Consider the following 113553-nt stretch of genomic DNA (forward strand, 5'->3'; position numbering starts at 1 on the left):
TCGCGCAGGCCGCCGCGCTCGCCCCCGCCGGCCTCGGCCGCGGCCAGCCGGCAGATCGCGCCCCCCGCCACCCCCAGCACCGCCGCCGCCCAGGCCAGCCGGGCCAGCCCGGGTGCGAAGGTCCCCTCCGGGCCGTCGATCGCGAACATCGACCGCAAGGGCGCGATCAGCACGCGGAACGGTCGGGTCAGGTTCCCGGCCGGCCGGCGGATCGCCTCGGCGAAGTCGGCCGGCGACCGGAAGGGCGTGCCGTACAGGCTGGCGAACTCCAACGCGCGGAAGGGTCGAGCCCCGGGCGTCGGCGCGACCCGCTCGATCGCCCGCCAGCCCGCTTCCAGGGCCAGCAAGGCGACGGCCGCGATCAGGAGCTTGCGGGGGTCGAACGCGGCGGGCACGGCGCGGGCCAGGCCGGACCAGTCGCGGAGTCGGACCCGGTCCGGGTCGTTGGGATGCTTCGGTTCCTCGGCCATGGTCTCTCCGGCGACGGCCCCCTCGGGTCGGGCTCAGGGCTGCTGGCAGGCCAGGACGACGGCCCGGCCGACCGGGACGATCATCGTCGGACCGACCGCCGCCGGCAAGAGGACCGTCTCCCCCTTGCGGAAGGTCAGGTCGCCGCGCGGCGACGGCGCCCGCACCTCCCCCTCCAGGACCATCAGGATCGTGAACCGGTCGTCGCGCCCCATCTCGGCCGGCGACTCGATCGTCCAGCGCTCCAGCTCGAAGTAGCGGCAGCGGACGAGCGGCTCCCGGACGTCGCCGTCCTCCAGCACGAGGGCCGAGGGGGCGACCGGGCCGACCGGCCCGCGCGCGAAGTCGATGCAGCGGAGGGCCTGCTCGACGTGCAGGTCGCGGGGCTTGCCCTCGGCGTCGACCCGGTTCCAATCGAACACCCGGAAGGTGGCGTCCGACGTCTGCTGGACCTCGGCCAGCAGCACCCCCGCGCCGATGGCGTGGACGGTCCCCGCTTCGACGAGCACGCAGTCGCCGGGCTTCGGCTCGAAGGCGTGGAGCAGCGGCTCGACCTCGCCGGATCGGATCGCCCGCTCCAGTTCCTCGCGGGCCACGCCCGCCTTCAGCCCGGCGTACATGCGGGCCCCGGGATCGGCGGCCAGGACGACCCAGGCCTCGGTCTTGCCCCGGTCGTCGGCCAGTTCGCGGCCCAGCTCGTCGTCGGGGTGGACCTGGACCGAGAGCGGCTCGCGGGCGTCCAGGAGCTTGACCAGCAGCGGGAACTGGGCCGCCTCGCGGCCGCGGCCGAACAGCTCGGCGGGGCGGGAATGGACGAGGTCGCGGAGGGTCGTACCGGCCAGGGGCCCGAGGCGGATCACGCTGACGGCGTCATGGTAGTCGGCGACCTCCCAGCTCTCGGCGTAGTCGTCGCCGTCGCCCAGCGGCTTGCCCAGGACCGTCCCCAGCCGGCGGCCCCCCCAGACCAGCCGGCGGAGGATCGGCGTGAACGCGAGCGGTTCGAGCGGGGGCTGCATCGAAGGGGTCTCCATCCTGAGCCGGGCGGCGAGTCGGGGCGATCGGTCGGGGACCCCGCCATTTGTAACGCCGGGCCGAGCCGCCGTCCATCACCGGCCGGCGGGCTTCCGAGGCGGCCGGGGCCTGGCAATTCGGGGGGGCGGGTGCTAGACTCGTCGTCAGTAGGAACGCCCCCGCGCGACCGGTCGTCCCGGCGAGACCGACGCGCGGCGCCGCCCGCCAAGGGCTCCGGCCTCGGGACAGGCCGTCGCAGCCCGCGTCTCCTCCGCTTCCTCGATCCGACGCCCGAGCCCTTCCGAGGCGGGCGCATCCCCCCGTTGGTCCACGTCCAATGCCCAGCGATCGCGACCTCTTCACCGAAGAGCAGACGATGGTGACGATGAGCTTCGGCGAGCACCTCGAGGAGCTGCGCGTGCGGCTCATCCTGGCGCTCGCCGGCCTGTTCGTCGGCGTCCTGATCGTCTTCATCCCGCCGCTCGACATCGGCAAGCGGGTGATGGAGCAGATGGAGGCCCCCGCCAAGGTGGCCCTCACGAAGTTCTACAAGAGCGAGTACGCCAAGAAGCGGGCCGTCGCCGAGGCCGCCAAGATGGTCTCCGAGCCCATGCAGGCGGAGGTCCCCGCCGAGTCCTTCATCGAGGCCCTCCGCAAGCTCGCCCCGGAGGTGAAGCTCCCCGAGGCCGACGCGGTCAAGGGGCAGAACCTCATCTTCCCGATCCGCTACAAGCTCGCCGAGATGATCGACGCCAGCGAGCAGTCGGTGCTCCAGTTCGACAACTCGCTCATCTCGCTCGGCCCGCTCGAGACGATCACGATCTACTTCATGGTCTGCCTCGTCTCCGGCCTGGTGATGGCCAGCCCCTGGGTCTTCTACCAGATCTGGGCGTTCATCGCCGCCGGCCTCTACCGCCACGAGCGGCACTACGTCATGCGGTTCCTGCCCGTCTCGCTGGGCCTCTTCATGGGGGGCGTGGCGCTCTGCTTCTGGTTCGTGCTGCCGCTGACCCTGGCCTTCCTGCTCGACTTCAACGTCTGGCTGGGCGTCGCCCCGACCTTGCGGCTGAGCGAGTGGATGAGCTTCGCGACGATGCTCCCGCTGGTCTTCGGGATCGCCTTCCAGACCCCCCTGGTCATGCTCTTTCTGCAGCGCATCGGCATCTTCACGGTGGACGACTACCGCAGCAAGCGGAAGTTCGCCATCCTGATCATCACCATCGCCGCCGCCGTGCTGACCCCCGGCCAGGACCCGATCAGCATGTCGCTGCTGGCGGCCCCCATGATCCTGCTCTACGAGCTGGGCATCATCCTGATCGCCCGGGGCTCCAAGACCGCGCTCCCGGCCCGCGCCTGAGCTTCGCCCGGTCGCCTTGCGGACGAGGCGGCCGGGACCTAGACTTGAGCGCCGCCCCCGGGCGGCCCTCGTCTCCTCTACTCCACCGGTTCGCTCTACGGCGGTCGCGATGCAACAGGTCAGCGTGGGATTGGTCGGACTGGGGACCGTGGGCGCGGGCGTGGCCCGGATCCTGACGCAGCACGCCGACCGCATCGCCCGACGCGCGGGTCGCCGGATCGACTGCAAGTGGGCCGTCGTCCGCGACCTGAAGAAGCCCCGCGAGGGCGACTTCGAGGGCCTGCGGATCGTCGACGACCCCCGCCGCGTGATCGACGACCCCGAGGTCGCGATCGTCGTCGAGCTGATCGGCGGGGTCGACGCGGCCCGCCGGATCGTCCTGGACGCGCTGGCGGCCGGCAAGCACGTCGTCACGGCCAACAAGGCGCTGCTGGCCGAGCACGGCCCGGAGATCTTCGCCGCCGCCCGGAAGGCCGACCGCGCCGTGGCGTTCGAGGCCAGCTCGGCCGGCGGCGTCCCGATCGTCGGCGCGATCAACGTGGGCCTGGCGGCGAACCAGATCCAGAGCCTGGCGGCGATCCTCAACGGCACCTGCAACTACATCCTCACCCAGATGACCCAGGGGGGGATCGCCTACGCCGACGCCCTCGCCGGGGCCCAGGCGCTCGGCTACGCCGAGGCCGATCCCACGCTCGACGTCGACGGCACCGACACCGCCCACAAGCTCGCCATCCTGGCGCAACTGGCCTTCGGGGCGAACGTCACGACGGCCGACATCCCCCGCGAGGGGATCGACCGCCTGGAGCTGGCCGACCTAACCTACGCCCGCGAGCTGGGCTACACGATCAAGCTGCTGGCCCACGCCCGGCTGGCCGACGGCGCGTTGGAGCTGCGGGTGGCCCCCACGCTCGTCCGCCGCGACGCGCCGCTCGCCCAGGTCCACGGCCCCTACAACGCCGTCCGCGCCGTCGGCGACGCCGTGGGCGACACCCTCTTCTACGGCCGGGGCGCCGGCATGATGCCGACCGCCTCGGCCGTCGTCGCCGACCTGATCGACGTCGTCGTCGGCCGGGCCCTGCTGACCTCCCGGACGCTCGACTTCTGGTCGACCGAGGCCCCCGCCGTCCCGCTCCTGCCGCCGAGCCGCTCGCGCAGGCGCAACTACCTGCGGTTCCTGATCGCCGACCGGCCCGGGGTGATCGCGGCGATCGCCCAGATCCTCGGCGACAAGGGGATCAGCATCGCCAGCGTGATCCAGCACGAGCCGGGCGACGAAGGCGAGGGCGACGAGGCCACCGTCCCCCTGGTCATCATGACCCACCTGGCCGTCGAGGAGCACCTCCGCGAGGCCATCGCCCAGATCGACCGCCTCGACGTCGTCCGCGCCCCCAGCGTCCGCCTCGGCGTCGAGGAGTGACCCGGGCCGCGTCGAGCCCCCCTCGCCTTTCCCCAGGATCTCAGGAGCCCGCCGTGCCCTCCCCCGCCCAGGCCAAGTACGTCATCGTGATCCCCGACGGGGCCGCCGACGAGCCGTTCGAGGCGCTCGGCGGCAAGACGGCCCTGCAGGCGGCCGACCTGCGGGCGATGGACCGCGTCGCCGCCGAAGGGCTCGTCGGCCGCTCCCGCAACGTCCCCGACCGCTTCCTCCCCGCCAGCGACGTCGCCACCCTCAGCCTCTTCGGCTACGACCCGGAAGCCTATTACACCGGCCGCGCCCCGCTGGAGGCCGCCGCGATGGGCGTGACCCTCGGCCCGGAGGACTGGGCCGTGCGCTGCAACCTCATGACCATCGCCGACGGCAGGCTCGAAGACTTCACCGCCGGGCACATCACCAGCGAGGACGGCGCGCCGATCCTGGCGACCCTCCAGGCCGAGCTGGGCCGCCCCGACGTCGAGTTTCACGCCGGCGTCAGCTACCGCAACCTGATGGTTTACCGCGGCAAGCCGGGAGAGCCCCGCCTCTCCGCCGAGACGAGGACCGTCCCCCCCCACGACCACCCCGGTCAGCCGGCCGCGGACTACCTCCCCCAGGGCCCGGGCGCCGACCTGCTCCTCGACCTGATGAAGCGGGCCGAGCCGATCCTGGCGAGCCACCCGGTCAACCTCGCTCGGGTCGCCCGAGGCGAGAAGCCGGCGAGCGCCATCTGGCTCTGGGGCCAGGGCCCCGCCCCCCACATGCCCCCCTTCCGCGAGCTGCACGGCCTCAAGGGGGCCATCATCTCGGCCGTCGACCTGGTGCGCGGCGTCGGCGTGCTGGCGGGCTGGGACCGGATCGACGTGCCGACCGCCACCGGGTACCTCGACACCGACTACGCCGCCAAGGGCCGCGCCGGGATCGCCGCCCTGGCCGACCACGACGTCGTCTGCGTCCACGTCGAGGCCCCCGACGAGGCCAGCCACGAGGGCCGGGCCGACGCGAAGGTCGAGGCCATCGAGCGGATCGACCGCGACATCGTCGCCCCGATCCTCGACCACCTGAAGTCGACCGGCGCCCCCTGGCGGATCCTGATCTCCCCCGACCACTCCACCCTGCTCCGCACCCGCGCCCACGACCGCGCCCCCGTCGCCTGGACCATCGCCGGCGCGAACATCCCGGCCTCGGGCCTCCGCTACGACGAGGCCCACGCCCGCGACGGCGGCGGCCCGTTCTTCGACCAGGGCTGGCGGCTCATGGCGAAGTTCCTGGACCTGGGCTGGACGGGCCGCTGAATCGGGCGGGGCGACCGGGCCGGGGCCGCCCCCAGCGTCACCGCACGGCCGCCCCGATCAGCGCCTCCAGCTTCCTATCGAGCCCCTTCGCGACCTCGTCGACCGCGCCGTCGCGGAACTGGCCGAACAGCGACGAGGGCCGGTCGTATTCGACGCACGTCCGGCCCGGCTCGACCTCGTGGATCAGCACGCGGAGCGGCGCGTAGAGCCCCGCCCCGACGGCGTGCCGGGTCATCTCGACGGCGAACAACGGATTGCCGATGACGTACTGGACGGCCCGGACTTCTCGGCCGACCAGGCCCAGCAGCTTCCCGTGATCCTGGCTGCCGAACAGCATGAAGCCGCTGGGCCCGGCCATCCGCTCCAGTTCCGCCCGCGTCGCGTCGGCGGCGCCCGCCTCCAGCAACGCCCGGTGCCTCGCCGCGTCGAACGTCCCCAGCCGGGCCAGGAACGCGGCCGAGACCTCGTCGAAGCCCTTCTCCGCGACCAGCCGGACGTGCTCAACCTCGACGCGCGTGACGGTCTCCATCGGGCGATCTCCTGCGGCGACGGCCTCGCCGGATGAAGACGGCCCGCCGAGGCGGGCGACGATCCCCATGACGACGAGCGAGACGGCCGCGTACCCGGTCCGCGATTTCATCAGGCCCGGCCCTCGGCCCCGAAGTCGGCGTCGAGCACGATCCGATAGCGGGCCTTGCCGGCCTTCAGGCGGTCGAAGGCCTCGTTGATCCGGCTCATCGGCAGGTGCTCGGTCTGCGGGGCGACGCCGTGCCGCGCCGCGAACTCCAGCATCGTCGCGATCGCCACCGGGGAGCCGGTCGGCGAGCTGGAGACGCTGGCCTGACGCATCAGGAGCGGGAAGACCGGGATGGGGATCGGCTCCGGCACCACGCCGACGACGTGCATCCGGCCGTTCGGGCGGAGCGTGGCGATCAGGGCGGCCCAGTCGAGCTGGACGTTCGTGGTGACGATCAGCAGGTCCAGCGAGCGTTCGAGCTTGCGGACGGCCTCGGCGTCGCGGGTGGCGACGACGTGGTGGGCCCCGAAGCCGCGGGCCTCCTCGAACTTCGCCGGGCTGGAGGTGAACGCGGTGACCTCGCAGCCGAAGGCGGCGGCGAACTTCACCCCCATGTGCCCCAGCCCGCCGATCCCCACCACGCCGACGCGGCTCATCGGCGTGGCGAACCTCGCCAGGGGGTTGAACACGGTGATCCCGCCGCAGAGGAGCGGACCGGCGTCGGCCGCGGGGAGGCCCTCGGGGATCGGCACGGTCCAGGCCCAATGAGCCCGGACCCGGCTGGCGAAGCCGCCGCGGTGGCCGACGATCGTCGGCTGGGCGGTCGCGCATAGGTGCTGGTCGCCCGAGAGGCACGGGCGGCAGTGCATGCAGCTCCCCGCCGTCCAGCCGACGCCGACCTGCTCGCCGACCCTCCGCCCCTTGGCGGCCGGCCCGACCGCGACCACGCGGCCGACGGCCTCGTGTCCGAGCACCGCCGGGAAGGCGCCGAACCCCCAGTCGTCCTCGCGCACCGACAGGTCGGAATGGCAGAGGCCGCAGTGCTGGACCTCGACCTCCACCTCCTCGTCCCCGAGCGGGCCGAGGTCGACCCTCTCCCGGACGAGTTCCTTACCGGCCGCCGGAACCACCCACGCGTCGATCTCGGACATCCGCCTGCTCGCTTTCTCGGGGCGACCGGCGGCGATCCCGGCCCGTCGGGGCCGCCGCCCGATTTTCTGTACCATGTGATACAATGAATTTAGGGGCACGCCCGGCGCGGGTCAAGGGTCTCATGGGAGGGATTTCGCCATGCCTTCCGGTCGGGTTCGGCAGTTCGACGCGGACGAGGCCCTGGAGCGGGCGATGGAGGTCTTCTGGACGAGGGGCTACGAGGGGGCGACGCTCGACGAGCTGACGGCGGGCATGGGGATCAACCGCCCGAGCCTCTACGCGGCCTTCGGCAACAAGGAGCAGCTCTTTCGCAAGGCGCTGGAGCGCTACCGAGCGGGGCCGATCGGATTCATCCGGGAGGCCCTCCTGCGGCCGACCGCGCGGGCCGCGGCCGAGGCCGTGCTGGACGGGATGCTCCGGCTGGTGTGCGACCCCGCGAACCCGGGCGGGTGCCTGGCCGTCCAGGCGGCCCTGACCTCCGGCGCCGACGCCGAGCCGATCCGTCGCGAACTGGCCGCCGGCCGCGAGCGCGCCGTGGCCGCGATCCGCGAGCGGTTCGAACGGGCCCGGCGGGAGGGGGAACTCCCCGAGCGGACCGATTGCGCCGCGCTCGCGCGCTTCGTGGCGACGGTCATGCACGGCCTGGCCGTCCAGGCGGCGGGGGGCGCCGACCCCGAGGAGCTGCGACGCGCCGCCGACCTGGCGATGCGGGCCTGGCCCACGGCCTGATCGCCCACGCCCGCCGTTCAGGCCGACTCGTCCGCGAAGAAGACGGCCAGCCAGACGGTCGGCTCGTCGGGAGACGTCCACTCGACGCGATGGCGGCGGTGGGCGGGGATCATCAGGTGGTCGCCGGGGCCGAGGGCCACCTCCTCGTCGGGCCCTTCGAACCGCAGCCGCGCCGCGCCCCGGAGGACGGCGACGAACTCGTGCTCGTCCTGGTCGTACCAGAACCCTTCGGGCGACGCCTGGCCGTGTGAGATGATCCGCTCGACGCGGGCCCAGGCCGAGCGAGCCAGGATTTCGACGATCTCGTGGACCGATCCCAGGGGCGTCGCGGCGTACAAATTATCCATCCGCGTTCGCTCCGAAATGGTCAGCCCCGCCTCTCCATCCCTCGATCCCGTCGCATGGTTATCTCCGGGACGCGCGAGCGTGACACCCCCCTTCGGCCCGGTCGGGAATCCGGAGCGTGGGGACGAGCCGCGAAAACCCCCTCGAATCGCGCCGAACGAACCCAATTTTTCACGATCCTTAAAATCATTGTAAGAAACGGCTTATATCTAGAATCGGCTTCGTTCGGCGAGCGCGAACGAAGCCGATTTCGAAGTCGATTTCGCGGCCGGGCCGGGCTCGGGGAGATGGGACGGCGGCGCGAAGATTGCGGAGGCTGGGCAAGGTGGAACTCCGGATTGACCATTCTGCGGGCCGCGCGTATCTTGCGCACGAGTCCGATCGCGCGTCCTCGTCTCGTCCCCCTCGATCGAAGTCGCCGGATCCCGGCGGCCGCGGGCGGGCCGTTTCCCATCACTCCGTCGCTTGCCGTCCGATGGGGGTTTGATGCGAAGAAAGCTCTCGAAGAGGTGGAAGGTCCTCGGGGCGCTGGTCGGCCTGGCCGTGCTGGTGCCGGCGGGGGGCTGGTTCTGCCTGACCTATGAGCCGCGTTATTATCGGGACATGGTCCCTCTAGCGTTGTCTCGCGAGCAGATCGAGGGCCGGGCGAAGCACTTCGTGGCCCAGAGCCTCCAGCTCCGCAACGACATCAGCAACGAGCCGACGTGGGAGGCGGTCTTCTCCGACCAGGAGGTGAACGCCTGGCTGGCCGAGGACCTGGTGACGCACTTCGCCGACCAGCTCCCGCCCCAGGTCCGCGAGCCCCGCGTGCTGTTCGAGTCGGGCCGGGTGATCCTGGCCTTCCGGCTGGAGCGCGGGGGGATCTCGTCGGTCATCACGGTGGTCGCCCGGCCTCGGATCCCGGCCGACAACACCGTCGAGCTGACGCTGGAGAAGATCCGCGCCGGGATCCTGCCGGTGCCGGCCGACCGCGTGCTCGACCGGATCATCGAGATGGGCCACGACTACGGCGTGGACGTGGTCTGGCGGAAGGTGGACGGCTATCCGGTGGTCCAGCTCCACTACATGCCGAACCGCCAGCGCGACGACGTGCGGCTCGACGACGTGGAGATCCGGGCCGGGCGCATCCGCCTGGCCGGCCGCTCCGACCGCACCCGGGGGGCCTTCTACACGCCGCGACTCCCCTCGCGGAAGATCCTCCAGTCGGCGTTCCCCAGGGAGATCTTCCAGGCCGGCTCGTCGTCCGGCTCGCGTCGGGGCCGCCTGGTGAGGAGGACCTCGCCGACGAGCTGACGGCCTTGCAGCCTCACGCGGACGAGGTCGTCCGCCCACTCGATCGGGACGTAGACGCCGCCGTCGACCCGCCTCACCGACCCTCGCCCGCGCGAGACCGGCCCCTCGTAGTCGAGGTACGCCGCGCGATGATCCGCCAGCGCCCGCGCGGGCGCCTCCGCACCGGGCCCGGGCAGGTCGTCGAGGGCCCAGGTCTTGAGGACCCCGCCCCGCTCCAGCATGAAATCCCAGTGGACCCCCTCCCAGCGGTGCTCCAGGAGCACGAACCGGGCCGGGGGGGCGTCCGGCCCCCGCATGTCGCGACTCCTCGACCGGGGCGGTGATTCCGCGTAAGCTGGGGGGAAGCCCGATCGCGGGCCTTCCCATCCCCCCGCCCCCCGGTTTCGATGGTAAGCTCTCTCGACCCCAAACGACAGGGCCGAGAGCCACCCCCCCGGAGCAGCCCGCGTGACTCCCAAAGAAGTACTGGCGCAGATCCGGCAACGCGAGGTCACGACCGTCGACCTGCGGTTCATGGACTTCCCCGGCGTCTGGCAGCATTTCTCCATCCCCGCCGACGCCCTCACCGAGGAGACCTTCGAGGAAGGCCTCGGCTTCGACGGCTCCAGCGTCGTCGGCTGGCGGGCCATCAACGAGGCCGACCTCCTGGTCGTCCCCCAGCCCGAGACCGCGCTCGTGGACCCCTTCATGGCCCAGCCCACGCTGACCATGATCTGCAACATCCACGACCCGATCACCCACCAGGACTACACCCGAGACCCCCGCAACATCGCCCGCAAGGCCGTCGCCTACATGCGCAGCACCGGCGTCGCCGACTACTGCCTGCTCGCCCCCGAGCTGGAGTTCTTCGTCTTCGACGACGTCCGGTTCGACCAGCGCGCCAACGAGGCGTTCTACCACGTCGACTCGGCCGAAGGGGCCTGGAACCGAGGCCGGGTCGAGGGGCCCAACCTCGGCTACAAGACCGGCTCCGGCCTGGGCTACTTCCCCTGCCCGCCGACCGATTCCCTGGTCAACCTCCGCTCCGACATGGCCCGGCTGATGGCCGAGTGCGGCATCGCCACCTCCGCCCACTTCCACGAGGTGGCCACCGGCGGCCAGTGCGAGATCGACCTCGACGCCAGCGACCTGATGGAGAGCGCGGATCGGGTGATGATGGCCCGGTACATCATCCGCAACGTCGCCGCCCGCGGCGGCAAGACCGCCACGTTCATGCCCAAGCCCCTGTACGGCGACAACGGCTCGGGGATGCACACCCACCTTTCGCTCTGGAAGGACGACGAGCCGATCCTCTCGGGCAACGGCTACGCCGGCATGAGCGACCTGGGCCTCTATGCGATCGGCGGCCTGCTCAAGCACGCCGCGGCCCTCTGCGCCTTCGCCAACCCCACGACCAACAGCTACAAGCGGCTCATCGAGGGGTTCGAGGCCCCCACCAAGGTCGCCTACAGCCGCCGCAACCGCGCGGCGATCGTCCGGATCCCGGTCTCCGGGGCCAGCCCGCGCAGCCGACGGGTCGAGTACCGCTGCCCGGACGCCGCGGCCAACCCCTACCTGCTCTTCTCGGCGATGCTCATGGCGGTGCTCGACGGCGTGCAGAACAAGATCCGCCCCGGCGACCCGCTCGACAAGGACATCTACGACCTGCAGCCCGAGGAGCTGGCCAAGGTCCCCACCACGCCCCGCTCGCTGGAAGCCTCGCTCGACGCCCTCCGCGCCGACCACGAGTTCCTGCTCCGGGGAGACGTCTTCACCCCCGACGTCGTCGACACCTGGATCTGGTACAAGCAGACCTACGAGGTGGAGGCGATCCGCGTCCGCCCCCACCCCTACGAGTTCAACCTGTACTACGACGTCTGAGCCGCGGCGTGGCGTGGGCCGGGCTCAGGGGGTCGGCAGCGACTCCGCGTCGCGGGCGTGGGAGGGCGGGGCCGCTCCGTCGGCCTCGGCGGGTCCGGCTGCGGCCTCGGCCTCGACCGAAACCGGGTCGGGCCGGAGGGCGAAGAGGACCAGGGTCAGGGCCCCGGCGACGAGCATGTTGTCGGCGAAGTTGAAGATGGCGCAGTCGAAGTTGATCGAGTCGATGTGGAAGTGGACGAAGTCGCGGACGTGGCCGAACCTCAGGCGGTCGTAGCAGTTGCCCAGGGCCCCCGCCATGATCAGCCCGAGGGCGACGGTCAGCGGCAGGCTCGTCGCCGCACCGCCGACGAACAGCCAGGCGACGATCGCGACGCCCGCCACCACGGAGAGGCCGGCGAAGATCAGGCTGCTGTGCGGCACGTCGCGGCCGAAGCCCCAGAGCGCGCCCGGGTTGTGGCTGGTGTGCAGCTCCAGCACGTCGGGGATCAGGGTCACCGGCGCCGAGGGGGGCGGGCCGACCCGATCGAAGACGATCGCCTTGGTCGTCAGGTCGAAGGCCGCGCCGCCCAGCGCGAGGGCCCAGAACAGGATCCAGCGGCTCGTCGCGACCCGTCGCGTCATTCCCGGGTCTCCAGCTTCCGTGCGCATTCGATGCAGTAGCGGGTGTACGGCAGGGCTTCGAGCCGGGCCTTGGCGATCGGCTGCTCGCACTCGACGCAGCGGCCGTAGGAGCCGTCGCGGATGCGGCCCATGGCCTCGCCGATCTGCTTGAGCGTCTCCTGCTCGTTCTCGATCAGCCCGAGGGTGAACTCCTGGTCGTAGTTCTCGGTCCCCACGTCGGCCATGTGCAGGGGGACGTTCGACAGGTTCGTGGAGTTCTCGCCCCGCAAGGCTTCCTCGGTCATGCGGTCGACGTTGCCGCGGAGCCGATCGTCCAAAGACCCGAGCAGGCGACGAAACGACTCGATCTCTTCCGGCTTGAGGCTGGCGGCCATGACGACCCATCCCTTCCGTCTTCGCGATCCCGAACCGACCGGCGCGAATCCCCATCGGCCGGCGTCGCGACCCAATCCTCGCACGACCTGGATCGACCCGCCGGGGCCCGGTCCGGGGGGCCGAGGCGGCCTCGAGGCGGCCTGATCCACGCCATCCAGACTACACCGAGCGGCGAGCGGAAGGCCACCCCTAACTCCGACGCGCCGCAAGCCCCGCGACGGCGGCCGGTTTGACCGCCGCGTCCCATCGGGTAGGATCGAGGGGGTCACGTCGACCCTCCCGCAGAGCGAGCGGCCCGCGAGCACGACCGCGCCCGGCCCGTCGACGGAATCGCCCCCCCGCGGTCGAGATTCGAGAGCCATGAGCACCAGCCCCAAGACGATCTTCGTGACCGGCGCCACCGGCCTCGTGGGCGGCCACGCGGTCGAGGAGGCCCTGAAGCGGGGCCACCGCGTCCGCGCCCTCGTCCGCGCCACCAGCGACACCAGGAAGCTCGACGAGTGGGGCGTCGAGAAGGTCCTGGGCGACCTGGAAGACGCCGACGCCCTGATGCGCGGCGCCCACGGCGCCGACTGGATCTTCAACTGCGCCGCCAAGGTCGGCGACTGGGGGACGCTCGCCGAATTCCGCCGGCTCAACGTCGACGCCCTCCGCCTGCTCCTCGACGCGGCCGTCGCCGCCAGGGTCGAGCGGTTCGTCCACGTCAGCTCGCTGGGCGTCTACGAGGGCCGCGACCACTTCGGCACCGACGAGACCACCCCCCCGGCCGCCGACTCCCTGGACGCCTACACCCGCTCGAAGACCGAGGCCGAGGCCCTGGCGCTCCAGTACTGCAAGGAGAAGGGGCTCCCCGTCGTCGTCGTCCGCCCCGGCTTCATCTACGGCGAGCGCGACCGCACCGTGCTCCCCAAGCTCCTGACCAACCTCCGCCGGGGGACCTTCGCCTACTTCGGCTCCGGCGAGCAGGCGCTCAACTGCATCTACGCCAAGAACCTCGTCCACGGGATCTTCCTGGCCGCCGAGGCCCCCGACGCCGCGGGCGAGGTCTTCAACCTGACCGACGGCGAGGCCGTCAGCAAGCGCCGGTTCATCGGCCGCGTCGCCGAGCTGGCCGGCCTCCCCGCCCCTTCCCGCAAGATCCCCCTGAAGCTGGCCAAGTTCCTGGCCACGATCGTCGAAGGGGGCGCCAGGCTCCGGGGCCGCAAGGACGCGCCGATCATCAACAAGGCCCGATACAAGTTCCTGGGCCTGAACCTCGACTTCTCCATCGACAAGGCGCGCAAGCTGCTCGACTACCAGCCCCCCTTCGGCTTCGACGAGGCCATCGAGCGCTCGATGGCCGAGCACGCCGGGCCGGGCGCCCGGGGCGACGCCGCGAAGCCCGCCGCCGCGGCCCGAGGCTGACCCGACCCGCATTCACCGATCCGGCGACCACGAGACCCGCACGCACGAACCCAGCGAGGGAGTCCCTTCCAGATGAGCAATCTCAGCGGCAAATCGGCCGCCGTCCTGGTCGAGAAGTTCTACGAGGACCTGGAGCTCTGGTATCCCGTCTACCGGCTCCGCGAGGCCGGCTGCGACGTCAAGATCGTGGGCCCCAAGGCGGGCGAGACGTACGCCTCGAAGCACGGATACCCCGCCAAGGCCGACGTCGCCGCCTCCGACGTCAAGGCCGAGGACTTCGACCTGGTGGTGATCCCCGGCGGCTATTCGCCCGACCACATGCGCCGGACCCCGGCCATGGTCGAGCTGGTCGCCAAGGCCGCGAGCCTCGGCAAGGTGGTCGCGGCGATCTGCCACGGTCCCTGGATGCTCTGCTCGGCCCGCTGCATCAAGGGCCGCAACATCACCGGCTTCTTCGCCATCCGCGACGACGTCGAGAACGCCGGCGGCGTCTGGCAGGACGGCGCGTGCGTCCGCGACGGCAACATCGTCACCAGCCGCACCCCCGAGGACCTGCCCGCCTTCATGCAGGGGATCCTCGCCACCCTGGCCGACCGCCCCTGACCCCCGCCGATGCGACGCGGGCGCCCCGATCCGAGGCCGCCCGCGTCGCTCCACTCTCCACGTCGACTCAGATGAACTCGTTGAAGAGGTTCTCCAGCATCTCCTGGCGGCCGCTGGCGTTTTTCGCGGCGTCCCCCTTGGGGAGGATGTAGGCTTCCAGGTCGGCGAAGCTCGCCGAGCCCGACTCGACGCGGCGGCCCAGCTCGCCTTCCCAGCTGGCGTAGCGATCCTTGACGAACGCGGCGAGCCGGCCGTCCTCGCGGATCGCATGGGCGATCTTGAGCCCTCTCGCGAAGGCGTCCATCCCGCCGATGTGGGCGTGGAACAGGTCCACCGGCTCGAAGCTCTCGCGCCGGACCTTGGCGTCGAAGTTGACGCCCCCGGTCGTGAAGCCCCCCATCTGGAGCACGCCCAACATGCACTGGGCGGTCAGGTAGATGTTGGTCGGGAACTGGTCGGTGTCCCAGCCCAGCAGGTAGTCGCCAGTGTTGGCGTCGATCGAGCCCAGGGCCCCGGAGCCGATGGCGACCTCCATCTCGTGCATCATCTCGTGGCCCGCCAGCGTGGCGTGGTTGGTCTCGAGGTTCAGCTTGAAGTGGGGGAGCAGGTCGTAGGTCCGCAGGAAGTTCAGGCAGGCGGCGGCGTCGGAGTCGTACTGGTGCTTGGTCGGCTCCTTGGGCTTGGGCTCGATGTAGAACGTCCCCTGGAAGCCGATCTGCTTCTTGTAGTCGACCGCCATCTGCAGGAACCGGCCGAGGTGGTCCAGTTCCCGCTTCATGTCGGTGTTGAGGAGGGTCATGTAGCCTTCGCGGCCCCCCCAGAAGGTATAGCCCTCGCCCCCCAGCTCGTGGGTGACCTCCATGGCCTTCTTGACCTGCGCGGCGGCGTGGGCGAAGACGTCGAAGTTCGGGCTGGTGGCCGCCCCGTGCATATAGCGCGGGTTGGAGAACAGATTGGCGGTGCCCCAGAGGAGCTTCACGCCGGTCCGCTGCTGCTCCTCCTTCAGGACCTTGGCCACCTCGTCGAGGTTGGCGTGGCTTTCCTTCAGGTTGCGGCCCTCGGGGGCCACGTCGCGGTCGTGAAAGGCGTAGAACGGGGCCCCGAGCTTCTCGATGAACTCGAACGCCGCCCGCACGCGGGTCTGCGCGTTGGCGACCGAGTGGCCGCCGTCGTCCCACGGGCGGACCGCCGTGCCGGCGCCGAACGGGTCGGAGAGCGGATTGCAGAAGGTGTGCCAGTAGACGACCGAGAAGCGGAGGTGCTCCTTCATCGTTCGGTCGCCGACGACCTCGTCCGGGTTGTAGTGCTTGAACTCCAGCGGGTTCCGCGACTTCGGACCGCCGTATTGAACCTTCGGCACGTCAGGGAAGAAAGCGGTCATGGGTCGTCTCGCCATTCGTCGGACGGACATGGGAAAGGAGGATCGGCCCCCACTCTAAGGAGCCCCGGGGATGCGGGCAACCCCCCACCCGCCGCCGGCCGACCCCGCCGAAATCCTGGATTCCAGGCTCCGAGCCAGGCTTGCGAACCGAAGCCTCGCCCGCTAGAATACCCCTGTCGCCACCTCCCCGGTCGCGACATCGCCGGGCGGCTAACTCAGTGGTTAGAGTGCCATCCTCACACGGTGGAAGTCATTGGTTCAAATCCAATGCCGCCCATTCCTCCCGCCTTCCTTGCGAGACTCGCTCCCGGCGTCATCGGGGCGTGTCTCTTCGATTTGACGCCTCGCGGCGTCACCCGCCGGGCGGCCCCATCGCTCAAATCCCATCGTCTCGCCGCGAGGGCGTGCTGATGCCGATCTACGTCGACGCCGACGCCTGCCCCGTCAAGGACGAGATCTACCGCGTCGCCCGCCGGCACGAGGTGCGCGTCTTCGTGGTCTCAAACGCCTCGCTGTTCACGCCCAGGGACGAACTGATCGAGATGGTGGTCGTCCGGGGCGGATTCGACATGGCCGACGACTGGATCGCCGAGCGCGTCGGCGGAGGGGACGTCGCGGTGACCTCGGACATCCCGCTGGCCGAGCGCTGCCTGAAGGCCGGCGCGCGGGTGCTGAGCCCCAAGGGCCGCGAGTTCACCGAGGACGCGATCGGCGACGCGATGGCCACCCGCGCCCTGATGGAGATGCTCCGACAGTCGGGCGAGTTCGGCGGCGGGCCGTCGGCCTTCTCCAAGGTCGACCGCTCCCGCTTCCTCTCCAAGCTCGACGAGGCCCTGCACGCGATCCGGCGGAAGGGGAGCTGAAGCGGACCGACCGGCCCCCGCCCCGTCGGCCCCCCTCACGCCCGAGGCTCAGGCCGGCTTCTCGAAGATCGGCGCGCTGTCGCGGGCGATGGCGGCGACGATCTCGCGCTCGGCCTCGTTGAGCGGCGTGAGGCCCCCCGCCTGGGCCAGCTCGACGGCCATCTTGAACAGGTCCCAGTGCCCCGGGGGGATCATGGCGTGGGCCGGCAGGCCGCTCGTGAATCGCAGCCCCAGCGCGACCTGGTCGATCTGGTCGAACGGCTCGTACCAGGCCTTCTCCCACTTGCGGCCCTCCGGCCCCACCTGCCACTTCTGACGGGCCATCGCCTTGAGGGCCAGGATCCCCTTGCCCCCCTCCAGGGCCCGTTTGTGGACGGATGGGCCGAACCCCTCCTTGATCCAGGTGGGGAAGCCCAGGGGGAACAGCACCGAGTCGAAGTCGTAGCGGTCCATCGCCGCGTGGGCCGCCTCCTCGCTGTGGGCCGAGAAGCCGAGGTAGCGGACCAGTCCCTGCTCCTTGGCCTTCGTGAAGACCTCCATCGCCCCGCCCGGCCCGAAAGCCTTCTCGACGTCCTCCAGGCTGGTCAAGGCGTGGAGCTGGTAGAGGTCGAGGCGGTCGGTCCGCAGGAGCCGCAGCGACTCCTCCAGCTCGCGGCGGGCGCCCGCCGCCTCGCGCTCGGCGGTCTTGCAGGCGAGGAAGCAGGCGTCGCGATGAGGCTGGAGCGCCGGCCCCAGCCGCTCCTGGGCGTTGCCGTACGAGGGGGCGACGTCGAAGTAGTTGACCCCTCGATCCACGGCCTCGGAGACGTAGCGGGCGGCCTGCTCGGGCGAGACGTCCTTGACCACGATCCCGCCGAAGCCGATGACCGAGATCGGATCCTTCGCCCGACCGTACGGCCGCCTCGGCACCGGCTGCTTCGGTGGGGCACCCCCCTGGACGGCCGCGCGGGCCTCCCGATAGGCGGGATCGAGCAGCGAGAGGAGGCCCGCGGCGGACGTGCCCCTGAGGAAGTCTCGACGTTCCATGGCATGCTTCTCCGGATGAGAGATGACCCGGCCACCCGAGCATCATAGCCGCGATCGGGCGGCGGGGCCCAGCGCCGAGGCGGCCATCCCCAAGGGTTCGAGCCGGCACGCCGCTTGCTTCCCGTCGGATGGTATCAGGTCGAAGGCGGCCCGCTCCGCGTCGCCGCTCGTCGGTTGGAAAGCAAGGTGCCGAAGATGGGTCGCCCCAGACGCGAAATCCGGGTCGGGTGCGCCGGCTGGTCGATCCCGAAGGAGCACGCCGCCGGCTTCCCCGAGGAGGGGAGCCACCTGGCTCGCTACTCGAGACGGTTCCCGGCGGTGGAGATCAACACCTCGTTCTATCGGCCCCATCGGCCTTCGACCTACGCCCGGTGGGCGTCCGAGACGCCGCCGGACTTCTTGTTCGCGGTGAAGGCCCCTAGGACGATCACGCACGAGCGCCGGCTCGTCGACGCGGCCGAGCCGCTCGTCCGCTTCCTCGACGAGACGGCTTCGCTCGGGGTCAAGCGGGGCCCGCTCCTGGTCCAACTGCCGCCGAGCCTGGCGTTCGACCCGAAGCTCGCCGAGGCGTTCTTCGACCTGCTGCGACGGCTCCACGACGGGCCGGTCGCGTGCGAGCCCCGCCACCGGAGCTGGTTCGCCCCCGAGGCGGAACGGCTGCTCGCCGACCGGGCGACGGCCCGCGTCGCGGCCGATCCCGCGGTCGTCCCCGCCGCCTCGGAGTCCGGCGGCTGGCCGGGGCTGGTCTACCGCCGGCTGCACGGCTCGCCGGAGATGTACCGCTCGGCCTACCCCGCCCCGGAGCTGGAGGATCTCGCCGATCGGCTCGCCTCCGAGGCCGACGCCGCGCCGACCTGGTGCGTCTTCGACAACACGGCCGAGGGGGCCGCGACGGTCGATGCGCTGGCCGTGCTGGGTCGGCTCCGACGGCCGAACGGCCGCGAAGGCTGATCGAGGAGGGCCGTCGGCCGTCTCCGGCTCATCGATGATCGCGGGCCCGCCGCCCCTCGACGTCGACGTAGCCGCGGACGATCTCGAGGAGGGCGTCGACGGAGCCGGCCTCGACGATCGTCACCCTCGGCTCGGCCAGCGGCGTCCCGCTCGGCTTGTACGAGATCCGGTAGGCCCCGGCGTGCTCGGCGGCGCCGACGACCAGGGCGAAGAACGGGGAGCGGTCGTCGCCGGACGAGACCTCGCTGCGGACCCGGAGCGTGACCTCCGCCCCCTGCGCCTTGAGCGCCAGACCGATCGTGGGATCATCCCGCAACTCGCCCCTCAGCCGGGCGAACAGGTCGACGAAGATCGCATCGGTTTCATCCATTGATTCCACCCACCTTCCTGGTTCGGCCGGCGACGGGCGAACGCCGCGTCCGCGAGGCTCGTACCTCCCATCGTATCCTCAGCAAGGCCCTGCGAGGGGGATTTTCGCGCGAGAATCGGGCGGTTTGAAAATGTCTGGGCTTTTTCGCTGTTGCTCGCCCGCGGTTTCTGGTAGTCTTCACTCGGTTGGTCTGTCGACCGAGCGGCGCCGTTGGCTCTCCCCGAGGCCGTCCCCGCCTATCTCTCTCGCCTTTCCTGCCCTTCGGGCCCACCTAGGGCCGACCGGGCCCATCTAGGGCCCACCTTCCTTCTCGACCCGGGGAGCACCATGCGGGTCGAAACTTCGCCTCGGAGCTGATCTTGTCCAGAAAGCTTTATGTCGGGAACCTGACCTACAACATCACCTCCACCGACCTGGAGGAGCTGTTCACGCCCTACGGGACCGTGCAGAGCGCCCAGGTCGTCGTCGACCGGGACACCAACCGCTCGAAGGGCTTCGGGTTCGTCGAGATGGGTTCGGACGCGGAAGCGCAGGCCGCGATCCAGGCCCTCAACGGCCACAACTACGACGGTCGCAACCTGACCGTCAACGAGGCCAAGCCTCGTGAGCCCCGCACCGGCGGCGGCGGCGGCTACGGCGGCGGTGGCGGCGGCGGCTACGGCGGTGGCGGCGGCGGCGGCGGCTACGGTGGCGGCGGCGGCGGTCGCCGTTATTGATTCGCCCGATCGAAGGGCGCGGCAGGGGCGCGACGCCAGGCCCCCCGCCCTTCGATGAAATCCCCCTCTCCCGCGTCCTCGTCGGCGACGGTTCCGACAGGCACCGGGATGCGGTCCTCCTCCCGGACTATTCCGGGCGATCCGCGTTCGAGCCCGGCTGGTCCCCCCTCGCGGGGGACCTCCCGCGTCGAGGATCGGGGCCTCGTGCATCGAACCCGGCCGTCGACCAGGAAGGCCTTTCGATGAATAGTTATCCGGCGGACGCCGCGCGGATCCGAGACGTCGAGCGCGGCCTGAGCTGCGCCGCGACCGTTCCTTCGCCGGCCGAGGGGTCCCTCGCAGCAGGCGACAGCGTCGTCTTCGCCCTCGCGGACTCGCGGCCGGGCGAAGAGCCATCCTACACCAAGGGCGGCGATTCGATCCGCGTCCTCCTGACCGGAGTCGCCGATCTCGGAGAGGTCGATCCCCGCACCGGTCGGGCGCTCGTCCGACTCGCCTGGAATCCGCCCGGGGGCGCCTGACCGAAGCCCCCTTTCGCGCCGAGCGCCCGACCGCGTCCCGCGATCGGGCCCGGGCCCCTCTCGGCCCCAGTGCCTGACGCCCATCCGGGCGACCGGAACCCCACGTTCCCCCCCGGAACCGCCCTACCCTTCTGAGGAGGCACCATGTCGACAAGGCACTATCACACCCCGCTGCCGTCCGCTTCCGGGCGGGCCCAATGCCCCGTCTGCCACAAGGCGGTCTACTCCCTGGCGGGAATCCATCCTCAGTGCGCCGTGAGGCAGTCCGACCCTCCGCGACCCAAGGTTAAGCCGAACGCCGCCGTCCCGCTCGTGGAAGCCTGACCTCGGGTCGAGCCCTCGCGCCCTGTCATCGGGCAGGACGCCCCTCCTACCCCCGCCCCCGTCGGGAGTTCCGGCCGGCGTCTGGCCCGTGCGCGCCTTATTCGACCCCGTCCCTCGCCCTCGGGGGCCGATCCTTCAGGGAGAGGCTCGCCGACGGGCCCCTTCGCGCGTAGGATGAGAAGACAGCGGGTGTCTGACAGGCGTCGGAATCGGGCCGGACTCCCGCTGGCCCCTGTCCTCGCCGGGCGATCGCGCCTAGCATGGACATTGGGTCCAGGTCTTCCAAGCAACTAGGGGTCGGACGCGATGCCCCCACGGCTGGTCTCGGTGGCCATTCTGGTCTACTGGTCGATCGCGGCGTTCTTCCTGCTCAAGTGGGAGGTCCTGCCGGAACTGAGCCTCGGTTATCCCCCCGACCTGCGGTCGATCGCCTCGGCGGCGGGGGGGGAGTCCGGCCCGGTCTCCTGGTCGATCGACGTGATCGACGATCCCCAGCATCCCGAGATCCGCCGCAACGTCGGCCAGGCGACGACCGAGTCGAAGCGGCTCCCCACGGGGGGGTACGAGCTGACGAGCAAGGTCGCGTTCGACGCCGGCGAGCTGCTCAAGCGGACCCCGCTGGCCAGCAGCCAGGGCGTGCGCCTGACGATCGACGGCGACTACCGGGTGGACCCTCGCGGGGACCTCAAGTGGTTCACCATGAAGGTGAAAGGGCCCGGCGCGGGGGACGACCTGTTCCGGGTCGAGGGGAAGGTGCAGGACGGCCGGATGGACGTCAAGGCGAAGGGGATCGCCTCGGTGCTCGGCCTCCAGCGGAGCTTCCCCTACCAGTCCCGGAGCGTGGTGTACGACGCCCTCCGGCCGCTCGACCGCCTGCCCGGCCTGCAGGTCGGCCAGCGCTGGGACATGCAGGTGGTCAACCCGCTGTCCGGCGCGGTGGAGACGGCCCGCGTGGAGGTCATGCGGCGGACCTTCATCGACTGGAACGGCGAGGCCGTCAGCGCCTTCGAGGTCGAGCAGCGCGCCGGGCCGATCGTCACGATGACCTGGGTCCGGGTGGATGGCGCGATCCTCCGCCAGCAGGTCCCCCTGCCGTTCGTGAACATGATGCTGGAGCGGCTGCCGCCGGGCGATCCGCCGAGGCCGCCGGCCGAGGTCGAGCGGGGCCGGAGCGGGAACGGGGAGGAGGGCTCATGATCGAGCTGCGCGGCGTCGGCAAGTCATTCGGGACCAAGCGCGCGGTCGACCACCTGGACCTGACCGTCCGCCCCGGGGAGCTGTTCGCGTTCCTCGGCCCCAACGGCGCGGGCAAGACGACGACCATCAAGATGATCTGCGGCCTGCTGGCGCCCAGCGAGGGGACCGTGACGATCGGCGGCCACCCCGCGTCGTCCGAGGGCGCCCGCCGGCAGCTCGGCTACGTCCCGGACCAGCCCTACCTGTACGACAAGCTCACCGGGCGCGAATTCCTCCGGTTCGTGGTCGAGATGTACGGCGTCGACCGGGCGACCGGCTCGGCCCGGATCGAGGAGATGATCGACACGTTCGAGATGGGCGACTTCATCGACGAGCTCTGCGAGAACTATTCGCAGGGGATGAAGCAGCGCGTGGTCTTCGCCTCGGCCCTGGTCCACGAGCCCCGCGTCCTGGTGGTCGACGAGCCGCTGGTGGGGCTCGACCCCCGCAGCGCCCGGATCGTCAAGAACATGTTCGTGTCCCAGGCGCGGGCGGGAGCGGCGGTCTTGATGTCGATCCACCTGCTGGCGATCGCCGAGGAGCTGGCCGACCGGATCGGCATCGTCGACCACGGCCGGATGCTCGCCGTCGGCACGCTCGACGAGCTTCGCGAGCGGGCCCAGCACGGCGGCAGCCTGGAAGACCTGTTCCTGAAGCTGACGGGCGACGACGTCCTGCGGGCGATCAGCCCCGTCGCCCGGGCGCGCCTGGAGACGCCGCGATGAGCCTCGCCCTGCCGGAATCGCTCGTCGCCGCGCCCGTGGGGATCGAGGCTGACCGCACGGCCCGCGCCCTGCGATGGCTGCGCTGGCGGCAGTTCCGCAACGCGACCGGCGTGCTGGTGGCCGACTCGCGGCTGCGGATCTCGATGATCGTGTTCTGCAGCGGCGTGTTCTGGGCGGGGCTGTTCCTGCTCTTCCTGGGGAGCTTCCAGTTCATCGCGTCGTACGTCGACCTGGCGAACACGATCGTCGAATACCTGTTCAGCATGTTCTTCCTGTCGCTCCTGGCGATGCTCCTGTTCTCGACGGGGATCATCGTCTACACGGCGCTCTTCCACTCGCGGGAGGCCGCGTACCTGCTGACCACCCCGGCGGCGACCGACCGGATCTTCGCCCACAAGTTCGCCGAGGCGGTCGGCTTCTCGTCGTGGGGTTTCTTCCTGTTGGGGAGCCCGCTGCTGGTGGCCTACGGGCTGACGATCAAGCCCGTCCCCGGCGGCGAGTCGGGGGCGCCCTGGGCGTACTACCCCCTGTTCCTCGTCTACCTGCTGGTCTTCGTGATGATCCCGGCGAGCCTGGGGGCGATCGTGGCGATCGTCGTGGCGAACGTCTTCCCGAAGCGCGAGCGAACGGTGCTCGCGCTGGCGACGCTGGCGGCGGCGGGGGGCCTCTTCCTCATCGGCTACCGCCTCTGGACGACCCCGGGCGAGGCCCTGACGAGCGACTGGCTGGGTGGGCTCCTGAACCGCCTGGCCTTCTGCCAGAACCCCCTCTGGCCGAGCCGATGGATGTCGGCCGGGCTGCTGGCCTCCGCGAAGGGGGACTGGCGCGGGGCGGGCTACCACCTGATGATCCTCTCGTCGCACGCCGGGCTGGCGTACCTGACCGCCGCCGTCCTGGCGCGCGACCTCTACCGCCGGGGCTACAGCCGGGTCCAGGGGAGCCGATCGAACCGCAAGCGGCTGGAGTTCCGGCTGATGGACGCCGCGTTCCACCGCCTCTTCTTCTTCCTGCCGTTCCCGATCCGGCTCCTGATCCTGAAGGACCTGCGGACCTTCCTGCGCGACCCGACGCAGTGGTCGCAGTTCCTGATCTTCTTCGGCCTGCTGGCGTTCTACTTCCTGAACATCCCCCGGCTGGGATACGGGGCGCAGAGCCCGTACTGGCGGAACCTCGTGAGCTTCCTCAACCTGTCGGTAACGGCCCTGATCCTGTCGACGTTCACCAGCCGGTTCATCTTCCCCCTGCTCTCGCTCGAAGGCCGGAACTTCTGGACCCTGGGGCTGCTGCCCCTGCGTCGCGACCAGATCCTCTGGGGCAAGTTCGCGTTCTCGGCGGGGATCTCGCTGATCTCGACCGAGTTCCTGGTGGTGCTCTCCGACCTGATGCTCCAGATGAACCCCTGGATGATCGTGCTGCACGTCGGGATGATCGCGGTGCTCTGCCTGGGCCTCTCGGGCATCAGCGTGGGCCTGGGCGCGCGGCTGCCGAACCTGCGCGAGAGCGACCCCTCGAAGATCGCCGCCGGCTTCGGCGGGACGTTCAACCTGCTGGTGAGCCTGGTCTTCATCTTCACGATCGTCACGGCCCTCGCCGTGCCGTGCCACCTCTACTTCGTGGGGCAGGACAACCCCGAGTCCGCGAGGATCATCCTCTCGCGCGGGGGGCTGCGGTTCTGGCTGACGACGGCCGTCGTCGCCAGCCTGATCGTGGGGGCGGCCGCGACGATCATCCCGCTCCGGATCGGCATCAAGGCGTTCAACCGGATGGAATTCTGAGGGGCCCGGCGCCTCCCTTGCTTCGTCCCCCCGGGTTACAATCGCGACGGTCGGGGCGTTCCCCGATGTCCACGTCGCCCCGGGAGGACGCATCATGAATCGCTCGTGGATGTTCGCGGCCGCCGCCCTGGTCGCGGTCGGGCCGATCCGGGCCCAGGACGCCCCGCAGCCGAAGCGCGGCGCCGTCGTCGTCGAAGGCGTGGTCCGCGGCGTCTTCCGCGACGTGAAGCCGGAACGACCCGAGCTGGTGGTCCAGATCGACGTCGCCCGCGCGGAACTCGGCCCTCAGGCCGCGGACTCCCGCCGCTCGGCCATCCCCGCGCCCGGCGATCCGGCCTACGTCCACGTCACCGCGAGCCCCCCGGCCGAAGGCTCCTCGATCCGGGCCTACCTCGCCCCCAGGCCCGGCGGCGGCTGGCAGGGCGCCTCGCCCGAGTGGTTCGAGCGACTCGACGACCCGAGGGGCCGCGGGGACGACCTCGACCCCGCCGCCCCGCCGCGCGGCCCCGCCTCGGGCAAGACGGTCCTCGGGCGGTTCGGCGTGAAGGCCGACCCGGTGGAGACCAGCGGCCGGCTGGTCCTGAAGATCACCGAGGTGCTCCCCGGGACGCCGGCCCAGAAGGCCGGCTTCGAGAAGGGGGACGTCGTCATCGGCGTGAACAAGTCCGGCTTCGCCAGCCTCCAGCAGTTCGCCGACCTGCTGTCGCAGGGCCCGCCCATGGCCGAGTTCGCCCTCCTCAACGTCCGCACCAACGAGCAGGCGACCGTCGAGGTCGACGTCGCGGACATCATCAAGGACGGACCCCCTCGCCGACCCATGCCCTCGCCGACCGCCCCCTCTCCCGCCCCGACATCCCCGAAACGATCGCTCGGCGCCGAATTGGAGCCCGTCCGACAGGGCCGCCGCCCCGGCCTCAAGGTGACCGCCGTCCTCCCCAACAGCCCGGCGCGGAAGGCCGGGTTCGAGGTGGGCGACGTGCTCGTGAGCGCCGGCGGCGATCCGCTGCCCGACGAGGCCTCGCTCCAGAAGGCCGTCGACAAGGCCGGCGATTCGCTCACCGTCGTCGTGCTCGACAGCCGCACGGGCAACGACGTGCCCGTCGAGGTGCCCCTCGGCCCCCCCTCGGCCGGGCCCAAACCCGCCCCTTCGCCGACTCCGACGCCGACGCCCAGCCCCGAGCCGACGGCCCCCGGCGGCGGCGTGACCTCGCGGAGCTTCGGCCTGACGGTCAAGCCCGGCACGGCCGACCTGCTCCCGGTCGTGAAGGTGACGGCCGTCGCCCCCGGCAGCCCCGCCGCGAAGGCCGGCCTGGAGGTCGGCGACGCCATCGTCGGCGTGGACGACCGCGTCGTCTTCGCCCCCGACCTGTTCGAAGAAGCCCTGAAGTCCGTCGGCCCCTCGTTCACCCTGACGGTGCTGGACGTCAAGTCCGGCAAGAAGACCCCGGTGAAGGTCGACCTGGGCCGCTGAACCGGAAGGCCCGCGGCTCGCGGGATCGGTCGTCCAAACCGGGGAGAAGCACGGCTTGAGCGAGCAGAGCACCGAGTCGGGGAGCGACCCGGAGGACGGCGGCGACCGCGGGCCGCTCTCCGAGTGGCTGGCCCGCTACGACGAGGCGATGCGGAAGGGCGAGACTCCGCCCGAGCCCAGGCCCGAGGCGGCCGGGGTCGGGGGGGACGAACTCGATCGGTTTCGATCGTTCCTCGACCTGCTCGACCGGACGCTCAGGCCCCGGAAGGGTGCGCCGGCGACCGCCGGGGAATCGACCCTCGGGGATACGCCCGACGGCGGCCCCGCCGCGGCGAGCCCGGTCCCCCGGGCCATCGGCCGATTCCGGATCGAGGAGGAACTGGGCCGGGGCGGGTTCGGGATCGTCTTCCGGGCCTTCGATCCCGACATGGGGCGCTGGGTCGCGCTCAAGGTCCCGAAGGCCGACGCCCTGCTGAGCCCCAAGGCCCGCCGCCGGTTCCTCGGCGAGGCGCACGCGGCGGCCCAGCTCGACCACCCGAACCTCGTGCCGGTCTACGAGGCCGGCGAGGCGGGGTCGGTCTGCTACATCGCCTCGACCTATTGCGAGGGGCCGACGCTGCGGGCCTGGATCAACGACGGCCACGCGCCCGCCGAGCCGCGACGCGCCGCCCGGATGGTCCTGGCGATGGCCGGGGCGATCGAGCACATGCACGCCCGGGGCCTGCTGCACTGCGACCTGAAGCCCGGCAACGTGCTGCTGGAACGCCCCGCCGATCCGGCCGGCGAGGCCGACCCGAAGCCCCGCGTGACCGACTTCGGACTCGCCCGGCTGGCCGACGCCCCCGTCGGCGAGTCCACGGCGGCCCGCCCCTGGGGGACGCCCCCCTACATGGCCCCCGAGCAGATCGAGCAGCGCCGCGACGCCGTCGGCCCGCCGACCGACGTCTACGCCCTCGGGGGGATCCTCTACGAGCTGCTGACCGGCCGGCCTCCTCACCAGGGCAAGACCACCTGGGACCTGATGCGCGCCGTCGTCGCCGAGCCGCCGACGCCCCCCCGTCGACACCTCCGGTCGATCCCGCGCGACCTCGACGCGATCGCGATGAAGTGCCTGGAGAAACGTCCCGACCGCCGCTACCCGACCGCCGCCGCCCTGGCCGACGACCTGAAGCGCTACCTCGGCCGCCGCCCGACCAAGGCCCGCCCCCTCGGCCGCCTTCGCCGCCTGGCACGCTGGGCGGCCCGAAACCCGACCGCGACCGCCGTGATCGCCATGAGCCTGGCGACCCTGGGCGTGAGCGTCGCCTACTCGCTCGCCCTGCGGCGGGCGAACGACGCGGTCGCGAAGGCCCTGGACAACGTCCAGACTGCCCTCGTGAAGGAGAAGGAGGCGACCGAGCAGGCCAGGCACCGGAACTACGTCATGACCCTGGCCCTCGCCAACCAGGAGATGCGCGACGACCGATGGGCCCAGGCCCAGCGACGCCTCCGCGCGGCGGCCCCACGCCCCGGCTCGGGCGAGCCCGACGCCCGGGATTTCACCTGGCACTATCTGTGGCGGCAGTCCCGGCGCGATCGGACGACCCTCGACGAGCTGTTCCCGGGGGGCCCGAGCGAGCTTTCGACGGGACACGGCCTGCTGGTCGGCGTCGATTACGACGACAAGAAGGGGGGGATCTGGAGGATCACCCCCGGCGACGCCCCGGCCCTGGCGACGCCCCGCCCGGAGATGCGGTTCGAGCAGCCTCCGCCGATGCGGGGAGGGCTGTGGTACTGCCAGCTCTCCACGGACGGCCGGCGGGCCGTGATCTGCCGCAAGGTGGGCGACGCCTTCGTCAATTCGATCCTCGACCTGGAATCGGGCCGGCCGCTGACGGAGTTCGAGGGCCACCCGATCCGGAATCGCCCCACGATCCTGTCGACCGAGCGGGGGCTGTTCGTCGCGGGCTCCACGGGCCCGCCGGGTCTTCAGATCGTCCGACGGGAGTTCGACCTGGACGGGCGTCGGATGCAGAGGCTGTCGCTCCCCGGCACCACCCGACACGCCCTCTCCCCCGACGGTCGGCGCATTGCGGCGACTCGATTCATCGAGGAGGTAGGAGACCTCGCCTCTCTGGAGATCTGGGACCTCCAGAGGGGCAGCCTCCTCGCGTCGCATCCGGCGGAGCCGATCTGCTCCTCGATCGCCGCGTCGCCCGCGCCCGAAGGGCTGCTGGCGACGGGGGGCCGGGACGGCACGGTCCAGCTTCGGGAATTCGCCGAGGGCTCCGTCGTGGCCACCCTGCCCGCGCCGCCCGGGAACGACGAGCATCAGGTCTATTCCCTGGCGTACTCCGAAGATGGGACGCTGCTGGCGGCCGGGTACAACCGCCGCGCGGTCCTGTGGGACGTCCGGGCCCGGAAGCCTTTCGCGACGCTCGAGGGGCTCGAAGGCCGGGTGGAAACGATCGCATTCCTGCAGGGGGCCGACGGGGACGTCGCCCTCGGCGCGGGGAGCGGCGAGGTCGTCATCTGGCACATGAGGCCGATCGAGGAATCGATGACGCCCGGCGGCCACGCCGACGAGGTCTGGGGGGTCGCCTACCTGGACGGCGGGCGGGCCCTCGCGACGGTCGGCGGGGACAACCTCCTCAAGCTCTGGGACCCCCGCTCCGGGAGGGAGATCAGAGCCATGAAAGGGCACGAATCGTGGCCGTCGTGCCTCGCCGCCGCCCCGAGTGAGCCCCTGCTGGCTTCGGGGGATTTCGACGGCAAGGTGCTGATCTGGGACGCCGAGGCGGGGGAGCTGCTCCGGGTCCTGGACGCCCATGAAGCACGCGTCTGGGCGGTGGCCTTCTCGCCCGACGGCCGCCGCCTCGCGACCGTCGGACGCGACCGAACCGTGCGGCTGTGGGACGCGGCGACCTGGTCGCCGATCGCCGCGTTGAAGGGCCACGCGCGGGACGTCCGGGGGGTCGCCTTCTGCCCCGACGGCCGGAGGCTCGTCACATGCGGCGAGGACAAGGCCGTCATCGTCTGGGATGCGGAGACCGGGGCGCGGCTGCGAGAATGGGACGTCCCGAGCGACGCCACGAGCCTCGCCTTGTCGCCGGATGGCCGGACGCTCGCTATAGGAGACGTTCGAGGCGTCCTCAGCCTGTGGGACGCCGAGTCCTGGGAGCCTCGCGCCCTCATCCCGCCCCTCCACCGCCGCGAGATCAGCGGCCTGTCCTTCAGCCCCGACGGCCGCGTCCTGGCCGTGGCGGGCCAGGACGGCCTCATCTCGCTGATCGACGTGCGGTCCGGGAACCTGACCCTCAGGCTCGAAGGCCACGAGGGGGGCGTCAACGCCGCGGACTTCAGCCCCGACGGCCGGACGCTGGCCTCGGTCAGCCACGACAAGACCCTCCGGCTCTGGTGGGCGGGGCCGGCCGAGGCGGCACCCCCCGAATGAACCACCGCTCAGGATCGGCTTGCCGGGATCGGGAATCCGTCTACAATTTCAATAAGGATTGAAAGAACGAAGGCGACGTCGATTTCGGTCGCCGTGGAATCAACGGCGGGAGGCCGCGAGGGGGGGCGATGGACGGTCCGATCCGGGTGGGGGCGGTCAGCTACCTGAACGCCAAGCCGCTGTACTACCGGCTCGAAGAGTTCGCACCGGGGGTGGAGCTGAGCATGGAGGTCCCCAGCCGGCTGGCCGAGAAGCTGTCGGCGGGGGAACTGGACGTGGCCCTGATCCCGTCGGTCGAGTACCTGCGCGGGGCCTCGCGGGGGTACGAGATCCTGCCGGGGTTCGCGATCGGGGCGCGGGGCCCGGTGCGGAGCGTCAAGCTCTTCAGCAAGGTGCCCCCGGCCGCGATCGGGCGGCTGGCTCTCGACGCCGGCTCGCGGACGAGCCAGGCGCTGGTGCAGGTCTGGCTGGAGGCGGCGCACGGCGTGCGGCCCCGGACGATCGAGCCCCTGCCCCTGGGGGTCTCGGCCCTGGAGAGCACGGCCGACGCGGTCCTGGTGATCGGCGACCGGGCGATGAAGGTCCCCGACGAGCCCTTCCACCAAGTCGTGGACATGGCCGAGGCCTGGCGCGAGCTGACCGGGCTGCCGTTCGTCTTCGCCCTCTGGGTGGTGCGACGGGGGGCCGACCTGGGGAGCTTGCCGGACGCCCTGGCACGGAGCCGGGCCGAGGGCCTGGCGCACGCCGACGAGCTGTCGCGAATTCACGGCCCGCGGCTGGGCCTGGATTTCCGGACGTGTTACGATTACCTCACGCGAGTCCTGTCCTACGACCTGGGCGAGCCGGAGCTGGCAGGGCTGAGGCGATTCGCCGAGATGGCCGCGCGCCTGGGCCTGGCGCCCGAAGGAGTGAATCTTGTCTTCCACCGCCCCCGCGACCTTGCGACGCGCCGCTGAAGGCGGCCGTTTGACGTTCGAGGAAGGCGTCGCCTTGTTCCGGGAAGCGAGCCTGCTGGACCTCGGCCGCGCCGCCGACGCCGTCTGCCGCCGGCTCCACCCCGGGCCGTACCGGACGTTCAACATCGACCGCAACATCAACTACACGAACGTCTGCACGGCCGTCTGCGACTTCTGCGCCTTCTACCGGAAGGTCGACGACGCCGACGCCTACGTCCTGGACCGCGACGTCCTGTTCGACAAGATCCGCGAGACCGTGGAGCTGGGCGGCGACCAGATCCTCCTGCAAGGGGGCCTGCACCCCAAGCTCAAGCTGGAGTGGTACGAGGAGTTGCTGCGGGACATCCGCGCCACCTTCCCCACGATCAACGTCCACGGCTTCAGCGCCCCGGAGATCCACCACTTCACCAAGGTGGCCAAGCTGCCGCTGGAGACGGTGCTGGAGCGGCTCAAGGCGGCCGGCCTGGGGAGCCTCCCCGGCGGCGGGGCTGAGATCCTCGTCGACCGCGTCCGCAAGGCGATCACCCGGGGCAAGGTCAACACCGACGACTGGATCAACGTCCACCGCGTCTGGCACAAGCTCGGCGGGCGATCGACGGCCACCATGATGTTCGGCCACGTCGAGACGATCGAGGAGCGGGTCGAGCACCTGGACCGCGTCCGCAGCCTCCAGGACGAGACCGGCGGCTTCACGGCCCACATCTGCTGGACCTTCCAGCCCGAGAACACCGAGATGGCCGACGTCCCGACCGTCGGAGCGTTCGAGTACCTGCGCACCCAGGCGATGACCCGGCTCTACCTGGACAACGTCCCGAGCATCCAGTCGTCGTGGGTCACCCAGGGGGCGAAGATCGGCCAGATGGGCCTGTTCTTCGGGGCCAACGACATGGGGAGCCTGATGATCGAGGAGAACGTCGTCTCCTCGGCCGGGACGGTTCACCACCTGAGCCTCGAAGAGATCAAGCGCTGCATCCGCCAGGCGGGCTACATCCCCCGCCAGCGCAACGTGTTCTACAATTACATCGACGAGGCGCCGGCCGATGAGCCGGCCGTCGCGGGCGTCGCCTGAGCTTCGGCGAGCCGGCCGTCGCCGTCGGCGCCGCCCCCTCTTCCCAGACTCCATCCAGACCAGGAACGGGCCGTCGCGTGATCCAAGTCGAACACCTCGGCAAGTCGTTCCACGACTATCAACGCGGCTGGGTGGAGGCGGTCCGGGACGTGTCGTTCGAATGCCGCCCCGGCGAGATCTTCGGGCTCCTCGGCCCCAACGGGGCGGGCAAGACGACGACCCTGCGGATCCTCAGCACGATCCTCCGCCCCACCGCGGGGCGGGCGGTCGTCGCCGGGTATGACGTGGTCGAGCACCCCGAGGAGGTCCGCCGCCGGATCGGCTTCATGTCGGCCGGCACCGGCATCTACGACCGCATGACCGCCTGGGAGCTGGTCGAGTACTTCGGCCGGCTCTACGGCCTGCCGAAGGCCCGCCTCCGGGAGCGGATGGAGACGGTCTTCGGCTGGCTCAAGATGGACGACTTCCGCGACGTGCTGGGCTCGAAGATGTCCACCGGCATGAAGCAGAAGGTCTCCATCGCCCGCACGATCGTCCACGACCCGCCGGTCCTCATCTTCGACGAGCCGACCTCCGGCCTGGACATCCTGGTCCAGCGCGTCGTGCTGGACAAGATCCTGGAGCTGCGCGACCTGGGCAAGACCATCGTCTTCTCCACCCACTCCATGAGCGAGGTCCAGCGGCTCTGCTCGCGGGTCGCGATCATCTACCGGGGCGCCCTCCAGGCCCAGGGACCGATCGACGAGCTGCTGGCGAGCCACGGCCAGCCCGACGTCGAGGAGCTGTTCTTCGCCCTGGTCGAGCGAGCCGACGCCCTCGCCCGGGCCGATTCCGACGCCGACGTCGACGCCAGCCCCGCGCGGGCCGGGGGGCCCACGCCATGAACTGGTCGAACATCCTGCTGATCTTCCGCCGCGAGGGGATGGACCAGCTCCGCGACCGCCGCACCCTGTTCATGGTCGTCTTCTTCCCGATCCTGCTCTACCCCCTGATCGGCGCGGGGGTGCTGCAGTTCGCCGCGGCGATCCAGGAGAGGCCCCGGCTCGTGGTGATCGTCGGCGCCGAGCACCTGCCGAAGGCCCCGCCGCTGCTCGACGCCGAGGGGAAGGGCCTCAACCCCGACCTGTTCGACTCGGCCGCCGAGGCCGCGCGGCTGGAGGTGGCGCTCCAGCCCGACGACGGCCCCTGGGGCGAGCCCGCCCGCCGCGAGCAGGCGGTCCGCAACGGCGACGCGTCGGCCGTCCTGGTCGTCCCGGCCGACCTGCCGGAGCAGTTCCGGGCCAAGGGGGACGTGGCGATCCCGATCCACTACAAGAGCGTCGACGAGACCAGCCAGGTCACCTACCTGCGGCTCCGCGAGGCCCTCGACCGCTGGAAGCGGGGGATCGTCGAGGAGCGCCGCAAGCAGGACAACCTCCCCGCCGGCTACGCCCAGCCGATCGAGGTCAAGGCGCTCGACGCGGCCACGGCGCAGGAGGTCGGCGGCAACGTCTGGGGGCGGATCTTCCCGTTCCTGCTGGTCCTGATGTCGCTGACCGGGGCCTTCTACCCGGCCGTCGACCTGTGCGCCGGCGAGAAGGAGCGGGGGACGATGGAGACCCTGCTCATCAGCCCCGCCGGCCGGGCCGAGATCGTGATGGGCAAGTTCCTGGCCGTGCTGGTCGCCAGCGTGACCACGGCCGTGCTGAACCTGATCAGCATGGGCGTGACCGGCCTGCAGCTCGCCCAGCGGGCCTCGGGCTTCGGCGGGGCCGACCCGGCCCGCCAGGCCGCCGCCGCGCTCGCGCCGCCGACCCTGCAGTCGGCCCTCTGGATGATCGTCCTGCTGATCCCCCTGGCCGCCTTCTTCAGCGCGATCTGCCTGGCCCTCGCCGCGATGGCCCGCAGCATGAAGGAGGGGCAGTACTACATGACCCCCCTCTACCTGATCTGCCTGCCGCTGATCTTCCTGACGATGGCCCCGGGGATCGAGCTGAACCCCTTCTACAGCATCGTGCCGGTGACCGGCGTGGCGCTGTTGCTGCGGGCCCTGATCGTGGGGGACTACGCCACGGCCTTCCGCTACTTCCCGCTCGTCCTGATCCCGACCCTCGTCTACGCCTGGCTCGCCCTGCGATGGGCCGTCGAGCAGTTCCAGGACGAGGAGGCGCTGTTCCGGGAGTCGGAGCGGTTCAGCCTGGGCTCGTGGGTCCGGAGCCTGATCCGCGACCGGGGGCCGAGGCCGACCTCGACGCAGGCGGTGCTCGCCTTCGCGGTCATCATCACGGCCTCGTGGTTGTTCGCCCAGGCGACGCTGGCGACGGGCTCGGTGGGTGGGCTGGGATCGGTCGCGGCCGGCCAGTCCTTGATCCTGCTGGTGCCCCTGGGCATGGCCTTCCTGCTCACGACCGACCCGCTGGGCACTCTCCGCCTGAGGCGGGCCGACGCCCGCTACTTCGCCCTGGCGGCGGCGATGGCCGTCACGCTCAACCCGGTGGTCGCCGAGCTGAGCCGGCTCGTCCAGTGGGTCTTCCCGGTCTCGGGCGCGACCCAGGAGGTGCTGAAATCGCTGATGTTCGGCGACCTCGGGCTCCTGCCGACGATCCTGGTGCTGGCCGTCCTGCCGGCGATCTGCGAGGAGACGGCCTTCCGGGGTTTCATCCTCACGGGCCTGCAATCGGGGCGGCGGACCCGGTCGGCGATCGTCCTGTCGGCCCTGCTGTTCGGGTTCCTGCACGTCTTCCTGAGCCTCTTCCAGCAGCTCTTCAACGCGACCCTGCTGGGGGTCTTCCTCGGCCTGCTGGCGATCCGCAGCCGGAGCCTCTGGCCGGGCGTCCTGTTCCACGCCCTGAACAACGGCTTCGCGGTGGGGATGGCGGCGTGGGTCGCCTGGCTCTCCCGGATCGGGGCGGCGAACCTCGTCTACCTCGACCCGAAAGAGGGGGTCTACCAGAAGCCCTGGGTCGCGGCCGGGGCGGTCGCGTCGGCGATGCTCTTCGCCTACCTCTGGAAGCACGACCGCCCGGGCCCGGACTCCGGGGAGACCTGACCGATGAGGCGAGGCACGCTCAGCCTCCGGGCGCGATACGTCTTCCCCGTCGACGGTCCACCGATCGCCGACGGCGTAGTCGCGATCCAGGACGGCCGGATCGCCCGGGTCGGCCCGGCGAACGAACGCACGGCCGACCTCGACCTGGGAAACGCGGCGATCATCCCCGGCCTGGTCAACGCCCACACCCACCTGGAGTTGGGCAGCCTTACCGACGACGACGGAGCCCTGCCCGCCGCCCCGGAGAACGAGGTCGAGTGGCTGCGACGGGTCATGGCCCAGCGCAGGTCGGGCTCGTCCGAGGAGGCCTACCGCGCCAACGTGGCCCGGAACCTGCGCGCGGCCATCGAGGCCGGGACGACCCTGGTGGCCGACACCACGACCGCCGGCCTGAGCTGGGACGCGATCGCCGAGGCCCCGGTCCGGGCGGTGGTCTTCGCCGAGGTCCTGGGGCTCAAGCGCTATCGCGGGCTCCAGACCAACGACGCCGCCTGGCGGTGGTTGGGCTCCATCACGCCCGAGGCCCAGGTCGCGGCCAATGCCCGCGTCGGCCTCTCGCCCCACGCCCCCTACAGCACGGCCGAATGGCTCTACCACAGCGCCGCGGCCAGCCGCCTGCCGCTCTCCACCCACCTGGCCGAGATGCCCGAGGAGCTGGAGTTGCTGGAGACCCGCGACGGCCCCCTCCGGCGCTACCTGGAGGAGCTCGGGGCCTGGGACGACGACTGGGAGCCGATCGGGCCCCGGCCGTCGGACTACATCCGCAAGGGGGACCTCCGCCACGCCGACTGGCTCGTGGCGCACGGGACCTACATCGAGCCCTCCGAGTTCTGGCAGCTGCGGCCCGAGGCGTCGTCGAACGGCCATCGCGTGGCCGTGGCCTTCTGCCCGCGCACCAACGCCCGGTTCGGCCACGACGCCCACCCCTACCGGACGCTCCTGGAGAAGGGGGCGATCGTCTGCCTGGGGACCGACAGCCTGGCGTCCAGCCCCAGCCTGGGGGTCCTCGACGAGGCCCGCTTCCTCCATGCCCGCGACGACTCCCTCTCGGGCGAGCTGCTCCTGACCATGGCCACCCTCTTCGGCGCCTGGGCCCTCCGCGCCGAGACGACCACCGGCACGATCCGCCCCGGCAAGTCCGCCGACCTCGCCGTCGTCCGCCTCCCCGACCGCGACGAGGCCGATCCCCACCGCCTCCTCCTCGAATCCGACGAGCCCGTCCTCGCCACCCTCTTCGAGGGCGACTTCGTCTCCGGCCCCTGGCAAGAGACCTGACCCGCGCCAGGCCTCCCGGAGATCGGCTTCGTTCGCCCCGCCCCGAAAACGAAGCCATCGGCCGCAAACCATTTTCTGATATCGACTTAAACGCCTATCTCGGGCGCAGAAATTGGGTTCGTTCGGCGCGATTCGTGGTGTTTTTCGCGCGGCTGAGCCTGGTTGCGAGTCATCCAGGGAGGTTCAATGCCTCTCGCTGCTGGTCGACCCAGAGGCGGGCTTCCGCCAGGCCATCGGCCGTCCAGACGTGGGGAAGGTCGGCGACCTGGGCCATCTTCTCGACCAACCCCCAGCGCACCCGGAACGACGCGCCGTGGTCGAGGATGTGGGCCATCAGCTCCAGGCCCAGGGCGGGATCGTGCTCGTGCACGACCTGGGCGGCCCAGCACGCCGAATCGTCGTCGGCCCTGCGGGCCTGATCGACCAGGAATGACCAGCCGACCCGATCTCCGGCCTGGAGGAGGCCGACGGCGAGCATCGTCCGATGGTCATCAGGACCGCCGCAGTTCCAGGCCTCGCGGAGGAAGGCGAGCCGCTCCCCCTCGTCCAGCAGGACTCCGTTGGTCAGGCCGAAGAAAGCCACGTTGCGACGGCCCTGGTCGCCGTGCCGGAACCATTCGTGGAAGCGGGCGACGAGCGCCTCGTCCTTCGTCACGGCGAGGCGGACGGCGGCCGCCGACCAGCGGAACTCGTCCGGGTGGTCGAGCAGCGAACGCAGCTTCTCCCCAATCGCCGCGACTTCGGCCGGCGCGTGGCGGATCGCGATCTCGGCCAGCTCGGGATCGGGGTCGTCGATCAGCGCGAGCAGGAGCGAGGAGTCTTCAAGCACCCGCCGGCCGAGCGCGGCGATCAAAGCCATCCGACGCCCCTCGGCGGGGGCGGACGGGTCGCGGAGGGTCGCCAGCAGCGACGCGTCGTCGGCCCTCCTCGCCGCTTCAAGCGCCCGATTCGCCCGGTCGCAGTCCTCCTGGCAGCGGCGACGGGACTCGGCCGCCTTCGCCAGCGTGATCTGCTCCTGCTCGGACAGGGGCGTGGGCATGGGAGACTCCTGCAACCTTTGGGACGGCCGCTCGGACGCATTGGACGTTCGTAAGATGCCTTCGCGCGATCGTCGGGTCAATCCGCAGCCGGGACGAGCCGCCGGCCGATCGCGGAGCCTCCCAGGTTACGATGCACCCGGATGGCGGATTACGGACGCGCTGCGAGAGAATCAGGGGGCCCCTAGGAATTTCCACTGACCGTCACGGATTCTGAGTGGTCATCATGACGGCCTTCCCCCCTGGCGGGGGAAGGTGGCCCGAAGGGCCGGATGAGGGGGGGACGAGCGAGAAGACTATTGGAGATCCGACCGGTCTTCCCGAGCCCGTCGGCCGTGCGGGCCGAACTTCGAGATCCGCCGCTCCCCGCGAGCGTCCCCCCCTCATCTGACCGCTGCGCGGTCTGTCTTCCCCCGCCAGGGGGGAAGACCGTCTTCGTCCACGCCAACTCAAAATCCGCGAGGGTCGGAGTTGGAACAAGCCGAGCGGGAGGATCTCGATATCAGCGCGGGACGATGCGCCGTTCGAGGCGGAAGACGGCCTGCTGGGCCTCGCGGTCCAGGGGGTTGTTCGCGAGGGCGAGGCGGGACCAGGCGACGGCCTCGGGGACGCGGCCGGCGGCGGCGCAGGCGTCGGCGAGGCGGGCGGGGAGGGTCGGGTCGGTCCGCCCTTCCGGGGTGGCGGCGCGGAGGATCAGGGGGGTGATGGCGTCGTGGCGGTCGGCGGCCTCGAAGGCCCTCGCGGCCCCGTCCGGGTCGCCGGCGAGCCGGAGCGCCGTACCGAGTCCCTGGAGCGAGCCGCGATCGTGCGGGGCGGCCTCGACGGCCCGGCGATAGGCGCGCACGGCCCCCTCGACGTCGCCCCGCTTGAGGGCGAACCGGCCCCGGGCCGGGGCCAGGCTCGGCTCGTCGGGCGGGGCGGATCGCAGCAGGCGCTCGGCCTCGTCGTCGTCCTCGCCCTCCAGGGCGAGCATCACGCGGAGGGCGAGCGCCTCGGAGTCCGAGTCGGGGAGCGAGGCGAGGACCGTCTTCGCCTCCTGCACCTGGTTCATGCGCCTCAGGCCCTCCGCCAGCACCAGCCGCGAGGCGCGGTCGTCGGGGTCGGCCTCGACGCACTTCGCCAGCGTCAGGCAGTCCTCGCGGGGGCTCCAGGTGGCGTGACGGGCCTTGCCCCAGTGGAGGACCTTCTCGAAGGTCAGGCCGCCTCGATCCGAGACCGCCAGCATCGCGCGGTCGAATTCGTCCCAGCGATGCTGGAGGTTGAGGATGTAGGCGAGTTCCTCGTACGGCTGGGGCTCGCGGGGGAGCGCCTCGGCGGCCTTGCGGAAGTGGGCCTCGGCGGCGCGGAGTCGGTGGCGGGCCACCTCGACGCGGCCGGACAGGAGCCGGGCGAGTCCGCCGAGGTTCGGGTCGTCGAAGATCGCGGCGGCTTCGGCGAGCGCGTCGTCGGCCCGGCCCCGGGCCTCGGCGACCTGGGCCCGGGCCATGTGTTCCATCGGCGAGGGGGGGCGGACGGCCGCCAGGCGTTCGAGCGCGGCCGCCGCCTCGTCGAGCCGCCCGGCCTGGAAATCGGCCTGCGCCCGCGCCAGGAGGAGCGCCCGGTCGGGGGGGCGGGACGCCTTCCAGCCCAGGGCGACGGCCGCCGCGACAATCACCGCGACGGCCGCCCAGGCGAGCGACCGGGTCCGGCTCCGCCCCATTTCCACGCCCCCTTCGCCCGTCGCCTCGCGGCCTCAGTCCGCCTTCTTGGGGGTCTTGACCTTGGCCGACTTGTTCATCATCTCTTTCATCGCGTCGAAATCGGCCTGGGTGGGCGCGTTCTCGGACTTGGGGATGTCCGAATCGTCGCCGCAGCCGGGCAGGGCCGCCGCGATCATCGCCGCCAGCAGCGCGGGGATCAACTGCTTCCGCATCGAGAACTCCTTGGTCGGGAGGGTGGTTCGGGCGTCCGCATCCGGGGGGCGCGGCGAGGGCCCCGACGCCTCGTCGGGGCCCTCGGTCGCGTCGGATGGGGGAGTCTGGGATCAGAGGCTGTCGGAGCTGACGATCTCGCCGCCGGCCCGGGTGCCGATGGCCCACCAGGTGGGGACGCTGATCGTGTCCTTGATGAACTTGACCGAGCCGTCGGCGAAGGCGACGTTCACGCCGGCGGGGTGGTTGCTGCTGGGGGGCATGCCGTCGTTCGGGTTGCCCCAGCCCTCGGTATTGCCGTCGGCCTGGTTGTAGCAGCCGGCGGAGTTGGGCGTGAGCCAGTGGTTGTAGGCGTCGTAGATGTACGTCGAGCCGATGTGGCCGGAGATCCAGAAGTTCCCCTGGGCCGGGGCGAGGCCGCCGTACCCCGCCGTCGTGCCGGGGAGGGCGCGGCAGGTGGTGACGAACTGCAGGGCCGCCTGGGCCCCGTTCACCCCCTGGTTGGGCGCGAGGTTCAGCCCGCTGGGGAACAGGTAGGTGGACTTCCGCCGCGTGCTGGAGATCGTCACGTTCCGGCCGACCGGCCCGGTGCCGACGAGGGTCTCGCTGAACATGGCGGTGTTGGACGTGCCGTCCATGAACCCCTCGACGCCGAACGACGAGCAGTTGCTGTTCTGGAGGCCGTCGGCCGTGGTGAAGCCGGGACGGTCGCCGGGGTCGCTGCGCAGCGGCGTCAGGGCGCCGTCGAAGACGGCGACCGTGGCCGGTCCGCCCCCGTTGGCCACGTAGCTCTTCCAGCCCCACTGGTTGGTGGGGACCCGGATGTTCTCCGAGGGGCAGGTCATCGACCCGACCATCGTCCGCAGCACGGTGGTATTCGAGGCCGTGGTGCCGTTCCCCGCGCCGAACTGCCAGTTCAGGGCGTTGTACAGCGGCGCCTGCTCGATCTGCGACAGCAGCGACGCCGTCCAGTCCAGCGGCCAGTGGTCGGCCATCCCCAGGTCGAACGTGGCCCCGATGCGGTTCTGCACCAGCGGCGGGAAGCAGTTCTGCTGCGAGAGGTAGTTGTGGGCGGCCAGGCCGATCTGCTTCAGGTTGTTCACGCACTGGGCGCGGCGGGCGGCTTCGCGAGCCGACTGCACGGCGGGCAGGAGCAAGGCGATCAGCACGGCGATGATGGCGATGACCACCAGCAGTTCGATCAGCGTGAAGCCGCGCGGCCGCGAGGCGATGGGACGCATGAAGTCTGTCCTCCGGGAGAGCAGAGATGAGACCTTCGGGCGATGACGAGGCCTCAGCCTCATTTCGTAATCATGTGAGCCGGGATTCTATCTCATCGGCGGAAAGCCTGTCGAGCTTAAACAGCCCTTCGCCGACGTCGTCATTCCGACAGGATTTAGGCGTCGACGAGCCGCACGGTCGGCCCTGCATTCCCGCGACGACGCGGAAAATAGCGTATCTACTAATTTCTTAATTCATCAGACAACATCCGATTCGATCATCAACCCATGCTCGACGGGCGTCCCGCGCGGCGGCGGTCGCAAGGTCGGCCGTCAGGGGCGATCGGGGCGCACGGGAGTCGAGGCGCCGGAGGAGTCGGGGCGGGGGCTGGCGGGAAGGGAGAGGCCGGGTCGCGGCCCCCGGCCGCACCGGGTACGAGCGCCCGGCGGTGCGGCGGGGGGCTGGCGATCGAAGAGGGGTGACGTGGGGCGGGTCAGCTCGCGTGGGGGCCGAAGGGGGTGTCGACGAGGTGTTCGACGAGGAACCAGACCTGCAGCTCGCCGGTGCGGACGACGTCGGAGACGAGGAGGTCGTTGGTGCCGTCGTCCCCGTGGTCGGCGGCCTTGCGGGCGGCGTCGCGGGCGTCGGTCAGGATCAGCTCGTGGGCCTGGAGCAGGCGGGAGAGCATGGTCGGGACCTCCTCGCAACCGTCGGGCGGGCGGGGGATGCGGGTCAGCTCGGCGACGTGGCGGGGGTCGCCGACGGCGATCCCGCCCAGCGTCTGGATGCGCTCGGCGACCTCGTCGACGAGCTTGAGCTGCTCCTCGGCGTGCTTGTCCAGCAGCAGGTGGAGCTGATAGAAGGTGGGCCCGCGCATCAACCAGTGGTGCTTCTTGTAGAGCGAGAAGAGGATCTGGGTGTCGGCGAGCACCTGATTGAGGCGCCGGCAGGACTCCATGCGGGCGTCGTGGGAGAGGCCCAGCAGGAACTGGCGGACGGTCCCGAACTTCTGGATCTCGCCGCCGCCGACGTGGATCCGGGGCTGGCTGGGCTGCTGAGTCGACTTGTCCTGAGCCTGGACCTCGCCGGGCTTCTTCGTGGCGACTGACATGATGCGACCTCGCGTGAGGGCCGGCCGTCCCGACGGGGACGGTTCGAGGGGGGCCGTCGAAGGGACCGGCCCCGAAATCCCGATGAGGGATCTTTCGCGCGAGCCACGCGCCGATCAAGGCGCGGCCGGTCGAGGTGCCGCGAGGCTTCCCGGCGGGCGGGCAGCTTTGCCCGCGCCGACGGCTCAGGCCGGGGCGTCGGGCTCGTCGGTTTCGGCGTGGCGGGCCGTATGGAGCCCGAGCTGCTTGAGCTTCTGGCGGAGGGTCTGGCGGGCGATCCCGAGCAGCAGCGCGGCCTGGTGCTGGCTGCCTCGGGCGAACTGCATGGCGGCGGGGAGGAGCAGGCGGTCCAGCTCGCGATGGATCTCGGCGTAGACGTCGCGGTCGTCGTCGCGGAAGCCGCCGTGGAGCGCGACGGAGAGGCCGGCGCCGGCCCCCTCGGCGGCGACGGCGACGGCGGCGGGGGCGGGGGCGGGGGTCGGGGCGGGCTCGCCGAACGATTCGGGCAGGAAGCGGGGGAGGAGAATGGGGCCGCTGGCCTGGAGGAGGGCCTGCTTGAGCGTGCTCTGGAGTTCGCGGACGTTCCCCGGCCAGGGGTGGCGGCGGAGGCGGTCGAGGGTCTCGGGGGCGACCTCGCGGACCTCGCGGCCCATCTCGGCGCTTAGCCGGCGGAGGAAGTGGCGGACGAGGATGCGCAGGTCGTCGCCGCGGTCGCGGAGCGGCGGCAGGGCCAGCGAGAAGACGCTCAGGCGGTAGTACAGGTCGGCGCGGAAGCGGCCCTCGCGCGACCAGGCCTTCAGGTCGCGGTGGGTGGCGGCGATCAGGCGGACGTCGGTGTGGATGGTCTCGTCGCCGCCGACGCGCTCGAAGGCCTGCTCCTGGAGCAGCCGGAGGATCTTGCCCTGGAGCGAGAGCGGCATGTCGCCGATCTCGTCGAGGAAGATGGTGCCGCCGTTGCACTGCTCGAACTTGCCGATGCGGCGGCGGTCGGCGCCGGTGAACGACCCCTTCTCGTGGCCGAACAGCTCGCTCTCCAGCAGGTTCTCGGGGATCGCGGCGCAGTTGAGGGCCAGGAACGGCAGGCGGGCGCGGGGTCCGTGCTGGTAGATCGCCTGGGCCACCAGCTCCTTGCCGGTGCCGCTCTCGCCGGTGATGAGGACGGGGACGTCCTGGGCGGCGACCCGGCCGACGGCCTTGTAGACCTCGAGCATGGCCGGGCACGAGCCGACGATGGCGCCCTCGGCGTCGGACTCGTTGTCCTCGGCGACGACGGTGGGGGTGCGCATCCGGCGCGAGACGTCGAGGGCGCCCTCCACGATCTCGCGGAGGCGGTGCAGGTCCAGGGGCTTGAACAGGTAGTCGTAGGCGCCCTGCTTCATCGCCTCGATGGCGGCGTCGGCGGTGCGGGCGACGGTGATGAAGACGACCGGGATGCGGGCGTCGAGGTTGCGGATCGCCCGGAAGACCTCGAACCCCGAGGCGTCGGGGAGGTGCAGGTCCAGGAGGACGACGTCGGGGGGGCTGCGGCGGACGAGGTCGAGCCCCTCGGCGCCCGAGGCGGCGACCTCGACGACGTGCTCGGGGGCGGGGAAGGCCTGCCGGACCTGGCGGGCGATCAGGGCGGGCTCGTCGTCGATCAGCAGCAGGCGGCCCATGCTCCCCCCCTCGGCGGACTCCGTCGCCCCGCGCGGGCGTCTCGAATTGGTATTCTATTCGCAGGAGAGCCTCTCGATCCAGGAGGCCGGGGCCCGAGCCGGGCCCGGCCGACCGCCGCCGGGGCCGCGCCATGACCCAGATCGACCCGGACCGAGCCGCCCGCAAACGCCGGCGCGCCGCGGAGGAGCTTCGCGAGAGCGAGGCGCGATTCCGCGGCACGTTCGAGAACGCGGCCGTCGGCCTCGCCCACACCGACCTCCGGGGCCGCTGGCTGCGCGTCAACCAGACCTTCTGCGCCATCGTCGGCCGCGACCGCGACGAGCTGCTCGGCCGCCCCTTCAGCGACATCACCCACCCCGAGGACCAGGACCTCGGCCCGGCCGACTTCGGCCGCCTCGTCCGGGGCGAGCGGGGGCCGTACTCGGTCGAGAAGCGCTACGTCCGGGCCGACGGCGGCATCGTCTGGGTGAAGCTCTACATATCGCTCCAGCGCGACGAACGGGGGGCCCCGGCGTACGTCATCGCCGTCCTGGAGGACGTCGGCGAGCGCAAGCGGCTGGAGGCCGAGCTGCGGCGGGCCAAGGAGGAGGCCGAGGCGGCCAATCGCGCCAAGGACGAGTTCCTGGCCAACGTCAGCCACGAGATCCGCACCCCGCTCAACGCCATCCTGGGGATGACCGAGCTGGCGCTGGAGACCCCCCTGACCGAGGACCAGCGGCAGTGCCTCAAGACGGTGCGGTCGGCGGCCGACGGCCTGGTCCGGATCGTCGACGACGTGCTCGACTACGCCAAGATCGCCGCCGGCAAGCTGGAGGTGGACGCCTCGGAGTTCTCGCTCCGCGCCGCCGTGGGGGACGTGCTGCGGTTCCTGGGCCCTCGGGCCCACGCCAAGCGGCTGGACCTCGTCTCCCAGGTCCGCGAGGAGGTGCCCGACGCCCTGATCGGCGACGTGGGCCGGTTCCGCCAGGTGCTGCTGAACCTCGTCGCCAACGCCGTGAAGTTCACCGAGGAAGGCGAGGTCTTCGTCCTGGTCGAACGCGACGACGGCCCGGCCTCGGACGCCGACGTGGGGCTGCGGGTGAAGGTGAGCGACACCGGCATCGGCATCCCGGCGAACGAGCAGGAGCGGATCTTCCGCGCGTTCGAGCAGGAGGACGCGTCGACGACCCGGCGGTTCGGCGGCACGGGCCTGGGGCTGACGATCGCGGCGAGGCTGGCCGCGCTCATGGGGGGCGGGATCGCCGTGGAGAGCGAGCCGGGGCGGGGCAGCACGTTCACGCTGGCCGTCCGGTTCGCGGCCAAGCCCGGCCCCCCCCGGCTCGTCGGCGAGCCCCCCGCCCTGCCCCGAGGCCGGTCGGTCCTGGTGGTGGACGACAACGAGACGACCCGCCGCGTGCTGGAAGGCTGGCTGTCCGGCTGGGGCCTGGAGGTGGCGACGGCCGGCGACGGCATGGCGGCGCTCGACGCCCTCTGGCGCGGGGCCGCCCGGGGCCGCCGGCCCGACGTGGTGCTGCTCGACGCCCGCATGCCCGACGTCGACGGCCTCGACCTGGCGGCGAAGGTCCGCGCCAGCGACGAGCTGGCGGGCGTCCCGCTCGTCATGATGACGACCGGCGACGAACCGGGGGACCAGGCCCGGGGCCGCGAGCTGCACGTCGCCGCCCGCCTGCTCAAGCCGATCCGCCAGGACGAGCTGCTGCAGGCCCTCCGCGCGGCGTTCGAATCCGGCCCTCCCGCCGCCCTGGCCCGGGCCGCCGGACCCGCGACGGCCGGCGAGCCCGCCGGGCCCCCTCGGCCCGGCGCGCGGCCGACGATCCTGATCGCCGAGGACGACGAGTTCAACTCCCGGTTCCTCGTCCGCCTGCTGGAGCGCCGGGGCTGCGCCGTCAGGCTGGCCGGCGACGGCCGCGAGGCGATCGCGCTGGCGCTCGACGCCTCGCGGCCGTTCGACCTGATGCTGCTGGACGTCCACATGCCCGAGGTCGACGGCTTCGGCGTGGTCCGGGCCATCCGCGAGGCCGAGGCCGCGCGCGGCGACGGCCGCCGGCTGCCGATCGCCGCCCTGACGGCCCGCTCCCGCCGGGGCGACCGCGAGCTTTGCCTGGCGGCCGGCATGGACGACTACCTGACCAAGCCGGTGCGCACCGACCGGCTGTTCGCCGCCGTCGACCGCCTGGCGAAGACGGCCGACGACCCGATCGACCCGGCCCCCCTGCTGGCCGCCTGCGGCGGCGACGCCGAACTGCTGGCCGGGCTCTGCCGCGACTTCCGAGCCCTGGCCCCCTCGCGGGTCGACGCCGCCCGCGCGGCGCTGCGGCGGGGCGACGCCCCCGGGCTGCGGTCGGCCGCGCACAAGCTCGCCGGGATGATCGCCGTCTTCTCCACCTCCGCCTGCGAGCTGGCCCTGGGCCTCGAAGCCGCCGCCGCCGACCGCCGGCTCGACGACGCCCGACCGGCCTTCGAACGACTCGAAGCCGCCGTCGCCGCCCTGACCGTTCGCGTCGACCGCGTGACCCTGGAGTCGCTGCGCGCCGTCGCGCCGCGTACTTCGACGGACCTCCCGCCCGCCCCAGCCCCCCGGAGCTGACGCCTTGGCACTCCCGGACCGCCCGCCCCCGCGCGAGACCCTCGAAGGGCTCACCCCGCCGGCCGCCGACTTCCCCTATTTCGCCTTCGCCGACCGAGTCCGCTTCGAGCCCCACGCGCGGGCCTCCGTCCGCTCGGACTCCGGCGGGTTCGTCGACGCCAACGCCTGGTGGCTCGCCGACGCAGCGATGCTCGCCTACGGCGACGCTGGGTGTATCGCCGAGCGGTTCGCCGAATCCCCCCTGCCCGGCCTGGGCTGGACGGTCCTCGCCCCCCGCGAGGACGACGACGCGGACTCCCGGGCCCTGGTCCTCGACGGCCCCGAGGCGCTCGTGGTGGTCTTCCGGGGGACGCGCGTGCCCGTGCCGGACCTGGACCCGAAGGAGCCGCTCGGCCTCGTCGACTGGATCCTGGGGAACGAGGACCTCAAGATCGACGGCCGCTTCCTGCCCGCCGCTCGCGACGCCGGGGGCCGGGTCCACGCCGGGTTCCTGGGCGCCTTCGAAGCGATCAGCGACCGTCTCGACGAGTTCGTCGCGGCGAGGCGTCCGGACCAGAGGCTCTGGCTGGCCGGCCACAGCCTGGGCGGGGCGCTCGCCGTGCTGGCGGCCTCGCACTTGCGCGAGCGGGCCGTCGAGGGGATCTACACCTACGGCGCGCCCCGCGTCGGCGACGCCGAGTTCGTCGCCACGGTGCCGACCTGCATCCACCGGCGATTCGTCCACCGCGACGACCTGATCCCCGCCATCCCCCCCGCCTGGCCGCTGGGGTATCGCGACGCCGGCGAGCGCATCCCCGTCCCCGGCGCGTCCCCTCGCCGGCTCCGGCGGGAGTGGAGCGAGAGCTTCCAGGCTCTCGCCGCCGCGGTCCGTCTCTCCATCCAGCAGGGCCGACCGGCCGTCGGCGAGGCCCCCCTGCTCGTCCGGGGCCTCGCCGACCACGCCCCGATCCACTACGCCACCCTGCTCTGGAACGCCGTGGCGGCGGGGCGCGCGGAGTCGTCGGATCACGCCGCCGGGGGTTGATCCAGCTCGCCCAGCAGCCTCATGGCGAGGGTCATCACGTCGGCCCATTCGGAGTTGCTCATCACGGCGATCCCGCGGCGGCCGGCGGGGTCGAGGATGAGGGCGGTGCGGGCCTTCTGCTGGCTGCCGTCGTGGCCGACCCACTTCGTCCCGTCCGGCCGATCGATCACGAAGAAACCGGAGGCGTAGGGCTTCGCGCCGGCCGGGTCGGCGGGCTTCACGACGGTCCACATCGCCCGCTCGCTCGCCTCGGAGACCAGCTTGCGATCGATCAGGCCGACGCCGAACCGCGCGAGGTCGACGGCCGTCGACGTGAACCCGCCGCCGCCGAGCTTCCAGCTCACGTCCTGGACCTGGTCGTCTGGCCTCCGCTCGTGGGCGTCGGCCTTCCCCATGTAGCCGGCCGCGCGGTTCGGGATCTCCTCCCACTGATAGTCGGGGCGGAAGCTCGCCATGCCGAGCGGTTCGGCGATCCGCTCGCGGACCTGATCCGCGTACCGCTGCTTCCCCGCCCGCTCGACCACGGCGCTCAGCAGGACGAACCCGTGGGTCGAGTACGCGTACCTCTCCCCCGGCCGGTTGACGAGGGGCGAGTCCTTGAAGTGGTCGAGAGCGACGATCACGTCGGCGAACGGGTGGGGGTCGGCATAGGACCGCTCGGTCTTCACGACGGGGCCGTTCGCGTAGTGGACGATCCCCCCCTGGTGCCGCAGCAGTTGGCGAGGGGTGATGACGACCCCCTTGTCGGGGAACTCGGGGACGTAGCTGCGGACTTCGGCGTCCAGGTCGAGCAGCCCCTTCTCGACGAGCTGGAAGGCGGCCACGGCCGTGACCGGCTTGGAGATGGACGCCCAGCGGAACTGGGTGACGGCCGGGTCGACGGCCACGCCCGCCTCGCGGTCGGCGAAGCCGTAGCCCTTCGACCACGCGACCTGCCCCCCGTCGATCGCCACGACCGCCGCGCCGACGAGCCGCTGCTTCGCGATCTCCGCCGTCGCGACGGAATCGACTTTCGCGAGCCGGGCGTCGATTGCGGCCTGGGCGGACGCGACTGCGGGGACGAGCAGGAACAGCAGGGCGAAGGAACGGCGCATGGCGACTCCGCGAGAAGATCCGGACGGCTGGAACGGGACTCTCTGGAGTCAAGTTCGCCCGGTCGTCGCGAATCTTTAGCGGGGTGGCGGCCGCCGGCAAGTCGGCGGCCGTCTGCATGCCCGGCGAGGTAGGAGCATGGGGGGAAGGGCGAACCTCAGCCTTTCCTCCAAAGCAGCTCTCCGTCGAGCGTGTAGAAGGCCCGCAACTCTTCAAGGCGGACGCCCCGGCCGAACTGCCTGTTGCGCGGGTGCTTCTTCGGCAAGTCGGCCACGAAGTAGCTGGCCCCTGCCGGATCATCCGCCGGCGAATCGATCCCGACGCCGACCCCGTCGCCGGGCAGGAGACGCTCGCGCGAGCCATCGTGATATTCGATGATGAACTCGCTCGGCCAGCGGATCGCCCGAGGTTCTTCGTCGATACCCATGCGACCGGCCTCGGGGCCGCATTCGGACCCGACGCCCCCCCTTCCTCGGCGGTTCGAGAAGGGGGAAGCGGCGGTTCGCTATCTCGTCTCCGCTCAGGCGACGGCGACCTGTTCGAGCAGCTCGGAGACGAGTTTCTCCAGGCTGACGATGTCGGCGGCGAAGTTGCGGATGCCGCCGGAGAGCTTCTCGGTGGCCATCGGGTCCTCGTTGAGCATCCAGCGGAAGGACTTCTCGTCGAGGGGCGCGTCGGGCTTGGGGTCGGCGTCGGCGACGGCGTCGGGCGAGAGCTTGCGGACGAGCGGGCCGTCGGCCTCCTGGAGCGCCTTGAGGAGGTCGGGCGAGATGGTGAGCAGGTCGCAGCCGGCGAGTTCGACGATCTCGCCGATGTTGCGGAAGCTGGCGCCCATGACCTCGGTCTTGTAGCCGTGGGCCTTGAAGTAGCGGTAGATCCGCTGGACCGACTCCACGCCCGGGTCCTCGGCGGCGGGGATCGACTTCACGCCGCGATCCTTCAGGTGCCAGTCCAGGATCCGGCCGACGAACGGCGAGATCAACGTGACGCCGGCCTCGGCGCAGGCGACGGCCTGGGGGTAGCTGAACAGGAGGGTCAGGTTGCAGTGGATCCCCTCCTTCTCCAGCCGCTCGGCGGCGCGGATGCCTTCCCAGGTGGAGGCGATCTTGATGAGGATCCGGTCGGGGCCGATGCCTTCCTCGGCGTACAGGGCGATCAGGCCGCGGGCCTTGGCGACGGTGGCCTCCTCGTCGAACGAGAGGCGGGCGTCGACCTCGGTGGAGACGCGGCCGGGGACGATCTGGAGGATCTCCTTGCCGAAGCCGACGGCCAGCTTGTCCATGCAGGCTTCGAGCTTGGCCTTGCGGTCGCCGTCCACCGAGCGGGCGAACTCCACGGCGGATTCGACGATCCGCTTGTACTGCGGCATCTGGGCCGCCTTGTACAGCAGCGAGGGGTTCGTGGTCGTGTCCCGCGGCTTGTACCGGGCGATGGACTCGATGTCTCCCGTGTCGGCGACCACCACCGTCATCGCGCGCAACTGGTCAAGCAGGTTCATTCCGCGGTCCTCGCTCGCTGGCTTCCGGGTTTCTTCATTTGGGGATTCGTCTCGTGTGCGGCTCCCGTATGCCTCCATTATAGCGGCCGCCCTGCCGGTGGAACATCCGAGGCGTCGGGCGGTTGGGGGCGGCGGCCCGGTCGTGGTAGACTGGCCGACTCGGGGAAAGTCGGGATCCGACCGAAATCACGGAGGGGCCGAGCCTTGACGAGCCTGCGCACGATCCGGGGATACGCGTTCGACCTCGACGGCACGATATGGGCCGGGCCGCACCTGCTCCCCGGGGCGGCGGAGCTGGTCGAGGACCTCCGCCGCGCGGGGCTCGCGGTCGTCTTCGCGTCGAACTCCTCGCGGCACGGCTCCGAGCGGCTCGCCCGCGAGCTGACCCGGCTGGGCATCGCCGCCGGGCCCCGCGAGGTGGTGGCCGCGTTCGACCTGACGGCGGCCGAGGTGCTGGAGCGGGTCGGCCCGGTGCCGCTGCTGGCGATCGGCACCGACGAGCTGGCCGGCTCGCTGGCCTTCGTCGGGCACGAGCCCCTGCCGCTCGACCGCTGGGGCGAGGCCCGCGCGGTCGTCGTCGGCAACGACCCGATGTTCGACTTCGACCGGCTCCGCGCCGCGTCGCGAGCCGTGGCCGCCGGGGCCGCGTTCTTCGCGGTGAACCTGGACGCCCGCTACCCGGTGGCCGACGGCTTCGACCCCGGCTGCGGCGCGCTGGCCGAGGCGGTGGCGACGGCCTCGCGGACCCGGCCGATCGTCGTCGGCAAGCCCCACCCCCGGCTGTTCGAAACGGCCGTCTCGCGGCTGGGATGCCCCCCGGCCCAGGCGGCGATGATCGGCGACAGCCAGGCGTCCGACATCGTGGGGGGCAAGGCCGCGGGCATGTTCACCATCTGGGTCGCCCCCCACGCCGACGTCCCGGCCGTCGTCGAGCCCGACCTGGCCGTCGCCGGCCTCCCCGAGCTTCACGACCTCTGGCGCGACGCCAACGGCCGGGCCGGATCCGCGGGCCTCTCGGCCTGATCGGCCCCCGGGACTCGCGGGGGGCTTCCGGCGCCCGGTAGAATCGTCGCGAGCAGGCGGCGTCGCGTCGACGCCCGCCGACCCCCCATCGCCACCGGAGTCGATCCATGCGCGCCTTCGCCACGAACGCGAACCTGCTGGCCCCCGCCCTCGCCCTGACCCTCGCCGGGGCCGCCCTCTCCGCCCGGGCGGCCGACACCTACGCCGTGGACCCCGTGCACACCGCGGTCGTCTTCCGGATCGAGCACGGCGGGTTCAGCTGGACCTACGGACGGTTCAACGACGTCTCCGGCTCGTTCACCGTCGACGCGAACCACCCGGAGACCTCCCGGTTCGCGTTCACCGTCAAGGCCGACAGCCTGGACACCGGCAACGCCCAGCGCGAGGGGCACCTCAAGAGCCCGGACTTCTTCAACGTGAAGCAGTTCCCCGCCATCACCCTCAAGAGCACGTCCGTCTCCAAGGAGGCCGACGGCCTGAAGGTCACCGCCGACCTGACCCTCCACGGCGTCACGAAGCCCGTCACGTTCGTCCTCAAGGGGGGCAAGACCGGCGAATTCCCCAAGGGCGTCGCCCGCACCGGCTACTCCACCGAGCTGTCCATCAAGCGCTCCGAGTTCGGCATGGACAAGATGATCCCCGCCGCCGGCGACGAGGTGGACCTCATGATCAGCTTCGAGGGCACCAAGTCCTGAGGCGAGGGGCGGAGCGCTAACTCCCTTCCCCCCCTGGCGGGGGAAGGTGGCCCGTCAGGGCCGGATGAGGGGGGGACGAGCGAGAGGGCCGACGGAGTTCCAGCAGGGCTCGCCGAGGCCGTCGGCCGCGCGGGCGTGGCTTCGAAATCCGAAGCCCTCGCGAGCGTCCCCCCCTCATCTGACCGCTCCGCGATCTGTCTTCCCCCGCCAGGGGGGAAGACCTGGAATCGCCCTCGCTTCCTCGCGCCGTCCGCCTTGATGGTCCCCCTCATCCGGCCCTTCGGGCCACCTTCCCCCACCAGGGGGGAAGGCATGTTCACAATTGCTCGTGAGCCTACCCATGCCCGACCCGATCCTGATGCTGGGAGCGACGGCGGCGGCCCTGATCGCGGCGGCCCTGGCGGCGGCGCTCGGGCGATGGGTTGCGAGGGGGAGGGCGTCGGGCTTGGTGGGGACGCTCGCGTTCGCGATCGGAGCGTACCTGGGCCTGGCGGTGCTGGGGGTGCGCCCGCGATGGCCCCTGAGCGAGGATCAGGACCGCTTCCTGGGCCTGGTCCTGCCGGGGGTCCTGCTTGTCGAGGCGATCGGCCCGGTCGCGAAGGTCCCGCGATGGGCGGGCGTCGGGCTGCGGTTCGCCGGGTCGATGGCGGTCGCGCCGACGCTCCTGTACGGGTCGAGCTACCTGGCGGACCTGGCCGGCCCCGGCTCGGCCCTCTGGCCGCCGGCCGTGCGATACCCGATCCTCGTCGGGCTGGGGTTGGCGCTGTTCGGCGTCTGGGCGGCGCTGGAGTGGACGACGCGGCGGTCGGGCTCGGCGGTCCGGGTCCCGCTCGCGACGGCGGGGGCGGTCGCCGGGGCGGGCCTGTGCGTGATGCTGTCGGGATACGCCTCCGGCGGGATGAACGGGCTGCCGCTCGCCGGGGCGATCGCGGGAGCCGCGGTCGCCCGCCACGCCCTCCCCGGGGCGGGGGCGGTTCTCCTGTTCGGCCTGCTGCTGGCGGGCTACGCCTTCGGGGAGTTGAAGCCGGACGTCGCCGCGGCGCTGTTCCTGACGCCCCTGCTGGCGGCCGTCCCGGAGATCGGCCCCCTGTCCCGATTCCGGCCGTGGGCCCGGACCGCGCTCGCCCTAGCCCTCGTCGCCGCGGCGACGGGCCTGGCCGTCGGCCTGACGGCCGTCCGGTTCCAGGCCGTCGCGGCCGGGACGGGGCGCGAGGCGGGCGGGATCTCGGCCGACGATTACCAGCAATTCCCCTAGGAGTCGCGCCATGGCCCGGAGCCGCGCCGCCACCGTGGAAGCCTATCTCGCCGAGCTGCCCGAGTCGCGAAGGGCGGTCGTCGCGGCGATCCGCGACCTGATCCTCGAGAATCTGCCGGACGGTTATCGCGAGGCGATGAACTGGGGGATGATCTCCTACGAGGTCCCCCTGGAGCGCTATCCGGACACCTACAACAAGCAGCCCCTGAGCTTCGCCGCCCTCGCCGCGCAGAAGTCGCACTATGCGATTTATCTGAACGCGATCGACGTCGGGGGCGAATCGGAGGCGTCCCTGCGAGCCGCGTTCGCGGAGGCCGGGAAGAAGCTCGACATGGGCAAGTCGTGCGTGCGATTCCAGGGCGTCGACGACCTCGCGCTCGACGCGATCGCTCGGGTGATCGCCGGGACCCCGGTCGAGACCTTCATCGCCCGCTACGAGGCGTCGCGCCGGGGCCGCTGACGGCCCCCCTCACTCCGGCAGGCTGAACGCGACGAAGGCGTCGCCGGCCCTGGTCCTCAGCTTGCCGGCGCCTCCGGCGGCGATGACGACGAACTGGCGGCCCTTCGCGCGATAGGTGGAGGGCGTGGCGTAGCCGCCGGCGGGGAGCGGGTGCTCCCAGAGCAGCCGGCCGTCGTCCTTGTCGAAGGCGTGCATCCGCTCGTCCTTGGTGCCGGCGATGAAGACGAGCCCGCCGGCGGTGACGATCGAGCCGCCGAAGGTCTCGGTGCCGGTCCTCGGGACGCCCCGGGCGGTCAGCTCCGGGTGCTCGCCCAGCGGGACTTGCCAGGCGATATCGCCTCGGTTCAGGTCGATGGCGTTGAGCACGCCCCACGGCGGCTTGACGGCCGGATAGCCCTCGTGGTCGAGGAACTGGTGGTAGCCCGTGAAGCCGTAAGGGCCGTTCTTGAGCACGTCCTCGGCCTTGGATTCGGTCATCGTCAGGATGTTCGGCACGTTGTTCGAGTTCACGTAGAGCCGGCCGGTCGTCGGGTCGAACGACGCCCCCGACCAGTTCGCCCCGCCGTGGTAGCCGGGCATGACGACCGTCCCCTGCGGGCTCGGCGGCAGGAACGGCGCGCCGGTCTTGAGCGTCGCCAGCTTCTCCAGCACGAACGCCCGGTTGGCCTCGCCAATGTCGGTCGCATTCGACTCGTCGAGCGCCTGGACGGCGAACGGCGGCGGCTTGACGGGCACCGGCTGCGTCGCGGCGGCCCGCTCGCCGTGAATCTCCGATGCGGGCGCGGGCTGGTCACGCACCTCGAACAGGGGCTTGCCCGTCTCGCGGTCGAACAGGAAGACGTAGCCGGTCTTGGTCACCTGGGCGACGGCGTCGAGCTTCTTGCCGTCGTGCTCGACCGTGATGAGGTTGGGATACGTCGGCAGGTCGTGGTCCCAGAGGTCGTGGCGGAGCGTCTGGAAGTGCCAGGCGCGACGGCCGGTGGCGGCGTCGAGGGCGAGCGTGCAGTTGGCGAACAGGTTGTCGCCGGGGCGGTCGCCGCCGTAGAAGTCGAACGCGGCCGAGCCCGTACCGGCGAAGATGAGCCCGCGCCTCGCGTCGACGCTCAGGCCCCCCCAGGCGTTGGCGGCGCCTCGGCCCTTCCACGACTCGCCTTCCCATGTGTCGTTACCGAACTCGCCCGGGACCGGCACGGTGCGGAAGCTCCAGAGCTGAGCCCCGGTGCGGACGTCGAACGCCCTCACGTCGCCCGGCGCGGCGATCCCCGGCCCTTCGCCGCACGAGAAGCCCAGGACGACCGTATCCTTCCAGACCACCGGCGCGGAGGTCGGCCCGTAGGCGAGGCTCGCCACTTTCGGGGCCAGCTCCTTGCGGAGGTCGCGGATCCCCCCCTCGCCGAAGCTCGGGTCGAGCTTCCCCGTCGCCGCGTCGAGCGAGAAGAGCCGACCGTCCGACGCGCCGTGCAGGATCCGCCGCGCCCCGCCGGGCTGGCCGTCGGACCAGTACGCGCAGCCGCGATTGACGCCGCCCGACGCGAGCGAGTGCGCGGGCGGGTGGTCCTTGAGCGGGTCGAACTTCCAGATCTCCGCGCCCGTCGCCGCGTCCAGCGCCACGACCTTCAGCAGGGCCGTCGTGACGTACATCACGCCGTCGATCACGATCGGCGTGCACTCGATCGTCTTGCCGCCCCCTTCTTCGTCCAGCTCGCCGGTGTGATACGTCCACGCCGGCTTGAGCCGCGCGACGTTCGCCCGATCGATCTGGTCGAGCGTCGAATACCGCATGCAGCCGGGATCGTTCCCCACTCCCGGCCAGTCGTCGGCCGGTGCGGGCTGGGCCTTCAAGGGACCGACGAGGACGAGCGAACAAGCAAGGCCGATGAAGCAGCGACGCATCCGGGGGCCCTCCCACGCGATTTCGGCGGGCGCACCGGACGCCCTCGCACGGCCGATGATAGGCAGGCGCGGGGGCCAAGTCGACGCCCCTGTGGGCCGAGCGGGGATCCCCGAGAGAGATCCGACGCGGAACCAAATCGGCGGGAGGGCATCCAATCACACGGGAGACGAATCGATGCCCGAAAGGAGGGTGGACTTTGCCGCGTCCCCGAGGGACCCTCCCCCCGCGCCCCGGGCGCCATCGGCGGTCCTCGGACGCCGGGGCCAAGGCGAGAAGCTTCCCATCCGGCGCGGCGCGGGAACGCCTCCAGAGGCTGATCTGGCCGTCGCCGATCGAGCTTGCCATCCTCCGTTGGGTGATCGTCGAGGTCGTCGCCCCCCCCGACCCGGAGGCGACGCGATGAGCCCAGGCGGGCCGATGGAGTACCTCCGGCCGATCAGCCGTCGCCCTCTTCGCGGGCCTGTCCGGCTGTGGCCTCGTTGTCGGACTCGATGCCGGCCAGCAGCGCCACGTCGAACACCCTGACCCCGCCGTCGCCGCGCGGGTAGAGCGTCACGGAACGCTTGCCGGGCGGCAGCGCGGCGAACTCCGGGTGGTGCAGGTGCATCCGCTCGCCGCTCGGCAGGATCACGCGGAACGGCCGGAACGGCGTCGCATGGATCGCGTCGTACAGGTCCTCGGGCTTCACGCCTCGGCTCCTTTCTCGGCCTCGTCGAGCGATCCCGGCCGCCCTCCCAGGATTCTAGATCGCTCCCTGCATAAGGGAAAGTGAACGCGGTCGCCGAAAGCAGCCTGGGCGAGGATGGCACCAGCAGCAAGTCACGCCTCGCCCTTGACGTCCTCGAAGAACCACACCGAGCTGGGCAGGTCGATCTCCGCTGCTGCGATAATCCTCGTCTCGAGCCCCTCGACGCTGCCGTCCGGCGGTCTCCAGAGTTCCTCCATCCGTTCGACGCACTCCCAGGGAGGCCGCCCGCTCCAGAACAGGTCATCGACCTCGTCCGAGTCGGCGTGCAGGGCTATGAAGCCGCCCCCCGACGCTCGAGCGATCGTCCGGAAGGCGAGGAGGCGGGCTCTTCGCAGCGGTTCGATGGCCAGGAAGCCCACCATCCTACGCCGGGCCGAGGCGGGTTTGCATGTCCCGCGAAAGAATCAGTTGAACCCTCGGAAAGACCGCGCGAAATTCGGCGAGATCGGAACGCGTCAAGGTTTCCGAATCGAGGCCTAGCCATCTCAGGGCCTTGCTGAGCCCGAGTGCGAACAGATCGGTCCGAGTCAGATGCCGCGAATGCAGACCGAGCGTCGCGAGACGCGGGCCTGCCACGATCGCGGCCAGGTCCCTGTTGGTCGGTCTCAGGGGACCGAGGAGGGCGAGGAACCGGAGGGCCGGGAAGCGGGGAAGGCCCTGGATGACATCGTCGACCATCCTGGTTCGGCGCTCGAACTCCAGGCTCAGGAACTGGAGCTCGGGAGCCAGTTCGGGCAACTCGGCGGCCACGGCCGGCGGGAACGACCCCAGGGTCAGGTAGAGTCCGATGAGGGAAGGCCACGAGAAGAGTCGTCTCGACAGCTCCCGCGTGAATCCGCCTCCGCCCGCGCGTGCCGCGTTGAGCAAGAACGGGAGCTTGCGGATCGCCTCGGGCAGCTCGAGCGCCCACTCCGCCGTCTCCGGCCTCCCCAGGTTGAACTCGATGACCTCGAGAAGTCCGTCGTCCCGCAAGTCTTCGAGCCAGGTCATCGTTGCGAGTTCGTCGACCTGCTCCCGATTGCTCGGCGAATTCACGGCCCAGCAGGAGACGGCGATTCGACCGTAATAGTCGTGGAAGCAGCAGTGTTCCGGGGTCTTCCAGTAACCTGGACAGACGCGTGCAAACTGCTCGAGCCGTTGCAGGAGAGTGGGCTCGCAAGGGCAGGCGTACGACGAGTACCGCACGCTGCCCCACACTGAGCCGGTGGGAAACGTGGAGCCGATGGGGTTGATCGCGCTATGGACCGCCAAGCCCTCGCGCATCCATCGAGCGAGCTGGGGCTTCCGATGCTGCTGGAGGAGGTCGGCCAGGTCGAGCCTGAGAGACAGTTCCCCGGGGTGCTGCGCGATCCGCCGGACGCATTCCGCAATGGATTTCATCGGTCGGTCTGCTCGAAACTGCGAAGGTCGATGATGGTGGCCTGAGCGTCTTCGGTGGGGACGACTTGACTATATCGTCGGCTTCACCAGCACGCCACGGAGGGATCCAAAGGTGATATTACTTTCGGTGTTGACGAGGCTCGCCAGATTTTGGCATCGAACTCGAGTCGGCCCCACCGAAGACACCTCTCCGCGGTTCTGTGCACGCTAACCCCCCTTCATCCTCCGCCGCGCCTGGCGAGGGCGGGTCGTGGTTCGGCAGACAGGAAGTGGGTGGGAAAGGGCCAACCCTCGGCCGAACCCTAGGGTGCCGATTAGCTCTGAAGAGAATGTGCCGGCCAGCTCTGAAGTTAACAGCATGGCCCGAGCGAACTTCGCGCGGCCCGGATTGCCCGGAACCTCGAGCGGACCCTATGATGTGGGTTCGGCCCTGGCCCCGACGGGCGTCCGGGCGGTCGTGCAGGGGGAGTCGAGATGCGGATCATCGCGGGGCAGAAGCGTGGGCACAAGATTGAGGGCCCCCGCGCGACGGCGGCCACGCGGCCGACGAGCGACCTGGTGCGCGAGTCGCTGTTCAACATCGTCGGCCCGCTGATGCCGGGCAAGGCGGTGGTGGACCTGTTCGCGGGCACGGGCGCGATCGGCCTGGAGGCGCTCAGCCGGGGGGCCGAGTCGGCCGTCTTCGTCGAGAAGGACCGCGAGGCCGTCGCCCTGATCCACGGAAACGTCGCCAAGCTCCGCTATCAGGACCGCGCGCAGATCCGCCTGGCCGACGCCTACCGCTGGGTCCGGTCGCACGCCGCCGAGCTGGAAGGGCCGACGGCCGTCTTCCTCGACCCCCCCTATCGCGAGTACGAGACCGGCGTCAAGCGCATCCGCGCGACACTCGACCTGCTCGTCGAGGGCCTGCCCGCCGGGTCGCTGATCGTGCTCGAAGCCGGCCGAGTCCTCGACGACCAGATCCTCCCACTCTTCGACGCCTGGGACGTCCGCCGCTACGGCGACACCCAGGTCGCCTTCTGGCTGCGCGACGAGCCGGAGGCGGAAACGGAGACGGTGACCGAGCAGGCCGAGATCGAGGCGGAGCCGGGCGAGGAGCACGGCGATGCCTGAGGCCCGGGCCCGTCGGGCCTTCGCCGAGGAGGTCGTCGTCCGGCTGCGCCAGGCCGGGTTCCAGGCCTACTGGGCCGGCGGCTGCGTGCGCGACATCCTCCTGGGCCTGAGCCCGGCCGACTACGACGTGGCGACCGACGCGACGCCCGACCAGGTGATGCTCACCCTGCCCTACCGCTCGCTGACGATGGGGGCGTCGTTCGGCGTGGTCCGGGTGCGTCACCCCCGGCAGAAGGGGAACGAGGTCGAGATCGCCACGTTCCGCAGCGACCTGGCGTACGTCGACGGCCGCCGGCCCACGGGCGTCGTCTACAGCACGCCCCGCGAGGACGCCGAGCGCCGGGATTTCACGATCAACGGCATGTTCATGGACCCCCTGAACGGCGAGATCGTCGACTTCGTCGGCGGCCGGGCCGACCTCGACGCGCGCGTCCTGCGCGCCATCGGCGACCCCGCCGCGCGGTTCGAGGAGGACAAGCTGCGGCTCCTCCGCGCCCTGCGGTTCGCCTGCCGGTTCGACCTGAAAGTCGAGCCCCGGACGCTGGCGGCGGTCAAGGCGATGGCGGCCGAGGTCACGGTGGTCTCCCCCGAGCGGATCGCCCAGGAGATGCGGCGGATGCTCGCCCACGGGTCGCGGGCCAGAGCGATGGACGCGCTGATGGCCTGCGGCTTGATCGCGGCGGTGCTCCCCCCGCTGGTCGAGACCGTGGGGCTGTTCCAGGGCAAGCCGGTGCAGCCCGAGGGGGACCTCTGGGGGCACCTGCTGCTGACCTTGCAGCTCCTGCCGGCCTCGGCGAGCTTCCCGCTGGCGTTCGCCGCCCTGCTGCACGACGCGGGCAAGCCCGCCACGCGCCAGGCCCACGGCGGCCTCGGCCGGGCGAGCTATCACAACCACGAGGTCGTCGGCGCGCGGATCGCCGACGACCTGTGCCGCCGGCTGAAGCTCTCGAACACGGAGCGCGAGCGGGTGGTCTGGCTGGTGGCCAACCACCAGTATCTGGGCGAGGCCAAGAAGCTGCGCGAGGCCAAGCTCAAGCGGATGCTCGCCCGGCCGGGCATCGACGAGCTGCTGGCCCTCCACCGGGCCGACGCCCTGGCGACGACCGGGAACGCCGAGCACGTCGACTATTGCGAGTACTACCTCGAACACCAGCCGACCGGCCCGATCGACCCGCCGCCGCTCCTGACCGGCCACGACCTCGTCCGCCACGGCCTGAAGCCGGGCGCGAGCTTCGCCGCGATCCTGGAGCAGGTCCGCGAGGCCCAGCTCGAACGACGGATCCAGAACAAGCGCGAGGCCCTCGAACTCGTCGACCGCGAGTTGGCGGGCGGCGAGGCGAGGCCCGCCGAGGCGAGCCCGTCGGCCGCCGAGTGACCCCGCGGACCCGCCCTCCTCCCCCCGCCAACGCCGGGTGCCGCCTTGATGAAATCGATGACGACGGTGGTGAGCCAGCTCGCGACCCGCAAGGGGCGGCGGAACATCCTGGTCCTCTTCCGCCTGACCGGGGCCTTCGTGCTGCTGACCCTGGTCTTCACCATCCTCTTCCACTACATCATGGCCCTGGAGGGGCGGCACTACAGCTGGGTCACCGGCCTGTACTGGACGATGGTGGTGATGTCCACGCTGGGCTTCGGCGACATCACCTTCTTCGGCGACCTGGGGCGGTTCTTCTCGTTCGTGGTGCTCCTCTCGGGCACGATCTTCATGCTGATCCTGCTGCCGTTCACGTTTATCCAGTTCTTCTTCCTCCCCTGGATGGAGGCCCAGGCGGCCGCGCGGGCGCCCCGGTCGCTCCCGCCGACGACCAAGGGCCACGTCGTGCTCACGGGCCTGGGGCCGATCGAGACGTCCTTGATCCGCAAGCTGAAGCAGTCGCAGGTGCCGTACGTCCTGGTCGTCCCCGAGCTGCCCGACGCCCTGCAGCTCCACGATCAGGGCTATCAGGTGATGCTCGGCCAACTCGACGATCCAGAGACCTACCGCCAGGCCCGCGCCGACCAGGCCGCGCTGGTGGCGACGACGCTCGCCGACACCACGAACACGAACGTCGCGTTCACCGTGCGCGAGATCTCCGAGACCGTGCCGATCGTCGCCACAGCCTCGCGGTCGGCCTCGGTCGACATCCTCGAGCTGGCCGGCTGCAACCGCGTGATCCAGTTGGCGCAGATGCTCGGTGAGCTGCTGGCCCGCCGGGTCCTGGGGCGCGACGCCAAGAGCCACGTCGTCGGCGAGTTCGGCGACCTGTTGATCGCTTAGGCCGTCGCCGCCGGCACACCGCTGGTCGGTCGCACCCTGCGCGAGATCCGCCTCCGCGAGCACGCCAACGCCAGCGTCATCGGCGTCTGGAACCGCGGCCGGTTCGAAAGCGCCGGGCCGGAGACGAAGATCCAGGCCGCCACGATACTGCTCCTGGCCGGCTCGCGCGCCCAGCTCGACGACTACGACGCCCTGTTCTGCATCCATCGGAGCAGCGACAAGCCGGTGGTGATCATCGGCGGCGGCCGGGTCGGCCGGTCCGTCGCCCGGGCCTTGAAGGAACAGGGCATGGACTCCCGGATCGTCGAGCGGAACTCGAACGAGGTCCGGGAGTCGGCGACGTACGTCGTGGGGGGGATGCGGCCGAATACGCCGTGCTGGAGGGGGCGGGCATCGAGGAGGCGTCCTCCGTCGTCGTCACCACCAGCGACGACGACATGAACGTGTATCTCACCATCTACTGCCGCAAGCTCCGGCCCGACGTCCAGATCCTCGCCCGGTCCACCCAGGAGCGGAACATCTCGACCCTCCACCGCGCGGGGGCCGACTTCGTCCTCTCTTACGCCTCGACGGGCGCCAACGTGGTGTTCAACCTGCTCAAGCGGATCGACACCCTGCTGCTGGCCGAGGGCCTAAACGTCTTCCGCCTCCCCATGCCCCCCGCGATGGCCGGCCGCTCGCTCCTGAACCTGGCGATCCGCCAGGCGACCGGCTGCAACGTCATCGCCGTGTCGCGAGACGGCGAGCTGGAGGTCAACCCCGACGCCTCCCGCCCCCTGCCGCCCGCCGGCGAGATCTACGTCGTCGGCGACGCCGAGTCCGAGGCGCGCTTCCTCGACCGCTTCCCGCCGAGCTGACGGGCGGGTAGGCCGTGATCGATTGAGGAGGCTCGGGGTAGTCGCATCAAGGGACAGGAGGCGGATCGGGAGCGACCGGTTCCCGAGGATTCTCGGCGGCGTACCGATACTTCCTCTTCAATCCCTCGAGATACGGGATCATCCTCCGGTTCCACTCCGGCTCGATGAGGAAGGGGTTGTCCATCTCCGCCTCTGACTCCTTGGCCCTGGTCGCCGGGTCCATGGCGTCGATCTCCCGACTTCGTCGTTCCATCCTCTCGGCCCATTCCGCCTTGCGGCGATATCTCGCGGCCTTATTGCTGAGCTTCACCGCGTCGACGATCCAGATGGATAGCGACACGATCGCGATCACGAACACCACACGACGAACGCTCAGCCTTGTATGGGCCAGTCGCATGGTTCGCCCCCGCAAGATTCCCCGAAAGTCGCCTGGCGGCGACCGGAGAACGTCGTCGACCTTCACGTCAAGTGACCCAGCGTCCCGCGGGTCCAGCCCTGCTCCCGCAGGCCATTCCGACGGTCGAACCATCCCCAAGCCAAACAACGGCTCGTCAAGGCAAGGATCGCGACAGCCTACCTCATGCGTCGATCAAACCCGAAGCGGAAGATGAGGTAAGGTCAGAGGAACAGCGCCCCCTCCGCCGCCAGGCCGGGGCCGAAGCCCAGGGCGACGCAGGGCCGGGGGGCGTCGCGGCGCATCAGCTCGTCGAGGATGAACAGGATCGTCGCCGACGACATGTTGCCGCGGCTGGCGAGGATCGTCCGCGAGACCTCCACCGCTTCGGGCGCCAGGCCGAGCGCCTCCTGGACGCTGGAGAGGACGCGAGGCCCGCCGGGGTGCACGGCCCACGACGCGACGTCCGAAGGCGCGAGCCCCTTCGTCGCCAGCCAGCTCTCCAGCCAGGGGCCGATGTTCTGCTGGATCAGGCCCGGCACCTTGGTGGAGAGGACCATCTCGAAGCCGTGGTCGCGGACGTGCCAGGACATCGCCTGCTCGGAGTTCGGGAACAGCCGCGCCCCGTTGGCCGCCAGCCGCCAGCGACTGCGATCACGCGGCTCATCATAAGGCGCCGCCCCCAGCACGGCGGCCGCGGAGCCGTCGGCGAAGAGGGCGTTCCCCACCATCTTCTTGGGGTTCCAGCCGTACCAGAGGTGCAGGCTGCACAGCTCGACCGAGCAGAGCAGGACGCGCGAGGCGGGCTCGGCGGCGATCAGCCCGCGGGCCACCCGCAGGCCGTTGAGCGAGCCGTGGCAGCCCATGAAGCCGACGTGCGTCCGCTCCACGTCCGGCGAGAGCCCCAGCCGCTTGATCAGCCCCAGGTCGAACCCCGGCGCGGCCAGGCCGGTGCACGAGACCGTCACCAGGTGGGTGATCGTCGCCGGGTCGACCCCCGACTTCGCCAGCGCGTCCCCGCTCGACTCGACGGCCATCGGCAGGGCCTCGGCCTCAAACCGCTCCATCCGGACGGCCGTCGACGGGCCCCGGTCGCCGACGGTCCGGGGGGCGAACGGCGTCTCCATCGCCCCCTCGGCGTAGACGATGCGGCGGAACTCCGGCTCGCCGAAGAGGATCCCCCGAGCCTCGATCCCCGACTGGCGATAGAGCGTCGCCAGCAGGTCGGCGTGGTCGTCGTCCTCCTCGGCGCAGAGGGCCCTGGCGGCGTCGATGGACTGATCCCGGGTGATGCTGAGCGGGGGCGCCGCCGTTCCGATTCCGAGCAGTTCGACTTGCATGGGGCGGCCTCGGTCTCGTCGATCGTCCGACGCGGGATGGTTGGACCAGGGAGCAGGTTCAGGTGGCCTTGTGCATGATCGCAAGGAAAGGCCGTGCCAGCGAAGGGCGGACCTCCAGGACGCGGACCAGGGAACGGGTCATCCAGGGGGTCCGCAGGACCTTCGCGACGGCCCGGCAGGTGAGCTGCCGACGCGCGATCCGGCTGCGGTACGCGAGGGCCCAGCGGCGCTCAGGCCTCGGCTCGGCGCCCGCCAGCGCGTCCGCCAGGATCGCGCCCAGGGCCTCGCCGCCGGCGAGCGCCCAGGCCATCCCCTCGCCCGTGAACGGCTCGACGTAGCCGGCCGAGTCCCCCACCCGAAACGCCCCGCGGCCGTCGAGCCGCGCCGGCCTCCGCGTCAGCAGCGGGGTCCCCTTCCAGGGCAGCGCCTCCACGCCGTGCACGGCGGGCAGGGCCGAGGCTTCGAGGATGGACCGGGCGAGCCGGCCGATCCCGCCGGCCTGGCGCACGGCCTCGGGATCGAGGGCCGCCGCCAGGTCGAGCCGGCCGTCCTCCAGCACGACCAGGCCGACGTAGCCCCCCTCGCCGCACGCCATGAAGATCCGCCCCGGCTCGTAGCCCGCCGGGGCGAAGGCCGCGATCGCACCGGCACCCAGCTTCGCCCCCGGGGCGGGCGTCGCCCGGTCCGCGACCGGGAAGAGGCCGTCGCTCAGGCCCGTCGCCGAGACGACGAAGCGGCCGCTCACGTCCCACGCGCGATCCCCGCGCTGGAGCCGCAGGCCGGGCCGGTCGGGGGGGCCTTCGCGGAGCGCGGCCGTCGTCCCCGGCAGGAACTCGGCCCCCGCCTCCCGCGCGGCGTCGATCAGGGCGGAGTCGAGGGCGTCGCGCGACAGCGCCACTCCCAGGGGCCGGGCGATCGAGGCCCGTCGGCCTTCCGTCGCCAGCTCCATCGCGGTCAGCTCCACCGCGCCCAGGCGAGTCGCCAGGCGTCCCAGGCCGGCCCGATCCAGGGTCGCCAGGGCGCGAGGGTTGAGGCAGCAGCCGCAGACCTTGGGGCGCGGGAACTCGGCCCGGTCGACGAGCAGCACGCGGGCCCCCCGCCGCGCCAGCTCGCGGGCGGACATCGAACCGGCCGGCCCCGCGCCGACGACGAGCACGTCGTACGACCCCGCCTCGCCCTCGGTCATGCCCCTCCTCCCGACAGCAGGAAGCGGCAGGGGAAGCGCGGGACGACCTCGGGGCGGGGCCAGCCGGCCTTCCGGGCCAGCTCGCGCGCCTCGTCGCGGGTGAAGGCGCCCTCGACGGAGAGCGGGCCGTCGACGTGCGCCACCGACGACCGCGAGAGGATCCGGATGCCTGCATAGGCGAGCGCGTAACCGAGCCGCCCGCGCTCCAGGTCGTCGATCAGGACGAGGCGGGCCGCGTCGCGCATCGCGGCGAGCAGGGCGACGGCCTCGGGCTCGTCGAGGTGGTGGAGGAACAGCGAGCAGGTCACGACGTCGTAGCCCTCGGGGAACGGATCCGCGAGCACGTCGGCCCGGAAGAACCGCACGTCGACCCCCGAGCGCCGGGCGTGCTCCGACGCGTGCCCCACGGCGAACTCGCTCACGTCGCAGCCGGCGATCTCCAGGTCGAGCCCCTCGCGGCGGGCCAGGCGGGCGAGCCGGACGGGAAAGTCGCCGCCGCCGCTGGCGACGTCTAGGAGCCGCGTCGGCCGCGACGGATCCTCGCGGAGCCGGCCCTGGTGGAACGCACGGATGCGGGGCCAGACGGCCCGCGCACCGACGCTGAACAGGTTGACGCGGCGCAGGGCGTCGAGCGCGCGGCGGTGCTCGGCCGGGTCGAGCCCCGGTTGGTCCATCAGCTCGGGGCGACGGCGTCGCTCCCGCAGGTCGGGCAATAGTCTCATGAGGGCGTTTGCGATCCCGAGGCGCGGCCCGAAGGTCGCCGAAGCCGCGACCGCGACCCGGCCGCCCACTCGGCCCATTCTACACGAGAGCCCCCGCGAAAGGGCGAATCGGGGCCCGGCCGCCGGCCGATTCCCGCCCCAGGCCGGCCGTCGCGCGGCGCGATCCTGGCCTTGCAGGGCGCAGGTCCCTAAGATGGTCGTGCGGGCGCAGCAACCCCTCCCTCGGACCATCAGGCGCGGCATGCGAGAGGACGAAACGCGGACGGCCGCCGTGCTGATGAGCGGCGGGATCGAGAGCGCCGTCCTCTGCGCGACGATGCTCGCCGAGCACCGGCGGGTGCAGCCGATCTACATCCGCTGCGGCCTGCGCTGGGAGGAGGTCGAGCTGGCCTCGGTCCGGTCGTTCCTCGCGGCGATCGCGGCGGACGGCCTGGCCCCGCTGGTGGTCCTCGACGAGCCGATCCGCGAGGTCTATGGGGCGCACTGGAGCACCGACGGCCCGGAGGTCCCCGGTGCCGAGACGCCCGACGAGGCGGTCTACCTGCCGGGCCGGAACTTGCTCCTGACGGTCAAGTCCGCCGTCTGGTGCCGGCTCCGCGAGGTGCCGACCCTGGCCCTGGGCTCCCTGGGGTCGAACCCCTTCCCGGACAGCACCGACGACTTCTTCCGGGACCTGGAATCGGTCGTCGGCCGGGCGCTCTCGAGGGGGCCTCGGCTCGTCCGGCCGTTCGCCCGGCTGCACAAGGCCGACGTGATCCGTCGCGGCGAGGGGCTGCCCCTGCACCTGACGTTCTCGTGCATCCGGCCGGTCGCCGGGATGCACTGCGGCCGCTGCAACAAGTGCGCGGAACGCCGCAAGGGGTTCCGGGACGCGCACGCCCTCGACCGGACCCGCTACGCCGAGCCCGAATGAACGAACACGCCCCCTCTCCCCGGGAGCCCGACGCCATGTTCCGAGTCACGCGCCAGATCGAGTTCTGCTACGGCCACCGGCTCTTGAACTACGCCGGCAAGTGCCGCCACCTGCACGGCCACAACGGCCTGGCCGTGGTCACGCTGGAGGGGCCGGAGCTGGACGACCGCGGCATGCTCGTGGACTTCGGCGAGATCAAGAAGACGCTCCAGCGATGGATCGACGACGAGCTGGACCACAACATGATCCTGCATCGCGACGACCCGCTGCTGCCGATCCTCCAGGAACGCGGCGAGCGCGTCTTCGTCACGGAGACGAACCCCACCGCCGAGAACATCGCCCGGCTCATCTTCGAACAGGGGAAGTCGGCCGGCCTGCCGATCGTCGAGGTCGTCCTGTGGGAGACGCCGAACTGCTTCGCGACCTACACCGGCGGGCTCTGAGGGCGGCCCGCCGGGTCGTCGGCGAAGGGGCTCAGTGGGCGTGGCCGTGGCCGTCGTCGGTCCCCTTCTTGGGGGCCTCGGGCAGGGCGGCGGTCTTGGGGACGTACGGGTAGGTGACGTCGTCGACCCACCATTCGTAGGCGCTCTTGCCCTCGGGGACCATGCCCTTGATGACGGCCATGGCGTGCGAATCCTGGGGCCCCTGGGGCTCCTCGGCGTGGTCGTGCTCCTCGCCCTCCTTGTGCTCGTGGGGGGCGGGGGCGGACTTGACGTCGTAGAGGGCGAGGGCGACGAGGACGAGGTCCTCGTGGCCGACGTCCTCGATGCCGCTGAACGTGATGGAGCCGCCGCCCCCGCCCTGCACGGCCTGGACGAGGTTGCGGAGGCCGCCGAACTTCATCTCGGTCATCGGCGCCTCGTTCGTCTGGGCCTGCATCTGCTTGAGGTTCTCCTCGGGCGTGATGCTGGCTCGGGAGGGGGGCGCGAGGTTGATCCAGTAGAGGTCGGCGAGCGTGCCGGTCTTCACCATCTTGGCGTACTCGGTGGCGAACGCTCCGGCCTCGCGGCGGGCGAGGAACGCCTGGACGCTCGTGATCGTGAAGATCGAGAGGCCGAAGACCAGGCCCATGGCGACCCCCGCCCGGGCCAGCCCCTGGCCGGTGAGGACGTCCGGATAGCGCTGGATCGACCTATCGGCCCAGAAGCCCAGGACCACCGCCGCCAGGGCGAACAGGTAGAAGGCCGGGTGGGCGAAGCTGAGCGCGGCCATCAGGCCGCAGAGCACGGCGAACACGGCGGGGGTGCTGACCGCCCGATACGTCGGGATCTCGTTCTCGATGGCGGACCTGCGGAGCAGCTTCAGGTCGGCCTCGCCGGGGGAGGACTCTTGATCGATGGCCACGAAGGAACTCCTCAAGGCGCCCGACCCGGACGGGGATGAGCCGATGCGACGAGTCAAGTCAGGTCTACGGGGGGGGCGATGAGCCGGGGCTCGGGCGCGCGTCGTGCCTCTGAGGCTAATCGCTCGCGCGGCGAGCGTCAAGGATCAGCGCAGGGCCAGCCCCGAGCCCAGCCCCGGGCCGGGGGCGAAGATCCAGGTGGCGAGGGCCAGGCCGACCCAGAACAGCCCCAGCGCCCAGCCCGTGACGTTCGTCCAGGACCAGTCGCGGCCGGCCAGCCCCGAGCGGAGCCCGGCCAGGAGCACCGCCAGGATGATCAGGCCCATCGCGCGCGGGCCCAGGGGGGTGGCCCAGTCGATCGACCTCAGCTCGCCGTTGGCCACGCCGACCAGGTTGAAGATCCAGATCAGCAGGCCCCCCGTCATCCAGACGAGCTCGCCCAGGCTCCCGCCCCCTTTGCCGGAGCGGGCCAGGATGATCGGGCCGACGAGGGCGAGGCAGCCGGCGATCGTCGCCAGGCTCGCGAGCAGCCGGACCGGGGGCCATGCCAGCATCCCCTTATGGACGAGCAGGCCGATCGCCCAGCCGAGCGCGCCGAGGAGCAACAGGGTCGTGACGACGGGGTGCGGCGACGCGCCCGAGGCGGAGGGGGCGCCGTTGGATCGTTTGGGGGGCATGGGTTCGTCGCGGCGGGCTCTCGGGTGAGGATCGATCGAGGGTCGGGCTCGCGACGGCGGCCGAGCCGGGTGCGACGGGCCTCGATTCGATCCTTCCTTCGGCCGGCGGCGAGCCCCGGCGTGAGCCGTCCCGACGCGCCGGCGGGCCGTTTCGGGCCCGACCCCGGCGCGTCCGTCGCGATCAGCGCAACGCGGCGATCGGGCCGGTCGGGGGCTCGACCGCGACCGGGGCCGGGTCGGACTCGGGGCGGACGTCCACGTCGTCCCCCATCTCGTCGGCCCGGGGGTTGAGGACCACCCGCTCCCCCTCCGCCAGCCCCTCGGCGACTTCCAGCATGTCGTGGGTGGCCTCGCCCAGGGCGATCCGCCGCCTCTCCAGCCCCTCGCCGTCCTCGCGGGCGACGTAGCAGTAGTCCTCCCCCTCCTCGCTCGTCACCGCCTCGACGGGGACGGCCAGGACGTTGCTCTTGGGGGGCGTGCTGAGGTCGACCCGCGCCGTCATGCCGGGCATCAGGTCGCGGCGGTCCGCTTCCGCGTCGATCGTCACGATCGCCTCGAAGTTGCGGACGTCCGAGCGATCGTCGAAGATCGGGATCGGAGCGACCGAGCGGACCCGGCCGGTCAGCTCCACCCCCGGCGCCCCTTCGAGCACGACGCGGGCCTTCATGCCGCGGGTGACCCGGTCCACGATCGACTCGTGGAGCATGGCCACGACCTCCATCTTCTTCAGGTCGGGCAGGTAGAATAGGTCCTGCTTCTGGCGGACCTCCGTGCCCGGCTCGATCACGACGTTGCGTCGGTTGTCGTTGGCGTAGATGACGTAGCCGTCGTGCGGGGCTCGGATGGTGCACAGCTCGACCTGCTTCTCCAGCTTGGCGAGCCGTTCGAGGTTCCGCTTGAGCCGGATGTCCTGGTAGGTCAGGTTCGCCCGCTTCGCCAGGACGGCCCCCTCCAGCAGCCGGATCCGCTTGGGGGAGGTGTAGCGCTCGAACAGGTCGCGGGCGCCCCGGGCCTTCGCCAGGGCGACCTCGGCCTTGTCGTGGGTCTGCTGCTCGGTCTTCAGGACGCTGGTCGAGACGTAGCCCTTGGCGTTCATGCGGCCCGCCCAGTCGAGCCGGTCCTGGCTCCGGGACATCTCGGCCTCGGCCAGGGCGATGAGCCGCCGGTGGTCCTGGATCGTCTCGGCCATCACCCCTTCCTGATACTCGGTGATGGCCATCTCGGCCACTTCCAGCTCGAGCTGCCCCTGGTGGTGGTCGGCCCGCGACCGCTCGACGGTCATCCGCTGCTGCCGCAGGAGCTCCTCATAGGCCGAGGAATCGAGGGTCGCCAGCACGTCGCCGGCCTTCACCCGGCTGCCGTCGGGGATGATCGACAGGAGCGTCGAGGCCCCCCCCGCCGACATCGACCGCCCCTGGATGCCGATCGAGATGCTCTCCAGCTCGCACTCGATCACCGTCCGCTTGGAGCTCTCCAGCCGCCCGTGGGTGGTCAGCGAGCCCTCCAGGACGGTCCGGCTCACCGGGGCGAACTGATACTTCTCGGCGACCTTCCTGCGACCGCCCCGGCCGGGTAGGAGGCCCTGAGGCCCCGCGAGATAGGCCCAGCTGGAGGCCACGGCCGCGACGGCGATCGCGATCATCATCGTCGACGATCGGATTCTCTTGGGAGCGGGCATGGAAGGACTCCTCGTCTTCTCTCGTGTTCGATCCGCGGGCCGTCGGCGTGGGGCGCCGGGGCTGGCGATGGGGAGGCGGGTCGGTCGGATCAGCGTCGGGTCGGCCCCACGCCTCGGGTTCCTCGCTCCGCGAGGCCGAGCACGCCGGGGGGATCGCCGCCGTCCGGGAGGGAGGCGGGTGCTTGCAATCTATTCGATAGATACTATCGGATCGGGAGGTGGAAGCCAAGAGTCCGGCCCGCCGGCCGCCCCTCCACCCATCCCCGACCGGTCGAATTGTAGAACAAAAATTCGACAGGATCAACCCCATCCGCCCCGCCGCCTCGACCTCGACCCCCGCGACGTCCCTTGTGGGAACCGCGGCCGACGCGATAATGGTTAGTTGAGGACGAAGCGCCGGGCGACGAGCCTGGATCGGCACGGTCGACGACATCGGGAATCTGGGACGTGAGCGGAGCGGCGATCGACATCAAGACGAGCATGACGACGGATCCGGCCTTGGAGGGCGCGCGGCCGGCGGGCACCAAGCCCGAGCTGCTGGCCCCGGCCGGCGACCGGGACTGCGTCCGCGCGGCGGTCGCCAACGGGGCGGACGCGGTCTACTTCGGCCTAAAGCGGCACAATGCGCGGATCCGCGCGGCCAACTTCGACGGCCTGGACCTGTCCGAGACGATGGCCTTCCTGCATCGCCACGGCGTCAAGGGGTACGTCACGCTCAACACCCTGATCTTCCCCGCCGAGCTGCCGGACGTCGAGGCGACGATCCGCGAGCTGAACGACGCCGGGGTCGACGCGGTCATCGTCCAGGACCTGGGCCTGACCCGCCTGATCCGCGAAGTCGCGCCCGGCCTGGAAATCCACGGCTCGACCCAGATGTCGATCACCAGCGAGGAGGGGGTCCGCCTGGCGGCCGAGCTGGGCTGCACGCGGGTGATCCTGGCCCGCGAGCTGTCGCTGGACGAGGTCCGCCGGGTCCGCGCGGAGTCCTCGATCCCGGTCGAGGTCTTCGTCCACGGCGCGCTCTGCGTGGCGTACTCCGGCCAGTGCCTGACCAGCGAGGCCCTCGGCGGCCGGTCGGCGAACCGGGGCGAGTGCGCTCAGGCCTGCCGGATGCCCTATCAGATCGTCTGCGACGGCGAGGACGTGGACCTGGGCAAGACCCAGTTCCTCCTCAGCCCGCAAGACCTGGCCGCCTTCGACTTGATCCCCGACTTGATCCGCGCCGGGATCGCCAGCCTGAAGATCGAGGGGCGGCTGAAGACGCCCGAGTACGTCGCCAACATCACCCGGCACTACCGGCGGGCGATCGACGAGGCCTGGGCCGGCCGGCCGGTCGCGTTCACGCCGGTCGAGGTCGAGGAGATGGAGATGTCCTTCTCCCGGGGCTTCAGCCACGGCTTCCTCGACGGCACCGACCACAAGATCCTGGTGCGCGGCGACTACGCCAAGAAGCGCGGCGTGCCGCTCGGCGCGATCGAGTCCGTGGGCCGCGCGGGGGTCCGCATGACGCTCGCCACCGGCCTCAAGCCGGGCGACGGCCTGGTCTTCGACGGCGACGACGAGGCCGGCGTCCCCGAGCAAGGAGGGCGGGTCTACGAGGTCCGCGCGGTCGACGACCGCGAGCCGGCCCGCGTCGAGCTGCGGTTCGGCCGCGACGACCTCGACCTCGCCCGGCTCCGCCCCGGCCAGAAGGCCTGGAAGACCGACGACCCCGGCCTGACGGCGAAACTCCGGCGCTCGTTCGAGGGGCCGATCGACCGCGTCGTCGGCGTCGACGTCCGCGTCCGCGCGGCGGTCGGCGAGCCGCTCCGGGCCGAGGCCCGCACGACGACGGGCCACGTCGCCGTCGCGACCGGCGACGCCCCGCTGGCCCCCGCGCAGTCGCGGCCCGCCGACGAGGCCCTGCTCCGCGAGCAGCTCGGCCGGCTCGGCGGGACGACGTATCGGCTCGACGCGCTCGTCGCCGAGATCGAAGGCGCGCCGATGGTCCCCAAGAGCGTCCTCAACCAGCTCCGCCGCGAGCTGGCCGCCGCGCTCGACGCCTCCGCCGACGCCCCCCCCGCCCGGCCCACGGCCCCCGCCCCGGTCTTGCCGACCCTGCTGGCGCCGATCAAGGCCGAGGCCGACCGCCAGGCCCGCGAGCGTGGCGACGAGCCAGCTCGGCTCGCCGTCCTCTGCCGACGCACCGACCAGATCGCCGCCGCCGCGAGCGCCGGCGCAACCAGCATCTACGCCGACTACCAGGACGTGAAGGGCTACAAGGAGGCCGTCGCCGAGGCCCGCCGCCTGGGCCTGCTGATCCACGTCGCCACGCCCCGGATCGAGAAGCCGGCCGAGCGGAACCTGTTCAAGTTCCTGGCCAGGTCCGGGGCCGACGGCCTCCTCGTCCGCAACGCCGGGGGCCTGGCCTTCTGCGCCGAGGAGGGCGTGCCGTTCGTCGCCGACTTCTCGCTCAACGCCGCCAACCCGCTGACCGTCGCCCTCTTCCGCGGGCGCGGGGCCGAGCGGGTCGCGGCCTCTTACGACCTGGACGCCACCCAGCTCTTCCAGCTGATCGACGCCACGCCGGCCGACTGGCTGGAGGTGGTCATCCATCAGCAGATCCCGATGTTCCACATGGAGCATTGCGTCTACTGCGCGTTCCTCTCGCCGGGGACCGACCACACCAACTGCGGCCGGCCGTGCGACCACCACGACGTGAAGCTGCGGGACCGCGTGGGCAAGGAGCACCCGCTGAAGGCCGACGTCGGCTGCCGGAACACGCTGTTCAACGCCGTGCCCCAGACGGCGGCCGAGTTCCTCCCCCGGCTGATCGCGCGCGGCGTCCGCAACCTCCGCATCGAGTTCCTCGACGACGCCCCGGCGACCGTCGGCCGCACCGTGACCCTCTACCGCGAGACCGCCGCCGGCCTCCGCGACGGCAAGACCCTCTGGCGCGAGCTGAAGGCCTCGAACCAGTACGGCGTCACCCGCGGCCCGCTGGCGGTGCTCTGAGCGACGGACCGGAAATCTCCCCTTCCCTTCCCACCTGGTGGGGGAAGGACGATCCGCGATGGCTGTCGTGACAGGTACTCCGAACCGTTTCCGTGCTGGTCTTCCCCCTCATCCGGCCCTTCGGGCCACCTTCCCCCGCCAGGGGGGAAGGACGTTATCGGAAACGACATTCGACCGCGAGCCCCCGCCTTGGCCACCACGCCGCACCCTCGCCCCGACACATCGACCGGCTTCGTCCACCTCGTCGGCGCAGGCCCCGGCGACCCGGGCCTGCTCACGCTCCGGGGCGCGGAGGCCCTGGCCCGCGCCGAGGTCGTCGTCTTCGACCATCTGGCCAACGAGCGACTGCTGGACCTGGCCCCGGCCGAGGCCCTGCGAGTGCGCGCGGGGAAGTCCGTCGGCCACTGCACACTGAACCAGGACCAGATCAACGCCACGCTGGCCGAGCACGCCGAGGCCGGCCGGCGGGTGGTCCGGCTCAAGGGGGGCGACCCGTTGGTGTTCGGCCGGGGCTCCGAGGAGGCCGCCTATCTCCGCGAGCGGGGGATCCCCTTCGAGTTCGTGCCCGGGGTGACGGCCGGCGTGGGGGCGACGGCCTACGCCGGGATCCCGGCGACGAGCCGGGGGATCGCCTCGGCCGTCGCGTTCATCACCGGTCATCAGGCGCCCGAGGTCTCGCAGGCCTCGGCCCCGTCGCGGCTCGACTGGAACGCGCTCGCGAAGTTCCCCGGGACCCTGGTCTTCTACATGGGCGTGACCCACCTGGCGAACATCGCCCGGGCGCTCGTCCGCGAGGGCAAGCCCGCCGACACGCCGGCCGCGACCATCGAGTCGGGGACGACCCCGTCCCAGCGCGTGACGACGGCGACCCTCGGCACGATCGCCGACGTGGCGAAGGAGCGAAACGTCCGCCCCCCCGCCCTGCTCGTCGTCGGCGAGGTCGTCGCCCACCGCGAGCAGCTCGCCTGGTTCGAGGACCGCCCGCTGTTCGGACTGAGCCTCGTGGTCGCGCGGCCTCGCGAGGATGCCGAGGCGTCGGCCGTCGCGCTGGAGGCGATGGGGGCGGAGGTCCTCGTCGCGCCGACGGTGGAGATCCTGCCCCCCGACGACTTCGGCCCGCTCGACGCCGCGATCGACCGGATCGGCGAGTACGACTGGCTGGTCTTCACGTCGAGCAACGGCGTGCGCGGGTTCCTTGATCGGCTCCTGGCGCGAGGCCGGGACCTGCGGGCGCTCGGGGGCGTGCGGCTGGCGGCCATCGGGCCGAGCACGGCCGAGGCCCTGGGCCGCTATCACCTGCGGGCCGACCTGATCCCGCCGTCGTTCCGCTCGGAATCGCTGGCGGAGGCGCTCAAGGAGGCCGCCGCCGGCAAGCGGATCCTGCTGGCTCGGGCCGACCGGGGCCGGACGGTGCTCCAGGACGAGCTGGGCGCGACGGCCGAGGTCCATCAGGTGGCCGTCTACCGCAACGCCGACGTCGCGGCCCTGCCGCCGGTCGTGCTGGATCGCCTCGAACGGGGCGAGGTCGACTGGATCGCCCTGACCAGCCCCGCCATCGTGGCGAGGCTGCACGCCCTGCTCTCCCCCGAGGGGCGAGGCCGACTGGGGGCCGCCGTCAAGATCGCGACGATCAGCCCCATCACCACGGCCGCCGCGACCGCGCTCGGGTGGGCCGTCGCCGTCGAGGCCCCCGTCCACACCTGGGATGGGCTGGTGGAGGCCCTCGTCGCCCACGTCGCGTCATCGCGGCCCGGTCCGGCGTCGGATTGAGGCGGGAAGGATCGTCCGCGGGGCCCAGGCCTCGCGGCCTAGCGCAGCTCCAGGATCGTCTCCACCCCTTGCCAGAGCAGGAACGCGCCGCCGAGGATGAAGAGGACGTCCATGGCGATGTACTGCCCGAAGATCCCGGCCACCAGATCGAGCGAGAAGATCAGGACGATGATCGCGGCGACTCCGATCGCCGAATAGGTGATGACCTTTTCGGTCTCCATGACGCAAGGCTCCGCTCGAATCGAAGGTGGTGACAGTCCTCAACGAGTCCAACTTACCACAATTCTCGCGCCGAGCGAGGGCGATGGGGTCGCCGCGGGGATTCCGACGCCGGATCGCAACGACGAGACGCCCGCGGCCCGCGCCGGCCGATCGCGAGGAGGCGCATCCATGTCCCACCGACGCCATTCGGACGAGAACCGCGCGGGCCGAGGCTCTACGCCTCCTGAGACGTGGCGGGATCTCGAATGGTTCCGTCGCCGGGCCACCCGCCGCAAGCTCGTCCTCCTGGAATGCGCGATCGTCCGCCACGCCCCCTTCGCCGACTGCGGACGGCCCCTCTGGGAACTGATGGAGGACCTGCCCTGGTTCCGGCAGCTCATGCTCCCGGCGGAGTGGTATCGGCTCCGCGACCTAATGATGCCGGCCGAATGGTCGCGACACCTTCGCGGCCTCCCTCCGTCGACGCACGTCGGGGGTGCCGGTCGCTCGTGGCCGAACTCCTGGGTGACCGGCCACGAGGCGATCGAATGGCTGGAGGATCACGCGGACGGCGGGGACGCCGACGGCCTGATCGTCGCGCGGGAATACTTCCGGGACGTCGAGTACGCCGCCGAGGCCGACTTTCTCGGACCATCCACTGAGCTTCGCGACGATTTCGAGGTCTCCTACGCGGCGGCCGACTGGCTCAAAGAACTCTGCGAGTTCGACGAGACCTGGCGAAACGTCCTGGACTATTACCTGGCGAGCTTCCCCGGGACCTTCTGCCGCTGGGCTTCCTTGCGGCCCATCCATCCCGAGCATCACCCGGTCGCGCTCGAGCTGATCGACGACCTCTTCGGACATCCGTCGCATAACATCCAGTTCGGCGCGGCCTGGCGGACGCCGGAAGCTGTCGCGCTCGCCTCCAGGATGGACGCCACGCGCGACTTCACCGACGCCCCGCTCCTAGCCGATCTCCTGGAAGCCGCCAGCTGCGACAACCGCGACGTCCTGTCCCACTGCCGGGCCGACCGCCGCCACATCCGAGGCTGCTGGGTGGTCGACCGCCTCCTGCGACGCGATTGATGGACGGAGCGTCGCGGCGCCTTGGGGCTCCGCATTCTCCGAGCCCCCGGCATCCCCGATCCGAGGCTCCTGGACGGAGGCCGATCCGTGTTGCTTCTTCGCCCCACGCCGTCGCGATCGCGGATCGCGGGACATCGTCGACGTAAGGACCGGTACGCCCAGGGCGAGCGGCCGATGGCCCGGATTCGGACTTCACGACGACGAAAACGAGGAGAACATGGCCGAACGAACCCAATCCCTGAGGCCGAAAACGGCATCCAAACCGTTTCGGCCTATCGACTTGCGTCGATTGGGTTCGTTTCCGGCCGGCGCGAACGAACCCAATCGCGCGGATCAGCCGGTGCGGATGGGGATGGTCCGGGGCTGGCGGGCGGGGGGCCTGGGGAGTCGGATGGTGAGGACGCCGTCGCGGCCCTCGGCGCGGGCGGCGTCGAGGTCGACCTCGCGGGTCAGCGGCACCTGGCGGACGAACGGGCCGGTCGGGCGTTCGCGGTGCCGCCGCGAAGGGTCGGCGGGGCCGTCGGCGGGCCTCGTCCCCTTGATGGTCAGGACGCCCCCCTCGGCGGTGATCTCGACGCGGGAGGCGTCGACGCCGGGGAGGTCGACGAGGATGAGGGTCCCCTCGGGGGTCTCGAAGACGTCGACCGGCGGGGCGAACGGCTCGTCGGCGGGGGTCAGGGCGGGCTCGGCCGGGGCCTGGAAGACGTCCTTGATAAGGCGGAAGAACTCGCGTTCCAGCGCCTGGAACGGGATCGCGCCTTCGTGCGGGCGGTTCATCGGCGGGCTCCTGGGCTCGCGCCCCGGGGGTCGTTCAGGACTTGATCTCGATTCGGCGGGCGCGGGCGCGGTCGGCCTTGGGGAGGAAGACCTTCAGGACGCCGTTCTTCAGCTCGGCCGTGATCCGCTCGCGGTCGACGTCGTCGCTGAGGATGAACGAGCGGTGGTAGTCGCCCAGGGGAAACTCCTGGTGGATCGGCCGGGCGCCCTCGGGCGCGGGGGCGACGAGCCGGGCGTCCAGGCTCAGGACGTTGTGCTCGAGCTGGATGATCAGGTTCTCCTCGGTGGCACCGGGGAGGTCGGCCTCCAGGGTGAGGCCTTCGGGGCCGTCGTGGATGTCGATGGGCGGCGTGATGGTGGGCCGCGCGAGCGGGGGGACCTCCCCCGCCGCGGCGTCTCCGGAGGGCGCGGGGGGCGTCGAGGACGGCCCCAGCGGGACCCGGATCGAAGGATGGGCTTCGCTCATGTTCGGTCGATCCCCTTCGTCTTCGTCGGCTTGCTCGACGGGCCGCCCCGTCCGGTCGGTTCAGGACGGGGACGAGACGGCGATGTGCCGGGGCCTGGCCCCCTCGGCCCGGGGGAGCCGGACCGTGAGCACGCCGTCCACGAACTGCGCCGAGACCTTCGACTCGTCCACCCGGTCCGGGAGCGTGATCGTCCGCGACCAGCGCCCCATGAACCGCTCCTGGCGGCGGTACGAGTCGTCCTTGATCCCCTCGGGCCGCTTTCGCTCGCCACGGAGCGTGACCGTCTCGGAGGTCACCGTCAATTCGACCTCGTCCGGGGCCAGGCCAGGGATCTGCGCCGCGAGCAGGAACTCGTCGCCGGCGACGTAAATGTTGATCGGCGGGAAGGTCCGGATGTGCCGCAGCGACTGGAAGGGATCGAACGACTGGAACAGCCGCCCCATCTCGCGCTGGAATTCGTGGAACGGGTCCCACCCGCCTCGCCAGTCCGGCCCGGTCATGTTTCACCCCCGAGTCCCCTAGGATGCGTCTACCAGGGGACCAAAGCAGAGGCCGTGCCAGAATGGCCGAAAATCGGCGGGCGACCCTTTCGATCGCCTGAAAATATTAACAGGATACACTTTACGAACACAGGCAATGCATCGACCTGAACGCGATCGAGAACGGTCCTGCCCCGCTCCTCATGCCATTCTGGCAGCCAGGGCTCCACGGCGGTGCGATCCAGACGCCACACGCCGAAATGGCAGCCGAGCGAGCGGGTCACCAGTTGACGAGGAGCTTGCGGATGGTCGCGGTGTCGTCGGCGGCGGGGGTGATGGTGAGCCAGTGGGAGTCGGCCAGGATCTTGGGGTCGAGGTCGAATTCCCGGCCGTCGAGCCCGGCCTTGAGGTTGCGATACTCGCGGCGGAGGGTGTAGACGTGGCGGGAAGGCTCGACGGCTTTCGAGGCGGGGTCGGCCAGGATCGCGAGGGCCTCGGCCTCGGGGAGGAGCGGGCAGCCGGCGATCCGGATCTGGGCGAGGGCCCGCGGCGAGGCCTCGATCTCGGCCTGGAGGCTGAACGCCGCCGGCAGCGGCAGGAGGAGGGAGTAGGAGGAGTCGGGGCCCCCCTCGCCCGGCCGGGCCGGCTCGACGACGAACTCGGGGACCTGGAAGGTGCGAACGAGCGGGTCGCGCGGTTGGGCCTCGTGGATCAGGACCGAGGGGTCGACCGGGGCGAGGATCCGGAAGGTGGAGAGCGCGACGGCGGCGAGCATGAAGGCCGTCGGCACGCCCGTCGCGAACCATCGCGGGGGGCGGGGCTCGACGACGAACGGGCAGTAGAGCAGCATGGCGATCCGCTGGAGCATCGGGGTGTCGAAGCTGCGGCCGGACCAGGGCCGCGCCGTCGCCGCCGCGCCGGGGTCGAGCCTGCGGGTCGCGAGGGCCCGGCTGGCGCGGCCGCTGGAGAGGCCCACGAGCCATCGGGCGTAGTGCGTCGTCTCGCCCAGGGGCCCGGCCGCCTTGCGGTCCGCCAGGAACTCCTGGTCGATCCGGAGCTGGGCGCGGAGCCACCAGAGGTGGGGGAGGAAGAACCAGAAAATCTGCGCGAGCGCCGCCAGGGCGTTGAACCAGGCGTCGCCGCGGTCGGCGTGGGCCAGCTCGTGCAGGAGGATCAGGCGGAGGGCGTCGCGGTCGACGTCCGGCTCCTCGACCTCGGCCGGGATGACGATGGTGGGCCGCGTCACGCCGCCGAGCACCGGGCTCCGCAGCCAGGCCGAGACCCGCAGGTCGGGCTGGGGGGGCGAACGCTCCAGGTCGGCGATCAACTCGTCGAAGACCCGACGGGTCTCCGGGCTGGCCTCGGACGAGCGGCCCAGCAGCCGGCGGAAGCCCCAGAGCCCCAGCCCGAACCAGGCGAGGCCGGTCGCCGCCCCGGCCAGGTAGAGCAGGGTCGCCACCCGGACCAGACGCTCGCCCGAGGGCCACTCGGCCTGCGACGCGGGGGGGCGGCCCCGGGGGGCGGGCCGGCCCGTCGAGCCGGGCAAGAGCGGGCCGACCAGGTCGAACTCGTCCGGTTCGGGCGTCAGCGGGGGCGGGACCAGGCCGGTGCGGAGGAACCAGTCCACCGGGTAGACCCGCAGCGACGTGTTGAACGTCACCAGCGGGAACATCACGAGCGCGGCGTAGACGCCCGTCTGGGCCAGGACCACGCGACGGGCCGGCTGTCGGGTGAAGACGACGGCGACCACCACGACGCTCAGCAGGATCGCATTCGCGAACCCGGCGTCGATCAGGGTGCGGCTGAAGTGGTCCAGGACGAGCCACATCGCGGTGTCGTCGACCTCCGGGGCCGCCCCCGCGGGCGCGGCCGTTCCTCTCGCTTCGGGGCGATTCGACGAATCGCATCAGGTCGAAGAGCGACGTCGCCGCGCGCCTCGGCCCGGAAAAGGAAACGAGCCAGGAAGACTCCGCCGGTTGCGACGGGGCTCCTGGCCCGATGGGACTGCATCGACCTGTCGGCGTCGGCGACGCCCTCGGGACGGCGGCTCAGGCCTCCTCGGGCGTCTCTTCGGCGTGGCCGGCGGCGACCAGCGAAGACTGCCGCTGGGCGTCGTCGATCATGGTCCGGAGCCGGTCCAGGTCCTCCGGCGTGGGGGGCTTGGAGTCGAACAGAGCCACCATCACCCGGTCGAGTGCGCCGTCGAAGACGCGGTCCACGAACTTGCGGGTCAGCTCGCGGATCGTCCGCTCGGACGACTTCTTGGGGTGGTAGATGAACGTCCGCCCTTCGACGACGTGGCGCACCAGCCCCTTCTTGTCCTCCATGATGTTCAGCAGGGTCTGCACGGTGCTGTACGCGACGGGCCCGGAGTCCTTGTTCAGGTCTTCCTGAACGTCGCGGACGCTCGCCTGGCCCCGAGCCCACAGGATCTTCATGATTTCGAGCTCGCGATCGGTCACCATCTGAGTCTTACGCACGAGATTCCCCTTCGAATGACGGGTAAAACGAAAATGATCATTCTCGTAACGTACCCCGCGTCATCGGCCTACGCAAGCCTAAGCAACTCGGAATCGGCATGCCTGCAAACACCTTGTTGAAAAAACGACGTCGGCGTCGTTTCAGGTTCCGCCGATCCGAGTCCTCAGCCCCCCGGACCGGCCTCGGCCAGCCGCCGATCCAGCATCTCCGGAAACCTCGCGTACCACCGCCGATTGAGCGGCGACGGGTGCGGCAGCGGCCGGATCAGGACGAGCTTTTCCGCCCCTCCCGAGACCGGCAGCCGGCACTCGTAGGCCTCGTCGAACCGCGCGTCGGTCGCCGCCGACGCCGGGAAAGCCCCCCCTTCCGCGTAGGGTTCGAACCAACGGAAGGCCTCGGTCCCCAGCGTCAGGACCTGCGAGCCCGACCAGAACCGCGCCAGCAGCTCGGCGACGAACGGACGGAACCGGGCGCGCACGGACTCGGCGTAGGCCTTGTTTCCCGGCGGCTTGAAAGGGACCGTGTTGGTCAGGAGGGCGAACCGCAGGGCCTGCTCCAGCTCGCTGGCGTCGTGAGCCCGGACGATCCCGGCCCGGACGAGCTTCCCCCCCGCCCCGATCAGGGGCTGGCCGGCGGCCACCTCGTCGCGGCCCAGGTCGCGCGCCAGCACCGCGACCGGGGCGTCGAGGGCCCCGGCGTACAGGATCGGCCGCAGCGGATCCTTGCCCGCCTTCTGGTAGACCGGCTCGTCGACCGGGAAGGCTTCGCGACGGGCCTCGGCCCCGGCCGCCTCGATCAGGCCTTCGATAGTCCCGGCTTTCGCCACGGCCCCGCTCCTTCCCGAACCACGGACGGACCCTCAGGTCCCGAAGACAAGGGCCGCCATCAGGAGCATGGCGACCGCCTCGTCATAGTTTATCGCGCGGACCGGGAAAAGCGACGCGACGAGTCTCCCCCAGAACTCCCGGAGGAAGGCCGCCGAGATCAGGACGACCGCCAGGAACCGCGCCGCGTCCAGCAGGGCGGACAGCGCGATTCCCGCGAACGCCGCCTCCCGGGCGACCGACGCCGTCAGAAGGAATCGGCCGAGGCCCATCAAGGCCAGGAAGGCGAACAGGGCGACGTTGAACCGGGCCGTGAGCCCGCGATGGTAGACGACCGGGGGCTTGGAGGCGGGCTCGAAATCGAGGTCAATGGCGCGGCTCATGGCGAAGCTCCTCCGGGATCGCGGCACGGGGCCGCCGGCCGGCGATGCGCCGCGCCGGGGCGACCCGGGGTATTCGTCCTGCAGGCGATGGTATTGAAGGACAGGAGGTCGCCGCCTCAAAGCCCCAGCCCCTCGCGGGCCTTCGCCACGACCTCGTCGGGCGTGGGCGAGACGTCCACGCGGAGGGCGTCCTCAGGAGGTTCGAGGGCCGCGTACTGGCTGTGGAGGAGGCTGGGGTTCATGAAGTGGCCGCGACGCTTCGCCAGGCGGGCGGCGATCAGCGGCTCCGGGCCGGTCAGGAAGACGTACTGCAGGGCCTCGGGGTCGATCGCCTCCAGGTATTGCTGATACGCGTGCTTCAGGGCCGAGCAGGCCAGGACGACGTCCTCGCCTGCGTCGCGCGCATTTTCCAAACGGCGGCGGATGGCCTCCAGCCAGGGGCGGCGGTCGGCGTCGTCCAGGGGGATCCCGGCGTGCATCTTGGCGACGTTCGCCTCCGGGTGCAGGTCGTCGGCGTCGACGAACGTCCAGCCGAGCGACCGGGCCAGCAGCCGGCCGATCGTCGTCTTCCCCGAGCCCGAGACCCCCATCACGACCACGATCATGCGACATCCTCGATGTTGTTGCGATCAGCCCAGGTCGACGCCCGTCGGCATCAGGCGGCCGGCGAAGTGGGCCTCCAGGTTGCGGACGACCAGGTCGGCCATCGCCTCGCGGGCGTCGACCGTCGCACTCCCCTGATGAGGCTGGAGCACGACGTTCGGCAGATTCCGAAGGGCCTCCGGGACGCGCGGCTCGTCCTCGAAGACGTCCAGGCCGGCCGCCGCCAATCGGCCTTCGCGGAGGGCCTCGACCAAGGCGGCCTGGTCGACGACCGAGCCCCGCGCGACGTTCACGAGGATGCCGTCGGGCCCCAGGGCGTCGATCACGTCGCGGTCGACGAGCTTCCGGCTCCCCGCGCCGCCGGCGGCGGTGACGATCAGGAAGTCGACGGCCCGGGCGAGCGAGACCGGGTCCGCGTGGTAGTCATAGGCGGACTCGATCGGCCGGCGGTTGTGGTAGGCGACCTGGACCTTGAGGGCCTCCAGCCGACGCGCCACGGCGCGGCCGATCCGGCCCAGGCCGAGGATCCCCGCCCGCTTGCCGTGGACCCGTCGCGAAAGCGGCCGGTTCCCTTCGCGCTCCCACGCCCCCGACCGGACGTGGGCGTCGCCGAGGACCGCCTCGCGGGCTGCGGCCAGGAGCAGCAAAAGCGCCATGTCGGCCACGTCCTCGGTCAGCACGTCCGGGGTGTTGGCGACGACGATCCCGCGCCTCCGGGCGTGGTCCAGGTCCACGGCGTCGACGCCGACCCCGTTGACGGCCACGATCTCCAGGTTCGGCATGGCGTCCATCAGACCGGCCGACGCGCCGGCGCCGCCGTCGGTGGCGACCCCTCGGATCCTCGGGCCGATCTCCCGCAAGAACGTCGCGGGGTCCTCCGCCTCCCAGAGTTTGTGAACCGTGAACGACCGCGTCAGGGCCCCGGCCAGGTCGGTCGCGGCGGGCCTCGTCATCAGGACATCCGGCTTCATGCTCGGCCCCCCCCTTCGCGCCCCCCGCGCCCGGCGGGCGGCGTCTTGAGCGAAGGGCCATCCTGGGGGATCTTAGGATCGTCGTAAAGGCCGTGCGGGCGAACCCGCACCGGAATACACCGGGAGTGGTGACGCATGGGCGAGCGGCTGTTCGACCTGTCGGGGCGGCGGATCCTGATCACGGGCTCCAACGGCGGCCTGGGCCTGGGGATGGCTCGCGGGCTGGCCGGGCTGGGGGCGACGGTGATCCTCAACGGCCGCGACGAGGCCAAGCTGCGCGCGGCGGCCGACCTCCTGCGGGGGGACGGGCTGGCCGTGGAGGAGGCCCGGTTCGACGTGACCGACGAGGCCGGCGTGGTCGCCGCGATCGACCGGCTGGAGGCCGAAGGTCCGATCGACGTCCTCATCAACAACGCCGGCGTCCAGCGCCGGTATCGGCTGGACGAGATCCCCACCGAGGCCTGGGACGAGGTCCTGCGGACGAACCTGACCAGCGCGATGCTGGCGTCGCGGCAGGCCTCGAGGGGGATGATCGCCCGGGGGAGGGGGAAGATCATCCACATCGGCTCAGTGATGAGCGACCTGGCCCGGACCTCCACGGGCGCCTACGCGGCGGCCAAGGGGGGCCTCAAGATGCTGACCAAGGCCATGTGCGCGGACTGGGCGCCGCTGGGGCTCCAGGTCAACGCCATCGGCCCCGGCTACTTCGCCTCCGACATGACCCGGGCCCTGATGGAGGATCCGGAGTTCAACGCCTGGGTCGTCGCCCGAACCCCCGCTCGCCGCTGGGGGCGTCCCGAGGATCTCGTCGGCGCGGCGGCGTTCCTCAGCTCGTCCGCATCGGACTTCGTCAACGGCCAGATGCTCTTCGTGGACGGCGGCCTGACGGCCGTGATCTGACGGGGGCGTCCGGGACGACGGACATGGCCCCAAAAGATCGGCCTCGGCCCCGGAGATGCATGTCTTCCGCCCCGGGCCGAGTCGGTTCATGATGGAGGGAGTGATCCCGCCAAGGGCCGCCGTCGCGAGCGTCGTTCGGGCCGATCACGAAGGGAACTCGGAGGAATCGAGGCGTGCCCGAAGGACAGAACGAGGTCGACCTCACGAATTGCGACCGGGAGCCCATCCGCATCCCGGGGGCGGTCCAGCCGCACGGCGCGCTGATCGCGGTCTGCTCTTCCCGGCTGTGCGTGACGCACGCCAGCGCCAACCTGGCGCGGTTCTACGGGATCGGGGCGGAGGAGGCGCTGGGGAGGCCGCTCTCGGACCTCTTCGAGCCGTCGGACTTCGCCAAGCTGGAGGAGACGATCTCGCGGCTGGCCGACGAGGACGTGCCGGGATACCTCTTCACGCTCCGCCCGAGGCTGGCCGGCGAGGCCTTCGACGCCATCGTCCACCGCGCCGGCGGCTGCCTGATCCTGGAGGTCGAGCCGGCCGTCCGTGCGGACGGCCGGGGGGTGATGGACCTCTACCGGGCGACCCAGAACTCCTTCATGGCCCTCGCCAGGGCCGGGTCGCTGGCGGAGATGTACCAGGTCTGCGCCCGGCGGGTCCGCGAGCTGTCCGGCTTCGACCGCGTGATGGTCTATCGATTCGACGACGAGTGGAACGGCGTCGTCGTGGCCGAGGAGAGGCGGGGGGACCTGGAGTCGTTCGTCGGCCACCACTACCCGGCCTCGGACATCCCGAGCCAGGCCCGCGAGCTGTACGCCCGGAACTGGCTCCGGTTCATCGCCGACCGGGACTACGCCCCCGTGCCGATCCTCCCCCCCTCCGGGCCCGGCTCGCCGGAGCCGCTGGACCTGGGCCACGCGGTGCTGAGGAGCGTCTCGCCGATCCACGTCGAATACCTGAGGAACATGGGAGTCGGCGCCTCGATGTCGATCTCGCTCCTGAAGGAGGGGCGGCTCTGGGGTCTGGTCGCCTGCCATCACTATTCGCCCCGCTACGTCCCGTACGACGTGCGCACGGCCTGCGAGATCCTGGGCCAGGTCATGTCGATGCAGTTCGTCTCGCGGGAGGCGGAGGAGGAGAAGGGCTACGGCGAGCGGATGCGGGCCGTCCGGCGGTCGCTGGCCGATCGGGCCTCGCGCGCCCAGGACGTGGGGCTGGCCCTGACGGAGATGGACCCGACGCTGCTCGACTTCATCGAGGCGGGGGGGGCGGCCGTGGTCCTCGGGGGGAGCGTGAGCCGGGTGGGGCTGACGCCCGCCTCGGAGGACGTCCTGCACATCCGAGACCGGCTGGGGGCGACGGTGGCGGACGACGTCTTCGCCACCGACCGCCTCGGGCCGACGATGGGACTCGACGCCCAGGGGGCGGTGGCCGCCGGGCTCCTGGCCGTGCGGCTGGCGAAGGACGACTGGGTCATGTGGTTCCGCCCCGAGCAGGTCCGGGAGGTGGACTGGGCCGGCGACCCGAGGAAGAGCGTGACCAAGGGGGAGGGGGAGGCCCGCCTCAGCCCCCGCGGCTCGTTCGCCCTCTGGAAGGAGGTGGTCCGGGGCCGCGGCCGGCCCTGGGCCGCGAACGAGGCCGCCGCCGCGGCCGACCTGAGGCGGGATTTGGTCGACGTCCTGCTCTCGCGGGCGAGCCTCCACTCGCGGGAGAACCAGGAGCTGCGCCGGGGCGACGTGGAGAAGGAGGCGACGATCGCGAGCGAGCGGGCGGCGCGCTCGGCCGCCGAGCGGATGAGCCGCCTGAAGGACGAGTTCGTGGCCACCCTCTCCCACGAGCTGCGGACGCCGCTGAACGCCATCGTCGGCTGGACCCAGATCCTCCGTCGCACCAAGGACGCCGAAACCGTCGGCAAGGCCGGCGAGGTCATCGAGCGGAACGCCCGGGCCCAGGTCAACATGATCGAGGACCTGCTGGACGTCTCCCGGATCGCCTCCGGCAAGCTGCGCCTCGACGTCCAGCCCCTGGACCTGGGGGGGGTCCTGGCCGCCGCCGTGGACACGATCGCCCCGGCGGCCGAGGCGAAGGGGGTCCGGATCGACCGCCTGTTCGACTCGCTCGCCGACGTCGCCGTCTCCGGAGACGCGGTCCGCCTCCAGCAGGTCTTCTGGAACCTCCTCTCCAACGCCGTGAAGTTCACCCCGCGCGACGGCCGGATCCAGGTCCTGCTGGAGCGGGTGAATTCGCACGTCGAGGTGAGCGTCTCGGACTCGGGCCAGGGGATCGAGCCCGAGTTCCTCCCCCACCTCTTCGACCGCTTCCGCCAGGAGGACGCCTCGTCCAACCGCCGCCACGGCGGCCTCGGCCTGGGGCTCTCGATCGTCCGCCACGTCGTCGAGCTGCACGGCGGGACCGTCTACGCGCGGAGCGAGGGGGCCGGCAAGGGCTCGGTGTTCGTCGTCTCGCTCCCCGTCCGGGCGGTGTCCCGGGCCTCGCGGCCCGGCGCCGTGCACCCCACCCGGTCGGACGGCTCCGGCCCCGACCCCGAGCCCGGGGACATGCTCGACCTCTCGGGGGTCCGGCTGCTCATCCTCGACGACGAGGAGGACGCCCGCGGCATGATGCGCCGCGTCTTCGAAGACTGCCGGGCGGAGGTCGAGACCGCCGGCTCGGCCGAGGAGGCCATCGAGGCCTACCGGCTCGGCGAGTTCGACGTGGTCGTGAGCGACATCGGCATGCCCGGCGTCGACGGCTTCGAGTTCATGAAGCGCCTCCGCAAGCTGGAGGTCGACTCCGGCCGCCCCCGCACCCCGGCCGTCGCCCTGACCGCCTACGCCCGCCCCGAGGATCGCCGCCGCGTCCTCCTCTCCGGCTACCAGATCCACGTCGCCAAGCCCGTCGAGCCCGCCGAGATCGTCGCCGTCGCGGCCAACCTGGCGGGGAGGATCTAGAGGAGGCCGCCGCGTCCCGAATGGGCGCGGGGCCCGGCCCCTCGAACCCGCATCGCGGCCCGGCCGTCCGTATGTCCGGCCCGGCGGGGGTTGTGCTAGAATGCCTTGCTTGGGTTTTGGGCATCCCGCAGGCGGCGTCTCCACTCCCCGCCACACCTCTGGGAACGAAGCGAACGGACGGCGATGACGCGAATTGCGATCTACGACACGACCTTGCGCGACGGCAGCCAGGGCGAGGGGGTGAACTTCTCGCTCCAGGACAAGCTGCTGATCACGGCCAAGCTGGACGAACTGGGGGTCGACTACGTCGAGGGGGGGTATCCCCTCTCCAACCCCAAGGACGCCGCGTACTTCCGCGCCGTGCGCGACCTGCCGCTGGAGCACGCCCGGGTGGCGGCCTTCGGGATGACCCGCCGGCGCGACATCGCGGCCGAGGACGACACGGGGATGAAGGCCCTGGTCGCCGCCGGGACGCCGGTCGTCACGGTCGTCGGCAAGACGTGGGACCTGCACGCCCGCGAGGTCCTGGGCGTGTCGCTGGAGGAGAACCTCCGGATGATCGGCGACTCGGTCGCGTTCCTCGTCGCCAACGTCTCCGAGGTCGTCTACGACGCCGAGCACTTCTTCGACGGCTACCGCCGCAACCCCGACTACGCGCTGGAGACGATCCGCAAGGCGGCCGACGCCGGCGCGGCCTGGATCGCCCTGTGCGACACCAACGGCGGCTCGCTGCCCGAGGAGGTCGCCGAGGCCGTGGCGGCCGTCGCGAGAGAAGTCAGCGTCCCGCTGGGGATCCACACCCATAACGACGGCGAGCTGGCCGTCGCCAACGCGCTGGCCGCCGTCCGCCTGGGGGCGAGGCAGGTGCAGGGGACGATCAACGGCCTGGGCGAGCGCTGCGGCAACGCCGACCTGTGCAGCGTGATCGCCAACCTGTCGCTGAAGTACCCGGAGTTCTCGGCCCTCGCCCCGGGGAAGCTCGCCCGGCTGACGGAGGTCTCGCGGTACGTCTACGAGACGGCCAACATGAACTTCCGGCCCGGCCAGGCGTTCGTGGGCTCCAGCGCGTTCGCCCACAAGGGGGGGATGCACGTCCACGGCGTCCGCAAGATCGCTTCGAGCTACGAGCACGTCGACCCGACGACCGTGGGCAACGAGCGCCGGATCCTCGTGAGCGAGCTGTCCGGCAAGTCGAACATCGCCGAGAAGCTCGCCGAGCACGACCTGGACCAGGACCAGGAGCTGCTCTCCCGGGTGCTCGACCGGGTGCAGGACCTGGAAAACGAGGGCTACCAGTTCGAGGCGGCCGAGGCGTCGTTCGTCCTGCTGGTGGAGAAGCTGGCCGGGCGGCACCGCGAGGCCTTCCAGAGCCGGGGCTTCCGCGTCAGCGTGGCGGGCGTCGGCGACGGCGCGTCGCTCACCGAGGCGACCGCCAAGCTGCAGGTCGGCGAGGCCCTGGAGCACACCGTCGGCGAGGGGGACGGCCCGGTCGACGCGCTGGACAACGCCCTGCGGAAGGCCCTGGAGCACCACTTCCCGGGCCTGCGGTCGATGCACTTGGTCGACTACAAGGTCCGGGTCATCAACGCCCGCGCCGGCACCGCCGCGCGGGTCCGCGTGGTCATCGAAAGCTCGGACGAGGACGCCGTCTGGGGCACCATCGGCGTCTCCGAGAACGTCATCGAGGCGAGTTGGCTGGCCCTCCTGGATGCCTTCGAGTACAAGCTCTCCAAGGACGCCCGCCAGCCCCGCCCCGCCCGGCCCGAGCCGGCCGCGGCCCGCTGACCGAGGGAGACCTCCATGGCGACCGACATCCAGGCCGAAGCCAAGACCCTCGACGCGGACCGCCGCCCGTATCGGTTCACGGCCGACCAACTGTGGCGGATGCTCAAGGCTGGGATCATCCCCGACGAGGTGGACGTCGAGCTGCTGCGAGGGCGGATCTATCGCATGACCAAACGCGAGCCGCATTGCTTCGCCGTGGGCGAACTCGCCGACCGGCTCCGCGGCATGCTCCCCGACGGCTTCCACGTCCGCGAGGAGAAGCCATTGAGTCATGATCAGCGGTCGATCCCCGAGCCCGACGTGGCCGTCGTCCGGGGCGCCCGCGCCGATTATCGGCTCGAGCCGCCGTCCACCGCCCGGGCGGCCTTGCTCGTCGAGGTCTGCGCCAGCACCCGCACGGGCGACTACCGCGACAAGGTCCGCCTGTACGCCTCGGCCGGCGTGCCGACTTACTGGGTCGTCGACGTCGACGGCCGCAAGCTCGACGTCTACTCCGAGCCGCAGGGCTCGGGACGCGACGCCTCCTACGCCAGGCACGCCGCCTTCCCCGAAGGCGAGGCCGCCCCGGTGATCCTGGACGGCCGCGAGGTCGGCCGGGTCGCCGCCAGGGACCTGCTCCCCCCGCTTGAACAACCCTCCAAATCTTGACAGCGACGGCATGAACATCAACGACATCCCCAAGCAGTACGATCCCAAGGACGCCCAGGACCGCTGGTACCAGATCTGGCTGGAGCGAGGGTACTTCCACGCCGACCCGGCGGGCGAGAAGCCGCCCTACTGCATCGTCATCCCGCCGCCGAACGTGACCGGGGCGCTCCACCTCGGCCACGCGCTCAACAACACGCTGCAAGACGTGCTCATCCGCTGGCGGCGGATGCAGGGCTACGACTGCCTCTGGATGCCCGGCACCGACCACGCCGGCATCGCCACCCAGGCGGTCGTCGAGCGCCGGCTGCTGGAGGAGCAGAAGCTCACCCGCCACGACGTCGGCCGCGAGGCGCTCGTCGAGAAGATCTGGGCCTGGAAGGACGAGTACGAGAAGCGGATTTTGGGCCAGCTCCGCCTGATGGGCTGCTCGTGCGACTGGGAGCGCACCCGGTTCACGCTCGACGAGGTCTGCTCGCGGGCCGTCCGCCGGACGTTCTTCAACCTGTTCCGGGCCGGCAAGATCTTCCGGGGCAAGCGGCTGGTCAACTGGGACGTCCAGCTCCGCACGGCCGTCGCCGACGACGAGATCTACTACGAGGACAAGCCCGGCAAGCTCTGGACGATCAAGTACCCCGTCGCCGGGTCCGAGACGGGCGAGGCGCTCCACGTCGCCACGACCCGCCCGGAGACCATGCTGGGCGACACGGCCGTCGCCGTCCACCCCGAGGACCCGCGCTACAAGCACCTCATCGGCCGCGAGCTGGAGCTGCCGCTGACGGGGCGTCGGATCCCGATCGTCGGCGACGCGATCCTCGTCGACCCCAAGTTCGGCACGGGCTGCGTGAAGGTCACCCCCGCGCACGACCCGAACGACTACCAGACGGGCCAGCGCCACGGCCTGCCGATGATCAACCTGCTGAACCCGGACGGCACCTACAACGAGAACGCCGGGCCGAAGTACGCCGGTCTCGACCGCGTGGTGGTCCGCAAGCGGGTCGTCGCCGACCTGGAAGCCGCCGGCCTGCTGGTCAAGGACGAGCCCTACAACGTCCGGCTCAACTACTCCGACCGCAGCAAGACCCCCATCGAGCCCTACCTCTCGGACCAGTGGTTCGTCCGCATGGCCGACGACCCCGACGGCGCGCCCGGCTTCGCCCAGAAGGCGATCGACGCGGTGGCTTCCGGCGAGGTGAGGATCACCCCCGAGCGCTACGCCAAGAGCTACGCCGACTGGCTGGGCGAGAAGCGCGATTGGTGCATCAGCCGGCAGCTCTGGTGGGGCCACCGCATCCCCATCTGGTACTGCTCCACCTGCACGGCCGAGGACCTGGAGCTGGCTTTCGGCGGCCGATCCGACGTGGCCTGGACCGAGGCCGAGTCCGGCGGCTGGCTCGTGTGCGCCGAGCGCGACCTGCAAGCCGACGCCCTGCCCGGCCACGCGCTGACGCAGGACGCGGACGTGCTCGACACCTGGTTCAGCTCAGCCCTCTGGCCGCACTCGACCCTGGGCTGGCCCGAGGCGACGCCCGAGCTGGCGAAGTTCTACCCGACGAGCGTCCTCTCCACGGCGCGCGACATCATCACGCTCTGGGTCGCCCGGATGGTGATCTTCGGCCAGTTCAACATGCGTCAGGTCCCCTTCCGCGACGTCTACATCCACCCCGTGATCCAGGACGGCCAGGGCAAGCGGATGTCCAAGTCGGCCGGCAACGGCGTGGACCCGGTCGACATCATCGAGATCTACGGGGCCGACGCCCTCCGCTACACCCTGGCCGCCGGCGCGACCGAGACGCAGGACCTGCGGATGCCCGTCGAGAAGCTCAAGCTCCCCGACGGCCGCGAGATCAACACGTCCGACCGCTTCGAGCAGGGCCGGAACTTCGGCAACAAGATCTGGAACGTCGCCCGCCTGGTCATGATGAACCTGGAAGGCTACGAGCCCGCCCCGGTGGACGTCGCCGCGCTGCCAGTGGAGGACCGCTGGATCCTCGCCGAGCTGGACGCGACGGTCGCCGCGACGACCGCCGACCTCGACGCCTTCCGGTTCGCCGAGGCCGCCAAGCGGCTCCGCGAATTCTCCTGGGGCGAGTTCTGCGACTGGTACGTCGAGTTCGTCAAGGGCCGGCTCCGCGACCCCGAGTCCCGGCCGGTCGCCCAGCGCACGGCGGCGGCGGTGCTCGACGCCCTCTGCCGGCTCCTGCACCCCTTCATGCCGTTCCTGACCGAGCAGATCTGGGCCCCGCTCGGCGAGCTGGCCCCCGTCCGCGGCGTCCCCCTCCCCTCCCCCGCCGAGCCGCACGCCTGCGTCGCCGCCTGGCCGGCGCCGAAGGGCCTGGAGGACGCCGAGGCCCGCGCCACGGTCGACCAGTGGAAGGAGAAGATCCAGGCGATCCGCAACCTGAGGGCCGAGCGGAACGTCCCCAAGGACGCCAAGATCGCCCCCCGGATCGTCGCCGAGGGAGCCGTCGCCGACCGGCTCCGCCTGGGCGAGGAGTTCATCAAGTCGCTGACGGGGGCCGGGTCCGTGGCCGTCGGCCCCGACCAGGCCCGGCCGGCCGACTCCGCCGTGGCCGTCCTAGCCGACGCCGAGGTCGTCCTGCCTCTGGAAGGGCTGATCGACAAGGAGGCCGAGCGGGCCAAGCTCGCCAAGAGCCTGGCCGACCTCGACAAGCAGATCAACCCGCTCCGGGGCAAGCTCTCCAACGAGGGCTTCACCTCCCGCGCCCCGGCCGAGGTCGTGGCCTCCTCGCGGGCCAAGCTCGCCGAGCTGGAGGCCCAGCGGGCCTCGGTCGCGAGCCTGCTGGAAACCACCTGACGCGCGGGCCCCGCCGCGCGTTGACGACGCGCGGCGGGGCCGATACGATCAGATCAGCCCGCCGCGGACGTCGCCGCGGGGGGCGGGGGCCGGGACGCGACGGGACGTCGCGTCGGGCGAGGCGAGAGGAAAGGGTGGGTGCCGTGCCGGTCCAGATGGATCTCATGCGGATCATCATCAACGAGAACAGCGATCAGCATATCATCTTCCTCAAGGAAGTGGACGGCGAGCGCATGTTCCCGATCGTGATCGGCATCTTCGAGGCCACGAGCATCGACCGCCGGGTCAAGAACCAGCCGACCGTGCGCCCCCTGACGCACGACCTGCTGGCCAGCACGATCGAGTCCCTGGGGGGCGAGCTCCAGGACATCTACATCAGCGAGCTTCGCAACCACACCTACTTCGCCAAGCTTCGGATCCGCCACGAAGGCGAGACGATCGAGGTCGACTCCCGCCCGAGCGACGCCATCGCCCTGGCCGTCGCGGTCGACGTCCCTATCTACGTCGCCGAGGACATCATCGACGAGGCCAGCCAGTAAGGCCCCCCCGCCGGCGGCCCCCGAACGCGAGCCGTCGCAGCCGTCGAGCCGCCAGCCAGCCCAGCGACGCCAGGCAGCCGACGACCAGCCCGGACCTCAGCCAGGCCGCGACCGGGGCCGAGAGCGCGACCCCCGTCCCGACGGCGACGTAGGCGGCCAGGCAGGCCGGGCACTTCGGCAGGAGAGTCAGGACGGCCCCGGGGACGAGCCACCCAAGGACCTCCGCGAAGGTCCGTCGCGCCGGCCGTTCCCCGCAGCAGCGGCCCGCGCTCAACTTTCAGCCCCGTCCGCGCCCCGTGTTGGCCGGTACAGGCTCATGCCGTCGACGAACCCGTCGAAGCCGTAGCGGTCATGGTGCCGCACCCAGTCCATCAGGTTGCGGTGCGGCCCGTTCTCGTCCCGGCCCTTGGGCGTCAGATCCAGGTAGAAGTAGGCCCCGATCGAACCCTCCCCGCCCCTCGCGTAGCAGGAGTAGGTGTGGAAGACGTCGCCGGCCGCGTCTTTCGCGAACACGCTGATCCCGGACAGGTCCTCGATCGGAACCGGGGTGGTGCGGTAGTTGTACAACGGCTCGCCGCTCGCCAGGTCCTCCTTGGTGAACGACGCGCCGTAGTCGTAGTTGAAGGTGCTCCCGGCCGACGAGACCCACTTCGCCGTCCAGCCCATGCGGCGGTTGAAGGCCTGGATCTTGGCCAGCGGCGCCCGCGAGACCCGGACGAAGCTCACGTCGTGGTTCGCCAGGTGGACGAGCGAGCCCTCGACGTGATCGGCCTGGAACGAGCAGCCGACGCACCCCTCCTCCCACTCCGGGCTGAACATGAAATGCTGGACGACGAGCTGGCTCCTCCCGGCGAACAGGTCCCCGAGCGATCCCCGGCCGTCCGGCCCGTCGAACACATACGGCGTCTCCACCCTGACCCAGGGGAGTTCGCGACGCCTTCGGCCCAGCTCGTCGGAGAGCCGCGTCAGCTCCTTCTCCCTCCTCAGCAGCTCCATGCGAGCGGCGAGCCATTCCTCGCGCGAAGCGACGGCGTGATCGGCCATGATCTTCTCCCAGAGGATCGCGGATCGGACGGGAAAGTAGGGACGAAGACGGCCCGCGTCCCTCAAAGGGCGGTTCAGACGAACGGTTCCTTGCCCGCGGTGCGGCGGGCGTCGGCGACTTGGCCGAGGTGGAACATCTGGTGCAGGGCGATCAGGTGGAAGGTCCTCCCGATCGTCTTCATCTCATTCTCGAAGCCGGCGGGGATCGACCGGGGCTCGCGGCCCAGGCCCTCCTCGCCGATCTCTTCGAGCCGCGCGAGGTTCTTCGCCCGCAGGTCGCGATAGGTCGCCAGCACCTCGTCGAACGGCGGATACGAGGCGGCGTCGTCGGACGGCCGCGAGCCGGTGCCGAACAGCGGCCACCAGTGCTGGACGGGGTTCGGCTCGCCGAAGACGACGTGCGGCACCATCCCCTCGACCACGGCCAGGTGGCCGACGACCCACAGGGGGTGGTTGCCGCCGTTCGGGGTCGGCCGGGTCAGGGGCGCGTCGCGAAGGTCCCCGACGAGCCGTGTCGTCGACTCGTCGACCAGGCCGAGCGCCCAGCGGATCTGCTCGATTGCGGACATCACCGCGCCCCCTTTCGCTCGCCCATCAGGCGTGCGGCGATGACGGCGATCCGAGGGAGGCAGTAGTCCCAGCCGGTCCCCATGTCCTCGCGCATCCCCTCGGGGAACGGCCCCATCGACCGATGGCTGAACAGCAGGCGCGTTCGATCGCCCTCGGCGACCAGGCGATACTGGACGTGGTTGATCGCCGGGAACGACATGAACATCGGCCCGGTCAGTTCCAGGAGCGCCGGCGGCTTGATGACCTGCACGTGCCCCCAGAGATGCCCGGAGTCCTCGCCCAGGTCGCGAAACCAGCGACCCCCCGGGCGCGGCTCGACCACCATGGGGAACGGCTTGCCCCCCGGCATCTCCCCCCCCGGGCCGATCTCTTCGAGGATCGCCTCGAACGCGATCTCGATCGGCGCGGCGATCTCGACCTCCCGAGTGATGGTGACGGTCTGGACGTCCATCGCGACATCAGTCATCGACATGCTCATTCCCCCTTATCGGTCCCTTCGGGCTCAGCGGCCCGCTCCCGGGCCAGGCGCTCGGCGCGATCCTTGATCCGGTCGATCTGGTGATCCCAGAACGGTTCGAAAGTCTTCACCCAGTCGTGGATCGCCTTCAGGCGTTCGGCGTTCAGCGTATAAAGCCGCCGCCGGCCCTCGTCGCGGACGCGGACGAGCCCCACCTCCCGCAAGACCCGAAGGTGCTTGGAGACCTGCGGCTGCCCCAGCCCGAGCGCGTCGACCAGGTCGTTCACCGGCCTCTCGCCCCGAGCCAGGAGATCGAGGATCTGTCGCCGTCGCGGCTCCGCGACCGCGTTGAATGCGTCCGACGTCGTGGGTGATCGTGCCATGCCGAGATCGTATACCCTAATGGGAATATTTCAAGCGGAGTTCCGGGGAATATCCCGAAGCCCCTCCCAAGCCTGGAGAAGCGTCTTGCCCTCGGCGCCGCCCCGAGCGTCTCGCCGGAAGATCACGCCGGCCGCCCCCCTGGTTCTTCCACGGGGCGACGGCCGACGGGCGAGGAGAGGCCTGGTCCGGGCGGTTTTTCCGCCCCGTCCAGGTGACGCAACGCCCACGATTTGCTAGTCTCGACGAAGTCGGGAGGGGTGCCAGAGTGGTCGATTGGGACGGTCTTGAAAACCGTAGAAGGGTCACACCTTCCGTGGGTTCGAATCCCACCCCCTCCGCTTCCGACAGGCCTTCGACCCCCGCCCGCCGGCGTGGCGGAACGGCAGACGCTGGGGACTTAAAATCCTCTGGGCGGGAACGCCCGTGTGGGTTCGAATCCCACCGCCGGCATTAGAGTTACGCCAAATCCCAGCAACGGATTATGCCTGGCTTGCTGCAATTTCGCTGCACTCGCTTGGGTGACGGGGACGTGGCGTTGGAGGGCCGATGGCTTCGCTGCAAGAACGCGACGGACGCTGGCAGTGCCAGTTCCTCTATCGGGGCAAGCGTCGCACCTTCGCCCTCGGCCGCGTCACCGAGGCCGAGGCGAAGGCCAAGGCCGACCAGGTCGACTACCTGCTGATGCGGGTGGGCCAGGGGCTGATCGCCCTGCCGCCCGGCGTCGACGTCGTGGCCTTCGTCAAGCACGACGGCTCCGTCCCGAAGGCGGATCACGCCCCGCCGGAACGTGACGAGCCGACGCTGGCCGACCTGCGCGACCGGTACCTGGAGACCCACGGCAATGGCACGCTCGAGGCTAACACGCTGCGGGGCGTCCGGCGGCACTTCAAGCACCTGACCTCGGCCCTCGGAGAACGGTTCCCCATCCGCAAACTGACCCTGCTCGAGCTGCAAGGCTACGTCGACCGGCGATCGAAGGCGAAAGGGAGGCGGGGCCAACCGCTCAACCCCGCCACGATCAAGAAGGAGATCGTGACGCTCCGCACCGCCTGGAACTGGGGCGTCCGTATGAAAATCGTTTCGGGCCGCTACCCCTACGAAGGCCTGCGGTATCCCAAGACGGACGAGAAGCCGCCGTTCCAGAACCGCGATGAGATCCTTCGCCAGCTACCCGGCCTGTCTGCCGCAAAGGCCGACGAGCTGTGGGAATCGCTCTACCTCACGCTGCCCGAGATCGAACGCCTGCTGGCTTACGTCGAATCGCACGCCGCCCATCTCTGGATCCACCCGCTGGTCGCCGCCGCCGCCCACACCGGGGCGAGGAAGGGCGAGTTGCTCAAGATGCGGGTCGGCGACGTGGATCTCGTCGCCGGCACGATCAGCATCCAGGAGCGGAAACGCGCCCACGGACGTCGGACGACCCGGCGTGTGCCGCTGTCGACCGCGCTGGCCGCGATCCTGAGGGGCTGGCTGGCCGTCCATCCCGGCGGCACGCAGCTCTTCGCCCATGCCGAGGAGGTTCGGGGGAGCAAGAAACGCAGCCCAACCACCGGGCACTTGTGGAAGGACCGGCCGGGCCCGATGGGTGAGCGGCTGGCGGGCGTCCGGGGAAGGGAGAGGCCCGGCATCCTGCCGCTGACCGAGTTCGAGGTGCACCACCACGTCAAGCGGACGCTGAAGGGCTCGGAATGGGAGGTGGTCCGGGGGCTGCACTGCCTGCGGCACAGCTTCATCTCGGCTATGGCGTCGAAGGGTGTAGACCAGCGGATCATCGACGAGGTGGTCGGCCATCAATCGGAGGAGCAGCGGCGGAGGTATAGACACCTGTATCCAGCGACGATCAGGGAGGCGGTCAGGGGGGTGTTCGGTTGACCGGTCCGAAGGGATTCACGGCTTCACGAACAGTCGAGCCGCTGCCGAGGGGGGCAACGGAGGGGCCCACCCCCCGCCCGGCAGGTGCCCGGTCGACACCTCGCAGCCCTGACGGCTCGACTAATCGGGACCGATCTCCTGGTGACGGCGCGTTCGGCACTCAGGCCACCTCGTCGGCCGCCCCGCAGCCGAGGGACGCCGGGCCGCGGCTAGGCCCCGTCGGGCGAGGCACCGACCAGGTCGCGCCGATGCGTCCTCGTGGGCTGCACTTTCCTATACATCGCCGGCACTACGAACACGCCGACCCAAGCGGTGGAGTCGTTGGGAACCTACTTCAACGTCCGGCAGGCGTTGCGCCGGACGACACGCCGGATGTCGAGCGTGCGTGCTGGCCGGCTGCAAACTGGAACATCAGGCGTCATCTCGCCGAGTTTGTTGCCCAGCCAGTCAGGATCGCCGTTGCGGCCCGTGCTCCGGTCGTCCCCATGGCGGCTCGTCGCCAGGTCTCGGCCGGTAACGTGGAGTCCCCATGGGAACGCCACGCGGGCCTCTTCAGCTGCGCGACGACCTCTCGGCGAGCGGACGCGAGGACGTGACGCTTGGCTTGATGCGCAGTCTCTCGAGCACGAGCACCTCGCCGGCTCCCAACACGGCCGCCATGAGCAGTCCCGACAAGATCAAGCGGCCTTCAGGTCAGGCCCACCTCACCCTATCTTCCCATCGGCCGCATGACGTGGAACATGCTTCGAAAAAGTGGCGAGCCTGCCGTAGGAAACAGGCCCCACCCAGCGTCGCCTGTCGACGCCGCGCGAGTCGACGCCTCCAAGCGTACGACGGCGCCGCCCCACTGAGCGGCCTCGCGGTCGAATTCGTCGGCTACGCTCCCGGAGCCGCCTGAGGCCGACTTCATGAAGCGGTCAGGCCGACCTCGGGGAAGGGAGGAGCCCTTCCCTGCGATAGCGCAACAACTCCTGGTGGCTCAGGACCCAAGCCGGATGCGCCCCCCTGCCCGACCGCCGCTTCTGGGCCTCGAGGCGGCCCAGGCGGCAATGCTCCCTCACGGTGAACTCGGCCTTGCCGATCAGCCTGCCGAACTCGCCGGTGGAGTACCAATCCTTGATCGTCTCCCGCTGGAGGATCATGTCCAACTTCTGTTCGATCCGCTCCAGCCGCTCGTCCCCGGTCATGGCTCGCTCCGTTCATGTCGCATATCTCGGGACGCCCCCCGCCCCTTCGCCCGGCGGCCCGTCGGCGCCCCCGATCTCGATCACCTTTATCCCCGGAGGCCGCACGCCGCACCAAGGGCGATTTCGGGCTGAACGAGGCCAGATCGGTCGTAGGCTCGGTCGCACGATGGATCAACGGCCGTCGCGGCCGCCCGTGGCCGCGTTGCCTATCGGGATGACGCACGTGCCGGGCTGCCCCTCACGCCCCCCGACGCCCCGCCGCTCGGCCCAGGAGCGTACGTCCGTCGGCGACGCCGAAGTTTCGCTCGAGCGCCGCCGCGGGTTCCGCCGAACGGCTCGCCATGTCGAAGCCTCTCGACCCGCCTCGAGTCGCCCGCTCGCCCGAGCCTCCGCCGCCGAGATACGTGGAGCCGGAGCGGTCTCGCCGGCCGTCTCCGCACGCGGACCTCCCGTCCGGCGGAGCCCGGGGGCGAGCGGATCGTCCAACGCTGGACCAAGGTCCCGATTGATGAGCCCTGACGGAGAGGTCGGCCGGTCCTGCCGTCCACCTCGACCTCTCCGCCCCTCGGCCTCAAACCTCCGTCGTCGGGCACGCCCGACTCTCTCCCCGATGAATCACGTAATTCACGAGTTGAGAGTCGTGCAACGAGGCTGGGAAGAGGTAGGGCTGGTAGGTGGACCAATCGCGATACGTCTTGGTCATGCCACCCTCGGACCGGGCTGGTACCTATCGGGGGACGGGCCTCGGCATTCTTCGAAAGTCATCGGCCAAAGGCGATACTCGGACCGTCTCCTAGGCGACGGCCGACCCGTCCCGGTTCCGCCACACGAATTCCGAGCGTCCCGACTATGGGCAGGCGTGGGACTGGAGGTCCAACCGTCCGTCATCGTGTCGCCCCGTTAAGTCGCAGCGGGATGTCGCGTTTCCGCGTCCGCATGGCCCGCTCCCCTGGGAGCGAGGGTGCGCCTCCGTTCGGCTGCTCACGTCCGGGGACGGGGCCGCCGCGGCGATGGGGCCGTCTCGGCGAAGGGTGGCGTCCCGGAGGAGGATGCGTCCGCAGCCGTGCCCGGCGACGACGTCATTCGCTCCCATCGGAAGGCAGGCGAGCTGGCCGAGGCCCAGAATGCCAGGGGCGGACGACGCTCCCCTTCCGGTCGAGGGAGGACCGGTTCGGCGAGGAGCAGCATCGATTCCAGCGTAGCCGACCCGGTCCGGCCGATCGCTCTTCGGCTTCACACGCCAGCCGTGCGACTCCGCAGGACGCGAGAGGAGGTGTCGCATGAGCTGGACCTGAGCGGGGCCGTGGTCGGTTCGGCCCGCGACGCCTGCACTCGACCTCGCAAACGTGCCCGAACTTCGGATCCGGACGATCCGAGAGGGGGGCCCGCCCCGAAGATCGGGGAGGTCGGTGGAGAGTCGGAGGAATTTATCCCGCCCGAGCGGCCCCTCGGGCCGCCCCCCCTCCTCGTCTCCGCTTAATCCGCGGTGGAATCGCGTCATCGGGAAACGGGGCCGTTAGACCCTCCACTTGCTTCGCGACGGCATCCGCGGCCCGAACGCCGCGTGGTGGGGGCAAATCGCCGACCATGGACTCGGCAGGAAAGGGAGCTCCGGGCCGAGGTCCCTCCTTCCCCCGTCGGAATGGCCGAGGGGCCGGGCGTCCCCGGCCGGGGCTCGCGGCTCGGGCGGGCCGGCCCCTCTTCGCGGCGTTCCCCGCCGCCTGGGGCCGCGTGCGTCCGGGGGCCGCTCGGCGTGGCGGTCGGCCCCTCCCCGCCTTCGCGAAGGCCGCCCGGCGTTGCCCCGCGACGCGACGTCCGCACGCCCGAGCCGCTCTGGCGAGGGCTCGCCGGCCGGCATCTCGGCCCCGGCGAGTGCTCGCCTGTCACCGACAGACCCGCACGAGCCCGGACGCTCGCCGGGCCGCCGGCCCGGGACCGGACCGGGCCGACTTCCAGGAGCCGCCCCATGTCGAATCGCCTCGAAATCCTGGCGTCCGCCCCCGGCCCCGCCGCCGCCCGCCCCCCGCTGCTCTGCCGGGGGAATGCGAAACTGGGGCGGGAGCTGATCTGGAGCTTCTCGATCCCCGCGGTCGCCTCCTGCCCCGGGTCCACCCCGGCCTGCCGGGCGGCCTGCTACGCCCGCTCGGGCCGCTTCGCGTTCCCGTCCGTGAAGGGCCGCCACGCCCGGAACCTGGCCCGGGCCGAGCGCCCCGGCTTCGTCGCCGACCTGGTCGATCAGGTCCGCCGCGACTTCGTCCGCGTGGTCCGCGTGCACGGCTCGGGCGACTTCCACTCGGCGGGCTACGTCGGCCGCTGGGCCGAGGCCGCGCGGATCTGCCGCTCGACCGTCTTCTACGCCTACACGCGGTCCTGGAGGGTCCCGGAGATCCGCGGGGCGTTGGCGGACTTCGCCGGCCTGCCCAACGTGCGGCTGTGGTACTCCGGCGACCGCGACTCCGGCCCCCCGCCCCGCGACCCGGGCGTCCGGACGGCCTGGATGATCGGGCCGGGCGAGCCGACCGGCTCGGTCCCGGCGACGGCCGACCTGGCCTTCCGCGTCCGCCGGTCGGGGCCGCTCAAGCGGGCCAACGGAGTGCTCGTCTGCCCGTACGAGCAGGCGGTCCCGAGGTCCTGCCCGCCGATCACCTGCGAACGCTGCCGCATCTGCTTCGACAGGCCGCCGCGCCCGCCGGCCCGGCCCTGACCCGCCGAGATCTTCCATAGTCGTCCGGCGGGGTTTCGGCCCGCGGCGGCCGGATCCTTCCCAGCCCCACCGCCCCCCTGGAGTTCGACGGCCTGACGTCGACGACGCCGACCGTCGGGCGGCGGCCGGGGGGGACGGCGGGCTCGGGAGCACTGCACGGCGGTCGTTTTTTTAGCTCCCGCGAGATGAAGGGGCGGATCCCTCTCGACGCGGACGCCGCTTGGGACTTCGCCGGCGAGCTCCGACGCGAGCGGCCCGGGCCGCTCGGAATCGAGCGGCGGCGGGCCGTCCCGGAGAGGGCGCGACATGGACGGTCGCGGCGTCCTACGCCGGCTCGGGCGCCGGACGAGCGGCCCGAGTTTCGTGAATCTCGGGATTCACTCCAGGGCATGTCAGTCATCATTTTCAGATCATCACATCGAGGCTGGACTCGCTCGAAGAGGGCAGGTCAGCGACGGTCGGCCCCCGTCGCCGGCCAGCACGGGCGCGTTCAGGGGTTGGTCAGGTTCGGCGACCACACCCCGGGGCGAATCTCGGGCGTCTGGCCGGACGGGGGGAACGTCGTCTTCACGGCGGCGTGCAACTGCTGCGACAGTTCCTCGACTTGGGCCGCGTGCTCCGTCTTCTCGGCGAGATTCGTCAGCTCGCGCGGATCCGCGTCATGGTCGTACAGCTCGCAGCCCTTGCGGCCTTCGTCCCATTCGGTGTATCGCCAGCGAGGTGTCCGAATGCTGTAGCCGAAGAAGCGACCGGCGGGGCCCTGCCCTCCGGCCGCATTCTGACCTCCGCCCGCACCCGGGTCGCCCAGCGGACGCCGAACTCCTCCAACGCCCTCGCCGGCGCCCGCGTCCCGTCGTCCGTCCGCGACGGCTCCCGGCGCTCCGCCCGGTCGCGGGCCGGCCCCGCCGCGGGAGACCTGGGTGAGAGCCCAGCCTCGTCCCACGGCGTCGGGGTCCTTGAGGATCGGCACGAGGCTCTGGCCCTGGAGGTCGGCGGGACGTTCGACGCCGCTCAGCTCGGTGAGGGTCGGATAGAGATCGATCAGGGAGACGGGGGTCTTCGCAACCCGGCCCTTGGTCGCCAAGCCCGGCGCGACGATCAGGAGCGGCACGCGGGCGCTCTCCTCGAAGAGGCTCATCTTCTGCCATAGCCCGTGCTCGCCGACGAGATAGCCGTGGTCGCTGGTGAACACGATGATCGTGTTTTCGGCGAGCCCCAGACGGTCCAGCGCGTCGATCACGCGACCGACCTGGGCGTCCATGAAGCTGATGCTGGCGTTGTAGGCCTGCCGCGCCTGGCGGCGTTTCGCATCGTCGAAGTCGTCCCGATCCCGCCTGCCGCCGGGGCGCGCGGGGGCGGGTATGTCGGCCAAGTCCTCCTCCACGCCCTGGACGACTGGCATCTCCGACTCGGGATGGAGGTCGAAGTACGGCCTCGGCGCGACGTAAGGCGTATGCGGCCGGAAGAATCCTACGGCGAGGAAGAACGGACGATCGTTCCGCCTGGCGCACCGCTCGAGGACCCATTCGGCGTCGTCCGCCATGAGGCCGTCGGTGTGCTCGCGGTCCCCCTTCGGCGAGGCGTACCAGCTGAGCGTCCCCCCGAACTGGCCGGGCGTCAGGGAATAGATCTGAGGCTCCTCCTCCAGCCGGTCGACGCCCGCCGGGTTCAGCTCCAGCTCCCAACTCCCGGGATCGTCGTGGCCGTTCGTGCCGACCGACATGGGCACGTTGTAGTGGTAGAGCTTGCCGATCCGCGCGGCGAAGTAGCCGGAGTTTCGGAAAGCCTGGGGCAGGCTCCGGTGCGAGGGGATCGTCTGCCGGAAGATCTGCCCGTTGGTCAGGATGCCCGTGCTATTGGGATAGAGCCCCGTGAGGAAGGAATTCCGGCTCGGGCCGCAGAGCGGGAACGCGCAGTACGCGGCGTCGAACCGGACGCCCCGGGCCGCGAGCTTGTCGAGGTTCGGCGTCTTCGCGAGCGGATCGCCGTATGCGCCGATCAGGTTGTTGAGGTCGTCAGAGACGATGAACAGGACGTTCGGCCGCCGCTCCTCGGCGGACACGGGACCGGCCGTCAGGCACAACAGGGCGAGCGAAAGCCAGCTTCTTCGCATAGGGGAGGACTCCGGTAGGCGGCTGCATCCAGGACCGGCGGCGTCATGTAGGACGCCACAACCTATCGCGTTCCGAGCCGAGGCCGGAACCCATGTGATTTTGGGCGGGAGGCCCGGACGACCCGGCGACGAACAACCGGGACGGGCGACGGATCTCTCGCGCCCGGGACCCATCGGGGAGATCACCGGGACTCATCCGTCGCGGGTCGTCCAGCTTCCGTGTGGGATCGATCCTCAATAGGCGTCGGAGCTGATCACTTCGCCGCCGGCCCTGGTCCCGAGCGCCCAGTAGGTCCGAAGGTCGATGGTGCTCTTGATGAAGCGGACGCTGCCGTCGGCGAAGGTGTAGTTGGATCCCCCCGAATGGTTGCTGGTCGAGTTGACGAACCCCGAGAGCCCCCACGTAAACAGGGGGTCCGCCTGGCACGAGTTGAAGGCGTATTGCGGATTGTTGGGCGGCGCGATCGTGTTGAAGAGCGTCGTGCCCAGGTAGCCGGCTTGCCACGTGGCCCCGCTGAAACTGGACCCCACGGACCTATCGGTCGTGCCCACATTAGCCCGGGCGTACGCGCCGCAGGCCGCGAGGGCCTGGACGACTTGCGGGTAAAGCGGGCTGGCGTCGAGAGAGACCACGCCGGCGACCTCGGACACTCTCCCGAAGCTGGCGCGACGCGGGTCGGCGACCGCCGGCCCAATTCCACCCACCAGGCGCTCGGAGTAAGCGATGGTGTTGGACAGGCCATCGGTCACGCTCGCCACGTTGTAGGCGGGGACGCCATGCACGATCGGGTTGTCAAAGCCGAAGATGCCCGTCGTCCGTTGGCTCACCACGGTCTGTTGCACGGCCCCGATCGCCTCGACGGTCGTCCCCGTGCTGCCTACGTAGTTGCAGTTGAAATTCATCCTCTGTGCCTCCAGGACCGTGGGGGAGAGGCCGTCGGAGGGGCAGAGGAACAATTTCAAGGGCGTGAAGAGGATCGTGGAATTGGTGTAGTAGGCCTGGTTCAGCGCCTGGGCCGGGGCGAAACTGAAGTTGATCGCGTTGTAGACCGGCGCCTGCTCCAGGTGGTGGAGTACTTGTGCGTGGATGCTCCACGGGTTGCCCCCGTAGTTGGGGCCGGGCGTGGTCTTGGCCCAAGACTGGCCGATGGGGAACGAGCCGATCGAGGAGTGGTAGTTGTGCAGTGCGAGCCCGAACTGCTTGAGGTTGTTGACGCAGTGGATCCGTCGGGCGGCCTCGCGGGCCGACTGGACGGCGGGCAGCAGCAGGGCGATGAGCACGGCGATGATGGCGATGACCACCAGCAGCTCGATCAGGGTGAAGGCGTGGAGGCGCGACCGAGCGTCGACCTTTCGCAACTGGTCGTCGCGATGCAATATCGGCATGTAAGTCTCCATAGAGACCGGACGCCTCCGGCTGGCGCGGTCGGCGATATCCGGGGGTTCGACTCAACACACCTCTCGTCGACGAGTCGGCATCAACCGGGCGGGGAGGAGGCGGGAGGATCCTCGTCCATGGGGTTGCGATTCTGCTCAGACTCGGAGGAACCTGTCAAGGGGAATGCCTATTATTCCTATAGGGTTTCCACAGCCCGCTTGCGTCAGCCCAAGAGACGGCTTGAGCTGCCCACAGAGACCGGACAATCGCACGCGAGGATTCGGATGCGATTGCCCCTGCCCCTATGTTGTCGCCGGGGTCGATTCACCCTTCTTGGGCCTAGAAGCTCTCTCGGCCGGTCCGACTCCCCAGGGTGCCCCTGATTAGTTCAGGCCACGGTGACCGGGTGGCCGGCGATGGCCGAGAAGAGATAGCCCTGGCTGTTGTAGGGCACGGTCAGCGGTTGGGCGTTGCCCTGGTCGTCCACGGCGCGGGCCTTGAGGACGTACTTCCCGGGTCGCGCCGCCCATGGGATCTGCCATTCCGCCCAGGCTTGGTGGCCGTTGCCGCCCGGCTTCAACGCGGCTCGGATGTACGTGTCCCCGCCATTGAAGCTGACTTCCACGAGGGCGATCGAACCCTCGGCCGACCACGAGCGGCCGGTGATGAGGTTGAGGCCCGGCCTGAGGGAGGCCGGGAACGGCAGTTCGAACGCGCTCTTGATGGTCTGCGTCGTGAGGATCGGCTGTCCGGGGTAGTCGTCCTCGTTGCCGAAGAATCGGTACTGCGTGGTGTTCCACGCCGTGAACACAGGCTCCTCGGAGACCGTGACGCGGCCGAGCCACTTGACGTTCGCGATCCCGATCCAGCCCGGCACCAGCAGCCGCGCCGGGAAGCCGTGGTCGGGCGGGAGCAGCTCGCCGTTCAGGCCGTAGGCGACGAGCAAGTCGTCGGCGAGCGCGCGGCCGATGGGGATCGGTCGTCGAACGTGTCCGCTGGCGCCGACCTCGTCGTCGAGCCCCTCCGGCAAGACGTCCACCGCCGTCGGCTTGACCCCGGCCAGCTCCAGCAGCGTCGACAGCCTCACGCCGGTCCATTCGCCGACCCCGATGGCTCCGAGGAGCCATGCGGTCCCGGCCACCGCCTGGCCCTGCTGGCCGGCGAAGAAGCTGCGGCCGTTCCCGGCGCATTCGATCGCGCGAGTCAGCCTTTCCGTCGGGAGCGAGATCAGATCGTCCAGCGTGAACGTCCTGGGCCTGGCGACGCCTCCTCCCTCGACGCTCAGCGACCAGGTCTCGGCGTCGATCAGCGGCGTGCTGGTGTGGTTGCGGACGAAGAACAGGGACGCGGGCGTGAGATACCCGCGGCCCTTGAACGCGTGGAAGAGGGTCTCGCGATTCGTCCCCAGGATCCTGAACTTGTCCGGCGGCGTCGGCTTGACGATCGTGGCCGGCGCCTGCGCGAAACCGCGCGAGGGCAAGCTCCCGAACGCGGACGCGCCCGCCGCCAGGCCGGCGAGCGTCCTGACGACCTGGCGCCGTGTCTGGCCGGTGGCGTGTCGACGCTTCCAGACTTCCATCTCGAAACGCTCGCGATCGTAGTCCTGCTCGTTCTTGAACGCGTTGTTCATATGAGTCGCCGGGGTTGAGACTTGAGCGAACGGGCGATCGGCCGTGTCGAAGGATTCATGACGAGCGATTTGGGGCGAGACGCCGTCGAAGCGCCGTCGCGCCGATCAAACCCGTGGCCAGCAGTGCGGCGGCCCCGGGCTCCGGGACGACCGTGTACGCCTGGATGGTGATCGTCGACGCCGCGGCGTCGTCCGGCCCGATATATTCGAGGACCTTGACCACCAGCAGATTCGTCCCGGCCGAGATCGGGTCGAAGGTAAAGCCCGCAAGCTTGGAGCCCAGGTTGACCCGAAGGCCGCCCACCGGTTCTGAGGCGGCGTCGTCGTAGATCAGGCCGTCGCTCCACCGCCAGCCGGGGGTGAGGATCTCCTGATACCAATTCGAGAGCGTGAAGTCCCCGACCCCGATTGTGAGGAACTCCAGGACGAAGAAGGCGTCGCCCGTCCGCAGATTGCGCGACCCGTCCTCGAAGGCCAGTTCCTGGGTCCAGCGGCCGGCATCCAGGCTGGGCGAGATTTCCAGATGTGTCGGCGTGACGGGGTCGCTCAGGTCGGCGATCAGCCACGCGGCGTAATCGTCCTGATAGGTGAATCGGCCGACGGCCCCGCCAGCGAGGTTCGAACCGACCGAGATCGGGCCCGCGGAAGCGGGTTGCAAGCCGAGCGCGGCGAAGAGGCAGGCGAGAAGCAGGTGTCCGACGTATCGCCTCGTCTGACGCGGCGGATCGGCCCGACCTTCCGCCCTAGAGCTAAATAAACGCGTGGTCATAATTTGAATTCTCTCGAATGATTGGACCTGTCTCGATGGCGGGACGGGTCGCGTGGAGATCGACGTGGAGCCTCTCGAGGCCCCGCATGCCGGCAGTACGAGGCACGCGTGCCCGTCCGCTCGCGCGGAGCCCACGACGCCGAGGGTCGCCGTCGGCCCGGGACTAGGTTTGCGGGCTTCGTCATGGGGCGCCCGCATCCCGCCCGAAGAGCACGATCGGCGAGCCGTCGTTGCGCCGGGGAGTGCCGGGTGTGCTCCGGCCGTCGGCGACGAGCTGCTTGATCTGATTCGTCAGTCGCGAGACCACTTCGGGATGGTCGGCCTGGACGTTGTGCCGCTCGGCGGAATCCTTCGAGAGGTCGTAGAGCTGGATCGGGGGCAGTGCCTTCGCCTCGGCGCTCCCCGGCTTGGGGGCGCTCCAACCCCCCGAGTCGGGGCCGAGGATCAGCTTCCAGCTTCCGTCCCGGATCGCGAAGGAGCCGTTGATGGAATGGTGGACGATCGACGTGCGATGCGGGCCGTCCCCGATCGCCAGCAACGCCGGCAGGAAGCTGACGCTGTCTTCGGCCGCCGTGTCGGCGGGCTTCGACCCGACCATCTCGGCGCAGGTCGCAAAGAGGTCGGTGAGGCAGACCGGTTGGTCGTGGACCGAACCCGGCTTGACCTTCGTCGGCCATCGCACGATGAAGGGGACGCGATGCCCACCCTCGAAGATGTCGGCCTTCGCGCCGCGATACCCCGCGCTCGGATCGTGACCCTTCGCCAGCAGCTCGGGGTAGTTCGCAACGGGGGAGCAGCCGTTGTCGCTCGTGAAGATCAGCAGCGTGTCGTCGGCCAGCCCGCTCGCCTCCAACGAGGCCGCAATCCGCCCGACCGCGTCGTCGACCTGCATCACGAAGTCGCCATAGTCGTTGAGCCCTGACTTGCCCCGCCACTCCGCGGTCGGCAGGACAGGCGCGTGCGGCGCGGCTAGCGGGACGTAGAGGAAGAACGGCTTGCCGCCGCGGGCCGCCTCGGCGTTCGACTCGATGAAGGACGTCGCCGCCCTCGTCAGGGCCGGCAGGACGTCGATGGCCTCGAAATCGGCCGCGGCCGGCCCCTTTCGCACGTAAGTCTTCTCGACCGTGGGGATGCCCTCCGTGCGATCGTCGCGGATGAACACGTAAGGGGGCATATCGAGCGACGCGCTGATGCCGAAATACTCGTCGAACCCGACCGTCAGCGGCCCGTTTGCGATCGGCTTGCGGTAGTCGACCTCCCATCCCGTCACGATCTTCCCGGTCCGATGGCCCTCGTCGAGCGCCCAATCCATGCCGAGATGCCATTTGCCGACGCAGGCCGTACGATATCCTTGCTGATGCAAGAACTCCGGCACGGTCTGCCTGCCGGGCTCGATCAGGTGGCTGGAATAGCCGTAGAGCACGCCCGACTTGAGCGACGACCGCCAACTGTAGCGCCCGGTCAGGATCCCGTAGCGGGTCGGCGTGCAGACCGCTGAGCCCGAATGAGCGTCGGTGAATCGCAACCCCTCCGCGGCGAGCCGATCCAGGCGGGGGGTGGCGATCTTGCCCTGGGCGTTGAAGCAACGGACGTCGCCGTAGCCCAGGTCGTCCGCCAGGATGTAGACGATGTTGGGCTTCCGCGCGACGGGACCTTCCGCCGCCGATGCCAGGGACGCGGACGCGACGGCCAGGACGCATCCCATCGTCAGCGATCGATAACGCATCTTCATCGAATCCCTCGCCATCACGCTCGGAGGAGGGGCTGTCGGCCCGCGTGACTCCCCCTAATCGACCAACGTCAGCACGACCGTACGCAGGTCGATCACGCGACGGCCGGGGACGTGCGTCGCCCGGATCGTCAGCGAACCTCGGCCCTTGTTCAGGTCGAGGACGCCCAGTTTCAGGGGCTTGAAGTCCTTGACGTACGACTCGCCGCCCCGCTTAACCCGATCATGCTCCGCCCCGCGTTGCGGCGGGTCGAAGGGTTCGACGACCGTGGCAAGGACGCGACGTTCACCCAGGCTCAATTCGAGCGTGGCGCCCACGTCCTCGGCCGAGGCCGTGTAGTAGACCTCGGCCTGGTAGCGGCCTTCCGTCGCGATCTCGACGTCCCAGGTGATCGAGTCGTCCTTGCTCGTCCAGTTCGTGAAGTACGAGCAGTTGGGAGCCCCGGCGCTCCGCTTGATGGCACCATGGGGCACCCCGTCGCGCGCCGGCAGCCATGTGATGGGGAAGGCGCGATACCCAACCGGAAACGGGCGGGCGTCGTCCCTCGATCCGGCCAGCAACTCCCGCGACCAGCTAGCCACGGCCTCCTCGAGCTGCTTGGCGACCTCCGGCCGGTCTCCGGAGACGTCCTTCGTTTGGCCGGGATCCGCCGTCATGTCATGGAGCCGTCCGGAGGCGTCGAGTCGGTACTGCTGGGTCCGCACGCTCACCTTGCCGTTCCAGTGGCTGAAGATTCGGCGGTCCGGCCAGTCCGCGTCCGGGCCCCCCAGCAGGAGGGGCGCGACGCTGGTCCCGTCGAGCATCTTGGTCGAGACGACGCGGATGCCAGCCAGGTCGGCCAGGGTGGGTAGGAGATCGATGGCCCCGGCGATCGCGCCGATCCTCGTGCCCGGCTTGACGTGTCCGGGCCATCGCAGCAGGAGGGGCGAGCGGACGCCCCCCTCGTCGGTCGAGCCCTTCCGCCCCCGCATCCCCCCGTTCCACCGCCAACCATTAGGGCCGTTGTCGCAGAAGTAGAGGACGATCGTGTCGTCCGACAGCTTCAGCTCTTCGAGACGCGCGAGCACGCGGCCCACGTTCCAGTCGAGGTTCTCGCACATCGCCAGGGCGGCCCGGGTATGCTCGACGTCCTCGCGCCCCTCGCCCGCATAACGCATCTTCAGGTCCGCATGCTTGAATTTTTCATAGAATCGGTCGGGGACCTGCATCGGCGAGTGGGGCGTGTTGAAGGGGAGGTAGCAGAAGAAGTTGCGGTCGCGATTGGCCTCGATGAACGCCAGGGCGTGGTCGGTCAGGTCGTCGGCGATGAAGCCACGCCCCCGGACGAGCCGCCCGTTCCGCTCGAGCGGGGGATCGAAATACTCCCCCCAATGTCCCGAGCAGAACCCGTAGAACTCGTCGAACCCGCGGGCGTTGGGATGATATGGATATTGCGTCCCGTTGTGCCACTTGCCGAACGCCCCCACAACGTAGCCCGCGGCCTTGAACGCGTCGCCGATGGTCTTCTCGTCGAGGTTGAGCCGCTCGCCGCCGCTCGTGACATTCCACACGCCGCCTCGCGGATGATACCGCCCCGTGAGGAACTCGGCGCGCGTCGGCGAGCAGACCGGGCAGACGAAGAAACGCTCGAACAGGGCCCCGTCGCGGGCGAGGGAATCGATGTTCGGAGTGCTGAGGTTGGAGTTGCCGTTGACGCCGAGGTCCCCCCAGCCCTGGTCGTCGCTCAGGATGACCACCACGTTGGGCCTGGCCGCCACGACGGGCCGGGGCGTGAGCGAGTTCGTCGCCACGGCGAGCAACACCGTCGAGAAGAGGCGTCGTGAGAACATCTGTGGGTCCAGCTTATTCGGGGATGGGGGCGGCCTCGACGCGGGATTTAATATGAGTCGGAAGAGATGACCTCGCCGCCGGCCCTGCTGCCGAGCGCCCAGTAGGTCCGCAGGTCGATGGTGCTCTTGATGAAGCGGACGCTGCCGTCGGCGAAGGTGAAGTTGGAACCCCCTGGATGATTGCTGGTCGAGTTGACGAACCCGGCGAGCCCCCACATGTTCACGGATTCCGCCTGGCACGAGTTGAAGGCGTATTGCGTATGGTTGGGCGGCGTGACCGTGTTGAAGAGCGTCGTGCCCAGGTAGCCGGCCATCCAGGTGGCTCCGCTGAAACTGACTCCCACCGCCCGATCGGTCGTGGCTGCATTGGTCCGGGCGTACGCGCCGCAAGCTGCAAGGGCCTGGACGACTTGCGGATAGAGGGGGCCGGGATCGAGGGACACCGCGGCGGCCACCTCAGGCACCAATCCGAAGCTCGCGCGGCGCGTGTCGGCGACCCTGGGCCCGACCCCTCCGACCAGGCGCTCCGAGTAGGCGATGGTGTTGGACGTGCCGTCGGTCACGCTCGCCACGCTGTAGGTGGGCACGTTGTGCAGGACCCGGTCGTCGAAGCCGAAGATGCCCGACGGATTTTGGATCGTCACGCTCTGCCCCGGGATCAGGACCGCCTGGACGGTCGGCCCAGTGCTGCCTACGTAGTTGCAGTTGAAATAAATTCTTATGTCGGCCAAGGTCGTGGGAGAGACGCCGTCCGAGGGGCAGATGAAGACGTTCAGGGGCGTGAAAAGGACTGTGGAATTGGTGTAGTACGCCATGTTCAGCGCCTGGGCCGGGGCGAAGCTGAAGTTGATCGCGTTGTAGACGTTCGACTGCTCCAGGTGGCCGAGTATCTGCGCATGCGCGCTCCACGGATTGCCCCCGTAGTTGGGGCCGGGCGTGGTCTTCGCCCAGGATTGGGCGATGGGGAACGAGCCGATCGTGGAGAGGTAATTGTGCAGCCCGAGCCCGAGTTGCTTCAGGTTGTTGACGCAGTGGATCCGTCGGGCGGCCTCGCGGGCCGACTGGACGGCGGGCAGCAGCAGGGCGATGAGCACGGCGATGATGGCGATGACCACCAACAGTTCGATCAGCGTGAACCCTGTCCTAAGCACCTGTGCGCAGGCGCGCCTCGACCGCATGTTGCGATAAGCAATCGGCATGGAAGTCTCCATAGAGACCGGACGCCTCCGGCTGGCGCGGTCGGCGATGCCCGGCTAATGACTCAACATGCCTCTCGGCGACGAGTCGGCTCCATGTGGGAGAGGGGGTAGGCCCTTCGTTGTGCGGCCGCCATTCTGCTCAAGCGAGATCTTGCGTGTCAAGGCAGATTTACTACTTAGTTTATAGAATTAATAGGAATCACCTCTGGTCTGCAGGCTTGGCAGCATTTGCGGTTTCGACGGTGATAGGTCGCGTGCCGAGGTATGCCCGGGACGACGCCGACCGCCTCACTGCGAGGCCCAGGGATCCCTTCGACGCCCGGGCGAAATCTCGGGCCTTGCGCCACGAATCCGCCGCCGATTCGGCGAACCTCTTCGCCCGCGTCAACGCCTCGGCCGGCGGTTCCTGTCCGTAACGACGGTAGGAATAGATGGCTGCATCGGCGTTGAACGAGTGCACCATCGCTTCGGTTTCATGTCGACGAGCCATCTCGGCATAGCGGGCCGACCGACCCGCCATGACGAACGACCAGACGATGGCGGCGGCGGCCAGGGTCGCCGCCGCCATCGTCCTACAACGAAAGCGGAATTTCATGGACATGCCTTGCTACGGGTGATGGCGCCGATCACGCTCGAGAGCCGCTCGAAGGCTCCTCGTTGTCCGATTGGAGTGAGGCGGCCGGCCGGAAGATCGGCACCGGCCGACGCGCCGGGGGCGTCCGGTCAGTACGAATCGGCGTTGAGGATCTCGTCCCCTGCACGCGTCGATAACGCCTGATAGGTCCGGGGGGCGGCCGTGCCGTACAGATACTCGCCGCATGAGTGGTACGCCACCCCGACCGGGTCGCCCAGGTTGTTCAGGTCGATGTCCCAGGTGCTCACCGTCTCCTTCACGAACCGGACCGACCCGTCGACGAACGCGAAGTTCGCGCCGCCCGGTTGGAAGCTCGAGGTCGCCTGGAAGTAGATCCAGCTCCAACCTCGGTCCTGGATCAGGGATATGTACTTCCGGTGCGCGTTGAGGGGAAATTGGTGCCGAAGAATGTGTCGTATTGATGGCCGTTCTGCCACCAGCCCGAATCCAGCTGATCCTCGGCCGCGAGGAACGACCTCGCACGCTCGCCGAACAGGAACGTGTTGCTCGTCCCGTCGGTGACGCCTGAGATCCGTATGGTCGAATAAGACGTGAACGTGCCCGTCATGGAGTTCCCCCAGTGTCGTCCGCAAGGAGGTTGATCCGGCTCCCGACGGAGGAGTGCACGGTCGGGAGTCGGGCCGGGCCCCGGCGTCGGGGGTGGCCGGCTCGATCGACGATCGGACGTCGGACTTGGAGTGCACGATGGGTGACGGGTCCGCGCCCATGGTCCTTTGTCGGGGAAGGACCTACGGGCGGCGGCCGTCCCCGCCCGAGACGGTCACGACCAAGGCCTCCTCGGGAGTCGGGGATACGGGCGGGACGTCCTCGCCGCGGGTAAGCCATGCGGCCGCTCGGAACGTCGGCCGGATTCCCCCGCCCCGCCGTCCGCGACCGGCTCGGTCGGCTGCGACGGTTCCGGCCGAGGCGGCCGCTCGACCTCCCGGGGCCTCGACCGCGCGGTCGACGGTGGGAAGGACGTCCGATGATTCGGCGAGGTCGTCCCGGCGGTCCGCGGTATCATCGAACTTAGATTCGGCGTCCCCCCGCGGCCCCGCCGGGCCATCGGCCCGGTGGGGCTTTCCCATCCGCCCTGCGACAGTCGCGAGGAAGTCGGCACCGCACCTCATCCAGCGGAGCCTCCACCCCACTCGCAGGGCGTCGTCCCATCAGCCTCGAGGGCGACGTTTCGGGCCGACCCGTAGCGATCCCCGGCCCATCGGAGCCCTCCCTCCCGCATCAGGAGGACGGCGATCGGTCCATTCCGTCCAGGGCGTACGCCGGTCGGACGCCTCGAGGTGCGGCCTGCGTGGGGGCTGGGCGGCGAGAGGATCGGCCGGCCGCGGCGGGTCGGGCGGATCCAGTGGACGGGGGCGAGTCCAGATCTGCGGGCCGGGGGGCGTCGGTGAGGCCCTCTCGGAGCCCCGCCTCGCCGCGCGGCGGGACGACCGGGGCCGAGTCGCCCCGCCCGGGCGGCACCGGCGGGCGAGGCTCTCGAGTCCTCGACGGGGCGAGGCGACCCGTCTCGGGAGTTCGCCTCGGCCCTCGAGGATCCTCGGGCAGGGCCTGACGGTTCGCTGGACCGCAGCGTGACAGGGCGGAGACCGCCCCGCCGGTGGTCCATGGCGACCGCCTCGCGCGAGAGCGAGCGAGGGGGGATCCCGCGAAAGGTCCCCGAGGACCCGCGAGGCGCCCGATGACGAAGGGCTCGCAGGGACGTGGTCGGAGCGTGCCCCGCCCGAGCCCGGCCGGATCACGCGAGGGCTCGATTCACCGCCCCTCCCATCGAGCCGCATTCGGTGAATCAAGCCGGCATACACTGGGCGCGAAAGAACTTGCGCCGTTTCACGTTCCCGGGTCGATTCGGTGAATCGGCGCGCTTCGGTGAATCGGCCGGCAGCGGAGGCCGGCTCATCGCCGGGGGGCCTAGCCCAAGCTCCGAGGACCGGCCCACGTCCTGAGGGGTGAATTCACCGAATGGCCCGGATTCACAAAACTCGGAATCTCTCCGTGAATGACACTTAACCATCGTTTATGGAAGGAGATCCGAACCACATTCACGAAATGGAGGGGTGTCCGAGGTTGCGGTGAATCGGCCCTCCGAGGGTGGGTCGGCCACGCCCTGATCCCCGTGTCGGCAGGCCCCTTCCCCCCCGGGCCGCACGCCCGTCGGAGCGGATCCGCAGCTCCCTGCCCGGGTCGGTACGCCCGGGGTCGGACGCCGGGCGCCGGACCAGAAGTCGGAGCGGGACGGCGTCGTCCTTCCGCGAGCGCGTCTCGACCCGGGAGTCGCCGCCCCGCGCAGGCAGAGGCGAGGGCCCTTCCCCGCCACACCGATCCCGCGAGATGGGACGGGAGCGGTCTTGGCCCGGCTTCCCGATCGCCCCGCATCGAGTTCTCCCCCCGCCCGCCGACACGTCATGACTCTCGACGCCCGACGGACGAAGCGGCCGGTCCCCCCGGGGCGGGCTGTTTCATCGTCCTGCGAGCGCGGGATCACGACGAGGGTCGCCCGACAGGCCGGATGGACGGGGGTCGCGGGCGTCGGCGGCCGATCTGCCGGGCAGGCTCGACGAGGAGGAGCCGTCGTCCCGGGGCGGTCACCCGCAGCAGGGCCGCCTCTCGGGGCGTTCGAGGAAGGGGCCGGGCGAAGTCTTCAAGGCCTCCCGAGTCCCGGCATCGTCACCCGCCCTTCGTCCTCGACGCCCGCCCCGGGGGTCGCCCGGAGGCGGCGTGGCCCGCCGATCGAGGCC

Annotated in this window: 102 protein-coding genes, 3 tRNA genes and 1 pseudogene (1 of these 106 running past the window's edge); 49 read left to right on the forward strand and 57 right to left on the reverse strand. The window is 70.8% G+C overall.

The genetic code is table 11. The annotated features are described in order from the left end of the window. Together G6O68_RS04730 and G6O68_RS04735 are read right to left on the reverse strand one after the other, a co-directional pair. On the reverse strand, positions 1-470 hold the beginning of the coding sequence (locus G6O68_RS04730) for a hypothetical protein (protein ID WP_165245340.1). Its footprint begins 619 nt before the window's first position; the window shows 470 of its 1089 coding nt (coding positions 1-470); the start codon lies at positions 468-470; its stop codon lies off the left edge, out of view. Positions 471-503: 33 nt separating this feature from the next. Next, complete coding sequence (locus G6O68_RS04735) at positions 504-1484, reverse strand: type I phosphomannose isomerase catalytic subunit (protein ID WP_165245342.1); 981 nt, start codon at positions 1482-1484, stop codon at positions 504-506. Between the two features lie 332 nt (positions 1485-1816). On the opposite strand from G6O68_RS04735, the gene tatC reads away from it, so the two are divergent. The 3 genes from tatC to G6O68_RS04750 all read left to right on the forward strand — a co-directional run bounded on the left by tatC (position 1817) and on the right by G6O68_RS04750 (position 5545). Continuing rightward, a complete protein-coding gene (gene tatC / locus G6O68_RS04740) occupies positions 1817-2836 on the forward strand; it encodes a twin-arginine translocase subunit TatC (RefSeq protein ID WP_165245344.1) in 1020 nt (339 codons plus the stop codon). Positions 2837-2945: 109 nt separating this feature from the next. After that, positions 2946-4253 (forward strand): homoserine dehydrogenase, encoded by a 1308-nt coding sequence (locus tag G6O68_RS04745; protein ID WP_165245346.1) that lies wholly within the window; start codon positions 2946-2948, stop codon positions 4251-4253. A 53-nt stretch (positions 4254-4306) separates the two neighbouring features. Beyond that, positions 4307-5545, forward strand: a complete 1239-nt coding sequence (locus tag G6O68_RS04750; protein ID WP_165245348.1) for a cofactor-independent phosphoglycerate mutase — start codon at positions 4307-4309, stop codon at positions 5543-5545. Positions 5546-5582: 37 nt separating this feature from the next. On the opposite strand, the gene G6O68_RS04755 is transcribed toward G6O68_RS04750, so the two are convergent. Both G6O68_RS04755 and ahr read right to left on the reverse strand, forming a co-directional pair. Beyond that, complete coding sequence (locus G6O68_RS04755) at positions 5583-6185, reverse strand: DUF302 domain-containing protein (RefSeq protein WP_206108014.1); 603 nt, start codon at positions 6183-6185, stop codon at positions 5583-5585. Continuing rightward, positions 6185-7213, reverse strand: coding sequence for an NADPH-dependent aldehyde reductase Ahr (gene ahr / locus G6O68_RS04760; RefSeq protein WP_165245350.1), 1029 nt, complete (start codon positions 7211-7213; stop codon positions 6185-6187). Before ahr ends, G6O68_RS04755 begins: the two co-directional genes overlap by 1 nt. Before the next feature lie 139 nt (positions 7214-7352). Between ahr and G6O68_RS04765 the strand changes: the two genes are divergently transcribed. Beyond that, the gene (locus G6O68_RS04765; protein WP_165245352.1) at positions 7353-7943 is read left to right on the forward strand and encodes a TetR/AcrR family transcriptional regulator; all 591 of its coding nucleotides are present in this window, start codon (positions 7353-7355) and stop codon (positions 7941-7943) included. Between the two features lie 17 nt (positions 7944-7960). On the opposite strand, the gene G6O68_RS04770 is transcribed toward G6O68_RS04765, so the two are convergent. Next, positions 7961-8290 (reverse strand): cupin domain-containing protein, encoded by a 330-nt coding sequence (locus tag G6O68_RS04770; protein WP_165245354.1) that lies wholly within the window; start codon positions 8288-8290, stop codon positions 7961-7963. Positions 8291-8774: 484 nt separating this feature from the next. On the opposite strand from G6O68_RS04770, the gene G6O68_RS33485 reads away from it, so the two are divergent. Further along, complete coding sequence (locus G6O68_RS33485) at positions 8775-9581, forward strand: hypothetical protein (protein WP_390625349.1); 807 nt, start codon at positions 8775-8777, stop codon at positions 9579-9581. A 29-nt stretch (positions 9582-9610) separates the two neighbouring features. Here the strand turns inward: G6O68_RS33485 and G6O68_RS33490 are convergent. Then, positions 9611-10129, reverse strand: a pseudogene (locus tag G6O68_RS33490) (DNA polymerase ligase N-terminal domain-containing protein); the annotation flags it as partial. Between G6O68_RS33490 and glnA the strand changes: the two are divergent. Next, a complete protein-coding gene (glnA, locus tag G6O68_RS04780) occupies positions 10029-11441 on the forward strand; it encodes a type I glutamate--ammonia ligase (protein ID WP_165245358.1) in 1413 nt (470 codons plus the stop codon). The pseudogene G6O68_RS33490 and the gene glnA sit on opposite strands and share 101 nt — an antisense overlap. 24 nt (positions 11442-11465) lie before the next feature. Here glnA and lspA read toward each other — a convergent pair whose 3' ends face one another. Together lspA and G6O68_RS04790 are read right to left on the reverse strand one after the other, a co-directional pair. Continuing rightward, complete coding sequence (gene lspA, locus G6O68_RS04785; RefSeq protein ID WP_165245360.1) at positions 11466-12062, reverse strand: signal peptidase II; 597 nt, start codon at positions 12060-12062, stop codon at positions 11466-11468. Beyond that, positions 12059-12436 (reverse strand): TraR/DksA family transcriptional regulator, encoded by a 378-nt coding sequence (locus tag G6O68_RS04790; RefSeq protein WP_165245362.1) that lies wholly within the window; start codon positions 12434-12436, stop codon positions 12059-12061. Before G6O68_RS04790 ends, lspA begins: the two co-directional genes overlap by 4 nt. Positions 12437-12797: 361 nt before the next feature. On the opposite strand from G6O68_RS04790, the gene G6O68_RS04795 reads away from it, so the two are divergent. Both G6O68_RS04795 and G6O68_RS04800 read left to right on the forward strand, forming a co-directional pair. After that, complete coding sequence (locus G6O68_RS04795) at positions 12798-13841, forward strand: NAD-dependent epimerase/dehydratase family protein (protein ID WP_165245364.1); 1044 nt, start codon at positions 12798-12800, stop codon at positions 13839-13841. A gap of 72 nt (positions 13842-13913) precedes the next feature. Beyond that, positions 13914-14444, forward strand: a complete 531-nt coding sequence (locus G6O68_RS04800; protein WP_165245366.1) for a type 1 glutamine amidotransferase domain-containing protein — start codon at positions 13914-13916, stop codon at positions 14442-14444. Between the two features lie 67 nt (positions 14445-14511). Here the strand turns inward: G6O68_RS04800 and xylA are convergent, their stop codons facing one another. Further along, positions 14512-15825 carry a xylose isomerase gene (gene xylA, locus G6O68_RS04805; protein ID WP_165245368.1) on the reverse strand — a complete coding sequence of 438 codons (1314 nt, stop codon included), beginning with the start codon at positions 15823-15825 and terminating at the stop codon, positions 14512-14514. Positions 15826-16029: 204 nt separating this feature from the next. Between xylA and G6O68_RS04810 the strand changes: the two genes are divergently transcribed. Both G6O68_RS04810 and G6O68_RS04815 read left to right on the forward strand, forming a co-directional pair. Then, positions 16030-16102, forward strand: a tRNA-Val gene (locus tag G6O68_RS04810). Between the two features lie 133 nt (positions 16103-16235). Further along, positions 16236-16688, forward strand: coding sequence for a YaiI/YqxD family protein (locus G6O68_RS04815; RefSeq protein WP_240911037.1), 453 nt, complete (start codon positions 16236-16238; stop codon positions 16686-16688). A 48-nt stretch (positions 16689-16736) separates the two neighbouring features. On the opposite strand, the gene G6O68_RS04820 is transcribed toward G6O68_RS04815, so the two are convergent. Then, positions 16737-17714, reverse strand: a complete 978-nt coding sequence (locus tag G6O68_RS04820) for an aldo/keto reductase (protein WP_165245370.1) — start codon at positions 17712-17714, stop codon at positions 16737-16739. Positions 17715-17909: 195 nt separating this feature from the next. Between G6O68_RS04820 and G6O68_RS04825 the strand changes: the two genes are divergently transcribed. Beyond that, positions 17910-18665, forward strand: coding sequence for a DUF72 domain-containing protein (locus tag G6O68_RS04825; protein ID WP_165245372.1), 756 nt, complete (start codon positions 17910-17912; stop codon positions 18663-18665). Between the two features lie 28 nt (positions 18666-18693). On the opposite strand, the gene G6O68_RS04830 is transcribed toward G6O68_RS04825, so the two are convergent. Beyond that, entirely contained in the window at positions 18694-19035 is a 342-nt protein-coding gene (locus G6O68_RS04830) for a hypothetical protein (RefSeq protein WP_165245374.1), read from the reverse strand. 359 nt (positions 19036-19394) lie between these two features. Here G6O68_RS04830 and G6O68_RS04835 point away from each other — a divergent pair, with 359 nt between their 5' ends. The 12 genes from G6O68_RS04835 (at position 19395) to G6O68_RS04890 (ending at position 35564) form a co-directional block, all read left to right on the forward strand. Next, positions 19395-19751 (forward strand): RNA recognition motif domain-containing protein, encoded by a 357-nt coding sequence (locus tag G6O68_RS04835; RefSeq protein ID WP_165245376.1) that lies wholly within the window; start codon positions 19395-19397, stop codon positions 19749-19751. A gap of 242 nt (positions 19752-19993) precedes the next feature. After that, complete coding sequence (locus G6O68_RS04840; RefSeq protein WP_165245378.1) at positions 19994-20272, forward strand: hypothetical protein; 279 nt, start codon at positions 19994-19996, stop codon at positions 20270-20272. A 630-nt stretch (positions 20273-20902) separates the two neighbouring features. Continuing rightward, positions 20903-21793, forward strand: coding sequence for a hypothetical protein (locus G6O68_RS04845; protein ID WP_165245380.1), 891 nt, complete (start codon positions 20903-20905; stop codon positions 21791-21793). Beyond that, entirely contained in the window at positions 21790-22557 is a 768-nt protein-coding gene (locus G6O68_RS04850; RefSeq protein ID WP_165245382.1) for an ABC transporter ATP-binding protein, read from the forward strand. Before G6O68_RS04845 ends, G6O68_RS04850 begins: the two co-directional genes overlap by 4 nt. Next, the gene (locus G6O68_RS04855; protein WP_165245384.1) at positions 22554-24332 is read left to right on the forward strand and encodes a putative ABC transporter permease subunit; all 1779 of its coding nucleotides are present in this window, start codon (positions 22554-22556) and stop codon (positions 24330-24332) included. Before G6O68_RS04850 ends, G6O68_RS04855 begins: the two co-directional genes overlap by 4 nt. A gap of 94 nt (positions 24333-24426) precedes the next feature. After that, positions 24427-25803: a PDZ domain-containing protein gene (locus G6O68_RS04860; RefSeq protein WP_165245386.1), complete on the forward strand. Its 1377-nt coding sequence runs from the start codon at positions 24427-24429 to the stop codon at positions 25801-25803. Positions 25804-25858: 55 nt separating this feature from the next. Then, on the forward strand, positions 25859-29236 hold the full coding sequence (locus tag G6O68_RS04865) for a WD40 repeat domain-containing serine/threonine protein kinase (protein ID WP_165245388.1): 3378 nt from the start codon (positions 25859-25861) through the stop codon (positions 29234-29236). Positions 29237-29364: 128 nt separating this feature from the next. Then, entirely contained in the window at positions 29365-30192 is an 828-nt protein-coding gene (locus G6O68_RS04870) for a menaquinone biosynthetic enzyme MqnA/MqnD family protein (RefSeq protein WP_165245390.1), read from the forward strand. Continuing rightward, positions 30152-31261, forward strand: a complete 1110-nt coding sequence (gene mqnC / locus G6O68_RS04875; RefSeq protein ID WP_165245392.1) for a cyclic dehypoxanthinyl futalosine synthase — start codon at positions 30152-30154, stop codon at positions 31259-31261. Before G6O68_RS04870 ends, mqnC begins: the two co-directional genes overlap by 41 nt. 77 nt (positions 31262-31338) lie before the next feature. Further along, positions 31339-32145, forward strand: a complete 807-nt coding sequence (locus G6O68_RS04880; protein WP_165245394.1) for an ABC transporter ATP-binding protein — start codon at positions 31339-31341, stop codon at positions 32143-32145. Continuing rightward, positions 32142-34289: an ABC transporter permease subunit/CPBP intramembrane protease gene (locus tag G6O68_RS04885; protein ID WP_165245396.1), complete on the forward strand. Its 2148-nt coding sequence runs from the start codon at positions 32142-32144 to the stop codon at positions 34287-34289. Before G6O68_RS04880 ends, G6O68_RS04885 begins: the two co-directional genes overlap by 4 nt. A 3-nt stretch (positions 34290-34292) precedes the next feature. After that, entirely contained in the window at positions 34293-35564 is a 1272-nt protein-coding gene (locus G6O68_RS04890) for an amidohydrolase family protein (protein WP_165245398.1), read from the forward strand. 169 nt (positions 35565-35733) lie between these two features. On the opposite strand, the gene G6O68_RS04895 is transcribed toward G6O68_RS04890, so the two are convergent. The 6 genes from G6O68_RS04895 to G6O68_RS04920 all read right to left on the reverse strand — a co-directional run bounded on the left by G6O68_RS04895 (position 35734) and on the right by G6O68_RS04920 (position 42496). Then, positions 35734-36603: a hypothetical protein gene (locus tag G6O68_RS04895; RefSeq protein ID WP_165245400.1), complete on the reverse strand. Its 870-nt coding sequence runs from the start codon at positions 36601-36603 to the stop codon at positions 35734-35736. Between the two features lie 500 nt (positions 36604-37103). After that, complete coding sequence (locus G6O68_RS04900; protein ID WP_165245402.1) at positions 37104-38300, reverse strand: tetratricopeptide repeat protein; 1197 nt, start codon at positions 38298-38300, stop codon at positions 37104-37106. Positions 38301-38333: 33 nt separating this feature from the next. After that, positions 38334-38513, reverse strand: coding sequence for a hypothetical protein (locus G6O68_RS04905; RefSeq protein WP_165245404.1), 180 nt, complete (start codon positions 38511-38513; stop codon positions 38334-38336). Positions 38514-38624: 111 nt separating this feature from the next. Then, positions 38625-39752 (reverse strand): DUF1559 domain-containing protein, encoded by a 1128-nt coding sequence (locus tag G6O68_RS04910; RefSeq protein ID WP_165245406.1) that lies wholly within the window; start codon positions 39750-39752, stop codon positions 38625-38627. 473 nt (positions 39753-40225) lie between these two features. Beyond that, positions 40226-40843, reverse strand: coding sequence for a Dps family protein (locus tag G6O68_RS04915; RefSeq protein WP_165245408.1), 618 nt, complete (start codon positions 40841-40843; stop codon positions 40226-40228). Positions 40844-41026: 183 nt separating this feature from the next. Beyond that, positions 41027-42496, reverse strand: coding sequence for a sigma-54-dependent transcriptional regulator (locus G6O68_RS04920; RefSeq protein WP_165245410.1), 1470 nt, complete (start codon positions 42494-42496; stop codon positions 41027-41029). A 131-nt stretch (positions 42497-42627) separates the two neighbouring features. Here G6O68_RS04920 and G6O68_RS04925 point away from each other — a divergent pair, with 131 nt between their 5' ends. After that, positions 42628-45084, forward strand: a complete 2457-nt coding sequence (locus G6O68_RS04925) for a response regulator (protein ID WP_165245412.1) — start codon at positions 42628-42630, stop codon at positions 45082-45084. A gap of 4 nt (positions 45085-45088) precedes the next feature. Continuing rightward, entirely contained in the window at positions 45089-46108 is a 1020-nt protein-coding gene (locus tag G6O68_RS04930) for a lipase family protein (RefSeq protein ID WP_165245414.1), read from the forward strand. Here the strand turns inward: G6O68_RS04930 and G6O68_RS04935 are convergent. From G6O68_RS04935 to tal, 3 genes are all read right to left on the reverse strand, one after another. After that, positions 46090-47202 (reverse strand): serine hydrolase domain-containing protein, encoded by a 1113-nt coding sequence (locus tag G6O68_RS04935; protein ID WP_165245416.1) that lies wholly within the window; start codon positions 47200-47202, stop codon positions 46090-46092. The genes G6O68_RS04930 and G6O68_RS04935 overlap by 19 nt on opposite strands. Positions 47203-47357: 155 nt before the next feature. After that, the gene (locus G6O68_RS04940) at positions 47358-47627 is read right to left on the reverse strand and encodes a hypothetical protein (RefSeq protein ID WP_165245419.1); all 270 of its coding nucleotides are present in this window, start codon (positions 47625-47627) and stop codon (positions 47358-47360) included. 93 nt (positions 47628-47720) lie between these two features. Next, positions 47721-48698, reverse strand: a complete 978-nt coding sequence (tal, locus tag G6O68_RS04945) for a transaldolase (RefSeq protein WP_165245421.1) — start codon at positions 48696-48698, stop codon at positions 47721-47723. A gap of 204 nt (positions 48699-48902) precedes the next feature. Between tal and G6O68_RS04950 the strand changes: the two genes are divergently transcribed. From G6O68_RS04950 to G6O68_RS04965, 4 genes are all read left to right on the forward strand, one after another. Then, a complete protein-coding gene (locus tag G6O68_RS04950) occupies positions 48903-49721 on the forward strand; it encodes an HAD-IIA family hydrolase (protein WP_165245423.1) in 819 nt (272 codons plus the stop codon). Positions 49722-49828: 107 nt separating this feature from the next. Beyond that, entirely contained in the window at positions 49829-50416 is a 588-nt protein-coding gene (locus G6O68_RS04955; RefSeq protein ID WP_165245425.1) for a YceI family protein, read from the forward strand. A 340-nt stretch (positions 50417-50756) separates the two neighbouring features. Beyond that, the gene (locus G6O68_RS04960) at positions 50757-51671 is read left to right on the forward strand and encodes a hypothetical protein (RefSeq protein WP_165245427.1); all 915 of its coding nucleotides are present in this window, start codon (positions 50757-50759) and stop codon (positions 51669-51671) included. 10 nt (positions 51672-51681) lie between these two features. After that, complete coding sequence (locus G6O68_RS04965; protein ID WP_165245429.1) at positions 51682-52131, forward strand: DUF1801 domain-containing protein; 450 nt, start codon at positions 51682-51684, stop codon at positions 52129-52131. Between the two features lie 9 nt (positions 52132-52140). Here the strand turns inward: G6O68_RS04965 and G6O68_RS04970 are convergent, their stop codons facing one another. From G6O68_RS04970 to G6O68_RS04985, 4 genes are all read right to left on the reverse strand, one after another. Then, the gene (locus G6O68_RS04970; protein ID WP_240911038.1) at positions 52141-54024 is read right to left on the reverse strand and encodes a pyrroloquinoline quinone-dependent dehydrogenase; all 1884 of its coding nucleotides are present in this window, start codon (positions 54022-54024) and stop codon (positions 52141-52143) included. Positions 54025-54461: 437 nt separating this feature from the next. Further along, on the reverse strand, positions 54462-54713 hold the full coding sequence (locus G6O68_RS04975; RefSeq protein WP_165245431.1) for a hypothetical protein: 252 nt from the start codon (positions 54711-54713) through the stop codon (positions 54462-54464). A gap of 131 nt (positions 54714-54844) precedes the next feature. Then, positions 54845-55135 (reverse strand): hypothetical protein, encoded by a 291-nt coding sequence (locus tag G6O68_RS04980; RefSeq protein WP_206108015.1) that lies wholly within the window; start codon positions 55133-55135, stop codon positions 54845-54847. A 1-nt stretch (position 55136) separates the two neighbouring features. Continuing rightward, a complete protein-coding gene (locus G6O68_RS04985; protein ID WP_165245435.1) occupies positions 55137-56153 on the reverse strand; it encodes a hypothetical protein in 1017 nt (338 codons plus the stop codon). A 474-nt stretch (positions 56154-56627) separates the two neighbouring features. On the opposite strand from G6O68_RS04985, the gene rsmD reads away from it, so the two are divergent. The 5 genes from rsmD to G6O68_RS33180 are packed head-to-tail and all read left to right on the forward strand — an operon-like array spanning position 56628 to position 60380. Further along, a complete protein-coding gene (gene rsmD, locus G6O68_RS04990; protein WP_165245437.1) occupies positions 56628-57266 on the forward strand; it encodes a 16S rRNA (guanine(966)-N(2))-methyltransferase RsmD in 639 nt (212 codons plus the stop codon). After that, entirely contained in the window at positions 57259-58641 is a 1383-nt protein-coding gene (locus tag G6O68_RS04995; protein ID WP_165245439.1) for a CCA tRNA nucleotidyltransferase, read from the forward strand. Before rsmD ends, G6O68_RS04995 begins: the two co-directional genes overlap by 8 nt. 48 nt (positions 58642-58689) lie before the next feature. Continuing rightward, a complete protein-coding gene (locus G6O68_RS32295; RefSeq protein WP_206108016.1) occupies positions 58690-59523 on the forward strand; it encodes a potassium channel family protein in 834 nt (277 codons plus the stop codon). A gap of 45 nt (positions 59524-59568) precedes the next feature. Next, positions 59569-59964 (forward strand): NAD-binding protein, encoded by a 396-nt coding sequence (locus tag G6O68_RS33495; protein WP_390625354.1) that lies wholly within the window; start codon positions 59569-59571, stop codon positions 59962-59964. Further along, a complete protein-coding gene (locus tag G6O68_RS33180) occupies positions 59898-60380 on the forward strand; it encodes a potassium channel family protein (RefSeq protein WP_206108018.1) in 483 nt (160 codons plus the stop codon). Before G6O68_RS33495 ends, G6O68_RS33180 begins: the two co-directional genes overlap by 67 nt. 46 nt (positions 60381-60426) lie before the next feature. On the opposite strand, the gene G6O68_RS05005 is transcribed toward G6O68_RS33180, so the two are convergent. From G6O68_RS05005 to G6O68_RS05020, 4 genes are all read right to left on the reverse strand, one after another. Continuing rightward, a complete protein-coding gene (locus G6O68_RS05005) occupies positions 60427-60777 on the reverse strand; it encodes a hypothetical protein (RefSeq protein WP_165245441.1) in 351 nt (116 codons plus the stop codon). A gap of 221 nt (positions 60778-60998) precedes the next feature. Next, positions 60999-62114 carry a type III polyketide synthase gene (locus tag G6O68_RS05010; RefSeq protein ID WP_165245443.1) on the reverse strand — a complete coding sequence of 372 codons (1116 nt, stop codon included), beginning with the start codon at positions 62112-62114 and terminating at the stop codon, positions 60999-61001. Positions 62115-62172: 58 nt separating this feature from the next. Next, positions 62173-63300, reverse strand: a complete 1128-nt coding sequence (locus tag G6O68_RS05015) for an NAD(P)/FAD-dependent oxidoreductase (protein WP_165245445.1) — start codon at positions 63298-63300, stop codon at positions 62173-62175. Continuing rightward, positions 63297-64022: a methyltransferase domain-containing protein gene (locus G6O68_RS05020; protein ID WP_165245447.1), complete on the reverse strand. Its 726-nt coding sequence runs from the start codon at positions 64020-64022 to the stop codon at positions 63297-63299. Before G6O68_RS05020 ends, G6O68_RS05015 begins: the two co-directional genes overlap by 4 nt. Before the next feature lie 241 nt (positions 64023-64263). Here G6O68_RS05020 and G6O68_RS05025 point away from each other — a divergent pair, with 241 nt between their 5' ends. Then, positions 64264-64935 (forward strand): 7-cyano-7-deazaguanine synthase, encoded by a 672-nt coding sequence (locus tag G6O68_RS05025; protein ID WP_165245449.1) that lies wholly within the window; start codon positions 64264-64266, stop codon positions 64933-64935. A gap of 35 nt (positions 64936-64970) precedes the next feature. Beyond that, the gene (locus G6O68_RS05030) at positions 64971-65378 is read left to right on the forward strand and encodes a 6-pyruvoyl trahydropterin synthase family protein (RefSeq protein ID WP_165245451.1); all 408 of its coding nucleotides are present in this window, start codon (positions 64971-64973) and stop codon (positions 65376-65378) included. Between the two features lie 31 nt (positions 65379-65409). Here G6O68_RS05030 and G6O68_RS05035 read toward each other — a convergent pair whose 3' ends face one another. From G6O68_RS05035 to G6O68_RS05045, 3 genes are all read right to left on the reverse strand, one after another. Further along, entirely contained in the window at positions 65410-66279 is an 870-nt protein-coding gene (locus G6O68_RS05035) for a DUF4190 domain-containing protein (RefSeq protein WP_165245453.1), read from the reverse strand. A gap of 144 nt (positions 66280-66423) precedes the next feature. Continuing rightward, complete coding sequence (locus G6O68_RS05040; protein ID WP_165245455.1) at positions 66424-66954, reverse strand: hypothetical protein; 531 nt, start codon at positions 66952-66954, stop codon at positions 66424-66426. Between the two features lie 181 nt (positions 66955-67135). Continuing rightward, on the reverse strand, positions 67136-68632 hold the full coding sequence (locus G6O68_RS05045; protein ID WP_165245457.1) for an efflux RND transporter periplasmic adaptor subunit: 1497 nt from the start codon (positions 68630-68632) through the stop codon (positions 67136-67138). Between the two features lie 447 nt (positions 68633-69079). Here G6O68_RS05045 and G6O68_RS05050 point away from each other — a divergent pair, with 447 nt between their 5' ends. Together G6O68_RS05050 and cobA are read left to right on the forward strand one after the other, a co-directional pair. Next, positions 69080-71626, forward strand: coding sequence for a U32 family peptidase (locus G6O68_RS05050; RefSeq protein ID WP_240911040.1), 2547 nt, complete (start codon positions 69080-69082; stop codon positions 71624-71626). Between the two features lie 189 nt (positions 71627-71815). Continuing rightward, a complete protein-coding gene (cobA, locus tag G6O68_RS05055) occupies positions 71816-73396 on the forward strand; it encodes a uroporphyrinogen-III C-methyltransferase (RefSeq protein WP_165245459.1) in 1581 nt (526 codons plus the stop codon). A gap of 38 nt (positions 73397-73434) precedes the next feature. Here cobA and G6O68_RS05060 read toward each other — a convergent pair whose 3' ends face one another. Then, positions 73435-73617: a hypothetical protein gene (locus G6O68_RS05060; protein ID WP_165245461.1), complete on the reverse strand. Its 183-nt coding sequence runs from the start codon at positions 73615-73617 to the stop codon at positions 73435-73437. A 169-nt stretch (positions 73618-73786) separates the two neighbouring features. Between G6O68_RS05060 and G6O68_RS32315 the strand changes: the two genes are divergently transcribed. Beyond that, positions 73787-74683: a hypothetical protein gene (locus G6O68_RS32315; RefSeq protein ID WP_206108019.1), complete on the forward strand. Its 897-nt coding sequence runs from the start codon at positions 73787-73789 to the stop codon at positions 74681-74683. Positions 74684-75016: 333 nt separating this feature from the next. Here the strand turns inward: G6O68_RS32315 and G6O68_RS05070 are convergent, their stop codons facing one another. The 9 genes from G6O68_RS05070 to G6O68_RS05110 form a co-directional block, all read right to left on the reverse strand. After that, the gene (locus G6O68_RS05070) at positions 75017-75460 is read right to left on the reverse strand and encodes an Hsp20/alpha crystallin family protein (protein WP_165245463.1); all 444 of its coding nucleotides are present in this window, start codon (positions 75458-75460) and stop codon (positions 75017-75019) included. A gap of 34 nt (positions 75461-75494) precedes the next feature. Beyond that, positions 75495-75926, reverse strand: a complete 432-nt coding sequence (locus G6O68_RS05075; RefSeq protein ID WP_165245465.1) for an Hsp20/alpha crystallin family protein — start codon at positions 75924-75926, stop codon at positions 75495-75497. Positions 75927-75986: 60 nt separating this feature from the next. Beyond that, entirely contained in the window at positions 75987-76427 is a 441-nt protein-coding gene (locus G6O68_RS05080) for an Hsp20/alpha crystallin family protein (protein ID WP_165245467.1), read from the reverse strand. A 259-nt stretch (positions 76428-76686) separates the two neighbouring features. Beyond that, positions 76687-78234, reverse strand: coding sequence for a M56 family metallopeptidase (locus G6O68_RS05085; protein WP_165245469.1), 1548 nt, complete (start codon positions 78232-78234; stop codon positions 76687-76689). A 220-nt stretch (positions 78235-78454) separates the two neighbouring features. Then, positions 78455-78886, reverse strand: a complete 432-nt coding sequence (locus G6O68_RS05090) for a BlaI/MecI/CopY family transcriptional regulator (protein WP_240911041.1) — start codon at positions 78884-78886, stop codon at positions 78455-78457. 164 nt (positions 78887-79050) lie between these two features. Next, a complete protein-coding gene (locus tag G6O68_RS05095) occupies positions 79051-79713 on the reverse strand; it encodes a uracil-DNA glycosylase family protein (protein ID WP_165245471.1) in 663 nt (220 codons plus the stop codon). Between the two features lie 33 nt (positions 79714-79746). Beyond that, positions 79747-80094: a hypothetical protein gene (locus tag G6O68_RS05100; protein WP_165245473.1), complete on the reverse strand. Its 348-nt coding sequence runs from the start codon at positions 80092-80094 to the stop codon at positions 79747-79749. Between the two features lie 116 nt (positions 80095-80210). Next, positions 80211-80699, reverse strand: a complete 489-nt coding sequence (locus G6O68_RS05105) for a gluconokinase (protein ID WP_165245475.1) — start codon at positions 80697-80699, stop codon at positions 80211-80213. Positions 80700-80723: 24 nt separating this feature from the next. Further along, positions 80724-81668, reverse strand: coding sequence for a 2-hydroxyacid dehydrogenase (locus G6O68_RS05110; protein ID WP_165245477.1), 945 nt, complete (start codon positions 81666-81668; stop codon positions 80724-80726). 135 nt (positions 81669-81803) lie between these two features. Here G6O68_RS05110 and G6O68_RS05115 point away from each other — a divergent pair, with 135 nt between their 5' ends. The 6 genes from G6O68_RS05115 to G6O68_RS05140 all read left to right on the forward strand — a co-directional run bounded on the left by G6O68_RS05115 (position 81804) and on the right by G6O68_RS05140 (position 91300). Further along, positions 81804-82568, forward strand: coding sequence for an SDR family oxidoreductase (locus G6O68_RS05115; RefSeq protein WP_165245479.1), 765 nt, complete (start codon positions 81804-81806; stop codon positions 82566-82568). 173 nt (positions 82569-82741) lie between these two features. Next, positions 82742-85513 (forward strand): ATP-binding protein, encoded by a 2772-nt coding sequence (locus G6O68_RS05120; RefSeq protein WP_165245482.1) that lies wholly within the window; start codon positions 82742-82744, stop codon positions 85511-85513. Positions 85514-85696: 183 nt separating this feature from the next. Next, positions 85697-87298: a citramalate synthase gene (gene cimA / locus G6O68_RS05125; RefSeq protein WP_165245484.1), complete on the forward strand. Its 1602-nt coding sequence runs from the start codon at positions 85697-85699 to the stop codon at positions 87296-87298. A gap of 15 nt (positions 87299-87313) precedes the next feature. Beyond that, a complete protein-coding gene (locus G6O68_RS05130) occupies positions 87314-87946 on the forward strand; it encodes a Uma2 family endonuclease (RefSeq protein WP_165245486.1) in 633 nt (210 codons plus the stop codon). A gap of 10 nt (positions 87947-87956) precedes the next feature. Next, positions 87957-90761 carry a valine--tRNA ligase gene (locus G6O68_RS05135; protein ID WP_165245599.1) on the forward strand — a complete coding sequence of 935 codons (2805 nt, stop codon included), beginning with the start codon at positions 87957-87959 and terminating at the stop codon, positions 90759-90761. 143 nt (positions 90762-90904) lie between these two features. After that, complete coding sequence (locus G6O68_RS05140) at positions 90905-91300, forward strand: bifunctional nuclease family protein (protein WP_390625355.1); 396 nt, start codon at positions 90905-90907, stop codon at positions 91298-91300. Here G6O68_RS05140 and G6O68_RS05145 read toward each other — a convergent pair. From G6O68_RS05145 to G6O68_RS05165, 5 genes are all read right to left on the reverse strand, one after another. Further along, complete coding sequence (locus G6O68_RS05145) at positions 91278-91574, reverse strand: hypothetical protein (protein WP_165245488.1); 297 nt, start codon at positions 91572-91574, stop codon at positions 91278-91280. The genes G6O68_RS05140 and G6O68_RS05145 overlap by 23 nt on opposite strands. After that, positions 91571-92344, reverse strand: a complete 774-nt coding sequence (locus tag G6O68_RS05150; protein ID WP_165245490.1) for a DUF899 domain-containing protein — start codon at positions 92342-92344, stop codon at positions 91571-91573. The genes G6O68_RS05145 and G6O68_RS05150 overlap by 4 nt, the downstream gene beginning before the upstream one ends. A 74-nt stretch (positions 92345-92418) precedes the next feature. Then, a complete protein-coding gene (locus G6O68_RS05155; protein WP_165245492.1) occupies positions 92419-92913 on the reverse strand; it encodes a DinB family protein in 495 nt (164 codons plus the stop codon). After that, on the reverse strand, positions 92913-93386 hold the full coding sequence (locus G6O68_RS05160; protein ID WP_165245494.1) for an SRPBCC family protein: 474 nt from the start codon (positions 93384-93386) through the stop codon (positions 92913-92915). The genes G6O68_RS05155 and G6O68_RS05160 overlap by 1 nt, the downstream gene beginning before the upstream one ends. A 2-nt stretch (positions 93387-93388) precedes the next feature. Further along, on the reverse strand, positions 93389-93754 hold the full coding sequence (locus G6O68_RS05165) for an ArsR/SmtB family transcription factor (protein ID WP_165245496.1): 366 nt from the start codon (positions 93752-93754) through the stop codon (positions 93389-93391). Positions 93755-94006: 252 nt separating this feature from the next. On the opposite strand from G6O68_RS05165, the gene G6O68_RS05170 reads away from it, so the two are divergent. From G6O68_RS05170 to G6O68_RS05180, 3 genes are all read left to right on the forward strand, one after another. Then, a tRNA-Ser gene (locus G6O68_RS05170) sits at positions 94007-94093 on the forward strand. 27 nt (positions 94094-94120) lie between these two features. Beyond that, a tRNA-Leu gene (locus G6O68_RS05175) sits at positions 94121-94205 on the forward strand. 96 nt (positions 94206-94301) lie between these two features. Further along, a complete protein-coding gene (locus G6O68_RS05180) occupies positions 94302-95627 on the forward strand; it encodes a tyrosine-type recombinase/integrase (protein ID WP_165245498.1) in 1326 nt (441 codons plus the stop codon). Positions 95628-96544: 917 nt separating this feature from the next. Here G6O68_RS05180 and G6O68_RS05185 read toward each other — a convergent pair. Further along, positions 96545-96814 carry a hypothetical protein gene (locus G6O68_RS05185; protein ID WP_240911044.1) on the reverse strand — a complete coding sequence of 90 codons (270 nt, stop codon included), beginning with the start codon at positions 96812-96814 and terminating at the stop codon, positions 96545-96547. Positions 96815-98780: 1966 nt separating this feature from the next. On the opposite strand from G6O68_RS05185, the gene G6O68_RS05190 reads away from it, so the two are divergent. Beyond that, positions 98781-99518, forward strand: coding sequence for a GP88 family protein (locus tag G6O68_RS05190; RefSeq protein ID WP_165245500.1), 738 nt, complete (start codon positions 98781-98783; stop codon positions 99516-99518). Positions 99519-100008: 490 nt separating this feature from the next. Here the strand turns inward: G6O68_RS05190 and G6O68_RS05195 are convergent, their stop codons facing one another. From G6O68_RS05195 to G6O68_RS33500, 10 genes are all read right to left on the reverse strand, one after another. After that, positions 100009-101631: a sulfatase gene (locus G6O68_RS05195; protein ID WP_165245502.1), complete on the reverse strand. Its 1623-nt coding sequence runs from the start codon at positions 101629-101631 to the stop codon at positions 100009-100011. 234 nt (positions 101632-101865) lie between these two features. Beyond that, the gene (locus tag G6O68_RS05200; protein ID WP_165245504.1) at positions 101866-103017 is read right to left on the reverse strand and encodes a DUF1559 domain-containing protein; all 1152 of its coding nucleotides are present in this window, start codon (positions 103015-103017) and stop codon (positions 101866-101868) included. A 380-nt stretch (positions 103018-103397) separates the two neighbouring features. Next, complete coding sequence (locus G6O68_RS05205; protein ID WP_165245506.1) at positions 103398-104639, reverse strand: sulfite oxidase; 1242 nt, start codon at positions 104637-104639, stop codon at positions 103398-103400. Between the two features lie 55 nt (positions 104640-104694). Next, positions 104695-105297 (reverse strand): PEP-CTERM sorting domain-containing protein, encoded by a 603-nt coding sequence (locus G6O68_RS05210; RefSeq protein ID WP_165245508.1) that lies wholly within the window; start codon positions 105295-105297, stop codon positions 104695-104697. A gap of 292 nt (positions 105298-105589) precedes the next feature. Further along, positions 105590-107134: a sulfatase family protein gene (locus tag G6O68_RS05215; protein WP_240911045.1), complete on the reverse strand. Its 1545-nt coding sequence runs from the start codon at positions 107132-107134 to the stop codon at positions 105590-105592. A gap of 60 nt (positions 107135-107194) precedes the next feature. Further along, positions 107195-108967, reverse strand: coding sequence for an arylsulfatase (locus G6O68_RS05220; protein WP_165245512.1), 1773 nt, complete (start codon positions 108965-108967; stop codon positions 107195-107197). 47 nt (positions 108968-109014) lie between these two features. Further along, entirely contained in the window at positions 109015-110166 is a 1152-nt protein-coding gene (locus G6O68_RS05225) for a DUF1559 domain-containing protein (protein WP_240911046.1), read from the reverse strand. Between the two features lie 199 nt (positions 110167-110365). Continuing rightward, the gene (locus G6O68_RS05230) at positions 110366-110761 is read right to left on the reverse strand and encodes a hypothetical protein (RefSeq protein WP_165245514.1); all 396 of its coding nucleotides are present in this window, start codon (positions 110759-110761) and stop codon (positions 110366-110368) included. A 128-nt stretch (positions 110762-110889) separates the two neighbouring features. Further along, complete coding sequence (locus G6O68_RS05235) at positions 110890-111237, reverse strand: H-X9-DG-CTERM domain-containing protein (protein WP_165245516.1); 348 nt, start codon at positions 111235-111237, stop codon at positions 110890-110892. Next, a complete protein-coding gene (locus tag G6O68_RS33500; RefSeq protein ID WP_165245518.1) occupies positions 111159-111368 on the reverse strand; it encodes a DUF1559 family PulG-like putative transporter in 210 nt (69 codons plus the stop codon). Before G6O68_RS33500 ends, G6O68_RS05235 begins: the two co-directional genes overlap by 79 nt. Positions 111369-113553 lie beyond the last annotated feature (2185 nt).

It is taken from the genome of Paludisphaera soli (assembly GCF_011064595.1).
Lineage (GTDB): Bacteria > Planctomycetota > Planctomycetia > Isosphaerales > Isosphaeraceae > Paludisphaera > Paludisphaera soli.

Coding starts and splice junctions, on each gene's coding strand:
- G6O68_RS05155 (WP_165245492.1), bottom strand. CDS start 92,913: ATGTCCGCAATCGAGCAGATCCGCTGGGCGCTCGGCCTGGTCGACGAG.
- G6O68_RS04870 (WP_165245390.1), top strand. CDS start 29,365: ATGGACGGTCCGATCCGGGTGGGGGCGGTCAGCTACCTGAACGCCAAG.
- G6O68_RS05190 (WP_165245500.1), top strand. CDS start 98,781: ATGTCGAATCGCCTCGAAATCCTGGCGTCCGCCCCCGGCCCCGCCGCC.
- G6O68_RS04795 (WP_165245364.1), top strand. CDS start 12,798: ATGAGCACCAGCCCCAAGACGATCTTCGTGACCGGCGCCACCGGCCTC.
- G6O68_RS04920 (WP_165245410.1), bottom strand. CDS start 42,496: ATGGGCCGCCTGCTGCTGATCGACGACGAGCCCGCCCTGATCGCCCGC.
- G6O68_RS04895 (WP_165245400.1), bottom strand. CDS start 36,603: ATGCCCACGCCCCTGTCCGAGCAGGAGCAGATCACGCTGGCGAAGGCG.
- G6O68_RS05130 (WP_165245486.1), top strand. CDS start 87,314: ATGGCGACCGACATCCAGGCCGAAGCCAAGACCCTCGACGCGGACCGC.
- G6O68_RS05060 (WP_165245461.1), bottom strand. CDS start 73,617: ATGGAGACCGAAAAGGTCATCACCTATTCGGCGATCGGAGTCGCCGCG.
- G6O68_RS05195 (WP_165245502.1), bottom strand. CDS start 101,631: ATGCGAAGAAGCTGGCTTTCGCTCGCCCTGTTGTGCCTGACGGCCGGT.
- G6O68_RS04745 (WP_165245346.1), top strand. CDS start 2,946: ATGCAACAGGTCAGCGTGGGATTGGTCGGACTGGGGACCGTGGGCGCG.
- G6O68_RS04970 (WP_240911038.1), bottom strand. CDS start 54,024: ATGCGTCGCTGCTTCATCGGCCTTGCTTGTTCGCTCGTCCTCGTCGGT.
- G6O68_RS04770 (WP_165245354.1), bottom strand. CDS start 8,290: ATGGATAATTTGTACGCCGCGACGCCCCTGGGATCGGTCCACGAGATC.
- G6O68_RS04820 (WP_165245370.1), bottom strand. CDS start 17,714: ATGGAACGTCGAGACTTCCTCAGGGGCACGTCCGCCGCGGGCCTCCTC.
- G6O68_RS04905 (WP_165245404.1), bottom strand. CDS start 38,513: ATGCGGAAGCAGTTGATCCCCGCGCTGCTGGCGGCGATGATCGCGGCG.
- G6O68_RS04790 (WP_165245362.1), bottom strand. CDS start 12,436: ATGGCCGCCAGCCTCAAGCCGGAAGAGATCGAGTCGTTTCGTCGCCTG.
- G6O68_RS04890 (WP_165245398.1), top strand. CDS start 34,293: ATGAGGCGAGGCACGCTCAGCCTCCGGGCGCGATACGTCTTCCCCGTC.
- G6O68_RS04765 (WP_165245352.1), top strand. CDS start 7,353: ATGCCTTCCGGTCGGGTTCGGCAGTTCGACGCGGACGAGGCCCTGGAG.
- G6O68_RS04850 (WP_165245382.1), top strand. CDS start 21,790: ATGATCGAGCTGCGCGGCGTCGGCAAGTCATTCGGGACCAAGCGCGCG.
- G6O68_RS04755 (WP_206108014.1), bottom strand. CDS start 6,185: ATGAAATCGCGGACCGGGTACGCGGCCGTCTCGCTCGTCGTCATGGGG.
- G6O68_RS05165 (WP_165245496.1), bottom strand. CDS start 93,754: ATGGCACGATCACCCACGACGTCGGACGCATTCAACGCGGTCGCGGAG.
- G6O68_RS05025 (WP_165245449.1), top strand. CDS start 64,264: ATGCGAGAGGACGAAACGCGGACGGCCGCCGTGCTGATGAGCGGCGGG.
- G6O68_RS04800 (WP_165245366.1), top strand. CDS start 13,914: ATGAGCAATCTCAGCGGCAAATCGGCCGCCGTCCTGGTCGAGAAGTTC.
- G6O68_RS05135 (WP_165245599.1), top strand. CDS start 87,957: ATGAACATCAACGACATCCCCAAGCAGTACGATCCCAAGGACGCCCAG.
- G6O68_RS04815 (WP_240911037.1), top strand. CDS start 16,236: ATGCCGATCTACGTCGACGCCGACGCCTGCCCCGTCAAGGACGAGATC.
- G6O68_RS05110 (WP_165245477.1), bottom strand. CDS start 81,668: ATGAAGCCGGATGTCCTGATGACGAGGCCCGCCGCGACCGACCTGGCC.
- xylA (WP_165245368.1), bottom strand. CDS start 15,825: ATGACCGCTTTCTTCCCTGACGTGCCGAAGGTTCAATACGGCGGTCCG.
- G6O68_RS05205 (WP_165245506.1), bottom strand. CDS start 104,639: ATGAACAACGCGTTCAAGAACGAGCAGGACTACGATCGCGAGCGTTTC.
- G6O68_RS05105 (WP_165245475.1), bottom strand. CDS start 80,699: ATGATCGTGGTCGTGATGGGGGTCTCGGGCTCGGGGAAGACGACGATC.
- G6O68_RS32315 (WP_206108019.1), top strand. CDS start 73,787: ATGTCCCACCGACGCCATTCGGACGAGAACCGCGCGGGCCGAGGCTCT.
- G6O68_RS05115 (WP_165245479.1), top strand. CDS start 81,804: ATGGGCGAGCGGCTGTTCGACCTGTCGGGGCGGCGGATCCTGATCACG.
- G6O68_RS04925 (WP_165245412.1), top strand. CDS start 42,628: ATGACCCAGATCGACCCGGACCGAGCCGCCCGCAAACGCCGGCGCGCC.
- G6O68_RS05215 (WP_240911045.1), bottom strand. CDS start 107,134: ATGCGTTATCGATCGCTGACGATGGGATGCGTCCTGGCCGTCGCGTCC.
- G6O68_RS04825 (WP_165245372.1), top strand. CDS start 17,910: ATGGGTCGCCCCAGACGCGAAATCCGGGTCGGGTGCGCCGGCTGGTCG.
- G6O68_RS04910 (WP_165245406.1), bottom strand. CDS start 39,752: ATGCGTCCCATCGCCTCGCGGCCGCGCGGCTTCACGCTGATCGAACTG.
- G6O68_RS04985 (WP_165245435.1), bottom strand. CDS start 56,153: ATGAAATCCATTGCGGAATGCGTCCGGCGGATCGCGCAGCACCCCGGG.
- G6O68_RS04995 (WP_165245439.1), top strand. CDS start 57,259: ATGCCTGAGGCCCGGGCCCGTCGGGCCTTCGCCGAGGAGGTCGTCGTC.
- G6O68_RS04830 (WP_165245374.1), bottom strand. CDS start 19,035: ATGGATGAAACCGATGCGATCTTCGTCGACCTGTTCGCCCGGCTGAGG.
- G6O68_RS04855 (WP_165245384.1), top strand. CDS start 22,554: ATGAGCCTCGCCCTGCCGGAATCGCTCGTCGCCGCGCCCGTGGGGATC.
- G6O68_RS05185 (WP_240911044.1), bottom strand. CDS start 96,814: ATGACCGGGGACGAGCGGCTGGAGCGGATCGAACAGAAGTTGGACATG.
- G6O68_RS04735 (WP_165245342.1), bottom strand. CDS start 1,484: ATGCAGCCCCCGCTCGAACCGCTCGCGTTCACGCCGATCCTCCGCCGG.
- ahr (WP_165245350.1), bottom strand. CDS start 7,213: ATGTCCGAGATCGACGCGTGGGTGGTTCCGGCGGCCGGTAAGGAACTC.
- G6O68_RS32295 (WP_206108016.1), top strand. CDS start 58,690: ATGAAATCGATGACGACGGTGGTGAGCCAGCTCGCGACCCGCAAGGGG.
- G6O68_RS05010 (WP_165245443.1), bottom strand. CDS start 62,114: ATGCAAGTCGAACTGCTCGGAATCGGAACGGCGGCGCCCCCGCTCAGC.
- G6O68_RS05045 (WP_165245457.1), bottom strand. CDS start 68,632: ATGCCCGCTCCCAAGAGAATCCGATCGTCGACGATGATGATCGCGATC.
- G6O68_RS05220 (WP_165245512.1), bottom strand. CDS start 108,967: ATGTTCTCACGACGCCTCTTCTCGACGGTGTTGCTCGCCGTGGCGACG.
- G6O68_RS04940 (WP_165245419.1), bottom strand. CDS start 47,627: ATGGGTATCGACGAAGAACCTCGGGCGATCCGCTGGCCGAGCGAGTTC.
- G6O68_RS04845 (WP_165245380.1), top strand. CDS start 20,903: ATGCCCCCACGGCTGGTCTCGGTGGCCATTCTGGTCTACTGGTCGATC.
- G6O68_RS05005 (WP_165245441.1), bottom strand. CDS start 60,777: ATGCGACTGGCCCATACAAGGCTGAGCGTTCGTCGTGTGGTGTTCGTG.
- G6O68_RS04885 (WP_165245396.1), top strand. CDS start 32,142: ATGAACTGGTCGAACATCCTGCTGATCTTCCGCCGCGAGGGGATGGAC.
- G6O68_RS05150 (WP_165245490.1), bottom strand. CDS start 92,344: ATGGCCGATCACGCCGTCGCTTCGCGCGAGGAATGGCTCGCCGCTCGC.
- G6O68_RS04915 (WP_165245408.1), bottom strand. CDS start 40,843: ATGTCAGTCGCCACGAAGAAGCCCGGCGAGGTCCAGGCTCAGGACAAG.
- G6O68_RS04860 (WP_165245386.1), top strand. CDS start 24,427: ATGAATCGCTCGTGGATGTTCGCGGCCGCCGCCCTGGTCGCGGTCGGG.
- G6O68_RS05030 (WP_165245451.1), top strand. CDS start 64,971: ATGTTCCGAGTCACGCGCCAGATCGAGTTCTGCTACGGCCACCGGCTC.
- G6O68_RS05200 (WP_165245504.1), bottom strand. CDS start 103,017: ATGCCGATATTGCATCGCGACGACCAGTTGCGAAAGGTCGACGCTCGG.
- G6O68_RS05160 (WP_165245494.1), bottom strand. CDS start 93,386: ATGTCGATGACTGATGTCGCGATGGACGTCCAGACCGTCACCATCACT.
- G6O68_RS33485 (WP_390625349.1), top strand. CDS start 8,775: ATGCGAAGAAAGCTCTCGAAGAGGTGGAAGGTCCTCGGGGCGCTGGTC.
- G6O68_RS04935 (WP_165245416.1), bottom strand. CDS start 47,202: ATGCGCCGTTCCTTCGCCCTGCTGTTCCTGCTCGTCCCCGCAGTCGCG.
- G6O68_RS05020 (WP_165245447.1), bottom strand. CDS start 64,022: ATGAGACTATTGCCCGACCTGCGGGAGCGACGCCGTCGCCCCGAGCTG.
- tatC (WP_165245344.1), top strand. CDS start 1,817: ATGCCCAGCGATCGCGACCTCTTCACCGAAGAGCAGACGATGGTGACG.
- G6O68_RS05180 (WP_165245498.1), top strand. CDS start 94,302: ATGGCTTCGCTGCAAGAACGCGACGGACGCTGGCAGTGCCAGTTCCTC.
- G6O68_RS04900 (WP_165245402.1), bottom strand. CDS start 38,300: ATGGGGCGGAGCCGGACCCGGTCGCTCGCCTGGGCGGCCGTCGCGGTG.
- tal (WP_165245421.1), bottom strand. CDS start 48,698: ATGAACCTGCTTGACCAGTTGCGCGCGATGACGGTGGTGGTCGCCGAC.
- G6O68_RS05040 (WP_165245455.1), bottom strand. CDS start 66,954: ATGCCCCCCAAACGATCCAACGGCGCCCCCTCCGCCTCGGGCGCGTCG.
- G6O68_RS04840 (WP_165245378.1), top strand. CDS start 19,994: ATGAATAGTTATCCGGCGGACGCCGCGCGGATCCGAGACGTCGAGCGC.
- G6O68_RS05080 (WP_165245467.1), bottom strand. CDS start 76,427: ATGACCGGGCCGGACTGGCGAGGCGGGTGGGACCCGTTCCACGAATTC.
- G6O68_RS04965 (WP_165245429.1), top strand. CDS start 51,682: ATGGCCCGGAGCCGCGCCGCCACCGTGGAAGCCTATCTCGCCGAGCTG.
- G6O68_RS05085 (WP_165245469.1), bottom strand. CDS start 78,234: ATGTGGCTCGTCCTGGACCACTTCAGCCGCACCCTGATCGACGCCGGG.
- G6O68_RS04955 (WP_165245425.1), top strand. CDS start 49,829: ATGCGCGCCTTCGCCACGAACGCGAACCTGCTGGCCCCCGCCCTCGCC.
- G6O68_RS05075 (WP_165245465.1), bottom strand. CDS start 75,926: ATGAGCGAAGCCCATCCTTCGATCCGGGTCCCGCTGGGGCCGTCCTCG.
- G6O68_RS05225 (WP_240911046.1), bottom strand. CDS start 110,166: ATGCCGATTGCTTATCGCAACATGCGGTCGAGGCGCGCCTGCGCACAG.
- G6O68_RS05230 (WP_165245514.1), bottom strand. CDS start 110,761: ATGAAATTCCGCTTTCGTTGTAGGACGATGGCGGCGGCGACCCTGGCC.
- rsmD (WP_165245437.1), top strand. CDS start 56,628: ATGCGGATCATCGCGGGGCAGAAGCGTGGGCACAAGATTGAGGGCCCC.
- G6O68_RS05100 (WP_165245473.1), bottom strand. CDS start 80,094: ATGAGCCGCGCCATTGACCTCGATTTCGAGCCCGCCTCCAAGCCCCCG.
- G6O68_RS04980 (WP_206108015.1), bottom strand. CDS start 55,135: ATGGTGGGCTTCCTGGCCATCGAACCGCTGCGAAGAGCCCGCCTCCTC.
- G6O68_RS33500 (WP_165245518.1), bottom strand. CDS start 111,368: ATGACGGGCACGTTCACGTCTTATTCGACCATACGGATCTCAGGCGTC.
- G6O68_RS04960 (WP_165245427.1), top strand. CDS start 50,757: ATGCCCGACCCGATCCTGATGCTGGGAGCGACGGCGGCGGCCCTGATC.
- G6O68_RS05015 (WP_165245445.1), bottom strand. CDS start 63,300: ATGACCGAGGGCGAGGCGGGGTCGTACGACGTGCTCGTCGTCGGCGCG.
- cimA (WP_165245484.1), top strand. CDS start 85,697: ATGACGCGAATTGCGATCTACGACACGACCTTGCGCGACGGCAGCCAG.
- lspA (WP_165245360.1), bottom strand. CDS start 12,062: ATGACGCGACGGGTCGCGACGAGCCGCTGGATCCTGTTCTGGGCCCTC.
- G6O68_RS05070 (WP_165245463.1), bottom strand. CDS start 75,460: ATGAACCGCCCGCACGAAGGCGCGATCCCGTTCCAGGCGCTGGAACGC.